The 114,457-nt window shown below is 58.7% G+C and carries 105 protein-coding genes and 6 pseudogenes (1 of these 111 running past the window's edge); 70 read left to right on the plus strand and 41 right to left on the minus strand.

The window, feature by feature from the left end:
- Positions 1-480 carry the start of an error-prone DNA polymerase gene (locus ACOERD_RS20015; RefSeq protein WP_419740213.1) on the minus strand. Its footprint begins 2,439 nt before the window's first position, so the window shows 480 of its 2,919 coding nt (coding positions 1-480); it begins with the start codon at positions 478-480; its stop codon lies off the left edge, out of view.
- A 133-nt stretch (positions 481-613) separates the two neighbouring features.
- Here ACOERD_RS20015 and ACOERD_RS20020 point away from each other — a divergent pair, with 133 nt between their 5' ends.
- Together ACOERD_RS20020 and ACOERD_RS20025 are read left to right on the plus strand one after the other, a co-directional pair.
- Positions 614-1,795, plus strand: a complete 1,182-nt coding sequence (locus tag ACOERD_RS20020) for an ISNCY family transposase (RefSeq protein ID WP_419737631.1) — start codon at positions 614-616, stop codon at positions 1,793-1,795.
- A gap of 212 nt (positions 1,796-2,007) precedes the next feature.
- Positions 2,008-2,472: a DUF1203 domain-containing protein gene (locus tag ACOERD_RS20025; RefSeq protein ID WP_419740214.1), complete on the plus strand. Its 465-nt coding sequence runs from the start codon at positions 2,008-2,010 to the stop codon at positions 2,470-2,472.
- On the opposite strand, the gene ACOERD_RS20030 is transcribed toward ACOERD_RS20025, so the two are convergent.
- Entirely contained in the window at positions 2,469-3,461 is a 993-nt protein-coding gene (locus tag ACOERD_RS20030; RefSeq protein WP_419740553.1) for an ABC transporter ATP-binding protein, read from the minus strand. The genes ACOERD_RS20025 and ACOERD_RS20030 overlap by 4 nt on opposite strands.
- Positions 3,462-3,548: 87 nt before the next feature.
- Here ACOERD_RS20030 and ACOERD_RS20035 point away from each other — a divergent pair, with 87 nt between their 5' ends.
- Positions 3,549-3,728, plus strand: a complete 180-nt coding sequence (locus ACOERD_RS20035) for a zinc-finger domain-containing protein (RefSeq protein ID WP_170379537.1) — start codon at positions 3,549-3,551, stop codon at positions 3,726-3,728.
- Positions 3,729-3,898: 170 nt separating this feature from the next.
- On the opposite strand, the gene ACOERD_RS20040 is transcribed toward ACOERD_RS20035, so the two are convergent.
- The gene (locus tag ACOERD_RS20040) at positions 3,899-5,080 is read right to left on the minus strand and encodes an ISNCY family transposase (protein ID WP_419737631.1); all 1,182 of its coding nucleotides are present in this window, start codon (positions 5,078-5,080) and stop codon (positions 3,899-3,901) included.
- A gap of 154 nt (positions 5,081-5,234) precedes the next feature.
- On the opposite strand from ACOERD_RS20040, the gene ACOERD_RS20045 reads away from it, so the two are divergent.
- The 3 genes from ACOERD_RS20045 (at position 5,235) to polA (ending at position 9,391) form a co-directional block, all read left to right on the plus strand.
- The gene (locus ACOERD_RS20045; RefSeq protein ID WP_419740215.1) at positions 5,235-5,897 is read left to right on the plus strand and encodes a YrbL family protein; all 663 of its coding nucleotides are present in this window, start codon (positions 5,235-5,237) and stop codon (positions 5,895-5,897) included.
- A 151-nt stretch (positions 5,898-6,048) separates the two neighbouring features.
- Positions 6,049-6,522: a hypothetical protein gene (locus ACOERD_RS20050; RefSeq protein ID WP_419740216.1), complete on the plus strand. Its 474-nt coding sequence runs from the start codon at positions 6,049-6,051 to the stop codon at positions 6,520-6,522.
- Positions 6,523-6,592: 70 nt separating this feature from the next.
- Positions 6,593-9,391 carry a DNA polymerase I gene (polA, locus tag ACOERD_RS20055; RefSeq protein WP_419740217.1) on the plus strand — a complete coding sequence of 933 codons (2,799 nt, stop codon included), beginning with the start codon at positions 6,593-6,595 and terminating at the stop codon, positions 9,389-9,391.
- 43 nt (positions 9,392-9,434) lie between these two features.
- On the opposite strand, the gene ACOERD_RS20060 is transcribed toward polA, so the two are convergent.
- A complete protein-coding gene (locus ACOERD_RS20060) occupies positions 9,435-9,665 on the minus strand; it encodes a DUF2798 domain-containing protein (RefSeq protein ID WP_170472889.1) in 231 nt (76 codons plus the stop codon).
- A gap of 49 nt (positions 9,666-9,714) precedes the next feature.
- Entirely contained in the window at positions 9,715-10,494 is a 780-nt protein-coding gene (locus tag ACOERD_RS20065) for a hydroxypyruvate isomerase family protein (RefSeq protein WP_419740218.1), read from the minus strand.
- 256 nt (positions 10,495-10,750) lie between these two features.
- Here ACOERD_RS20065 and ACOERD_RS20070 point away from each other — a divergent pair, with 256 nt between their 5' ends.
- Positions 10,751-11,611, plus strand: a complete 861-nt coding sequence (locus ACOERD_RS20070; RefSeq protein WP_419740219.1) for a DMT family transporter — start codon at positions 10,751-10,753, stop codon at positions 11,609-11,611.
- On the opposite strand, the gene ACOERD_RS20075 is transcribed toward ACOERD_RS20070, so the two are convergent.
- Positions 11,608-12,198, minus strand: coding sequence for a DUF1285 domain-containing protein (locus ACOERD_RS20075; RefSeq protein WP_419740220.1), 591 nt, complete (start codon positions 12,196-12,198; stop codon positions 11,608-11,610). The two genes, ACOERD_RS20070 and ACOERD_RS20075, sit on opposite strands and share 4 nt — an antisense overlap.
- 52 nt (positions 12,199-12,250) lie before the next feature.
- Between ACOERD_RS20075 and ACOERD_RS20080 the strand changes: the two genes are divergently transcribed.
- Genes ACOERD_RS20080 through ACOERD_RS20095 form a run of 4 tightly spaced genes read left to right on the plus strand, consistent with a single transcriptional unit; the run spans position 12,251 to position 18,928 of the window.
- Positions 12,251-13,258 carry an AAA family ATPase gene (locus ACOERD_RS20080; RefSeq protein ID WP_170379521.1) on the plus strand — a complete coding sequence of 336 codons (1,008 nt, stop codon included), beginning with the start codon at positions 12,251-12,253 and terminating at the stop codon, positions 13,256-13,258.
- Positions 13,255-14,130 (plus strand): DUF58 domain-containing protein, encoded by an 876-nt coding sequence (locus ACOERD_RS20085; RefSeq protein ID WP_419740221.1) that lies wholly within the window; start codon positions 13,255-13,257, stop codon positions 14,128-14,130. Before ACOERD_RS20080 ends, ACOERD_RS20085 begins: the two co-directional genes overlap by 4 nt.
- Positions 14,127-16,889, plus strand: coding sequence for a DUF4159 domain-containing protein (locus ACOERD_RS20090; RefSeq protein WP_419740222.1), 2,763 nt, complete (start codon positions 14,127-14,129; stop codon positions 16,887-16,889). The genes ACOERD_RS20085 and ACOERD_RS20090 overlap by 4 nt, the downstream gene beginning before the upstream one ends.
- Positions 16,886-18,928, plus strand: coding sequence for a hypothetical protein (locus ACOERD_RS20095; protein WP_419740223.1), 2,043 nt, complete (start codon positions 16,886-16,888; stop codon positions 18,926-18,928). Before ACOERD_RS20090 ends, ACOERD_RS20095 begins: the two co-directional genes overlap by 4 nt.
- A gap of 27 nt (positions 18,929-18,955) precedes the next feature.
- Here ACOERD_RS20095 and pbpC read toward each other — a convergent pair whose 3' ends face one another.
- Together pbpC and ACOERD_RS20105 are read right to left on the minus strand one after the other, a co-directional pair.
- Positions 18,956-21,016 (minus strand): penicillin-binding protein 1C, encoded by a 2,061-nt coding sequence (gene pbpC / locus ACOERD_RS20100; RefSeq protein ID WP_419740224.1) that lies wholly within the window; start codon positions 21,014-21,016, stop codon positions 18,956-18,958.
- A complete protein-coding gene (locus tag ACOERD_RS20105; RefSeq protein ID WP_419740225.1) occupies positions 21,013-26,436 on the minus strand; it encodes an alpha-2-macroglobulin family protein in 5,424 nt (1,807 codons plus the stop codon). Before ACOERD_RS20105 ends, pbpC begins: the two co-directional genes overlap by 4 nt.
- 116 nt (positions 26,437-26,552) lie before the next feature.
- On the opposite strand from ACOERD_RS20105, the gene ACOERD_RS20110 reads away from it, so the two are divergent.
- Positions 26,553-28,739 carry a response regulator gene (locus tag ACOERD_RS20110; protein WP_419740226.1) on the plus strand — a complete coding sequence of 729 codons (2,187 nt, stop codon included), beginning with the start codon at positions 26,553-26,555 and terminating at the stop codon, positions 28,737-28,739.
- A gap of 95 nt (positions 28,740-28,834) precedes the next feature.
- On the opposite strand, the gene ACOERD_RS20115 is transcribed toward ACOERD_RS20110, so the two are convergent.
- Positions 28,835-29,194 carry a YaaA family protein gene (locus tag ACOERD_RS20115; protein ID WP_419740554.1) on the minus strand — a complete coding sequence of 120 codons (360 nt, stop codon included), beginning with the start codon at positions 29,192-29,194 and terminating at the stop codon, positions 28,835-28,837.
- Between the two features lie 22 nt (positions 29,195-29,216).
- Positions 29,217-30,959: an IS1634 family transposase gene (locus ACOERD_RS20120; RefSeq protein ID WP_419737624.1), complete on the minus strand. Its 1,743-nt coding sequence runs from the start codon at positions 30,957-30,959 to the stop codon at positions 29,217-29,219.
- Between the two features lie 139 nt (positions 30,960-31,098).
- Here ACOERD_RS20120 and ACOERD_RS20125 point away from each other — a divergent pair.
- Positions 31,099-31,278 (plus strand): annotated as a pseudogene (locus ACOERD_RS20125) (hypothetical protein); the annotation flags it as partial.
- Positions 31,279-31,373: 95 nt separating this feature from the next.
- On the opposite strand, the gene yaaA reads toward ACOERD_RS20125, so the two are convergent.
- From yaaA to ACOERD_RS20140, 3 genes are all read right to left on the minus strand, one after another.
- Entirely contained in the window at positions 31,374-32,144 is a 771-nt protein-coding gene (gene yaaA / locus ACOERD_RS20130) for a peroxide stress protein YaaA (RefSeq protein ID WP_419740227.1), read from the minus strand.
- Positions 32,145-32,177: 33 nt separating this feature from the next.
- Complete coding sequence (gene recQ / locus ACOERD_RS20135) at positions 32,178-34,217, minus strand: DNA helicase RecQ (protein WP_419740228.1); 2,040 nt, start codon at positions 34,215-34,217, stop codon at positions 32,178-32,180.
- Between the two features lie 78 nt (positions 34,218-34,295).
- Positions 34,296-34,583 (minus strand): YggT family protein, encoded by a 288-nt coding sequence (locus ACOERD_RS20140; RefSeq protein WP_170472916.1) that lies wholly within the window; start codon positions 34,581-34,583, stop codon positions 34,296-34,298.
- A gap of 129 nt (positions 34,584-34,712) precedes the next feature.
- Between ACOERD_RS20140 and ACOERD_RS20145 the strand changes: the two genes are divergently transcribed.
- The 10 genes from ACOERD_RS20145 (at position 34,713) to smpB (ending at position 42,914) form a co-directional block, all read left to right on the plus strand.
- Positions 34,713-36,080: an MFS transporter gene (locus ACOERD_RS20145; RefSeq protein ID WP_419740229.1), complete on the plus strand. Its 1,368-nt coding sequence runs from the start codon at positions 34,713-34,715 to the stop codon at positions 36,078-36,080.
- A complete protein-coding gene (mepA, locus tag ACOERD_RS20150) occupies positions 36,077-36,940 on the plus strand; it encodes a penicillin-insensitive murein endopeptidase (protein WP_419740230.1) in 864 nt (287 codons plus the stop codon). The genes ACOERD_RS20145 and mepA overlap by 4 nt, the downstream gene beginning before the upstream one ends.
- Complete coding sequence (locus ACOERD_RS20155) at positions 36,913-37,797, plus strand: esterase-like activity of phytase family protein (protein WP_419740231.1); 885 nt, start codon at positions 36,913-36,915, stop codon at positions 37,795-37,797. Before mepA ends, ACOERD_RS20155 begins: the two co-directional genes overlap by 28 nt.
- Before the next feature lie 91 nt (positions 37,798-37,888).
- Positions 37,889-38,536: a queuosine precursor transporter gene (locus tag ACOERD_RS20160; RefSeq protein WP_170459537.1), complete on the plus strand. Its 648-nt coding sequence runs from the start codon at positions 37,889-37,891 to the stop codon at positions 38,534-38,536.
- Between the two features lie 264 nt (positions 38,537-38,800).
- The gene (gene arfB, locus ACOERD_RS20165; RefSeq protein WP_419740232.1) at positions 38,801-39,220 is read left to right on the plus strand and encodes an alternative ribosome rescue aminoacyl-tRNA hydrolase ArfB; all 420 of its coding nucleotides are present in this window, start codon (positions 38,801-38,803) and stop codon (positions 39,218-39,220) included.
- A gap of 58 nt (positions 39,221-39,278) precedes the next feature.
- Positions 39,279-40,025 carry an SDR family oxidoreductase gene (locus tag ACOERD_RS20170; RefSeq protein ID WP_419740233.1) on the plus strand — a complete coding sequence of 249 codons (747 nt, stop codon included), beginning with the start codon at positions 39,279-39,281 and terminating at the stop codon, positions 40,023-40,025.
- An 81-nt stretch (positions 40,026-40,106) separates the two neighbouring features.
- Entirely contained in the window at positions 40,107-41,120 is a 1,014-nt protein-coding gene (locus tag ACOERD_RS20175) for a P1 family peptidase (protein ID WP_419740234.1), read from the plus strand.
- A gap of 109 nt (positions 41,121-41,229) precedes the next feature.
- Complete coding sequence (locus ACOERD_RS20180) at positions 41,230-41,643, plus strand: c-type cytochrome (RefSeq protein ID WP_419740555.1); 414 nt, start codon at positions 41,230-41,232, stop codon at positions 41,641-41,643.
- A gap of 204 nt (positions 41,644-41,847) precedes the next feature.
- Positions 41,848-42,390 carry an isopentenyl-diphosphate Delta-isomerase gene (idi, locus tag ACOERD_RS20185; RefSeq protein WP_419740235.1) on the plus strand — a complete coding sequence of 181 codons (543 nt, stop codon included), beginning with the start codon at positions 41,848-41,850 and terminating at the stop codon, positions 42,388-42,390.
- 47 nt (positions 42,391-42,437) lie between these two features.
- Positions 42,438-42,914 (plus strand): SsrA-binding protein SmpB, encoded by a 477-nt coding sequence (gene smpB, locus ACOERD_RS20190; RefSeq protein WP_170379480.1) that lies wholly within the window; start codon positions 42,438-42,440, stop codon positions 42,912-42,914.
- Between the two features lie 67 nt (positions 42,915-42,981).
- On the opposite strand, the gene glpK is transcribed toward smpB, so the two are convergent.
- The 3 genes from glpK to panB all read right to left on the minus strand — a co-directional run bounded on the left by glpK (position 42,982) and on the right by panB (position 46,217).
- Positions 42,982-44,460 carry a glycerol kinase GlpK gene (glpK, locus tag ACOERD_RS20195; RefSeq protein WP_419740236.1) on the minus strand — a complete coding sequence of 493 codons (1,479 nt, stop codon included), beginning with the start codon at positions 44,458-44,460 and terminating at the stop codon, positions 42,982-42,984.
- A gap of 72 nt (positions 44,461-44,532) precedes the next feature.
- On the minus strand, positions 44,533-45,384 hold the full coding sequence (panC, locus tag ACOERD_RS20200; RefSeq protein WP_419740237.1) for a pantoate--beta-alanine ligase: 852 nt from the start codon (positions 45,382-45,384) through the stop codon (positions 44,533-44,535).
- Positions 45,381-46,217 (minus strand): 3-methyl-2-oxobutanoate hydroxymethyltransferase, encoded by an 837-nt coding sequence (panB, locus tag ACOERD_RS20205; RefSeq protein ID WP_419740238.1) that lies wholly within the window; start codon positions 46,215-46,217, stop codon positions 45,381-45,383. Before panB ends, panC begins: the two co-directional genes overlap by 4 nt.
- Positions 46,218-46,388: 171 nt before the next feature.
- On the opposite strand from panB, the gene ACOERD_RS20210 reads away from it, so the two are divergent.
- Positions 46,389-47,876, plus strand: coding sequence for an ABC transporter substrate-binding protein (locus ACOERD_RS20210; RefSeq protein WP_419740239.1), 1,488 nt, complete (start codon positions 46,389-46,391; stop codon positions 47,874-47,876).
- A gap of 9 nt (positions 47,877-47,885) precedes the next feature.
- Here the strand turns inward: ACOERD_RS20210 and ACOERD_RS20215 are convergent, their stop codons facing one another.
- Complete coding sequence (locus ACOERD_RS20215) at positions 47,886-48,212, minus strand: SH3 domain-containing protein (RefSeq protein WP_170379470.1); 327 nt, start codon at positions 48,210-48,212, stop codon at positions 47,886-47,888.
- 105 nt (positions 48,213-48,317) lie between these two features.
- On the opposite strand from ACOERD_RS20215, the pseudogene ACOERD_RS20220 reads away from it, so the two are divergent.
- The 5 genes and pseudogenes from ACOERD_RS20220 to ACOERD_RS20240 form a co-directional block, all read left to right on the plus strand.
- Positions 48,318-49,244, plus strand: a pseudogene (locus ACOERD_RS20220) (ABC transporter permease); the annotation flags it as partial.
- 79 nt (positions 49,245-49,323) lie between these two features.
- On the plus strand, positions 49,324-50,505 hold the full coding sequence (locus ACOERD_RS20225; protein ID WP_419737631.1) for an ISNCY family transposase: 1,182 nt from the start codon (positions 49,324-49,326) through the stop codon (positions 50,503-50,505).
- A gap of 172 nt (positions 50,506-50,677) precedes the next feature.
- Positions 50,678-51,493 carry an ABC transporter permease gene (locus ACOERD_RS20230; RefSeq protein ID WP_419740240.1) on the plus strand — a complete coding sequence of 272 codons (816 nt, stop codon included), beginning with the start codon at positions 50,678-50,680 and terminating at the stop codon, positions 51,491-51,493.
- Entirely contained in the window at positions 51,490-53,088 is a 1,599-nt protein-coding gene (locus ACOERD_RS20235) for an ABC transporter ATP-binding protein (RefSeq protein ID WP_419740241.1), read from the plus strand. Before ACOERD_RS20230 ends, ACOERD_RS20235 begins: the two co-directional genes overlap by 4 nt.
- Before the next feature lie 37 nt (positions 53,089-53,125).
- Complete coding sequence (locus tag ACOERD_RS20240) at positions 53,126-54,577, plus strand: aldehyde dehydrogenase family protein (RefSeq protein WP_419740242.1); 1,452 nt, start codon at positions 53,126-53,128, stop codon at positions 54,575-54,577.
- On the opposite strand, the gene pncB is transcribed toward ACOERD_RS20240, so the two are convergent.
- On the minus strand, positions 54,574-55,866 hold the full coding sequence (pncB, locus tag ACOERD_RS20245) for a nicotinate phosphoribosyltransferase (RefSeq protein ID WP_419740243.1): 1,293 nt from the start codon (positions 55,864-55,866) through the stop codon (positions 54,574-54,576). The genes ACOERD_RS20240 and pncB overlap by 4 nt on opposite strands.
- Positions 55,867-56,160: 294 nt before the next feature.
- Here pncB and ACOERD_RS20250 point away from each other — a divergent pair, with 294 nt between their 5' ends.
- Entirely contained in the window at positions 56,161-56,529 is a 369-nt protein-coding gene (locus ACOERD_RS20250; RefSeq protein ID WP_419740244.1) for a hypothetical protein, read from the plus strand.
- Here ACOERD_RS20250 and pncA read toward each other — a convergent pair.
- Together pncA and ACOERD_RS20260 are read right to left on the minus strand one after the other, a co-directional pair.
- A complete protein-coding gene (pncA, locus tag ACOERD_RS20255; RefSeq protein WP_419740556.1) occupies positions 56,526-57,122 on the minus strand; it encodes a bifunctional nicotinamidase/pyrazinamidase in 597 nt (198 codons plus the stop codon). The two genes, ACOERD_RS20250 and pncA, sit on opposite strands and share 4 nt — an antisense overlap.
- 45 nt (positions 57,123-57,167) lie before the next feature.
- Positions 57,168-58,172: pseudogene (locus tag ACOERD_RS20260) on the minus strand (IS110 family transposase); the annotation flags it as partial.
- A 329-nt stretch (positions 58,173-58,501) separates the two neighbouring features.
- Here ACOERD_RS20260 and ACOERD_RS20265 point away from each other — a divergent pair.
- Positions 58,502-59,407, plus strand: coding sequence for a rhodanese-related sulfurtransferase (locus ACOERD_RS20265; RefSeq protein WP_170692189.1), 906 nt, complete (start codon positions 58,502-58,504; stop codon positions 59,405-59,407).
- Between the two features lie 64 nt (positions 59,408-59,471).
- Positions 59,472-59,972: a potassium channel family protein gene (locus ACOERD_RS20270; protein WP_170379453.1), complete on the plus strand. Its 501-nt coding sequence runs from the start codon at positions 59,472-59,474 to the stop codon at positions 59,970-59,972.
- Positions 59,973-60,075: 103 nt separating this feature from the next.
- Here the strand turns inward: ACOERD_RS20270 and ACOERD_RS20275 are convergent, their stop codons facing one another.
- Positions 60,076-60,405: a hypothetical protein gene (locus tag ACOERD_RS20275; protein ID WP_419740245.1), complete on the minus strand. Its 330-nt coding sequence runs from the start codon at positions 60,403-60,405 to the stop codon at positions 60,076-60,078.
- 164 nt (positions 60,406-60,569) lie between these two features.
- Here ACOERD_RS20275 and ACOERD_RS20280 point away from each other — a divergent pair.
- The 6 genes and pseudogenes from ACOERD_RS20280 to istB (ACOERD_RS20305) all read left to right on the plus strand — a co-directional run.
- Positions 60,570-61,049, plus strand: a pseudogene (locus tag ACOERD_RS20280) (aldehyde dehydrogenase family protein); the annotation flags it as partial.
- A 118-nt stretch (positions 61,050-61,167) separates the two neighbouring features.
- Entirely contained in the window at positions 61,168-62,676 is a 1,509-nt protein-coding gene (gene istA, locus ACOERD_RS20285) for an IS21 family transposase (protein ID WP_419737605.1), read from the plus strand.
- Positions 62,663-63,394, plus strand: a complete 732-nt coding sequence (gene istB, locus ACOERD_RS20290; protein ID WP_419737606.1) for an IS21-like element helper ATPase IstB — start codon at positions 62,663-62,665, stop codon at positions 63,392-63,394. The genes istA (ACOERD_RS20285) and istB (ACOERD_RS20290) overlap by 14 nt, the downstream gene beginning before the upstream one ends.
- A 382-nt stretch (positions 63,395-63,776) precedes the next feature.
- The gene (gene paaZ / locus ACOERD_RS20295) at positions 63,777-65,807 is read left to right on the plus strand and encodes a phenylacetic acid degradation bifunctional protein PaaZ (protein ID WP_419740246.1); all 2,031 of its coding nucleotides are present in this window, start codon (positions 63,777-63,779) and stop codon (positions 65,805-65,807) included.
- Between the two features lie 313 nt (positions 65,808-66,120).
- Positions 66,121-67,629 carry an IS21 family transposase gene (gene istA, locus ACOERD_RS20300; protein ID WP_419737605.1) on the plus strand — a complete coding sequence of 503 codons (1,509 nt, stop codon included), beginning with the start codon at positions 66,121-66,123 and terminating at the stop codon, positions 67,627-67,629.
- Positions 67,616-68,347, plus strand: a complete 732-nt coding sequence (gene istB, locus ACOERD_RS20305) for an IS21-like element helper ATPase IstB (protein ID WP_419737606.1) — start codon at positions 67,616-67,618, stop codon at positions 68,345-68,347. The genes istA (ACOERD_RS20300) and istB (ACOERD_RS20305) overlap by 14 nt, the downstream gene beginning before the upstream one ends.
- Positions 68,348-68,544: 197 nt before the next feature.
- Here istB (ACOERD_RS20305) and ACOERD_RS20310 read toward each other — a convergent pair.
- A pseudogene (locus tag ACOERD_RS20310) lies at positions 68,545-68,868 on the minus strand (EamA family transporter); the annotation flags it as partial.
- Entirely contained in the window at positions 68,865-69,743 is an 879-nt protein-coding gene (locus ACOERD_RS20315) for a LysR family transcriptional regulator (protein ID WP_419740247.1), read from the minus strand. The pseudogene ACOERD_RS20310 and the gene ACOERD_RS20315, both read right to left, overlap by 4 nt.
- A gap of 112 nt (positions 69,744-69,855) precedes the next feature.
- Here ACOERD_RS20315 and ACOERD_RS20320 point away from each other — a divergent pair, with 112 nt between their 5' ends.
- Together ACOERD_RS20320 and ACOERD_RS20325 are read left to right on the plus strand one after the other, a co-directional pair.
- Positions 69,856-70,437 carry an FMN-dependent NADH-azoreductase gene (locus ACOERD_RS20320; RefSeq protein WP_419740248.1) on the plus strand — a complete coding sequence of 194 codons (582 nt, stop codon included), beginning with the start codon at positions 69,856-69,858 and terminating at the stop codon, positions 70,435-70,437.
- Between the two features lie 73 nt (positions 70,438-70,510).
- The gene (locus tag ACOERD_RS20325; RefSeq protein WP_419740249.1) at positions 70,511-71,251 is read left to right on the plus strand and encodes an aspartate/glutamate racemase family protein; all 741 of its coding nucleotides are present in this window, start codon (positions 70,511-70,513) and stop codon (positions 71,249-71,251) included.
- Here ACOERD_RS20325 and ACOERD_RS20330 read toward each other — a convergent pair whose 3' ends face one another.
- A complete protein-coding gene (locus tag ACOERD_RS20330; RefSeq protein ID WP_419740557.1) occupies positions 71,252-71,782 on the minus strand; it encodes a prolyl-tRNA synthetase associated domain-containing protein in 531 nt (176 codons plus the stop codon).
- A gap of 88 nt (positions 71,783-71,870) precedes the next feature.
- Here ACOERD_RS20330 and ACOERD_RS20335 point away from each other — a divergent pair, with 88 nt between their 5' ends.
- From ACOERD_RS20335 to ACOERD_RS20385, 11 genes are all read left to right on the plus strand, one after another.
- Positions 71,871-72,389, plus strand: coding sequence for a hypothetical protein (locus tag ACOERD_RS20335; RefSeq protein WP_419740250.1), 519 nt, complete (start codon positions 71,871-71,873; stop codon positions 72,387-72,389).
- Positions 72,390-72,550: 161 nt separating this feature from the next.
- A complete protein-coding gene (gene ffh / locus ACOERD_RS20340) occupies positions 72,551-74,068 on the plus strand; it encodes a signal recognition particle protein (protein WP_419740251.1) in 1,518 nt (505 codons plus the stop codon).
- Positions 74,069-74,623 (plus strand): GNAT family N-acetyltransferase, encoded by a 555-nt coding sequence (locus ACOERD_RS20345; protein ID WP_419740252.1) that lies wholly within the window; start codon positions 74,069-74,071, stop codon positions 74,621-74,623.
- Positions 74,620-75,171, plus strand: a complete 552-nt coding sequence (locus ACOERD_RS20350; RefSeq protein WP_419740253.1) for a GNAT family N-acetyltransferase — start codon at positions 74,620-74,622, stop codon at positions 75,169-75,171. Before ACOERD_RS20345 ends, ACOERD_RS20350 begins: the two co-directional genes overlap by 4 nt.
- The gene (locus tag ACOERD_RS20355) at positions 75,168-75,464 is read left to right on the plus strand and encodes a chorismate mutase (protein WP_170380494.1); all 297 of its coding nucleotides are present in this window, start codon (positions 75,168-75,170) and stop codon (positions 75,462-75,464) included. Before ACOERD_RS20350 ends, ACOERD_RS20355 begins: the two co-directional genes overlap by 4 nt.
- 71 nt (positions 75,465-75,535) lie before the next feature.
- Entirely contained in the window at positions 75,536-75,925 is a 390-nt protein-coding gene (rpsP, locus tag ACOERD_RS20360; protein ID WP_419740254.1) for a 30S ribosomal protein S16, read from the plus strand.
- A gap of 12 nt (positions 75,926-75,937) precedes the next feature.
- The gene (gene bluB, locus ACOERD_RS20365; protein WP_419740255.1) at positions 75,938-76,573 is read left to right on the plus strand and encodes a 5,6-dimethylbenzimidazole synthase; all 636 of its coding nucleotides are present in this window, start codon (positions 75,938-75,940) and stop codon (positions 76,571-76,573) included.
- A 143-nt stretch (positions 76,574-76,716) separates the two neighbouring features.
- Positions 76,717-77,220: a ribosome maturation factor RimM gene (gene rimM / locus ACOERD_RS20370; RefSeq protein ID WP_170681331.1), complete on the plus strand. Its 504-nt coding sequence runs from the start codon at positions 76,717-76,719 to the stop codon at positions 77,218-77,220.
- A complete protein-coding gene (locus ACOERD_RS20375) occupies positions 77,220-78,029 on the plus strand; it encodes a hypothetical protein (protein WP_419740256.1) in 810 nt (269 codons plus the stop codon). Before rimM ends, ACOERD_RS20375 begins: the two co-directional genes overlap by 1 nt.
- The gene (gene trmD, locus ACOERD_RS20380; RefSeq protein ID WP_419740257.1) at positions 78,026-78,820 is read left to right on the plus strand and encodes a tRNA (guanosine(37)-N1)-methyltransferase TrmD; all 795 of its coding nucleotides are present in this window, start codon (positions 78,026-78,028) and stop codon (positions 78,818-78,820) included. The genes ACOERD_RS20375 and trmD overlap by 4 nt, the downstream gene beginning before the upstream one ends.
- Positions 78,821-78,973: 153 nt before the next feature.
- Positions 78,974-79,399, plus strand: a complete 426-nt coding sequence (locus tag ACOERD_RS20385; RefSeq protein WP_419740258.1) for a hypothetical protein — start codon at positions 78,974-78,976, stop codon at positions 79,397-79,399.
- Here the strand turns inward: ACOERD_RS20385 and ACOERD_RS20390 are convergent.
- Positions 79,396-80,202 (minus strand): GH25 family lysozyme, encoded by an 807-nt coding sequence (locus ACOERD_RS20390; RefSeq protein ID WP_419740558.1) that lies wholly within the window; start codon positions 80,200-80,202, stop codon positions 79,396-79,398. The two genes, ACOERD_RS20385 and ACOERD_RS20390, sit on opposite strands and share 4 nt — an antisense overlap.
- A gap of 366 nt (positions 80,203-80,568) precedes the next feature.
- Between ACOERD_RS20390 and rplS the strand changes: the two genes are divergently transcribed.
- Together rplS and rpmE are read left to right on the plus strand one after the other, a co-directional pair.
- Positions 80,569-80,952, plus strand: coding sequence for a 50S ribosomal protein L19 (gene rplS / locus ACOERD_RS20395; RefSeq protein WP_419740259.1), 384 nt, complete (start codon positions 80,569-80,571; stop codon positions 80,950-80,952).
- 11 nt (positions 80,953-80,963) lie between these two features.
- Positions 80,964-81,185 carry a 50S ribosomal protein L31 gene (gene rpmE / locus ACOERD_RS20400; protein WP_170380502.1) on the plus strand — a complete coding sequence of 74 codons (222 nt, stop codon included), beginning with the start codon at positions 80,964-80,966 and terminating at the stop codon, positions 81,183-81,185.
- Between the two features lie 126 nt (positions 81,186-81,311).
- Here the strand turns inward: rpmE and ACOERD_RS20405 are convergent, their stop codons facing one another.
- The 3 genes from ACOERD_RS20405 to ACOERD_RS20415 all read right to left on the minus strand — a co-directional run bounded on the left by ACOERD_RS20405 (position 81,312) and on the right by ACOERD_RS20415 (position 83,865).
- Entirely contained in the window at positions 81,312-82,898 is a 1,587-nt protein-coding gene (locus tag ACOERD_RS20405) for an MFS transporter (protein ID WP_419740260.1), read from the minus strand.
- A gap of 80 nt (positions 82,899-82,978) precedes the next feature.
- Positions 82,979-83,617 carry an AEC family transporter gene (locus ACOERD_RS20410; protein ID WP_419740261.1) on the minus strand — a complete coding sequence of 213 codons (639 nt, stop codon included), beginning with the start codon at positions 83,615-83,617 and terminating at the stop codon, positions 82,979-82,981.
- On the minus strand, positions 83,587-83,865 hold the full coding sequence (locus ACOERD_RS20415; RefSeq protein WP_419740262.1) for a hypothetical protein: 279 nt from the start codon (positions 83,863-83,865) through the stop codon (positions 83,587-83,589). Before ACOERD_RS20415 ends, ACOERD_RS20410 begins: the two co-directional genes overlap by 31 nt.
- 217 nt (positions 83,866-84,082) lie before the next feature.
- On the opposite strand from ACOERD_RS20415, the gene ACOERD_RS20420 reads away from it, so the two are divergent.
- Positions 84,083-84,892 (plus strand): division plane positioning ATPase MipZ, encoded by an 810-nt coding sequence (locus ACOERD_RS20420; RefSeq protein WP_170380504.1) that lies wholly within the window; start codon positions 84,083-84,085, stop codon positions 84,890-84,892.
- Positions 84,893-84,948: 56 nt separating this feature from the next.
- On the opposite strand, the gene ACOERD_RS20425 is transcribed toward ACOERD_RS20420, so the two are convergent.
- Complete coding sequence (locus ACOERD_RS20425; protein ID WP_419740263.1) at positions 84,949-85,635, minus strand: GNAT family N-acetyltransferase; 687 nt, start codon at positions 85,633-85,635, stop codon at positions 84,949-84,951.
- A gap of 123 nt (positions 85,636-85,758) precedes the next feature.
- Here ACOERD_RS20425 and ACOERD_RS20430 point away from each other — a divergent pair, with 123 nt between their 5' ends.
- Entirely contained in the window at positions 85,759-86,694 is a 936-nt protein-coding gene (locus tag ACOERD_RS20430; RefSeq protein ID WP_419740264.1) for a hydrogen peroxide-inducible genes activator, read from the plus strand.
- A 160-nt stretch (positions 86,695-86,854) separates the two neighbouring features.
- On the opposite strand, the gene ACOERD_RS20435 is transcribed toward ACOERD_RS20430, so the two are convergent.
- The 3 genes from ACOERD_RS20435 to ACOERD_RS20445 form a co-directional block, all read right to left on the minus strand.
- Positions 86,855-88,195, minus strand: coding sequence for a serine hydrolase domain-containing protein (locus ACOERD_RS20435; RefSeq protein ID WP_419740265.1), 1,341 nt, complete (start codon positions 88,193-88,195; stop codon positions 86,855-86,857).
- A gap of 82 nt (positions 88,196-88,277) precedes the next feature.
- Positions 88,278-89,534 carry an adenylate/guanylate cyclase domain-containing protein gene (locus tag ACOERD_RS20440; protein ID WP_419740266.1) on the minus strand — a complete coding sequence of 419 codons (1,257 nt, stop codon included), beginning with the start codon at positions 89,532-89,534 and terminating at the stop codon, positions 88,278-88,280.
- A 59-nt stretch (positions 89,535-89,593) separates the two neighbouring features.
- Positions 89,594-90,034 (minus strand): MarR family winged helix-turn-helix transcriptional regulator, encoded by a 441-nt coding sequence (locus ACOERD_RS20445; protein ID WP_419740267.1) that lies wholly within the window; start codon positions 90,032-90,034, stop codon positions 89,594-89,596.
- Between the two features lie 57 nt (positions 90,035-90,091).
- On the opposite strand from ACOERD_RS20445, the gene hmgA reads away from it, so the two are divergent.
- The 4 genes from hmgA to ACOERD_RS20465 all read left to right on the plus strand — a co-directional run bounded on the left by hmgA (position 90,092) and on the right by ACOERD_RS20465 (position 93,780).
- On the plus strand, positions 90,092-91,447 hold the full coding sequence (gene hmgA, locus ACOERD_RS20450) for a homogentisate 1,2-dioxygenase (protein WP_419740268.1): 1,356 nt from the start codon (positions 90,092-90,094) through the stop codon (positions 91,445-91,447).
- Between the two features lie 6 nt (positions 91,448-91,453).
- Complete coding sequence (locus tag ACOERD_RS20455; protein WP_419740269.1) at positions 91,454-92,077, plus strand: LysE family translocator; 624 nt, start codon at positions 91,454-91,456, stop codon at positions 92,075-92,077.
- A 20-nt stretch (positions 92,078-92,097) separates the two neighbouring features.
- Entirely contained in the window at positions 92,098-93,354 is a 1,257-nt protein-coding gene (gene fahA, locus ACOERD_RS20460) for a fumarylacetoacetase (protein WP_419740270.1), read from the plus strand.
- Between the two features lie 90 nt (positions 93,355-93,444).
- On the plus strand, positions 93,445-93,780 hold the full coding sequence (locus tag ACOERD_RS20465) for a DOPA 4,5-dioxygenase family protein (RefSeq protein WP_170380988.1): 336 nt from the start codon (positions 93,445-93,447) through the stop codon (positions 93,778-93,780).
- Here ACOERD_RS20465 and ACOERD_RS20470 read toward each other — a convergent pair.
- On the minus strand, positions 93,777-95,405 hold the full coding sequence (locus ACOERD_RS20470; RefSeq protein ID WP_419740271.1) for an acyl-CoA synthetase: 1,629 nt from the start codon (positions 95,403-95,405) through the stop codon (positions 93,777-93,779). The two genes, ACOERD_RS20465 and ACOERD_RS20470, sit on opposite strands and share 4 nt — an antisense overlap.
- A 224-nt stretch (positions 95,406-95,629) precedes the next feature.
- On the opposite strand from ACOERD_RS20470, the gene ACOERD_RS20475 reads away from it, so the two are divergent.
- Both ACOERD_RS20475 and ACOERD_RS20480 read left to right on the plus strand, forming a co-directional pair.
- On the plus strand, positions 95,630-97,021 hold the full coding sequence (locus tag ACOERD_RS20475) for an aminotransferase class III-fold pyridoxal phosphate-dependent enzyme (protein WP_170693406.1): 1,392 nt from the start codon (positions 95,630-95,632) through the stop codon (positions 97,019-97,021).
- Positions 97,022-97,163: 142 nt separating this feature from the next.
- On the plus strand, positions 97,164-97,982 hold the full coding sequence (locus tag ACOERD_RS20480) for a DUF2189 domain-containing protein (protein WP_419740272.1): 819 nt from the start codon (positions 97,164-97,166) through the stop codon (positions 97,980-97,982).
- A gap of 90 nt (positions 97,983-98,072) precedes the next feature.
- On the opposite strand, the gene rplT is transcribed toward ACOERD_RS20480, so the two are convergent.
- The 5 genes from rplT to pyk all read right to left on the minus strand — a co-directional run bounded on the left by rplT (position 98,073) and on the right by pyk (position 102,529).
- Positions 98,073-98,438 (minus strand): 50S ribosomal protein L20, encoded by a 366-nt coding sequence (gene rplT / locus ACOERD_RS20485; RefSeq protein ID WP_008756009.1) that lies wholly within the window; start codon positions 98,436-98,438, stop codon positions 98,073-98,075.
- A gap of 14 nt (positions 98,439-98,452) precedes the next feature.
- Entirely contained in the window at positions 98,453-98,653 is a 201-nt protein-coding gene (rpmI, locus tag ACOERD_RS20490; protein WP_010443552.1) for a 50S ribosomal protein L35, read from the minus strand.
- Between the two features lie 181 nt (positions 98,654-98,834).
- Positions 98,835-100,385: an alanine/glycine:cation symporter family protein gene (locus ACOERD_RS20495; RefSeq protein WP_170380992.1), complete on the minus strand. Its 1,551-nt coding sequence runs from the start codon at positions 100,383-100,385 to the stop codon at positions 98,835-98,837.
- Positions 100,386-100,399: 14 nt separating this feature from the next.
- Positions 100,400-100,837 (minus strand): universal stress protein, encoded by a 438-nt coding sequence (locus ACOERD_RS20500; RefSeq protein WP_170380993.1) that lies wholly within the window; start codon positions 100,835-100,837, stop codon positions 100,400-100,402.
- Between the two features lie 246 nt (positions 100,838-101,083).
- A complete protein-coding gene (pyk, locus tag ACOERD_RS20505) occupies positions 101,084-102,529 on the minus strand; it encodes a pyruvate kinase (protein ID WP_170475104.1) in 1,446 nt (481 codons plus the stop codon).
- Between the two features lie 127 nt (positions 102,530-102,656).
- Here pyk and ACOERD_RS20510 point away from each other — a divergent pair, with 127 nt between their 5' ends.
- The 8 genes and pseudogenes from ACOERD_RS20510 to istB (ACOERD_RS20545) all read left to right on the plus strand — a co-directional run bounded on the left by ACOERD_RS20510 (position 102,657) and on the right by istB (ACOERD_RS20545) (position 107,771).
- Positions 102,657-103,394, plus strand: a complete 738-nt coding sequence (locus ACOERD_RS20510; protein ID WP_419740273.1) for an N-formylglutamate amidohydrolase — start codon at positions 102,657-102,659, stop codon at positions 103,392-103,394.
- A 61-nt stretch (positions 103,395-103,455) separates the two neighbouring features.
- Positions 103,456-103,695, plus strand: a complete 240-nt coding sequence (locus ACOERD_RS20515; RefSeq protein WP_170693411.1) for a DUF6868 family protein — start codon at positions 103,456-103,458, stop codon at positions 103,693-103,695.
- Positions 103,696-103,771: 76 nt separating this feature from the next.
- Entirely contained in the window at positions 103,772-104,086 is a 315-nt protein-coding gene (locus ACOERD_RS20520) for a DUF1244 domain-containing protein (protein ID WP_170475095.1), read from the plus strand.
- A gap of 446 nt (positions 104,087-104,532) precedes the next feature.
- The gene (locus ACOERD_RS20525) at positions 104,533-104,658 is read left to right on the plus strand and encodes a hypothetical protein (RefSeq protein ID WP_419740571.1); all 126 of its coding nucleotides are present in this window, start codon (positions 104,533-104,535) and stop codon (positions 104,656-104,658) included.
- Complete coding sequence (locus tag ACOERD_RS20530; protein WP_419740559.1) at positions 104,618-104,950, plus strand: Arm DNA-binding domain-containing protein; 333 nt, start codon at positions 104,618-104,620, stop codon at positions 104,948-104,950. The genes ACOERD_RS20525 and ACOERD_RS20530 overlap by 41 nt, the downstream gene beginning before the upstream one ends.
- A gap of 5 nt (positions 104,951-104,955) precedes the next feature.
- Positions 104,956-105,411 carry a hypothetical protein gene (locus ACOERD_RS20535; RefSeq protein ID WP_419740274.1) on the plus strand — a complete coding sequence of 152 codons (456 nt, stop codon included), beginning with the start codon at positions 104,956-104,958 and terminating at the stop codon, positions 105,409-105,411.
- Between the two features lie 111 nt (positions 105,412-105,522).
- Positions 105,523-107,053 (plus strand): annotated as a pseudogene (gene istA, locus ACOERD_RS20540) (IS21 family transposase).
- Entirely contained in the window at positions 107,040-107,771 is a 732-nt protein-coding gene (gene istB, locus ACOERD_RS20545) for an IS21-like element helper ATPase IstB (protein WP_419737606.1), read from the plus strand. The pseudogene istA (ACOERD_RS20540) and the gene istB (ACOERD_RS20545) overlap by 14 nt, the downstream one beginning before the upstream one ends.
- Before the next feature lie 672 nt (positions 107,772-108,443).
- On the opposite strand, the gene ACOERD_RS20550 is transcribed toward istB (ACOERD_RS20545), so the two are convergent.
- Positions 108,444-108,647: a hypothetical protein gene (locus ACOERD_RS20550; protein ID WP_419740275.1), complete on the minus strand. Its 204-nt coding sequence runs from the start codon at positions 108,645-108,647 to the stop codon at positions 108,444-108,446.
- Here ACOERD_RS20550 and ACOERD_RS20555 point away from each other — a divergent pair.
- Positions 108,640-110,382, plus strand: a complete 1,743-nt coding sequence (locus ACOERD_RS20555; protein WP_419737624.1) for an IS1634 family transposase — start codon at positions 108,640-108,642, stop codon at positions 110,380-110,382. The genes ACOERD_RS20550 and ACOERD_RS20555 overlap by 8 nt on opposite strands.
- 897 nt (positions 110,383-111,279) lie before the next feature.
- Here the strand turns inward: ACOERD_RS20555 and ACOERD_RS20560 are convergent.
- Complete coding sequence (locus tag ACOERD_RS20560) at positions 111,280-112,221, minus strand: hypothetical protein (RefSeq protein ID WP_419740276.1); 942 nt, start codon at positions 112,219-112,221, stop codon at positions 111,280-111,282.
- Positions 112,218-112,967, minus strand: coding sequence for a class I SAM-dependent methyltransferase (locus ACOERD_RS20565; RefSeq protein WP_419740277.1), 750 nt, complete (start codon positions 112,965-112,967; stop codon positions 112,218-112,220). The genes ACOERD_RS20560 and ACOERD_RS20565 overlap by 4 nt, the downstream gene beginning before the upstream one ends.
- Positions 112,968-114,457: the final 1,490 nt, after the last annotated feature.

Raw genomic sequence — 114,457 nt, forward strand, 5'->3', positions numbered from 1 at the left:
CAATTGTGGCCAGAGCAGCAGGTGGAGGCCGTCGGAAAACTCCAGCAGGTCGGACAGGTGCAGGATGCAATCGCCTTTTTCCGCACGCAGGCGGCCTTTGGACAGGATGCGGCATAGGTTTCCCCAGCCCTGTCGGTTCAGGGGCAGAGCAGTGACGGTGGGCGCGTCGGTGAAGATCAGCCGCGCTGCCGGGATCAGGCGCGGCACCGCGTGGATCGGATATGAAGACGTTTTGGGAATGTGATCGGGGCAGGGCGGGCCTAGGCTCGTGTTCTGCGCCTCCCACTCCAGCCGTTCGCGCACCTTACGGGTGATCTCGCGGGCTTGGGTATGGGCACGAACGATCCCGGCGACTGAGTTGTCATCGGCAATTGCGATGGCGGGCAGGCCCAGGGTCACGGCACGCTCCATATACTCCTCGGGGTGAGAGGCCCCGGTGAGGAAGGTGAAGTTTGACGTGATCGACAGCTCGGCATACATGGCGAGTCACTATTATATTCATGTTTTGTTCTTTTTCGAGTCCTTTGCGCAGGAATGTCGCTAACACGCGATATGTCCGGTGTATGTAACATGCGATCTGTCCGGTTCTATTCTGTCTCTGAGAGGAGGCGTTATGAACCGAGCAGAAGTGTTACAGGAAGTTCGACTGATGAAGTTTGAAGATGTGTATTCGCGGCGAAGCGCGAACAAGCTGACGCAAGAACAGGCGGCTGAGATACTGGGTGTATCCGTGCGCACCGTCAGGCGTTGGGAGGATCGATTTGAGGCGGATGGTGCAGAAGGTCTGTACGACCGTCGGCTTGGCAAACTGGCCAACAATCGTGTTGCCACGGATAAGGTCATGGAGATGCTTGAACTGTTTGATACCAAGTACTGGGATTACACGCCGAAGCATTTCCACGAGAAGCTGGTGGCCCACCATGGTTTCACACAGAGCTACAACTGGGTGCGGCTTACACTGCAGCGCCACGGCCGGGTTCAGGCAGCACCCCGACGAGGTGCCCATCGGCGCAAGCGGCCCCGCCGTCCGATGGTTGGCATGATGTTGCATCAGGACGGCTCCAGCCATGAATGGGTTCCGGGTCAGTGGTGGGATCTGATCGTCACCATGGACGATGCCACCAACCGGGTTTATTCGGCATTCTTTGTCGAGGAAGAAGGGACGATGAGCAGTTTTCAGGGGCTGACAGAGGTGATCGAGGCGCAAGGTCTGTTTTGCTCGCTCTATGCCGATCGGGGCTCTCATTACTGGCATACGCCCGAAGCGGGCGGCAAAGTGGACAAGGACAATCTGACCCAGGTCGGGCGCGCCTTGCAGCAACTCGGCATTGAGCTGATCCCGGCCTATTCACCGCAGGCCCGTGGACGGTCTGAACGCATGTTTGGCACGTTCCAGAACCGATTGCCGCAGGAACTGCGGTCCCATGGGATCACAACCATTGAAGAGGCCAATCAGTTCCTGAAAGAGGTCTATCTTCCCGAACACAATGCCCTGTTTGCAAAGGAGCCGGAGGATACGACCTCGGCCTTCGTGCCGTTTACAGGCAATGTGCGCGACACCCTGTGTGTGCAGGAAGACCGCGTCGTCGGCAACGACAATACGGTGCGCTACAAGGGCCTGGTCATGCAGATCGCGGCAGACAGGCACCGTCATCATTTCGTCAAGGCGAAGGTCAGGGTCCACGAATACCCCGATGGTCAACTGGTCATCTTCCACGGCCCGAGATGCATTGGCCGCTACCAGCCTGACGGATCACCCATCACACAGGAGGATAGCAAACACAAAGTCGCGTGACCCGCTTCGACGTGGCGCGAACGCGGTGGCCCAAATCTACGGTCGCCTACGGCTCCCTCCGAATTGGGCCACCGCGCAATCAACTGAAGCGGACAATTGGCATGTTACCTACACCGGACAATTCAGAATGTTCTCGACAGTCCTTTGCGCAGGAACCGGGTCGCTTGCGGCTGATCGGGTGGGCATGGTTGGGGAAAAAAAGGAGACCCGAAATGTTCAAGATCACCGCACTCCCCACTGACGAAGTCCGCGCCCTGCAGGCGGGTGGGCCAGATGCCTACGGTGCCACGCCAGAGCGGGCTGTTTCCACCGGCGCAGGCAATCCCTGTCGTCATTGTTTGCAGAACATCCGCGAGGGGCAGGAGATGCTGATTTTGGCGCATAGACCCTTTTTAGAGCCACATCCCTATGCAGAAACTGGCCCGATCTTCCTGTGTGCCAAACCATGCAACCGCTACGAAGGCGATGAATTGCCTGAGATACTGAAGTCTTCCCCTGACTACCTGATTAAGGGCTATGGCAAGGATGATCGGATCGTCTACGGCACGGGTGCCATCACGCCAACGGACCAGATCGGAGCCAAAATTGCTGATATCTTTGCCAGACCGGACATCGCCTACATCCACGTCCGATCAGCGCGGAACAATTGCTATCAGGCGCGGATCGATCGGGCCTAAAGCTTGACCCGGTGCATGCCGCGGCGTGGCTGATCCTGATCCTCGACCGGCGTGTCATCCGCACGCGATGAGGTCAGCGCAAGGAACACATCCTCGAGGTCTGCTTCTTCGGTTCGGACGTCGCGGATGCGGATATTGGCGGCACGCACCGATTCCAGAACCTGCTCGGCACTGGTCTGGGCGCTGCGATACTGCAGCACAAGGTTGCCATCGTCGCGCAGGGTGGCCTCGACACCATCCGTCATGGGCAAATCGGTGACGGGGCTGTCCGGGGCGATCACCATCGTCCGGCTGTCCATTCGGCCCAGCAGGTTGGTCGTGCTGTCCTGGGTGATCTTTTCACCGTGATTGATGATGGCGATCTCGTCGCACATCTCTTGCGCTTCTTCCAGGTAATGCGTGGTGAGGATGATGGTCATGCCCTGTTCGTTCAGCTTGCGCACATTGGCCCAGAGCATCTGGCGAAGCTCGATATCCACGCCTGCCGTCGGCTCGTCCAGCACCAGGATCTTGGGGTGATGCACCAGCGCCTTGGCCAGCAACAGCCGACGCCGCATCCCGCCGGACAGCGTGCGGGCATAGGCCTCGGCCTTGTCGCTGAGGCCCACCAGTTCCAGAATCTCATCACTGCGGCGTTCGGCCTTGGGGACACCGTAGAGACCGGCTTGAACCTCCAACGCGCCTCGGGGGGTGAAAAAGGGGTCAAGATTCAGCTCTTGCGGCATGACGCCGATGGCGGCGCGGGACGAGCGTGGGTTCTTGTCCTGATCATATCCCCAGATCGAAACATGGCCCGAAGATTTTACCACCAACCCGGCAAGGATGTTGATCAGGGTCGACTTCCCCGCCCCGTTCGGACCGAGCAAGCCAAAGACCGACCCGCGCGGCACGGTCAGATCGACGCCCTTCAAAGCGTGTTTCTGGGGCTGGCCTTTGCCGCCGCGATAGGTCTTGCGCAGCCCTTCGATCCTGATTGCCGCATTGCTCATGTGGCTCTTGCCCCCGGTTTGCTCATCGCTCATAAACGCACCTAATGCATGCCCGCGAGGCCGACAACCAGTGAAGGATCGCCAGCCGTGACAATCGAAGCGCCGGAAACGAAGATCGTGGAAACTTCTCGTGTTGCCTGTGATGGCGGCGAAGGCGCGTTGGGACACCCGCGGGTGTGGCTGCAGATTCCGGAAGACACCGGTTGGGTCGAATGCCCCTATTGCGATTGCAAATATGTCCTAGCGGATGGACATTCACAAAACTGACGCATAACTGTTACATCAACGGCGGCCGTGGTGTCGAGAACATTCTGAATTGTCCGGTGTAGGTAACATGCCAATTGTCCGCTTCAGTTGATTGCGCGGTGGCCCAATTCGGAGGGAGCCGTAGGCGACCGTAGATTTGGGCCACCGCGTTCGCGCCACGTCGAAGCGGGTCACGCGACTTTGTGTTTGCTATCCTCCTGTGTGATGGGTGATCCGTCAGGCTGGTAGCGGCCAATGCATCTCGGGCCGTGGAAGATGACCAGTTGACCATCGGGGTATTCGTGGACCCTGACCTTCGCCTTGACGAAATGATGACGGTGCCTGTCTGCCGCGATCTGCATGACCAGGCCCTTGTAGCGCACCGTATTGTCGTTGCCGACGACGCGGTCTTCCTGCACACACAGGGTGTCGCGCACATTGCCTGTAAACGGCACGAAGGCCGAGGTCGTATCCTCCGGCTCCTTTGCAAACAGGGCATTGTGTTCGGGAAGATAGACCTCTTTCAGGAACTGATTGGCCTCTTCAATGGTTGTGATCCCATGGGACCGCAGTTCCTGCGGCAATCGGTTCTGGAACGTGCCAAACATGCGTTCAGACCGTCCACGGGCCTGCGGTGAATAGGCCGGGATCAGCTCAATGCCGAGTTGCTGCAAGGCGCGCCCGACCTGGGTCAGATTGTCCTTGTCCACTTTGCCGCCCGCTTCGGGCGTATGCCAGTAATGAGAGCCCCGATCGGCATAGAGCGAGCAAAACAGACCTTGCGCCTCGATCACCTCTGTCAGCCCCTGAAAACTGCTCATCGTCCCTTCTTCCTCGACAAAGAATGCCGAATAAACCCGGTTGGTGGCATCGTCCATGGTGACGATCAGATCCCACCACTGACCCGGAACCCATTCATGGCTGGAGCCGTCCTGATGCAACATCATGCCAACCATCGGACGGCGGGGCCGCTTGCGCCGATGGGCACCTCGTCGGGGTGCTGCCTGAACCCGGCCGTGGCGCTGCAGTGTAAGCCGCACCCAGTTGTAGCTCTGTGTGAAACCATGGTGGGCCACCAGCTTCTCGTGGAAATGCTTCGGCGTGTAATCCCAGTACTTGGTATCAAACAGTTCAAGCATCTCCATGACCTTATCCGTGGCAACACGATTGTTGGCCAGTTTGCCAAGCCGACGGTCGTACAGACCTTCTGCACCATCCGCCTCAAATCGATCCTCCCAACGCCTGACGGTGCGCACGGATACACCCAGTATCTCAGCCGCCTGTTCTTGCGTCAGCTTGTTCGCGCTTCGCCGCGAATACACATCTTCAAACTTCATCAGTCGAACTTCCTGTAACACTTCTGCTCGGTTCATAACGCCTCCTCTCAGAGACAGAATAGAACCGGACAGATCGCATGTTACATACACCGGACATATCGCGTGTTAGCGACAATCAACGGCGGCCGTGGTTGATTTGGCTTTTCATGGCCGGTACAGTCATTTGTCTACGGTATGAAACGGAACCCAAATGCTCTTTCCAGCGCAGCCTTTGCAGCTGTCAGAACAGGATCTTTTGGCACGTGGTGGTCAAAGAAACGTATATGCGTGCCCAGATCGGCCAGAGCTGTTGATCAAAATCACCAGGCCGCGTAAACGCCCTATTCGGTCTTACACCAAGCGGTTGATCCAGCAGGTGTTTCCCGATGCAAAATATCGTAACGCCCTCAAAGAGATGGAATGCGAGTTGAAGGCGGCCTTGAAAAGCGGCTCTGACATAGCGAAACTACCTATCGCGCGCGCATTCGGAATTGTTCAGACTGATGTTGGCCCGGGCATTATTGTAGAGCGGATTCAGTCTGAGGATGGGCAACTTGCTCCGCAGCTGTCGTCGGTATGCAAGAAGGGCCACTTGACGGACGACGTTCTGAGCGAACTCAACAGTTTTGTGCATCGGTTGTTTCAGCTTCAGATCGTAGGGCGCGACATCCACCCGGAAAACATTGTCTACGGGCTGCGCAATCAAACCAGAATATTTGTTCTGATTGACGGGTACGGAAAGCGCAATCTGGTTCCTTTGCGCACGCTGAGCCGTCGTTTGAACAACCGTTCGCTTAGCAAGCAGATGCAGTATATCGCTGATCGCACGGGGCTGCTCTGGGACAAGTCGCAGCGGGTCTTCCGCACTACATGACAGCCCCGATAAATAGGGCGCTGCAGCGGGTGCGGTCTTTTCTATGATTATCATGGCACAAAACGATCCCGAAGAGCTCCTTACCCGCCCTCTGCCCAAATCTTGCCGCGATTGTGATGGTACTAAGGTGGTGCAGTCAGCATAGGTGAGTGTGATGACGGACATTTCTGCTACGGATACTGCCCGTCCGGTTTTCGGATGGATCGGGTTTTGTACGGCGTCGGTTGCGTTGTTTGCGGCGCTGCTGGTGTTTTGGGCCGGACCGTTTGCGCCGCAGCAGTCCACAGGCGTGTCACTGGGGGAGCTGGCGGCCGAGCTTGGGAAATCCACCCTGCGCGCTGCAGCAGGGCTAGAGCAGCCAGAACCTGTCGCCCAAACCCGTGATCTGGACGATTTCCTGCAAATCGGTGTCGCCATGCTGGGCGGTTTGGCCATTGTCGTCTCTGTTATTGGCATTTTGCGCCATGAACGGATGCGGCCTGCCATCGCCGGGGTGGCCATTGGCGTCGGTGCAATCCTGTTTCAGTTCTTCGCGATGGCTTTTTTTGCCTTCCTGGGCGCGTTGATCATCATGGCGCTGCTTCACAGTTTCTCGGATGTGTTTGGCGGCCTCTTTGGCGGTTAACTGACGTTCCTCACTGGTCAGTCGCGCGGCCCTGTGGCAGAACCGTCCCTGACCGACAGGGAGCACGCGCATGAGCAATTTCGGAAAAGGATGTCACCTGCATCTGATCGACGGATCGGCCTTTATTTTTCGGGCCTATCACGCGCTGCCTCCACTGACGCGCAAGTCGGATGGTTTACCGATTGGCGCTGTGTCGGGCTTCTGCAACATGCTGCAGAAATATGTCGAAGGAAATGCCGGCCCTGATGCGCCGACCCATGTGGCGGTGATTTTCGATAAGGGTTCGCATACGTTCCGCAACGATCTTTATGATCTCTACAAAGCCAACCGCGAGGCGATGCCCGAGGATTTGCGCCCGCAGATGCCGCTGACCCGCGAGGCGACGAAGGCCTTCAACATCGCCTGCAAAGAGCTTGAGGGCTATGAGGCGGACGATATCATTGCCACGCTGGCCGTGCAGGCGCGCGATGCGGGTGGGCGGGTGACCATCGTCAGTTCCGATAAGGACTTGATGCAGCTGGTCGGCGGCGGCGTTGAAATGCTGGACGCCATGAAGAACAAACGCATCGATACAGATGGCGTTTTCGAGAAGTTCGGCGTCGGCCCAGATCGCGTGGTCGATGTGCAGGCTCTGGCTGGGGATAGCGTTGACAACGTGCCGGGGGCCCCTGGGATCGGCGTCAAGACGGCGGCCCTTTTGATCAACGAATATGGTGATCTGGAAACACTGCTGGACCGCGCGGAAGAGATCAAACAGCCCAAGCGCCGCCAGACGCTGATCGAAAAGCGTGATCAGATCGAGCTATCGAAGAAGTTGGTACAGCTGGATGAGAACACGCCGCTGGATTTCACCCTCGACGACCTAGAAGTACAGGACCCCGATCCCGATACCTTGCTGGGCTTTCTGGCGGAAATGGAGTTCCGCACCCTCACCAAACGGATTGCCGACAAACTAGGGGCCGAGGCCCCGGTTATCGCCGATGCGCCCGCGCCAATCGCGGAAGAGATTGTTGCTGAGGCGATCCCGTTTGACGCGTCGAAATACGAATGCGTTCGGGACGCAGGCGCTTTGCAGAAGTGGATTGATCAGGCCTATGAACGCGGCTGGGTTGCCGTAGACACCGAGACAACCGGGCTGAACGAAATGATCGCCGATCTAGTCGGCATTTCGCTTTGTATCGAAGCAGGGGAGGCCTGCTATATCCCGCTGACCCATAGAGATGGTTCAGCGGATGATCTATTCGGCTCGGATGCGCTGGCCGAGGGGCAGATGCCGCTGGATGAGGCTCTAAAAGTGCTGAAACCGCTGTTCGAAGACCTCTCGATCCTCAAGATCGGGCAGAACATGAAGTACGATGCCAAGATCTTTGCGCGCTACGGAATCGAGGTGGCTCCGATCGATGACACGATGCTGATGTCCTACGCCATGCATGGCGGTGAGCATGGGCATGGGATGGATACATTGTCCGAGCGCTATCTGAGCCACACGCCGATCCCGATCAAACCGTTGCTGGGGTCGGGCAAATCGGCGATCACCTTCGAGAAGGTCGCGATTGATGAGGCCACGGCCTATGCAGCCGAGGATGCGGATATCACGCTGCGCCTGTGGCAGTTGTTCAAGCCGCAACTGCATCAGGTTCAGGTGACGACGGTTTATGAAACGCTCGAACGCCCGCTGGTGCCGGTTCTCAAAGAAATGGAGATGCACGGCATCAAGGTCGACCGCGATGTCCTCAGCCGGATGTCGAATGCCTTTGCGCAGAAAATGGCCGGTTTAGAGGCTGAAATTCACGAGTTGGCCGGTGAGAACTTCAATGTCGGCTCGCCCGCGCAGTTGGGTGAGATCCTGTTCGACAAGATGGGTTTGGAGGGCGGTAAGAAAGGCAAGACCGGGAAATACTCGACTGGCGCTGATATCCTTGAAGATCTGGCGACCGAGCATGAGTTGCCCCGCCGGGTGCTGGACTGGCGACAGCTGTCGAAGTTGAAGTCGACCTACACGGATGCGCTGCAAACCCATATCAATCCGGACACGGGCCGCGTGCATACGTCTTATTCGATCACCGGGGCGAACACGGGCCGTTTAGCCTCGACCGATCCCAACCTGCAGAACATCCCGGTGCGCACCGAGGAAGGCCGTCGCATTCGTGAAGCGTTCATCGCCGAGCCGGGCAATGTGATGGTCAGCCTCGACTACAGCCAGATCGAGTTGCGTATTCTGGCGCATATTGCTGAGATACCGGCGTTGAAACAGGCTTTTGCCGACGGGTTGGACATTCACGCTATGACGGCGTCCGAGATGTTTGATGTACCGTTGGATGAGATGACGCCGGATATCCGCCGTCAGGCCAAGGCGATCAACTTTGGTGTGATCTATGGCATCTCGGGCTTTGGTCTGGCGCGCAATTTGAGGATTCCGCGCGCCGAGGCACAAGGCTTCATCGATCGCTATTTTGAGCGTTTCCCTGGTATTAGAGCCTATATGGACGACACGGTCGCCTTCGCTAAAGAGAATGGCTATGTGCAGACCTTGTTCGGACGCAAGATCCATACGCCTGAGATCAACGCCAAGGGGCCTCATGCCGGGTTCTCGCGTCGGGCGGCGATTAACGCTCCGATTCAGGGGACGGCGGCAGATGTGATCCGGCGCGCGATGGTCCGGATGCCTGAGGCGATCAATGGGCTGCCGGCCAAAATGCTGTTGCAGGTCCACGACGAATTGCTGTTCGAAGTCGCCGAAGATGCGGTGGATGAGGTGATTGGCGTTGCGCGGGACGTGATGGAGGGGGCCTCGGACCCTGCCGTGAAGCTGGACGTGAAATTGGTTGTGGATGCCGGTCAGGGGGCGAACTGGGCCGAAGCGCATTAAAGGGCGCTGCTCATCAGGCCCGGCGGGCCCTCTTCGCAGCGGGTCAGTCCTGCGGCCTGACCATGCGGTTGACGAACCGTTGCACACTGGGGCCGAACAGCAGGATTACGGTGAAGGCGATGGGCCAGCAAAAGGCCCATGAAGCCATCCAGTCGCCAAGGGTAGAGGGGCCAAAGCCGATGGCTTTGACCGTGGCGATCCCGGTGACGATGCAGGACATCAGCCCGGACATGATCAGGCTGAACACGGCGCGGGCATAGCGGGCAGGGATCATGAGGCGTTTCCTTGGTATCTACGGTAGGACGAACGGCGCTATTTGCGGATCAGAGATCTGCATTGGCAAGAACTGCCTTATGCATCCAATCCAGGGATGAGCTTGTCAAAGCTGTTGAGGGAGTATATTCCGCACTGACCCATCCTTCATAGCCAGAGACCTCCATCGCCTTAAATAGGGTCTGAAAATCCAGATCTCCGCTACCCGGTTCGGACCTGTGGGGCGCTGCGCCGATCTGGGCGTGGATGACGCGATTGTGAAAACGATCCCAAATCTCCAGCGGATCCGAGTGGATCATCTGTGCGTGAAAGCTGTCATATTGCAGGCCCAGGTTGGGGCGATCCACGCGGTCCAGAACCTCGGCGGCCAAATCGTAGTCGTTAAGGAAATAGTCGGGTTGGGACACTTGGTTCAGCGGCTCGATGGTGAAGGTCTGGCCGGGGGCTGTATCGGCGGCCCATTGCAGGTTGCGAACAAAGCAATCCAGCGCCTCAGGCCCCGATGCATAGCCGGACATGATGTGGATCAGGCCGGGTTTGAGCACATCGGCATAGCGCAAGACGCGGCGGATATCGGATTGGAACCGCGCCTCACCGCCGGGCACGGCGGCATAGCCCGGCTCACCCCCCGTGTAGTTTGGCGGAGGCGCGTTGATCAGCACAAGCTCCAGACCGTTGGCCAGAAGGGCACGGCGGGTCTCTTTTGCGGCCAGCTCATAGGGGAACAGAATTTCAACGGCTTTGAAGCCCGCCTCGGCCGCAGCCTGGAACCGCTCCAGATATGGGAGTTCGGCAAAGAGCAGCGAGATATTGGCGGCGAATTTGGGCATGAGAGGCCTTTGGGTCGGTGATCCGCCCAAGCTTAGTCGCCACCGATTCTCGAGGAAAGGGATTGAAAACGACAGATTGTCGAAAATCGACAAGAAGGCAGGCCCAAGTCCAGAGATGTTTGGGCTAATACGGCGAATCATTCATCTGCGCCGTTTCAACAGAAGGTCCGATCCCATGGCGATGAGCCCTGATCCTGTGTGCGGGAACACTCTTCCTATGTCCACTGGCCGCAGCTCGGCCTTGTCTGGAAACGGTTTGGCTGTGGCGTCCATGCTGACCTGGGCGGCAGGGTTTCCTGCGGCCGAAGTATTGCTACAGACTTGGCCTCCGGTCGCGCTGTTCGTGGCGCGTCTGGCGCTTGCCGTGGCGGTCATGGTGCCTTTGTGGTTTCTGATCGACGGGCCAAGCCGGGTTTTGCGCGCCCGTTGGGGTCATGCGATGCTTGTTGGAGGGACGCTCGGGGCCGGGATGTTCCTGATCATCGTTGCGCAGAAGCTGACAGATCCGGTGACCGTCGCCATCATTGCCTCCTGCGCGCCATTGTTTGCCACTCTGATCGAACTGGCAACCGGGGCACGACGGTTGCGCTGGAATTTCGCGCTGGGCGTTGTGGTGTCCATCATTGGCGGTCTGATCGCGACCAGTGCAGTGGCGCCCGCGCAATTGGGTTTGGGCGCGATCTGCGCCATCGTGTCCACCGGGTTGTTCTGCTGGGCGACTATGGCAACGGCGAGGGATTTTCCCGAGCTGAGCCAGACCGGGCGCAGCACAATTACGTTCTTCGGCGGCTTAGTCGTCGCTTTGCTGCTGTTTTTCGGGGCACGCCAAGTGGGTATGGATGTCATGCCAACGGCGCAGATTGATGTTCAACAGATCGGAATGCTTGGGATCTATGCTCTGGTGTCTATGGGCCTCAGCCAGGTTCTGTTTGTCGGATCCGTTGGGAAACTGGGCGTTGCTTTGGCCTCGTTCCACATCAACATCGCACCGTTCTACGTGATGCTGATCATGCTGGTGCTGGGGGAAGAGTGGAACTGGACCCGCGCTTTGGGCGCAGGGGTCGTTGCGGTGGCCGTAGTGCTGGCGCAGGATCGGAAATTTGCAAAGGCGGCTTAGTCCGGCAGGTCTTCTGACTTGATCAACGGAAAGAAGCGCTGTTCGGACCAAACTCCGAACCAGTCCTCATGATGGGTACCCATCTCGACCAGCCGGTAAAAGCTCTTGCGGTCAATCCGGGCCTCAAGCCCGTCGCGGATCAGAATGTATGGAGAGGGTTCCTGGGTCTGCGGGTCCATGACAACGCGGATCGGATGATCCGGCCCGGCCACCGCGACATCGCCAACCTTGGTGGTGAAAGTCAGAGCCTGCGCCTCACCCTCGCCCGAGGCATCGACATCTACCGCGATGAACGGCGCATCCTCGACGGTGATTCCCACCTTCTCGACTGGGGTCACCAGGTAGTATTTCCCGTCCTCCAGCTTAAGAATTGAAGAAAAAAGCTTCACAAGCTCGAAACGGGTGATGGGCGAGCCTAAATAACTCCAAGTGCCATCTTTGGCGATCCGGATGTCCAGATCACCGCAAAAAGGGGGATTCCAGAGATGAACGGGGGGTAAACCCTTGGTTTTGGTCGCTTTGATCGACGCCGCAAGACCGTCAGGGGAAGGTTTCACAGGTTTTTGTCCGCTCATTGCTTTTGCCATTTCCTCTCAGCGCGATAGACTTCATCTATAATAGTCCACGGAAGGGAAAGTCATGTCCGAACCTGCCGACCTCGTGTCCGAGATCGAAGCGTTGGAAAACAAGCTGCAAGAGGCGAAATCCTCGATCACCCGCCGCTTCATCGGGCAGGAGAGGGTCGTGGATCTGACCCTGACGGCGCTGCTGTGCGGGGGGCATGCCCTGCTGATCGGTTTGCCGGGTCTGGGAAAAACCCGACTGGTTGAAACGCTGTCCACCGTGATGGGCCTTCATGGCAACCGTATTCAATTCACGCCTGACCTGATGCCCGCCGATATTCTGGGGTCCGAGGTTCTGGACACCGCCGATGATGGCAGCCGACATTTCCGGTTTATTTCGGGGCCGATCTTTTGTGAGCTGCTGATGGCGGATGAGATCAACCGCGCCAGCCCTCGGACGCAGTCTGCCTTGCTGCAGGCGATGCAGGAACGCACAGTGACCGTGGCGGGCGAAGATCGGGTGCTGGGCACACCGTTCCACGTGTTGGCAACGCAAAACCCGATTGAGCAAGAGGGCACCTATCCGCTGCCCGAAGCTCAGCTAGACCGTTTCCTTGTGCAGATCGACGTGGAATACCCTGATCGCCAGACTGAGCGGGATATCCTTCTGGCCACCACCGGCGTGGCCGAGGACGAGGCGCATCAGATCTTCAGCAAAGAAGAGCTGTTGGCCGCCCAAGTCCTGCTGCGCCGGATGCCTGTGGGGGATTCGGTTGTGGAACTGATCCTCGATCTGGTCCGCGCCTTCCGCCCCGAGGAAGCGGGCGTCTCGGATCGCGTCGCTGAAACCGTTGCTTGGGGTCCCGGTCCGCGTGCGGCGCAGGCGCTGATGATGACCGTGCGGGCGCGGGCGATGTTGCAGGGGCGTCTGGCCCCGAATGCCGAGGACGTTCTGGATATGGCCCGCCCGGTTCTCAGCCACCGGATGGCTCTGAATTTCGCGGCGCGCGCGCGGGGCGACAGCCTTGCCGATCTGATCGATAGCACAGCGGCTGGCCTGATCCGCACTGAGGCTGCGGCGTGAATGCTGCGCTAACCCTTCGTCAACGTTCCGAGGCCGAGGCGTCCCGGCTGCCGCCGCTATTGGCGCGGGCCGAACATCTGGCAGGCACTGTTCTGTTGGGTGACCATGGCCGACGTCGATCCGGCATGGGGGACGACTTCTGGCAATATCGTCCCGCCCAGATCGGAGACAGCCGCCGGATGATCGACCACCGCCGCTCGGCACGCGGGGATCAGCAATTCGTGCGCGAACGCGAGTGGCAGATCGCGCAGTCGGTCATGCTGTGGGTCGATCAGGGGGCATCGATGCGCTTTGCGTCGGATAAGGCGCTGCCCTCCAAGGCGGATCGTGCTCGGCTGTTGGGTCTGGCGACCGCGATCCTTCTGGTGCGCGGCGGGGAACGTGTTGGCCTGACGGGTACAACCCTGCCGCCCCGACGCGGGAACGCACAGATCATTCGTTTGGCCGAGGCGTGGTCAGAGGACTCGGAGGTCGACTACGCGCCACCCGAACACCGCGCCATGATCCCTCATGCCCGTGCGGTGTTCATCTCGGATTTTCTTGGCCCGATGGATGAGGTTGAACTGGCCCTGACCAAAGCAGCAGATCGCGGCGTTCGGGGTGTTTTGTTGCAAGTCCTCGATCCGGGGGAAGAGACGTTCCCCTTCGCGGGCCGCACCATTTTTGAAAGCGTCGGCGGCACCGTTCGGCGTGAAACGCTGAAGGCCGGAGAGCTGCGCGACCGGTATCTGGACCGCCTTGCCGAGCGCAAGGATGCGCTGACGCATCTGTGCCGCGCGACCGGCTGGCAATTGGGTCTGCACCACACCGGAGAAAGCGCGCAATCGGCTCTATTGTGGCTCTATCGTGCGCTGGACGGGGGTGTTCAATGACCGTTTTGGCGGGCATCGGTTTCACTGCGCCGTGGGTGTTGTTGGGTCTGCTGACCCTGCCGATTCTGTGGCTGATCCTGCGCGCGGTGCCGCCCGCGCCGATCCGTCGAATGTTCCCGGCGGTTACACTTTTGCTCGGCCTCAAAGACGACGAAAGCGTATCGGACCGAACGCCTTGGTGGTTGCTTTTGCTGCGGATGCTGGCGGCGGCAGCGATCATTATCGGTTTGGCCGGTCCCGTGTTGAACCCGTCGCGCGATCAGACGGGCACAGGTCCCCTGATGTTGGTGTTGGATGCAAGCTGGGCCGGGGCCACGCGCTGGTCGTCGACGCTGGACCAGATCGACGCGCAATTGACCGAAGCCGGGCGCGCAGGCCGCCCCGTCTCGATCCTGCGCCTGACCGAGCCGGAATCGCCCGTGTTTCAGGCGGCCGAGGCGTGGCGCAACCGTTTGCCGGGGCTTGTTCCGAACCCGTGGCAGCCGACCGAAGATCAGGTTGATCAGGTCATCGCCGCGCTGGGTCAGGTCGAGGGCGGGTTTGATACGCATTGGTTCAGCGACCGCTTGAGCTATGAAAAACACCCTGAGTTAGTGTCTGAACTACAGTCCCGCGGGCAGGTCACCGTCTACCGCTCAAACGCGGCAGCGTTGGCACTTTTGCCGGCCGTTTATCAGGACGGAGTCATTCAATTGACCGCATTGCGGGCCGAACCGGGCCCGGAGGAGAGCGTGACCGTTCTGGCGCAAGGCCGTGACCCGGCAGGCACGGCACGGGTACTGCAATCGGCCGAGATGACTTTCGCAACCGGAGAAACACAGGCCCAGATCGACCTCGCCCTTCCGTCCGAGCTGCGCGCCCGGATCACACGGTTTGAGCTGCAGGGCCAGCGCTCGGCCGGGGCGGTGACGCTAACCGATGACAGTTTGCGGAGGCGCGAGGTTGCGCTGATCGCCGGAACCCTCAACCGCGAGGGGTTGGAGCTGTTGTCGCCGCTCCATTACCTCACGCAGGTTCTGATCCCCACCGCCGATTTTGTTGAGGGCGGCCTGCCCGAGGTTCTACCTGCAAATCCCGATGTAATTGTGCTCTCGGATGTCGCCCAGATCTCGGGTCCGGAAGAGGTTGCCCTGATCGAATGGGTCGAACAGGGCGGCCTGTTGCTGCGATTTGCAGGGCCCCGCATGGCGGCGAGCGATCTGGGTCGCGATGAAGAGGATACGCTGCTGCCAGTTCGCTTGCGCAGCGGCGGTCGCACCGTTGGCGGCGCAATGAGCTGGGGGGAATCCAAGACACTGGCACCGTTCCCCGAGGACTCGCCCTTTTACGGGTTGCAGATACCGAATGACGTGACCGTGTCAACTCAGGTTATGGCGCAACCAGACCCTAACTTGGCCGATCGCGTGATTGCGTCGCTTTCGGACGGCACCCCTCTGGTCACGCGCAAGGCGCTGGGTTTGGGACAGGTTGTGCTGTTCCACGTGACCGCCGATGCGGAATGGTCCAGCCTGCCGCTGTCTGGCCTGTTCGTGGAAATGCTGGACCGTCTGGCCGTTGCCTCGGCCGCGAAATCGCGTCAGGTCGCGCAATTGGAGGGCACCACGTGGGAGCCGGTTCAGATCATGGATGGGTTCGGAGCATTGTCCGATGCCGGTACGCTGGCGGGTGTGGATGGGGTTGAGCTGGTGTCAGGACAGATTGGGCCCGACCTTCGTCCCGGCCTCTATGAAAGTGGGAAGCAAAAGCTGGCGCGGAATGTGCTGTCCGAGGATACAACGCTCAGCCCTGTTGCATGGCCCGCGGATGTGCCGATCCGTGGGCAGGAGGCCTCAACCGAGACGCCCTTGGGAGGAATACTTCTGAGCCTCGCATTGATCCTTTTGACCGTGGACGTAATCGCGTCTCTGGCCTTGTCGGGCCGATTGGGTCTGGCCAAGGCGGCAGCGGTTGCTATGGGGGCCGTGTTGCTCGTGCCCGAGGCGCAGGCGCAGTCGCCCGATGAGACCGACTTTGCCCTCGCCGCCACGCACGAACTGGTTTTGGCGCATGTGCTGACTGGCGACAGCCAGGTGGACGACATCGCACAAGCCGGGTTGCAGGGATTGGCCCAGACGTTGAACTACCGAACCTCGGTCGAACCCGCTGCGCCGATTGGCGTTGATCTGGAACGGGACGAGCTGGCTTTTTTCCCCCTGCTTTACTGGCCCATCACGCAGGATCAGCCGCGCCCGTCGGATGAGGCCTATGCCAAGCTGAATGCCTATCTGCGCTCGGGCGGTATGATCCTGTTTGACACGCGCGATGCGGATATCGCGGGTTTCGGTGCCTCCAGCCCCAATGGGCGCAAGCTGCAGCAACTGGCCGCACCGCTGAATATCCCCGCGTTAGAGCCGATTCCGAACGATCACGTGCTAACGCGAACTTTCTATCTTCTGCAGGATTTCCCCGGACGCTACGCCGGAACCGATGTCTGGGTTGAGGCCGCTCCGCTGGATGCCGAGCAGATCGAAGGGATGCCCTTCCGCAACCTCAACGACAATGTGACACCTGTGGTGATTGGCGGCAATGACTGGGCCGGGGCATGGGCGGTGGATCGCAATGGGCAAGCCCTGCTGCCGGTCGGTCGAGGCTATGCGGGGGAGCGTCAGCGCGAGCTGGCCAATCGCTTTGGGGTCAATCTGGTGATGCATGTGCTGACCGGGAACTACAAATCCGATCAGGTCCATGTGCCTGCTCTGCTGGACAGGTTGGGACAATGACCGGAACCGTTATATTTGATCCGCTGATCCCGTGGCCAATACTACTTGTGGTCGCCTCGATCGCCGTTGCAGGTGTGGTCGTGGCGGTCTGGCGTGGGTTGTCAGGATGGGCTTTGCGTGGGTTGGCCGTTTTGGTGGTGATCGCGGCGCTTGCCGGTCCGGTCTATCAGGTCGAAGACCGCGCGCCGCTGACAGATATCGTTCTGATGATCGAGGATGAAAGCGCCAGCCAGACGCTCTCGGACAGGGCCGACCAAACCGCCCAAGCGGCCGAGGCCTTGGCGGCCGAAATCGAGTCGCGCGACAACACCGAACTACGCCGCATCCGCGTGGGCGACGGAGATGGCGACGAAGGCACGCAAGTGATGGCCGCTGTGAATGCGGCCCTGGCCGAGGAGCCGCGCGCGCGGGTGGCCGGTATCCTCGTGGTCTCGGACGGGATCGTTCATGACGTTGACCAAGCGCCCGACCTGCCTGCGCCGCTGCACCTTTTGCAGACCGGGCGTGAGAACGACTGGGACCGCAGGCTCATCGTCCGCAATGCACCTGCCTTTGCCATCATCGGTGAACCCGTCACCCTGACCCTGCGCGTCGAAGACAGCGGAGCGGCTCCGGGCGGGGCCACCAGCGCGCCGCTTGAGATCTCGGTCGATGGGGGCGAGCCGGAGGAATTTCGTATCCCCATCGGCGTGGATGTCGAACTGCCGATTTCTTTGCCGCATGGGGGCCGCAACGTCATCCAGTTCACGGTCCCTGAGGCCGAAGGTGAGCTGACCGACCGCAACAATACAGCATTGATCCAAATGAACGGTGTGCGTGACCGGCTGCGCGTTCTGCTGGTATCGGGCGAGCCACATCCCGGCGGGCGCACTTGGCGCAACCTGCTGAAATCCGACAGCTCGGTCGATTTGGTGCATTTCACAATTCTACGCCCACCTGAGAAGCAAGACGGTGTCCCGGTGGATGAACTGTCTCTGATCGCCTTCCCGACACGCGAACTGTTTCTGGAGAAGATCAACGATTTCGACCTGATCATCTTTGATCGTTACAAACGCCGGGGCATCTTGCCTGCGATCTATCTGGATAACGTGGCCGATTATATCGACAACGGGGGCGCTGTGCTGATCGCCGCAGGCCCTGATTTCGCCACCGCGGATAGCATCTTCCGCTCGCCCCTCGCGGGCAGTCTTCCGGCGCAACCGACGGCACGGGTGATCGAAGAGCGCTACGTTCCCATGGTTAGTGGTCTGGGGCATCGGCACCCTGTGACTACCAATCTGGGCGATTCCGAGGATTGGGGTGCATGGCTGCGCCAGATCGATGTGAATGAACGCTCGGGCCAGGTGCTGATGACCGGCCTTGAGGACCGGCCGCTATTGGTACTGGACCGGGTGGGTGAAGGGCGAGTAGCCCTGCTGGCGTCAGACCACGCCTGGCTATGGAGCCGGGGTTTTGAAGGCGGCGGGCCTCAGCTGGAATTGCTACGCCGTCTGGCACATTGGATGATGAAAGAGCCCGAGCTTGAAGAAGAGGCGCTCTGGGCCGAGGCCAACGGCCAGTCGATGCGCATCATTCGCCAGACCCTCGAAGAAGAGGTCGGGCCGGTCACGATCACCCGGCCCAATGGCGAAACGCTTGAGATCACCCTTGAGGAGGTCTCGCCCGGACGGTTCGAGGCGCAGTATTTCGGACCCGAAATTGGCCTCTATCGCCTGCAGGAAGGCGATTTGATGGCCGTGATCGGCCTCGGCCCTGCGGCCCCGAAAGAGTTCGAGCGTACGATCGCAACCGGCGACGTGCTTGAACCTGTGATCGCCGCCATGCGCGGTGGCGTGATCCGGCTGGAGGAGGGTTTGCCCTCAATCCGCAACGTCCGCGCTGGGCGTCCGGCGGCGGGGCGTGGCTGGATCGGTCTCACCCCGCGCGAGGCCTATGAAACGCGGGTCGTCACGCAGGCCGGGCTGCTGCCGCCGTGGCTGGTTCTGCTGCTGGCCGGTGGGTTCTTGCTGGGCGGTTGGCTGCGCGAAGGCCGTCGCTAGATCGCTCCGAGTTAAACCTGAAACGCTTTAGTCGATCCGAACTGACACCCGATCCGACGCGCCACGGGCGTCTACCACCACGAGTGCGGAATACCCGCGACCCGGGTTGGGAATTTCGAACTCGCGATGTCGCTGCCCCGTCAACACCGGAACGCCATCCGCAAGCAGTGAAAACGGTACGACCCCGCCGCGCAATTTTATGGTCACGGGATATCCATCAGTCTCTAACACAGAATTATTGGGCGGAAAGATCAGGTCTGGGGCGCTTGGGTCATCGTCGAACGCTGCCCCTCGGGGCTGAAAGCGTTGCAAAGGTTGCGGCAGTCCGGCGGCCCCCACAATCAAGGTCGATGGCGGTGGTGGGCGCAGCGGGGTAGCAGCCGGTTTCAGATGGCCGAAGGCTTCGAACAGCAAAGGGGCCGCCAGCTCTCCACCAAAGGCGCCGGGGACCGGAGTGCCATCCGCGCGCCCTAGCCAAACGCCGATCACGTGCTGGCCGTCAAAGCCGATCGCCCAAGCATCCCTATGCCCGTAAGACGTGCCGGTCTTATACGCCAGACCAAACGCGGCGGCCCCCGGAGGGGGGGCAAGACCGGCCAGAATATCGCTCACCTGCCACGCCGCGACATCTGACAGAACCCGAGGCGTCTCAGCGCGATCCGCCAAGGCCTCATGGCGCAACCATGGCCCCTGCCCACCTGCGGCCAGCGTGGCGTAGAGTTGCACCAGATCGTGCAGGCTCAGCCCAACGCCACCTAGCGAAATAGCAAGACCCGGCGTGACTCCTTTCAGTTTCGGGTGGGCTCCGGCCTGCTTAAGGGCGGCCATCACGCGCGCAGGCCCAAGCTCATCCGTCAGGCGTACAACTGGAATATTAAGCGACATTTGCAGCGCGTCCCGCACCCGCACATCGCCGCGAAATACGCCATCGAAGTTACGCGGCGCGTAGCGGCCAAACATCACCGGGCTGTCGCTGATCAACGTTTCGGGATGGGCTAGCCCCTGATCGAAGGCCAACCCATAGACCAGAGGTTTCAGCGTCGACCCAGGAGAGCGCAGCGCTCGGGTCATGTCCACGAACCCTTGCCGCGCCCCCGCGTAGCCCGAAGAACCGACCGAGGCCAGAATCTCTCCACTGCGGTGATCTGCTACGATCAGCGCCCCAGAAATACGCGGCCCCGCTCGCGCCGCCGCCTGCGCCACGAGAGGTTCCAGCCGCTTCTGCAGCCCGGCATCCAGTGTCAGGTCCAAAGCCTCAGCTTCCGGGTTTTCACGCCGCGCTCGGTCTGTCAGGTGAGGGGCCAAGCGGGGAAATGCGCGCATCTGATCCGGGATGTTTTCGGTCAGCGCGCTGTGCGTCTCGGACGCGGTCAGAACTCCGTAAGACTGCATCCGCTTCAGAACCCGATCTCGCGCGTCTCGGGCGGCCAAAGGGGCACGGTCCGGGCGCCGGACCTCGGGCGACTGCGGAAGGGCAATCAGTAGGGCCGCCTGCGCTGGGGTTAGCCGCGCCGGGTCTTTTCCAAACCATGCACGGCTGCCTGCGCGAAGACCTTCCAGATTGCCGCCATAGGGGGCGTGGGTCAGGTAGAGGTTTAGGATCTGCTGTTTGCTCAGACGCCGTTCCAGCGCCAATGAGACCCTAACTTGGCGAATTTTGCCGCTCCAGCGCCCAGTTGAGCCATCCTCGATCAGCCGCGCGACCTGCATGGTCAGGGTTGATCCCCCCGAAACAGTTCGCCCATTCCATAGGGCTTGCCCGGCAGCGCGGAGGAACGCGAGAGCGTCGACACCGGAATGTGACCAGAACCGTTTGTCCTCATACCGCACCAGCATTTCGATGAACGCCGGGTCCACCGAGCCGGGGCGCATCCGCCAGATGCCATCTTCGACCGGGAAAGCCCGCAAAAGGGCTCCGTCTCGGTTCCTGACTTCGACCGAAGTTTCGGCCAGAACAGGTGGCAGGACGGTCGCGTCTACCCACGCATCCAACCGGTCCCGCGCAAAGGCGGTCAGATAGAGCGCAAAGGCCAGCGCCAGCAGCAGCGGGGCGAACCCCTTGCTGCGATATGGAGGGTGCGGGATCACCGCACCTCAACCCGCCCGGTTTCTGTCCGCGCGCGGTTTTGCGGGCGATACATATCCTCGACCGAGGCGGCTGGGTGGTGGAACGCACCCTGCGTGACGGCGCGGGCTACATAGGCCAGCGTCACCGTCTCGCCCCCGGACAGATCGACCGCCGCCAGAAAGCGGTCTGAGCGGAACTCGGTATGTGTCGCGTCGGACAGGTCCAGCCAATCCAACGCGCGTACATCGCCTGATCGCAACAGGTTGGGGTTGTCGATCTCAATCCCCGCGGCCAGAGGGTCATCGATCATCAACCGCGCGCCGCCGCTCTCGAACGGTGTGACGGTTAGAACGGTAACGAAGCGGTCACCGACGGTGAAGGTAGACGGGTCCAGAGGGTCGCCTTCAAGCGAGTAATAGGCTCTGTTTATAGCGTATCCTGTGCCTCCAGCCTCGGGCGGTGTGGTTGGGATGCCCGTCACTGTCAGTGTGATGTCGGTTGGGTTGGCTGCAGTAGCCGAGATGTTCAGATCATCCGTAAACCCCGTCTCACGCACCTGAACGAAGGGGCCCGAGACCGGCGCGCCGTTCACCATCAACCCCGAGTCGGATGGGTCGGATACAAGCGCATGCGCGGCCAGCAGAGACCATGAGGCCTCCTGCGTCGACAAATGCGCGCGGCCTGAGGTGACACGCTGGATCAACGCGTCCCGGTCCACGGCTTGACTGCCCGCATCGACCGCAAGGGTCAGCAGCCCGGCGGCATCCCGCAGATCTGTTCCGTAGTCGACCCGCCAAAGGTAGCGCTCCAGCGCGGGTCGGCGCTGCAGCAGCTGGGCCGCACGGGCGAACATGGCATCGGCGCGGGTCTGATCTCCGTAGGACGCCAGCGCCGCCCCAAGTTGCGCGGCGGCCAGAGGGGTGTCGAAAGCGTCCCCCTTGGTATCCGCGTAATAGCGCAGATCGCCCATCGAGGCTGCGCCTTCGCGCGCCAGCACCATCAGAGCATAGGCAATATCTTCACCGCCTTCGTCAAAATCCGGGGCATAGTTTACGCGGTTGCGCAGGTTATCCATGGCCTGCGCAAAGGCGCGGTCCGACACCGGGTGGCCTAGCGCTCGGGCGCGCGAGAGGAAGTCGGTGACATGGGCATCCAACCAGAAATCCCCGCTTTCTGCACGCCAGAGGCCGAACGCTCCGTTCGGGGCCTGCCGGGTCAGGATACTGCGGATCGAGTCGCCGATGCGTTGATCCACAATTGGCCCGTCACCCAGCCCCGACGCTTGCGCCACGGACGACAGGTACAGCAGCGGCAGAGCCTTGCTGGTGATTTGCTCGGTGCAGCCATATGGGTAGCGATTCAACTGATCCAGAAGGGCGGGCGTGTCGAACTTTGCCAAAGCTCCCGCGGATAAGATCGCCTTTGCGGTGCCGGGCTGGAAGCCATCGAACACGTCCTGGGTGAACAGGAAATTGTCGCCCGTACCCAGCGAAAACCGCCGTGTTTGAGCCACAATAGGGTCGTTTGCGCGTATTGGCATCCGGAGGGTTTGCGACAAGTCACGGCCATCCGGCGTCGTGATCGCCACGCTGATTTCCGGGTCTCCAACGGCAAGCGCGCGAAGCTGGATTTCGAACACCGCTTTGCCGCCATCCTCCAGCACAAAGCTGGCGGGGGCTGTTCCCAACTCCAACCCGGATGAGGTGGTCAGCCCCAGTCTAATCTCACCTGATGGGCCATCGGCATGGACGATCTCAAGTAACATCCGGCTTTGGTCGCCGGGGGCCAGAAAACGGGGCAGGCTGGCGGTGACGACCACGGGGTCGCGCACGATCATCTCGGCCTCGGTCTGTCCGACGGCGGCCGCCGACCAAGCGACCGCCATCAGCCGCACGGTGCCGTTGAAGGCGGGCAGAGGGATATCGACCTCGACCTCTCCGTTCGCATCCACCTGAACCGGGCCGCTGAAAACGGCCATCAGGTCTTGTGTGGGCGGAGGAGATTGCCTCTGCATTCCCGAATTGTCTCCTCCTGAACGGATTGTGCCCATTGCACCGTTCATGCCGTCGATCAGGCGGCCATAGACATCACGTAGGTCCACACCCAGACGGCGCTGGCCAAAATAGTAACTCTGCGGATCGGGGCTTTCGAAACCGGTCAGATTCAGGATGCCGACATCCACGGCGGCCAGAGTTAGCCAAACAGGCTCTCCTTCTGGAATATTCTCGACCCTAATAAGGGTTTTTTGCGTTGTTCTCGGAGAGGTCACCTGCGGCACATCAATGCTCACATCCAATGTGCGCCCGACAGGTTCAACCGTTGCATGGGCCACGCCCATCGAACGTGCCGGGTTCTGACCGGCTGCGACATCCATGGGGCGGATCACAGTGGCGGTGACATAGGCCCCCGCACCCCAATCCTCGGTCACGTCGATCGGGATCACGGTTTCGCCCTCTGACACGTCGACCATCTGGCGGTGGATCAGACGGTTTGAGAGGACCTCGATCTGCGCCACGCCTGCCATGCGCGGCACGATCCGCAGTTGCGCCGTCTCACCCGGACGATAGCTGTCGCGGTCCAGCGACATTTCCAGCCGGTCGGGTGAGGTTGAGGCGTCTGCCGCCTGATACCAACCCGCGCTGAACTCCACGGCGGTTTCCGCGTAAGCGCCATCGAGGCGTTCGACCACCAGTTCATACTGTCCCCAGTCAACCGGCTGCGACAGTTTCAGCGGCTCTGCACCTGTCTCAACCTCACCAGTGGCAATTCGCGTACGGCGCGTGGTCGGCTCCCAATTCCAGTCGCCATAGAGCTGATACCATTGATAGCGGGTTTCCAGCCTGTTCAACGTCCAGCGCAGGCGCATGGGTTCAGCGGTCAGGTCCGGGGACAAGCCGATGATTTGGAACGCGGCCTCGGTGCCTTCGGGGATCACATCCTCGAACAGGGGGCGGATGCCGATCATCGCCTGTGCGGATCGGACCGGAGCCGTTAGGCGGCGTTCGACGTGGCGGCCTGATCCGTCCGTCAGTCGGGTGATAACTTCGGCTTCGAGAGGTTTGCCATTCGTCTCTAACACGGGGATTTCGATGGCAACTGACGCCTGTCCAGAAGCATCCGTCTGCGCATCGCCGAAATAGGTGCTTTTGGTTGAGGTTTCGGCGTCGTAGCGCCCAAACCGATAAGTTTCAAATCCCGGAACGGCGTCGGTTGGGCGGGCGATGACCTGACCGTCAATGCTCAGATCCGACCCCGGCGCGCCGAACAGGTAGCGGGCGTCGATCTGCAAGGGCGGCGTATCGCCGGGGCGCAGAGGGGCGTCCGGCAGGTTGAGGTCAAAGTCGATGCGCTCGGGCAGGAAATCCTCGACCAGCACAGTTTGACGGGCCAGAGCGTCGGCTTTGGGGTCGGACTTGATCTCAATCTTCCACGTCCCGCGCGGCACATCCGGGGCGACGGGCAGGCTGAAGACATGGCCGCCTGCAACACCGCCATCCGAGACCGCGCGGCGATATTCCACCCCATCAGGGCGATAGAGAACGGCAGTCAGGGGCAGGCCTTCGATGGCCTGAGCCGTGTTGTCGCGCGACAGGGCTGTGATGTGAATGACCTCTCCGGCGCGATAGGCGCCTCGGTCGGTGGTCAGGAACACATCCACAGGACTGGCAGGCGCGCGCCCTTCGACCCCGCGATCCGAGAGGTCAAAGGCGGGATCGGTCAGAGAGAGGAAGCTGAAATCAGAATCCCCATCAGCGACCATTACCAAAGCAGGTGCGCTTGCGCCTTTGCCGCGGGTCAGGCCCGCTTCGAACTGCGCATAGCCGCTGGCATCTGTCTGCGCCTTGGCAATCACCGCGTTGGCGTTTGAAACCAGCGAGACCTCGATCCCCTCGCGCGGGGTTGCGTCGTGCAGGCCGCGTACGGTGACATGCAGCCCGTCTGTACCAAGGGCTGTGCTGATCCCCAGGTCGGTCAGCACAAACCACTGTGTTGCGCCTGGATCATCATAAGGATCTGCCCCGGGGACGCGCGCAGTCAGGGCATAGATCCCAGCGGGTTGATCAGCAATCGCCTCGGCCATGGGAAGGCGGGCGGTCATGCTCTGGTTCAATTCGTTTGCGATCTCGGCGGTACCGGTCCAGACATCCTCGGCAATCTCGTCCGAGAATTCACGTTCCTGCCATTCGCTTAGGGGGCGGCCAAAGAAATCCTGCTGCACGGCCCGGATCAGGTTGCGATCGCTGACACGTCGCAAGGTCAGGTCCAGAGAGCCGGTATTGACCGTCTCAACCGGCAAGGCCGCATCCGCCGATTTCGGCAGCACATAGCTGCGCCCCGGAAACCGGACCGAAGGAGCACGGTCACGCACGTAGTGCGTCAGTTCGACAGTACGGTTCAGGGCCTCACCCGAGGCCGCCGGAAGCCCTTCGCGCAGGGCAAAGCGATAACGTTGACCATGCGCAACGCCGTCCAGGCAAAGGCTTTTGCCATCGACCTGCACCACCAGCCCATCGACACTGCGTTGCACAAACGGGTCGTAATCGACCCCCGCCTTGACCAAGGGTTCCGAGAACTCAACGCAGATACGCGGCGCAGCGGCGTTGCTTTCCACCGTGCTGTCGATGATGCGGAAACCGTATTTACCGATCGCATCGTCCAAAGCTGCCAAGACATCCTCACGCGGTTGGACCTGTTCGGCCAGCCGCAGCGCCGATACCATATCGCGACCGCGTTCGACCGCTTCCAGCGCGTCTGACATCACCATCAGCGCCGCGATTTGGGCCCCCGGTGTGTCCGCGCGCAGATATCCGTTGATGGCGGAGTTCAATGCGCGAATGCGGAAGTCCTGTTGCTCCTGATATCCGTTCGGGTTCAGGCGTAGCAGCAGCCGGGCGTATTCAACCCATAGGTCGGACGCATCGCTGAGGGTCACGGCCTCCCCAGTCCACAACATCGCAAGCCGATCCGTATCTGCGTTCAGCGCTGACTCCAGTAGCGTCTGCAGGTCACGCCCTCCGGCAGAGTGGCGAAACCCAAGATCGCGGGCCTGCTGAAACGCTTCGTTCAGGTCTTTCTGGCCTAGGAACGTGAGGGCCTCAGCACGCGTTTTCCCCAATATTAGGGTCTGCTCAGGGGTGAATGCTTTCTGTGCCGACACCGCGCCTTGATATGGCTCCTGCCGGTTCACACCGCTTTTAGGAAAACAGGCATCCGACCGAGTGTTATAGGTAAAGGCCGTGCAGCTTTGATTGGCCGAACAGGCCCGGATGCAGGACTTTAGATCCGTATCGAACAGCGCATCCAGATCCGAGCCATAAAAATCCGCATCTCGGGTCGTGATATAGCGGAACTCGGGCACGGCAGTCTGAGCCAGCGCGCCCAGCGTCAGGGCGAAAGTTGAAATGATGTAAGTTATTGAAAAAAATACAAAGCGGTGCATTGTGACCTCCTGTTTGGGGTCAATTTGACACGTGCGGTGCCCCTCAGGCAACGGCTTAAACACTTTTTCACCGATTGCCCGGATGCTGACGGCAGAGCGGACCGGAATCACGCATCATGAGCCTCGCACAAAAACTGGCACAGGAACGGCGCGCGCGCCTGGCGGCGGAACGGATGTTGGCGCTGAAACAGGCCGAGCTGTCCTCGGCCAATCGCAAACTGGGCCGCCATGCGATGGCGTTGACCAAACGCATCGGTGAAACCCAGGCTGAGGTTGAAACCGTCCGGGATGAGAATGAAAAGGTCAAATCCGATCTGACCGAGGCTCATGCCAAGGTCGAAGTGGCCGAGCGCCGGTTGTGGCATTCGATCCAGACCATTCAGGACGGTTTCGCCTTTTTCGACGGTGACAGTCGCCTGATCGGGGCCAACACCGCTTATCTGAGCGTGTTTGAGGGTCTGGATGAGGTCGCGCCGGGTATCCCTTACACGCGCATTCTTGAATTACTGACCAACGAAGGCATCGTCGACACCGGCGCGGAAAAGACCGGGGACTGGCAGGCCCGCATGCAAAGACGCTGGGCTCGGGCCAATCCCCCACCCGAAGTGATCCAACTGTGGAATGGTCAATATATCCGCCTGATCGACCAGCGCGGCAGCGGCGGCGATATGGTCAGCCTCGCCCTGAACATCACCGCATCCGTCCGGCATGAGGCGGAATTGCAGGCTGCACGCGACCGGGCCGAGGCTGCGAACCGCGCCAAATCGGCCTTTCTCGCGAATATGAGCCACGAAATCCGGACGCCCATGAACGGCATCGTCGGCATGACCGAGTTACTGTCCGAAACGCCGATGGATGAAGAACAGCGTCTATATGTCACCACGATCCGCAACTCGGGTGAGGCTTTGCTGGTCATCATCAACGACGTGCTGGATTATTCCAAAATCGAAGCGGATAAGCTGATCCTGCACCCCGAGCAATTCGACCTCGAACGTTGCATCCTTGAGGTCGCGATGTTGCTGCAGCCCAGCGTGCGGGATAAGGGCCTGACGCTGCTGGTGGATTACGACCTCTTCCTGCCGACGCTGTTCGTGGGTGATCCGGGGCGCGTGCGGCAGGTTTTGACCAACCTAGTGGGCAACGCCGTCAAGTTCACCAGCGAAGGTCATGTGTTGATCCGGGTGACCGGCGTACCTCATCCGGACCGCCAAGATTGCGACGTTCACATCGCCATTGAAGACACCGGCATCGGGATTGAGGACGACAAGATCAACCACATCTTTGGTGAGTTCAATCAGGTTGAAGATGAACGCAATCGCCAATTCGAAGGGACGGGGTTGGGCCTCGCGATCACCAAACGCCTGATTACCATGATGGGGGGCAATGTCTGGGTCGAAAGCGAAATTGGGCAAGGGTCGTGTTTTGGCTTCCGGGTGACTCTGCCCACTGCCGAGGGGCCACAACCCTCTCCGCCCGACCTGCAAGGGCATCTGAAACACGTGATGCTGGTCGAGGATATGGCCGCCAACCGGGCCATCCTTGCCAAACAACTGGGGCGCCTTGGGGCTAAGGTCACACTCTGCGCATCCGGAGGGGAGGCGCTGTCGAAGCTGGATCCCTCTATTGACTTGTTTCTATGTGATCATGACTTGCCCGACATGGACGGGATGGAGCTTGCGACCATCCTGCACGATCGCGGATGGACCGAGTTGCCGGTGGTCATCATGTCCACCAACCCAGGCGTCATTCACGCCAGTACCGCGCGGCACCTGATCGAAGGTGTCTTGCAAAAACCCATCCCCCGATCCGAGCTATACAGCCGACTGATCGCCTTGGGGCGCGCTGCATCCAAGCTAGATACCTCGCCTCAACCTACGCCTGAGACCCATCCAATCGGGAACCGCGTGATGCGCGTACTGGCGGCTGAGGACAACCGGACCAACCAGCTGATCCTGAAGAAGATGGTCAAGGATCTGAACATCAAATTGCGTTTCGCAGGCAACGGACAAGAGGCTGTTGACCTCTATCAGGAGTTTTTACCCGATTTGATCTTCATGGACATTTCGATGCCCCGCATGGATGGCAAACAAGCTACCGCCGAAATCCGCCGCCGCGAGGTTGAAACCGGTCGTCACGTTCCAATCGTCGCCCTGACGGCGCACGCCATGGCGGGGGATGATCAGGGCATTCTGGAGGCCGGCCTCGATCACTACCTGACCAAACCGCTGCACAAGAACCTTATCCAGAAAATGATCCTGGACCATTGCCCCGAGGACGCTGAACTTGTCACGTTCAAGCCCTAGTAAGCAGCGGCAGAGGCCCCAAAAAGGGGTCCCAACTTCATCTGGCTAAAAATATCTCGGGGAGCGCGAGGGGCTGGCCCCTCGCTTCCTGCCTTCTAAGCCGTGTAAGGACGCACGAAAACGGGCTTGTCGTCCTCGGACAGATCGGCGCGGTATTCATAGCCGCCGCTGTCAAAACACAGCAAACCGGCCGGATCGGTCAGGCGATGTTGAATGATATACCGCGCCATCGCACCGCGCGCTTTCTTGGCGAAAAAGCTGACGATTTTAGGTGTGCCACCTTTGTCTTCCATGAAGACCGGAGTGACGACCTTCAGGTTCAGCGCTTTCAGATCGACTGCCCCGAAATACTCCTGACTGGCGCACCTGACTTCCGACATTTTTTCGTATAAGTCATTGATATTATTATGCCTTGGTTGCCAAAAGGCACTACACGGACTTTTTTCGCCAGCGATTGTTTCGGAGTGTTGAGGGAGCTCAGGCTTTGGTCTGGCCAGTTTTTCGGGTGCGCCCGGGGGGTATCTTGAAAGGGGCTTCGTTCCAGGTCAGGCCGACGCAGGTGAGGATGCGTCTGGCATCGACCGTGGCATGGCTTGGCATGCCGTAGCGGTCAGGGGTGCCTTTGTGGCGCAGGATCGAGAGCTGCAATGCGTTCAACTCGTTGCGGATACGAGCCGGGCTCATCGGGTGTCCGAGCAGGTCCAGATGCTTGCGCAGGTGCTGCAGGCAGCAGAAGGCCATGTAGCAGATGGCGATATGGGCCCGGACCCGACGCGGCGACCAGTGATAGATGGGCCGGATTTTCAGATCGTGCTTGTTGGTGCGGAAGCAGGCTTCGATCTCCCACAACTGGTGATAGCGGGCAATGACGTCCTGTGCCTCCAGTTCGTCCGCACCATGAACAACAATGGCATGCAGCCCGTCCCATTGTGCCGCTGCCTTGATCTTTGCATCATCCAGCGTGACGTCCCCGCTGTCGGGGAAGGCCAGGAAGCGGCCATATCCCCGGCTGCTGAAGCTGCCGGGTTTGCGAGAGCGCTTGAGCTTCTTGTGCAGCTTTTCGATTGCCTTGTCGCGCTTGTGGGCATCATTGCGTGCCCGGGTGGGTGACCAGGTCACAATGACCCGCGCTCCCTCCTGGTCGATCACCTTGTACCAGCCCTTCTCGGTTGCCTCTTCAGAACCGTGTCCAGCCCAAGGCTGGCGTCCCTCCGGGCTCAAAATGTTCGCCTTCACGGCGGCCGGGGCGGACTTCATGCGATAGCCGAGGATGTAGGGCAGACCCTTGTTCTGCAACATCTGCTGGTTGTCCTTGCTGAGCATGGCGGCATCGGCCACGAACGTGACCCTGGCCACGTCGAAGCGTCCCTCCAACGCCTTCAGCGCAGCTTCCAGCGTATGACCTTCCCAGGTGTTTCCCGGGAAGAGTTCATAGCCCACAGGCAGCCCATCGGAGGTGACGATCAGCGCCAGCATGACCTGAGCGCGGTGATGCTTGCCATCCTTGCTGAAGCCCTTGGCCAGAAGATGATCCTGCTCGACCCCGTCCGCATCCTCGGCCGGGTCCTCGCGCTCGGTGTCAAAGGCCAGGGTCGTGCAATCGTAGAACAGCACGGTCACTGGCCCGCCCAGCAACTTCTCTGCCGCCGCGTGAGAGGTTTTGCAAATCCCGTCTATCACCGGCGTATTGATGTAATCCATGCTCCGATAGACCACGTCCAGATTGAGCGTGATGCCTGCCTGGTTCTCCAACGCCTCCACGGTCGCGCGCTTGCTCTCGGGCTGTGCGATCCGCGCCATAACCAGCTCTTTCACAATGCGATTGGCACTTTTACGCGCCGCCCCCAGAAGGGCCCCCCAACCCAGTTGGTCATACATCGTCCCCATGACATCCCGCAGACCCAGAGAGACCCGCGCCTCCTCACGGCACTCGGCAAGATCAACGCCAAGCTTGTCCGGCCGCGGAGCGCGGCGCACCAGCGCCTGCAGATCGGCATATTCCGTGGGCGTGAACAGTTCCATTTGCGGCGAGCGATCAATGCGTAATTGCTCCATCAAGCGGCCCGCCAGACGCTTGATATCCTCAATCTCGCTGTCGTTATGGGCCACACCCACATGGCGCAGGATCTTCTGGCGTACCTTGGAGCCGGTGCGGACGGATTCAACGATCTGGATCCGTGTGCGGTTGAGCTTTGCGTCATGTTTGGTGCGGATGAACATGGGCGAAGAGGTTAGCCATCTGAAGGCCCATGTCAATACTTTTTATAATAATGGGGCACTACAACGCGCCTCTGAGCAACCACACCTGAAAACAAACCAAAAACCCAGTCAGATCAACAAAAAGGTCGGAAGTCAGGAAACCGGTCGTCACGTTCCAATCGTCGCCCTGACGGCGCACGCCATGGCGGGGGATGATCAGGGCATTCTGGAGGCCGGCCTCGATCACTACCTGACCAAACCGCTGCACAAGAACCTTATCCAGAAAATGATCCTGGACCATTGCCCCGAGGACGCTGAACTTGTCACGTTCAAGCCCTAGTAAGCAGCGGCAGAGGCCCCAAAAAGGGGTCCCAACTTCATCTGGCTAAAAATATCTCGGGGAGCGCGAGGGGCTGGCCCCTCGCTTCCTGCCTTCTAAGCCGTGTAAGGACGCACGAAAACGGGCTTGTCGTCCTCGGACAGATCGGCGCGGTATTCATAGCCGCCGCTGTCAAAACACAGCAAACCGGCCGGATCGGTCAGGCGATGTTGAATGATATACCGCGCCATCGCACCGCGCGCTTTCTTGGCGAAAAAGCTGACGATTTTAGGTGTGCCACCTTTGTCTTCCATGAAGACCGGAGTGACGACCTTCAGGTTCAGCGCTTTCAGATCGACTGCCCCGAAATACTCCTGACTGGCGCAGTTCACCAGGACCTCGCTGCCAACCTCAGCCCCTTGCGCATTCAGTGCTTTGCTGAGCTGATCGCGCCAATACTCATACAGGTTCTTGCCGCGCCGGGTTTTCAGCTTGCTGCCCATTTCCAACCGATAGGGCTGAATCGCGTCCAGAGGGCGTAGTACGCCGTAAAGGCCGGACAAGATTCGCAGATGGTCCTGCGCCCATGCCATCTCATCAGCGTCCAGTGAGGCCGCCTCTAGCCCCTGATAGGTGTCACCGGCAAAGGCCAGTGCGGCGGGGCGTGTCGCCTCAAGCTCGGGCGCGTCGGCGAAAGCGCGATAGCGGTCGCGGTTCAGCCGGGCCAGATCATCGCTGAGGTCCATCAGTTTCTTGAGGTCGCCAAGTGTCAGGTTGCGCGCAGTCTTAGACAGGCGGATCGCATCGTCCTGAAAGTCGGGTTGCGTGGCCTCAACATCCCGCTCTGCCCAGTCCAGCCGCTTGGCCGGGGAAATCACTACCAGCATATCCGCCCTCGTTCCTTGCCTGATAGGGCGTATTTAGCCCTCTTGCCGCAGCACGTCCAGAAAGGCTGCACCAAACCTCTCGTGACGACGATCGCCCAACACCTGTTCGACCCCGCGCGAGTCATCGGGTCGCAAATGCGCCACCTTCGCTAGTTGCGAGGCCGTGCAGCTAAGCGGTTTGTCGATCCCCTCTGGCCCACGGGACAATTGTGACTGCACCTCAAGCAGGCGATCATAGATCTCGCCCTGCCCGCGCCCGGCCAGCTTGCGCCGCGCAGGGTGGACCGCTTCTACGGCCCCAGCAATGACCTCAAGGAAGGTGTCGCCATAGCGTTCAAGCTTCTTGGCCCCGACCCCTCCGATGCGGGCCATGTCGTCCAGCGTATGTGGACGTTTCTCGGCCATTTCGATCAGGGTGCGGTCCGGGAAGATGACATAGGCAGGCACACGCGCGGCTTCGGCCAAAGCGCGGCGCTTGGCCTTGAGGGCAGAGAGCAGCGGAGCGTCTTCTTCGGCTACCATCGCCTTGACTGCGGGGCGGCGCGTGGCTTTGCGGATCGTATCCTTGCGCAAGTTGATCTGCGCCTCACCCTTCAGGATCGGTTTGGCGGCCTCGGTCATGCGCAGGGCACCGTGGCGTTCGGGGTCGGGGCGGACCAGATCATGGCCCATCATCTGCCGAAAGATCGCCTGCCATTGCGGGCGCGACCAGTCTTTGCCGATACCCCAGGTCGACAGCGTATCATGGCGGCGCGCGCGGATCTTGTCGGTTTCATTGGCCAGAAGGATGTCGATCAGATGGCCACTGCCAAACCATTCCTCGGTCCGCAGGATCGCCGACAGCGCCATACGGACGGGGGTTGTGCCATCAAAAACCTCGGGTGGGGTGTCGCACAGATCGCACTTTCCGCAGGGTTCGGTTGTTTCTCCGAAATAGCCCAGCAGAGTCTGACGACGGCACACCAGCGCTTCGGCAAGACCTAGCAGTGCGTTCAGGCGTGCATGATCCGCCATGCGCCGTTCTGGTGGGGCGAGGCCTTCATCTACCTGCGACCGGCGCAGGCGGATGTCATCGGGGCCGAACAGGGTCAGGGTTTCAGCCGGGCCGCCATCGCGCCCGGCGCGACCGATTTCCTGATAATAAGCTTCGATGGATTTGGGCAGGTCTGCATGGGCAACCCAGCGGATATCGGGTTTGTCGATGCCCATGCCAAAAGCGACGGTAGCGACGACGATCAACCCGTCCTCGCGCGCAAAACGGGTTTCGACGATGCGCCGGTCTTCGGGGTCCATGCCGCCGTGATAGTGACAGGCCGAATGCCCTTCGTCGCGCAGAGCCTTGGCCAGCACTTCGGTCTTGTTGCGGGTGCCACAATAGACGATGCCGGATTGGGTTTTGCGCGCGGCGGCGAAATCGAGGATTTGTTTGCGCGGTCCGTCCTTGGCTGCAAAGGCCAGGTGGATGTTGGGCCGGTCGAACCCTCGCAGGAACTTGCGAGGGGTGCCGCCGTCGAACAGTTTCTCTACGATCTCGTCCTGCGTTTCGGCATCCGCCGTGGCAGTGAACGCGGCCAGAGGTACGTTCAGGGCGCGCCGCAGCTCTCCGATCCGCAGATAGTCGGGGCGAAAATCATGACCCCATTGGCTGACGCAATGCGCCTCGTCCACAGCGATCAGACTGGCATTGATCCGGCGCAGCATGCCCAGCGCAGACCCGGCCGCCGGACGCTCGGGCGCCATGTAGAGGAGTTTGAACCGTCCGGACTCCAACGCCTCCCACACCGCGTCGGTTTCTTCGGGTGTATTGCCCGAGGTCAACGCGCCGGCTTCAACCCCGGCCTCTTGCAGGCCTCGGACCTGATCGCGCATCAAAGCGATCAAAGGGGAGATCACGACCGTCACACCGTCGCGCAGCAGTGCAGGCAATTGAAAACACAGGGATTTACCGCCGCCCGTTGGCATGATTGCCAACACGTTTTCGCCTGCAGTTACAGCATCGACGATCTCTTCCTGACCGGGACGGAAGTCGTCGAATCCAAAGACATCTCGCAGCAGGGGTGCGGCGTCGAACATGTGCGGGGTTGCCCTGTTTAAAGGTTTATCTGCTCTTAAGACAGGACAATCACACACTAAGATTCGGTGAACAAGAGTTCAGACGAAATAGCCCGCATTGTTGATCAAGATAATCCGCGCCGCATAGACCCCGATCAGCACGACAAGAGGGGTCAGATCCAGCCCGCCCATATTCGGCAGGATACGGCGGATCGGGCCGTAGATCGGTTCGAGTATGCGGTTCAGGCCGTACCAGATCTGCGCGACCAGCTGTTGGTGCAGATTCAGCACCTGGAAATTGATCAGCCAGCTCATGATCACGTGGGCGAGGATAATGAACCAGACAATGTCCAGGATCAGAAGCAGGATTTGGATCAGCGACAGCATGGGTACTCCGTTCTTTGACCGAAAAAGACCTAAGCACACACGCCGCAAAGAGCAAGCCTGCGCCAACTGAAAGCTTGCGAATTGGGCCAAACACCCGTCTTATTGGACAAAAGAATAACTGGGGCAGTCATGGCAGAGATTTCCAATCGCAAGCGCATCTGGGGCTGGTGGTTTTTTGATTGGGCATCGCAGCCTTATCATTCGCTTCTGGTTACCTTTGTATTCGGTCCCTATTTCGCCGGAGTCGCCGCAGGGTACTTCACCGATGCCGGGCTGGACCCGCAAGCCGCCGCCGCGCGGGCGCAGACGGTCTGGGCCAATTGCCTGACCATCACCGGGCTGATCATCGCTTTTGGCGCGCCTCTGCTTGGGGCGATGGCAGATGTTTCCGGGCGTCGCATACCGTGGATATTTGCGTTCTCGGTGATGTATGTGGTGGGGTCCGCCGCACTTTGGTACACGATGCCCGACGGCTCGAACATGTGGCTGATGCTGTCGGCCTTTGGGCTGGGCTTTGTCGGGGCAGAGTATGCGCTGATCTTCATCAACTCACAGCTGCCCGAACTAGGCGATGATAATCAGGTGGGCGAGATCTCGGGCTCAGGTTTTGCCTTCGGATACTTTGGCGGGTTGATATCGCTGGCGATCATGCTGGCGTTATTTGTCGAACAGCCCAACGGCAAGACGTTGATCGGGATAGAACCTGCTTTGGGTCTGGATGCTGCGACTAGCGAGGGCACGCGCTTTGTTGGGCCTTTCACCGCCGCGTGGTTCGTTTTGTTCATGGTGCCCTATTTCCTATGGGTGCGTGACGATCCAAAAACCGAGAAAACCGGCAGTTTCGCCGAGGCGCTGCACTTGCTGGGGCACTCCATCTCGGACCTGCGGCACCGGGTCAGTCTGGCGACCTATCTCGGGTCGTCGATGTTTTACCGCGACGCGTTGAACGGGCTTTATAGCTTTGGCGGTGTCTATGCGCGGTTGGTTCTAGAGTGGGACCTGATCAAGATCGGTGTCTTCGGAATTGTCAGCGTTCTGGCCTCGGCCATCTTTGCGTGGATTGGGGGCAAGTTGGATCGGAAATACGGCCCTAAACCGGTCATTCTGGTTGCAATCTGGGTGCTGATCTTTGTCTGTATCACCGTCGTTTCGATGGACCGGACGCAGATCTATGGCATAGCGCTACCTGAAGGGTCCGGACTGCCCGACATGGTGTTTTTCGGCTGTGGTATCCTGATCGGCGGGATGGGAGGGGTTTTGCAATCCGCCAGCCGCTCAATGATGGTGCGCCATACCGATCCCGCGGCTCCGGTAGAAAGCTTTGGGCTTTATGGCTTGTCCGGCCGTGCGACCGCTTTTGCTGCGCCGCTCTTGATCGGGGTAGCAACAACTGTGACTGGTAGTGCAAGACTAGGGGTGTCACCGATCATTCTGTTGTTTATTCTGGGGCTATTCCTGATGCGCTGGGTAAAGCCGGAAGGGGATCAGAGCAGATGATTTTACTACGTTTTTTGGCACTATTGGCCACGATCACATGGGCAGGCACGGCGGGGGCGCAGCCTCTGGCCAAGCAATTGTTCGGGGCGCAAAAGCAAAGCTCACAACAAAAACCAGCCGCTTTCGGCAGTTATTCGCGCGGATGCGCCGCCGGATCGGTGCAGCTGCCTGAAACCGGGCCCACATGGCAGGCCATGCGCCTGTCGCGCAATCGCAACTGGGGCCACCCCGAGGCGATCGATTACGTGCAGGACCTCAGCCGGTTTGCGGCCAAGCAGCCGGGGTGGAATGGTCTCTATGTCGGGGATATTAGCCAGCCGCGGGGCGGGCCGATGACCTCGGGCCATCGCTCGCACCAGTTGGGTCTGGATATCGATATCTGGATGCTGCCCGGAGACAACATGCGGCTGTCGCGTAACGCGCGTGAGAATATCTCGTCCATTTCCCTGCGTCGCTCGAACGGAGCATTCGTGAACAGCAGCTGGACCAAACAGCACCATGCGGTTCTGCGCGAGGCCGCAAAGGACAAGCGCGTCGCGCGGATTTTCGTTTTCCCCGGTGCCAAAGTTCAGATGTGCAAGGAAGAGAAGGGTAACCGGGCTTATCTGCGTAAGATCCGGCCTTGGTGGGGGCATCACTACCACTTCCACGTGCGCCTGAAATGCCCGCGTGGGTCGAAAGGCTGCGTCAATCAGGACCCGCCGCCAAAGGGTGATGGCTGCGCGCAAGCACAGGAATGGGTCAACAATATCCTCAACCCTCCGCCACCTGATCCGAACGCGCCTGCGCCAAAGAAACGTCGCGAATATGTTTTGGCCGATCTGCCCCAGCAATGCGCTGCCGTTTTGTCGTCCAACTGATTGCCGCTGCTTTGTGGGCCGGTCAGGTCGCAGCGGTTGAGGTCAAAAGCGCTATTTTTCTGGGCAGCTACACATGGGTCGAGGCCGCGGATTGGTTCGGTGGCTTCTCGGCCATTCACCTGAGCGACGATGGATCCTACGCTACGATTCTGAGCGACCGGGCAACCCTCGCCACGGCCCGGATCACGCGCAAAGAAGGTGCGATATCGGGTGTCGAAGTGCAAAACCGCGGGCCGCTTCTGTCCAGCATGGGGCGTAAACTGAGCGGCCGGGCGGGGGACTCCGAAGGAATCGCCCTTGCGCCGGGCGGCGGCTTTTTCGTGTCCTTCGAAGGTGTTCATCGCGTGGCCTATTATAGCTCTCGGGAGGCCAACGCGCAGGTTCTGCCGCGCCCTCACGCCTTCAGTACGTTGGATCACAACGGTTCTTTCGAGGGGCTGGCGATTGACGCGCAAGGGCATCTATATACCCTGCCGGAAAAAACCCGAACGGCGAGCGGCGATATCCCGGTTTTTCACTGGGACGGGACCAACTGGTCCACCCCTATTACCCTACAACAGCGGGATCGCTTCCTGCCCGTTGCGGCTGATTTCGGCCCAGATGGGCGCTTCTACGTGCTTGAGCGCTCGGTCGCATTCATCGGATTTCGGACCCGCCTGCGCCGATGGGACGTTTCAAACGACACACCGCGCGCCGAGGAGGTTCTTCTGGAAACCGAAACCGGCACACATGACAACCTCGAAGGTCTGTCGGTCTGGCGCGACGATCAGAACCGCCTGCGCGCAACAATGATCTCGGACGATAACTTTATGGCGTTGCAGCGAACTGAACTGGTGGAATACCTCCTGCCCGATTGACAGGACTAGACCAAGGGTCTAAACGCACGGCTTGCCTTGGGATGAGCCCTTGGCCAAGTCGCCGCTACCTTGTCAAAACGGGCATCTGAAAATGCAACGCTCTTATATTCCCGGCATCCTTGCCATGGCTGCCATTGTTGTGGCCTCGAACATTCTGGTTCAGTTCCTGATTCTTGACGGATTGCTGACCTGGGGTGCTTTCACCTATCCGCTGGCCTTCCTGGTCACTGACATCATGAACCGCGTCTATGGCGTGGGTCCGGCCCGCAAGGTCGTATTCGCCGGGTTTGTCACCGGTATCATCTGCTCGCTGATCGGTAGCCAGATCATGCTGCAGGGCGACGGCTTCGAATATGCCGCTGTACCGCTGCGGATCGCTGTTGCCTCTGGCACCGCCTTCCTGATCGCACAGTTGACCGATGTCACTGTTTTTAACGCCATGCGCGGCGGCCGTTGGTGGCGCGCGCCTCTGGTTTCGACTCTGGTCGGATCGGCGCTGGATACCGCGATCTTCTTTACGCTGGCCTTCTCGGCCTCGGTCACCTTCTTCGGCGCAAACGCTGACGCTGCGATCAACTGGGCGTGGGAGCCTGTGCCGTTCATGCTGTCCGGCCCGATGGCGCCGCTGTGGGTCACACTGGCTTTTGCGGATTGGTTGGTGAAGCTGTCACTGGCCCTGATTGCCCTGATCCCGTTCAAGGTGATCGTCGCCCGTCTGACCGCCGCACAGCCTGCGTAAAAAAGTGCTTTGAGAATGGCGCATCTTGTGTCAGGCTCAAAACTAACCGCAACAGATAGAAAAGGAGGTGATCCAGTGTCAAGAAAGAGATTGGAGAGAGGTGTCGGAACAACCGGGGGGAAAGCCTGCTAGGGCAGCCCTTGGCGGAGCGCTCGCTCCGGCTGGTCGATTGATCTGACCGACCCGACCTCCTTGTACTTTCGAAGGGCCGTCCCACCGGGGCGGCCCTTTCTGTTTCCTCCCGCGCCTTGTAAGGTCTGACCCATGTTGCGCATCACAGACGATATCATTCTGCAGGATTGGGAAATGACCGAGAGCTTTGTCCGCTCCTCCGGTCCCGGTGGGCAGAACGTCAACAAGGTCTCGACCGCAGTCGAGCTTCGGTTTGAGGCTTCACGCTCTCCATCCCTGCCGGAGCCAGTGAAGAACCGCCTGAAACGTCTGGCCGGGCGGCGCTGGACCAAGGATGGCGCAATCATCATTCAATGCGAAGAAACCCGGTCGCAGGCCCGCAACCGCGAACTTGCCCGGGCCCGACTGGCCGAATTGATCGCCCGAGCGCTGGTCAAACCCAAACGGCGGGTCGCGACGAAGCCGACCTATGGGTCGGTCAAACGGCGGCTGGCGGCGAAAAAAGCCCGTGGCGACGTCAAGACGCTGCGCGGCAAAGTCTCGGAAGAATGATCTGGTATCTTTGGGATGCGTTGCTACTCTGCCCCTGACTGGCAGGAGGGGTAACGACGTGAGGCTGAACGGCAAAACCGCAATCGTCACCGGCGGTGCATCCGGATTCGGGGCGGGAATTGTACAGAAATTCCTGATCGAAGGCGCGCGCGTGATGATCGCTGACATCAACGGCGACGCGGCGCAGGACCTGGCAGCGCAACTGGGCTCCGCCGCCATGGCGCAACAGGTGGATGTCAGCGACGGCGCGTCTGTTCAGGCGATGGCCGACGCGGCAGAGGCGGCCTATGGGCAACTCGATATTCTGGTCAACAACGCTGGCGTCACCCATCTGCCCACCCCACTAGAAGACGTCAGCGAAGAGGATTTTGATCGCGTATTCAACGTGAACATGAAGTCAGTATACCTGACTGCCCGCGCCTTTGTCCCGGCGATGAAGGCGCGAGGTGCCGGGGCGATCCTCAACGTTGCCTCAACGGCAGGGCTGTCGCCGCGCCCCAATCTGAACTGGTACAACGCCTCCAAGGGCTGGATGATCACCGCGACGAAAACAATGGCGGTCGAACTGGCCCCCTCTAGTGTGCGGGTCAACGCCATCTGCCCGGTCGCGGGGGAAACGCCGCTGCTGAAATCTTTCATGGGCGAAGACACGCCCGAGATTCGCGCCAAGTTCCTCTCGACCATCCCGCTTGGTCGCTTCTCCACACCGGAAGACATGGCCAACGCGGCCCTGTTCCTCTGCTCGGACGAGGCCAGCATGATCACCGGCACTGCGCTTGAGGTCGACGGTGGCCGCTGTATCTGATCCGCTCTTCATCTGGCCAAAAATACCTCCGCCGGAGGCAGCGCGCGCTAGCGCGCTTTCGGCCCAACACAAAAGGCGAAAATGACCCCCGGAGCCCGAAACCTTATCACCGATGTCCCCGGCCTGAAGGTCGGCAATGCGCAGGAGACAGCGCTGAAGTCCGGCACAACCGTTCTGACAGCCGACGCGCCGTTCACTGCCTCGGTCCACGTGATGGGCGGAGCCCCCGGCACGCGCGAAACCGACCTGCTCGCCCCCGACAAATCCGTCACCCATGTCGACGCCATCACTTTGTCCGGTGGATCGGCCTTTGGTCTGGATGCCTGCTCGGGCGTCTCGGACGCGCTACGGGCACAAGACCGGGGATTTCCTGTCGGCGATATCAGGGTCCCAATCGTTCCCGGCGCAATCCTGTTCGACCTGTTGAACGGCGGTGACAAGTCATGGGACGACAACCCTTACCGCGCTTTGGGACGCAAGGCTTTCGAAACCGCCAGCAAGGATTTCACCCTGGGCACAACTGGGGCAGGGACCGGAGCCTTGGCGGCGATGCACAAAGGCGGGCTGGGTTCGGCCTCATTCGTTTTGGACAGCGGAGTGACCGTTGGCGCCTTGGTGGCGGCGAACCCGCTGGGAGGTGTCACAACGCCGGGTGATCGCCATTTCTGGGCCGCGCCGTTCGAGATTGGTGATGAATTCGGCGGTTTAGGGCCTGATCCCAGCGCCGGACTGGGCCAACTGCAAGTCAGCCGCAAGTCGCAGGTCATGCGTGCCGATCCGCAGAAGGCCAACACGACGATTGCCATCGTCGCCACCGACGCGGCCTTGTCCAAACCTCAATGTCAGAGATTTGCGGTCGCCGCCCATGATGGGATAGGGCGCGCAATCCTTCCCGCGCATACGCCGGGCGATGGGGATCTGGTGTTTGGTGTCAGCACCGGGGCAAAGCCCATGACCTCTGAGATCGAGCTTGGGCAGATCGGCCATGCGGCCTCTCTCTGTCTGGCGCGGGCGATCGCGCGAGCAATTTATCTAGCGACACCCGTCTACGACGATTTGCTACCTTGCTGGTCCACGCTAAACGCAACAGAGTAGAAACGCCCGTACAGGCGCTGAAAGGCGCGCATGCGCGGCAATCTGCGCGTTGACTCTGGGCCGTTCAAAAGCACCATCTGCGCAAGCCACCAAGTATCGGAGCCAAAAAATGAATCGCATCCTAGCTACAGCAATCATCGGCCTACTGGCCCTGCCAGCCTATGCGGAAGGCGACGCCGAAGCAGGTAAGAAAGCCTTCAACAAGTGCAAATCCTGCCACATGATCGCGGATCCCGAGGGTGAAGTGATCGTCAAGGGCGGCAAGACCGGGCCGAACCTCTATGGCATCGCAGGTCGGACTGCGGGCACCTATGAGGGGTTCAAATACGGCGACAGCATCGTTGCTGCAGGTGAAAACGGGCTGGTTTGGGACGAAGAGAGTTTCGTCGCCTATTCGCAGGACCCCAAAGCGTTCCTGAAGGATTACCTTGGCGAAACAGCGGCCAAATCCAAGATGTCGTTCCGTCTGAAAAAAGGCGGCGAGGATGTCTATGCCTACATCGTGAGCGTCTCCGGCGAGTAAAATTGGCCAAAAATCCTGTTGGACATGACGAAAGGCCGCACACCTGCGGCCTTTCGTGCGATTGATTACCTGACTGATCATTGCCACCTTCGATCCATGCGGTGCCCGTGCTTAGCCCTATGACACCGAACCGCCACGCCGATCTGGCCATTGCATAACCCCAAATTCCCGCCGTTCCGGCGGATCGGCATCAGGAGATGACAGATGGGATTGATGATTCCGGCCTGGGTTGATGGCCAATTGACCCCCGTCGACAAGCTGGAGGCGCATGAAAAGGGCCTCAAGCACAAGGCCGTGTCTGTCTTTGTCGTGCGGGGCACTGAGATCCTGCTGCAGCGCCGCGCCATGGGCAAATATCACACGCCGGGTCTTTGGGCGAATACCTGCTGCACGCATCCCGACTGGAACGAAAGCGCCTCGGCCTGTGCCGTGCGCCGCCTGCGTGAGGAATTGGGGATCACCGGCCTCTACCCGGAGTACCGCCACCGGCTGGAGTATCACGCTGATGTCGGCAACAGCATGGTGGAACATGAGGTCGTTTATGTTTTCCTCGCCCATGTCCGCGGACCGTTGAAGATCGAGCCTAGTCCGGACGAAGTGATGGATATCCGCTGGATCGACTATCACGATTTGCTGGCCGAAGTGCGCCGCCATCCCACCCGTTTCACGCCGTGGCTCAAGATCTACCTCGCCAACCATGCCGACACGATTTTTGGCCCAGATCTGATCATCTCGGCCAAGAGGTAGGCGCTGCGCCTTGCAAGGACGGCTCAAGCCGCCTACATCATCGCGTCATGGCCAAGCAGAAGACAGACCCGAATTACAAAGTCATCGCCGAGAACCGGCGCGCCCGCTTCGATTACGCAATCGAAGAGGATATCGAGTGCGGCATCATGTTGGAGGGCTCTGAGGTCAAATCCCTGCGGGCGGGTGGGTCGAATATCGCCGAAAGCTATGCATCGGTCGATGACGGTGAGTTATGGCTGATCAACAGCTACATTGCCCCTTATGAGCAAGCCAAGGTTTTCAAGCATGAAGAGCGGCGCCGCCGCAAGCTGCTGGTGTCGCGCAAAGAGCTGTCGAACCTTTGGAATGCAACCCAGCGCAAGGGCATGACGCTGGTGCCGTTGGTGCTGTATTTCAACCACAAGGGCCGGGCGAAGCTGAAGATCGGGATCGCCAAAGGTAAAAAGCTGCATGACAAGCGCGAAACCCAGGCCAAGCGGGATTGGTCGCGGCAGAAACAGCGGCTGATGAAAGATCACAGCTAGGCCGAAACGCTATTGAGGGCTGCGCCGGGCCGAAGCCCGGCCTACCCGGTGATTGCAGATCGCGTGATCAGAACGCCATGGCCGCCTGAACGGCGCGTTTCCAACGGGCATAGGCGGCGTCGCGGTCTTCTTGCGGCATGTCAGGCTCGAATCTCTGATCCAGCTGCCATGTCTCGGCGAAACCGTCCTGATCGGGATAGATCCCGGCCTTCATGCCCGCCAACCAGGCCGCCCCTAAGGCCGTTGTTTCCTGCATCACGGGCCGATCGACCGGTGCGCCCAAAATGTTGGAAAGGCCCTGCATGGCCCAGTCAGATGCGCTCATACCGCCATCGACGCGCAGGATCACCTCTGCCTCGGCCCCCCAGTCACCCTGCATGGCATGCCAAAGGTCTCGGGTCTGGAAAGCGATGCTTTCCAATGTGGCACGGGTGATTTCGGACCGGCCCGAGTTGCGAGTCAGCCCGAACATTGCGCCGCGGCAGTCCGGTTTCCAGTATGGCGCACCCAGGCCGGTGAATGCGGGCACCAGCACCACGTGCTGGTTCGGATCGGCCTGCTTGGCCAGATCGCCGCTCTGTGGGGCCGAGTCGATGATCTGGAGCGCGTCGCGCAGCCACTGCACGGCGGCCCCGGCGATAAAGATCGAGCCTTCCAGCGCATAGGTCCGCTGCCCATCCAGCTGATACCCGATCGTGGTGAGCAGACGATTTTTTGAGGCAACCGGCTGCGTGCCGGTGTTCAACAGGGCAAAACAGCCGGTGCCATAGGTCGATTTCATCATGCCGGGTTGGAAACAGGCCTGCCCGATAGTTGCGGCCTGCTGATCCCCGGCCACGCCAAGAATAGGGATGCTGCCGCCGAGCAGTGTGGTTGTGCCAAAATCGGCGGCGCAATCCAGCACCTCTGGCAGCATCGCGTTTGGGACATCCAGCAGATCGCAGATCTCGGCGCTCCATGCGCCTTTGTGGATGTCAAACAACAGGGTCCGGGCGGCGTTGGTGGCATCGGTGACGTGGTTGCGCCCTTCAGTCAGCCGCCAGATCAGGAAAGAGTCGATGGTGCCGAACAGCAGCTCTCCGGTTTCGGCCTTTTCGCGGGCGCCGGGAACGGTATCCAGCAGCCATTTCACCTTGGTGCCCGAGAAATACGGGTCCAACAGCAGCCCAGTTTGCAGAGTCACATCATCCTCGCACCCGGCCTGTTTGTAGCGGGCGCAGATATCGGCGGTGCGGCGGTCCTGCCAGACGATGGCATTGTGGATCGCCTTGCCGGTGGTCTTGTCCCAGACCACGGTGGTTTCACGCTGGTTGGTGATACCAATCCCGGCAATCTGCGCAGGCGTTGTGCCCGTGGAGTCCATCACCTCCTGACACACACTCAGAACGCTGTACCAGATATCCTCGACATCATGTTCGACCCAGCCTTCCTGCGGGAAATGCTGGGGAAATTCCTGCTGTGCCGTGCCCACGCGCTGCATCTGAGCGTCAAACAAAATGGCGCGCGATGATGTCGTGCCCTGATCAATAGCCAGAATATATGTCATGCCCGCGTTCCTCCCCCGGTGGTGTTTTGCGGGACTTTAGCGCAAACACTCGCGCAGGGGCCAGAGCAGAAATCAGGCTGCAGCGACCGGGATATTGTCTATCAGCCGCACGCCATCCGCCCAGGCGGTGACGAACAGGCGGGCCGGGCGGTCGGCGCGGGGAAGGGCCTGTAGGGTTTCGGCACAGCGCAGGTCGATATATTCGACCTCGGTGAAGCCCGCTTCGATCAGGGTGTCCTGTGCAACTTGCGCAAGCGGCGCGAAATCCGCGCCCTGTGACAGCGCTTCTGCCATCTCGCGCATGATCTGGTTCTTCTGCGCCGCGATCTGCAGCCCTTCGGCCGAGAGGCGCAGATTACGCGAGGACATCGCCAAGCCCGACGGCTCACGCACGGTGGGGCAACCGATGACTTCGATCGGGATATCCAGATCACGGGCCATGCGCCGCACGACCAACAGCTGTTGATAGTCTTTTTCCCCGAAATAGGCTCGATCCGCCTGCGTTTGCAGGAACAGTTTGGCGACCACCGTGGCGACGCCTTCGAAGTGACCGGGGCGGAAGGGCCCCTCCATCACATCGGTCAGGCCCGCGACCGAAACCGTTGTCGAGAACCCCTCGGGGTAGATCTGATCCGGATCCGGCACATAAATCGCGTCAACGCCATAGGGAGCCAGTATTTCGGCGTCCTCACGCTCGGTCCGCGGGTAGTTGGCCAGATCCTCGGGGTTGTTGAATTGTTTGGGGTTCACAAAGATCGTGACAATCACGCGGTCGCACCCGGCCTTGGCCGCCTCGACCAGTGACAAATGCCCCTGATGCAGCGCGCCCATTGTGGGGACGACGCCGATGACCTCTCCGTCACGGTGCCATTGCGTGGTCAAAGCCCGCAGGTCCGCCAATCGGCGCAGAATAGGAGCGGTCATGTGCTGATGCCTTTGGGGGCCTGATCCGCAAACACATGCTCATCCGCCGGGAAGGTGCGGGCGCGTACTTCGGCGGCGTATTCAGCAATGGCGGCTTCGGCCAATGGGCCAAGTTCGGCGTAGCGTTTGACGAATTTCGGTTTGAACGCAGTGAAAAAGCCAACCATGTCGTCGACAACAAGGATCTGCCCATCACAGCCGGCCGAGGCCCCGATGCCGATGGTCGGTATTTCCACCTCAGCTGTGATCCGATCGGCCAGACCTTGCGGAACCTTCTCTAACACGACCGAAAACGCACCTGCCTGTGCCACGGCGGCGGCATCAGCCAGAACCGCTTCGGCCTGTTCGTCACGGCCTTGCACCTTGTAGCCGCCAAGCGTGTTGATGGATTGCGGCGTCAGGCCGATGTGGGCCATGACCGGGATGCCGCGCTCTACCAGAAAGCGGATGGTTTCGGCCATCTCGACCCCACCTTCCAGTTTCACTGCGCCTGCACCGGTTTCTGCCATCAGGCGGGCCGCGTTGCGGAAGGCTTGCGCTGGGTTTTCCTCGTAACTGCCAAAGGGCATGTCGATCACCATCATCGCGCCTTCCAATCCGCGAGCGACGGCCTGACCGTGCAGGATCATCATCTCCATCGTCACGCCAAGGGTCGATTCCAACCCATGCAGCACCATTCCGACGCTGTCGCCAACAAGGACAAAGTCGCAATAGGCGTCCATCAGTCGGGCCATCGGTGTGGTGTAGGCCGTCAGACTGACCAAGGGATCGCCGCCTTTACGCGCACGGATATCCTCGGCGTTCGGGGCTTTTTTGCGGGCTGTGGCGCTCATGCTCGGCTCCGGCACGGTTCATGTTGCAGCGCGGCATAACAGATCTGACCGGGCACGCGAAACCCCGGTTGCGCGAACATTTCCTTGAATGACCCTAGGTTTAAGGGAACACTGGCCTCCGATAGGCCCAAAAACACGCGGCTACGTTGACATCAACGGGGAGAGATTTTCATGACAAAGCAGATGTTTCGAACCTTCGGATCCATATTGGCGCTAAGCGCCAGTGTGCTGGCGACGCAGGCATTGGCGAAATCCGACATCACCATCGCCATGCAGCTGGAGCCACCGCATCTGGACCCGACCAGTGCCGCCGCACAGGCCATTGATTCGGTTGTTTACACCAATATTTTCGAAGGTCTGACCCGTTTCATGGGCGACGGCTCGGTCGTGCCGGGGCTGGCGGAAAGCTGGGAGATCTCAGACGACGGCACCATCTATACCTTCAAGCTGCGCGATGGAGTGACCTTCCACGATGGCACCACGATGGATGCCGAGGACGTCAAGTTCAGCCTGGATCGCGCTATGGCCGAGGACAGTGCGAATGCGCAAAAGGCGCTGTTCGCTGGCATCGAAGGCGTGGAGGCGGTGGAGCCCCTGACCGTCAAGGTGACCCTGTCCGAGCCAAACGGGAACTTCCTGTTCAACATGGCTTGGGGCGACGCCGTGATCGTGGCCTCAGACAGCGTCGACGACATCAAGACCAACCCGGTCGGAACCGGGGCGTTCACCTTTGGCGAATGGGTGCAGGGCGACAGCATTACGCTGAACCGCAATCCTGATTATTGGGGCGATCAGCCCGCGTTAGAGACGGCTACGTTCAAATTCATCTCGGATCCGACCGCCGCTTTTGCCGCCATGATGGCCGAGGATGTGGACGTGTTCGACAATTTCCCCGCGCCCGAGAACCTGCCTCAGTTCGAGGCCGATCCACGCTTTCAGGTGCTTGTCGGCTCGACCGAAGGGGAGACGATCCTGTCCACGAACAACAAGCAGGAGCCCTTTGACGATATCCTCGTTCGGCAGGCGCTGGCCCACGCGATCGACCGTCAAGCGATCATTGACGGTGCCATGTTCGGCTATGGCACCCCCATTGGCACCCATTTCGCGCCGCATCACCCGGCCTATGTCGATCTGACCGGGCAATCCGCCTATGATCCGGAAAAAGCCAAATCTCTGCTGGCTGAGGCCGGCTTGGCAGACGGGTTCGAAACCACCCTGCATCTGCCGCCCCCGTCCTATGCACGTCGAGGTGGAGAGATCATCGCCGCTCAATTGGCCGAGGTCGGGATCAAGGCCGAGATCATCAATGTCGAATGGGCGCAGTGGTTGGAGTCGGTCTTCAAGGGCAAGGATTTCGGCCTGACCATCGTCAGCCATACCGAGCCGATGGATATCGGCATCTACGCCCGGCCCGACTACTATTTCCAGTATGAAAGCTCGGATTTCCAGGCGCTGATGGATCTGCTGAACACCACAACCGACCCGGATGAGCGCACCCGCCTGATGGGTGAGGCACAGCGGTTGATTTCCAGCGACTACGTCAACGGATACTTGTTCCAATTGGCCAAGCTCGGCGTGGCCAAGGAAGGCGTGCAGGGGCTGTGGCAGAATGCGCCAACAGCCGCTATTGATCTGACCGCGATCAGCTGGGCTGAGTAACTGTCGGGGCTAACCCGCCCCGTCAATCAGCCAATTGCTATGAACCCAGCCCTTGCGACGGGGCTGGCCATAGTAGACGCCGATCCACTCCCCTTGTTGTGCACAGGTGCGGACTGTGTCGCCGTTGCGCAGTTGGTCGACTTGGAAATAGTTCGACCCCGGTCCCGTGCGCACAGCCAGAAAGCCATCACCGTTCGGATCCAGACCCGAGACGATACTGGCCGCGCATCCCGCGGCTTGCCCGTCTTCGGTGATCACGAAATCCACATCCAGTTGCTGAGCGGGCGCCGCGCCCGCTGCGGCTAAAAACAAAGCCGCAAGTACAGGTATTCTCATCATCAATTTCCTTTCAAACAATGGTCTCAGGATAGGACCCGCACTGATTCTCGACAATGGAACTGGTGCTGGACCCAAAGCGCGGCCCGGCCTAACGTGGCGCTGATGCTTCGCTATGCCCTCAAACGTCTGATTTCGCTGGTGATCAGCCTGGCGGTTGCCTCGGTGGTGATCTTCGCCGTGATCGAGATCGCGCCGGGCGATCCAGCCTCATTCATGCTGGGCGTCAACGCGCAGCCCGATACGCTAGCCGCGCTGCGGGCCGAGTTGGGGTTGGATATGTCCAAACTTGATCGGTACTTCAATTGGGTCGGAGGGATGCTGACCGGCGATTTTGGCACCTCCTACACCTATCGCACGCCGGTGTCGCAGATGATCGCGGATCGGCTCTGGGTGTCATTGCCGCTGGCGCTTTATGCGCTGACCCTGTCCACCCTGATTGCCTTTCCGGCGGGCATCTACGCCGCCGCCCGGCGCGGGAAACCGGGCGATCTGACCGTCATGGGGGCCACGCAATTGGGCATTGCCGTGCCGAACTTCTGGTTCGCGATGATGCTGGTCCTGATCTTCGCCATCAACCTCCGCTGGTTCAACGCCGGAGGGTTCGCCGGTTGGGACAAGGGGTTCTGGACCGGTATGCATTCTCTGACCCTGCCTGCCATCGCTTTGGCACTGCCACAAGCGGCTATTCTGGCGCGGGTGATGCGGTCATCGCTGCTCGACATACTTGGCGAGGATTTCATGCGCACCGCCCGAGCCAAGGGGCTTTCCCGCCGTCAGGCGCTGTGGAGACACGGAGTGCGCAACGCGCTGATTCCGGTGCTGACGATCATCGGGCTGCAATTTTCGTTCCTGCTGGCCGGGTCGATCATCATCGAGCAGGTCTTCTACTTGCCCGGTCTCGGGCGGTTGGTGTTTCAGGCGATCTCGGCCCGCGATCTGATCGTGGTGGAATCCGTGGTGATGTTGCTGGTCTTTGCCGTCATCACCGTGAACTTTCTGGTCGATCTAGCCTATGCCGCCGTTGACCCACTGTCGCTAACACGCGATATGTCCGGTGTATGTAACATGCGATCTGTCCGGTTCTATTCTGTCTCTGAGAGGAGGCGTTATGAACCGAGCAGAAGTGTTACAGGAAGTTCGACTGATGAAGTTTGAAGATGTGTATTCGCGGCGAAGCGCGAACAAGCTGACGCAAGAACAGGCGGCTGAGATACTGGGTGTATCCGTGCGCACCGTCAGGCGTTGGGAGGATCGATTTGAGGCGGATGGTGCAGAAGGTCTGTACGACCGTCGGCTTGGCAAACTGGCCAACAATCGTGTTGCCACGGATAAGGTCATGGAGATGCTTGAACTGTTTGATACCAAGTACTGGGATTACACGCCGAAGCATTTCCACGAGAAGCTGGTGGCCCACCATGGTTTCACACAGAGCTACAACTGGGTGCGGCTTACACTGCAGCGCCACGGCCGGGTTCAGGCAGCACCCCGACGAGGTGCCCATCGGCGCAAGCGGCCCCGCCGTCCGATGGTTGGCATGATGTTGCATCAGGACGGCTCCAGCCATGAATGGGTTCCGGGTCAGTGGTGGGATCTGATCGTCACCATGGACGATGCCACCAACCGGGTTTATTCGGCATTCTTTGTCGAGGAAGAAGGGACGATGAGCAGTTTTCAGGGGCTGACAGAGGTGATCGAGGCGCAAGGTCTGTTTTGCTCGCTCTATGCCGATCGGGGCTCTCATTACTGGCATACGCCCGAAGCGGGCGGCAAAGTGGACAAGGACAATCTGACCCAGGTCGGGCGCGCCTTGCAGCAACTCGGCATTGAGCTGATCCCGGCCTATTCACCGCAGGCCCGTGGACGGTCTGAACGCATGTTTGGCACGTTCCAGAACCGATTGCCGCAGGAACTGCGGTCCCATGGGATCACAACCATTGAAGAGGCCAATCAGTTCCTGAAAGAGGTCTATCTTCCCGAACACAATGCCCTGTTTGCAAAGGAGCCGGAGGATACGACCTCGGCCTTCGTGCCGTTTACAGGCAATGTGCGCGACACCCTGTGTGTGCAGGAAGACCGCGTCGTCGGCAACGACAATACGGTGCGCTACAAGGGCCTGGTCATGCAGATCGCGGCAGACAGGCACCGTCATCATTTCGTCAAGGCGAAGGTCAGGGTCCACGAATACCCCGATGGTCAACTGGTCATCTTCCACGGCCCGAGATGCATTGGCCGCTACCAGCCTGACGGATCACCCATCACACAGGAGGATAGCAAACACAAAGTCGCGTGACCCGCTTCGACGTGGCGCGAACGCGGTGGCCCAAATCTACGGTCGCCTACGGCTCCCTCCGAATTGGGCCACCGCGCAATCAACTGAAGCGGACAATTGGCATGTTACCTACACCGGACAATTCAGAATGTTCTCGACATGCCGCCGTTGACCCACGGCTGAGGAGCCGGACATGAGCCGAAACCTGATCCTTGGCGCAGTGCTGTCGTCTCTGGTTCTGCTGGCGGCGCTGATCTCGTTTGTCTGGACGCCTTATGACCACGCCGCGCTGGACATTCCCGCGAAACTGCAGCCACCCAACGCGCAGCATTGGTTCGGCACCGATCACTTCGGGCGCGACATGTTTTCGATGATCATGGTCGGCGCGCGGACGTCCATTGCCGTGGCGCTGGTGGCGGTGGGGATCGGTATGGTGTTAGGCGTGCCTTTGGGCCTGACGGCGGCAGCGCGCAAGGGATCTTGGCTGGATGAGGTCATTATGCGCGGCAATGATCTGGTCTTTGCCTTCCCCTCTCTGGTCATCGCGATTTTGATCACTGCCGTTTTCGGCGCCGGTGCGATCAACGCGATCATCGCCATCGGCATCTTCAACATCCCCGTTTTCGCCCGTATCACCCGCGGCGCGGCCCTGTCCTTGTGGGAACGAGAGTTCATCCTCGCCGCCCGTGTCTCGGGTAAGGGAGCTGCACGGATCTCGGCGGAGCATATCCTGCCCAATGTCGCAAACCTGCTGATCGTTCAGGGAACCATCCAGTTCAGCCTTGGAATCCTAGCCGAGGCGGGCTTGTCCTATGTCGGTCTCGGCGCGCAACCACCCACGCCAAGCTGGGGCCGGATGCTGGCCGATGCGCAGACAATGGTCAGTTTTGCCCCGCATTTGGCTCTAATTCCGGGTCTGGCAATCGTTGTGACGGTGCTGGGTCTGAACTTGCTGGGTGACGGTCTGCGCGACTGGCTGGACCCCCGCATTCGGGTGGCGCGGGCATGAACCTGTTGCGGATCGAAAACCTGTCTCTGGCCATTCACGGGGCCGAGATTCTGAAGCGAGTCAGCCTGTCCATCGCGCCCGGTCAGATCGTGGCGGTCACGGGAGAGAGCGGCTCGGGCAAGTCCATGACTGCGCTGGCCGTCATGCAACTGATGCCAGACGGAGCGCACACCGACGGGTCGATACATCTGGACGGGCAAGAGATTCTAAACCTGCCTGAGACAAAAATGTGCGCCCTTCGCGGCGCGTCGATCGGAATGGTGTTTCAGGAACCGATGACCGCTCTGAACCCGGTCAAAACCATCGGCGATCAGGTGATCGAGACCATCCTGATCCACAAAGCGATGCCCCGCGAGCAAGCTGAGGCGCGCGCGCAAGAGGTTCTCAGCCGTGTTGGCCTGCCCCCTGACCGTTTCCCTCTGTCCCGCTACCCGCATGAACTGTCGGGCGGCCAGCGTCAGCGCGTCGTCATCGCGATGGCGATTGCACTCAGGCCCAGGTTGCTAATAGCGGATGAGCCGACAACGGCGCTGGACGTGACCACTCAAGCCCAAATACTGGACCTGCTGAAGGGGCTGGTGCACGAATATGATATGGGGCTTCTGATGATCACACATGATCTGGCTGTCGTGGCCAATATGGCGGATCAGATCGTGGTCATGCGCCGGGGCGAAGTGGTCGAGAGCGGCGCAACCGATCATCTGCTTAAAAACATGCAGCACCCCTATACGCGGATGCTATTTGACGCCTCGAACCATCAAGTTGCTCTGCCCGAAACTCAGGAGCAAAAGCCCTTGCTTGAGGTCACCGACGTGGTCCGTGACTATCGCCTGCCGCGCACGGGACTGTTCACAAAGCCCGCCCATATGCGGGCGGTGGACACGATCAGCTTTACCCTCAACCGCGGAGAGCGTCTGGGCCTGGTCGGAGAGTCAGGATGTGGAAAATCTACCCTAACTCGGGCTATTCTTGGCCTTGAGGAGGTCCAATCCGGCGAAATCCGGCTGGATGGCGTGCCCGTTTTCTCGGGCCACAAGCCAAATCTCGACGTCCGCCGCAAGATGCAGGTCGTGTTCCAAGACCCCTATGGCAGCTTCAACCCGCGCCACCGCGTCGCGCGGTTGATCACGGAACCGTTTCACCTGCTGGAAACAACTCCGACAGGGTCCGAGCGTCAGGACAGGATCGCCGAGATGTTACGTGCTGTCGGCCTCAGCCCGGATGATGCAGGGAAATACGTCCATGAATTTTCGGGTGGGCAGCGGCAACGTATCGCCATTGCCCGAGCGTTGATCATCCGCCCAGAGCTGATCCTGTTTGATGAGGCGGTCTCGGCCCTCGACGTGTCGGTCCGGGCGCAAATCCTCGATCTTCTGGCCGAGCTTTGCGCGGCCTATGATCTGACCTACCTGTTCATCAGCCACGATCTAAGCGTCGTGCGCACGATCACGGATCGGGTGATGGTGATGCAGGCTGGGAAAATCGTCGAGCAAGGCGAGACCGAGGATGTCTTTGCCAATCCCAGCCATCCCTATACCCGAAAGTTGATCTCGGCCGCGCCGCAATTGCCCGAGATCGGGCGCAAAATCGCATGATTTTCGCTATGTTAGAGCCTAAATACAGGAGTTCCCAATGACCAACCCGATTTGGTTCGACCCCAGCCAATGCCTGATCGGTGGGGAGTGGAAAACGCCGGAAGCGGGGGGATACTTGCCGCTTGCGAACCCTTCGGACGGGTCGGAACTCTGCCAGATTGCACGTGGTCAACAGGCCGATATCGACGCGGGCGTTGCTGCCGCGCGATCTGCGTTGAACGGGGACTGGGGCCAGATGCCCGCGTTTGAGAGGGGGCGTATCCTGAGCAGACTGGGACAATTGGTTCTCGTCCGGGTGGACGACCTCGCCCGGCTTGAGGCCATGGATGTCGGCAAACCGCTGACCCAGGCCCGCGCCGATGCCATCGCTTTGGCGCGGTATTGCGAATTCTACGGAGGCGCGGCGGACAAGGTGATGGGTGAGACCATCCCCTATCTTGATGGCTACACCGTCTACACCCTGCGCGAGCCGCATGGGGTCACGGGGCATATCGTGCCGTGGAATTACCCGATGCAGATCATTGGACGCTCGGTCGGGGCGGCGCTGGCCATGGGCAATGCATGCGTTTTGAAACCTGCAGAAGAGGCCTGCCTGACCGCGCTCGCCTTCGCGCATCTGGCAGTTGAGGCCGGATTGCCCGCCGGGGCGCTGAACGTCGTTCCCGGTCTGGGGGCTGAGGCTGGCGTGGCGTTGTCCGGGCACGCGGGCGTTGACCATATCTCGTTCACCGGGTCGGTTGCGACGGGGGCCTTGGTGCAGCAGGCGGCCGGGAAAAATGTGGTTCCAGTGACGCTGGAGCTGGGCGGGAAGTCCCCGCAATTGGTTTTTGATGACGCCGACCTGGAGGCGGCCCTGCCGTTTTTGGTCAATGCGGGCATTCAGAACGCGGGGCAGACGTGTTCGGCCTCGTCGCGCATTCTGGTGCAGCGCGGTTTGTATGAACAGGTCAAGGAGCGGATGGCCGAGGCCTACGCGCAACTGACCGTCGGGCCTGCGTTAGACGACCTGCGCGTAGGGCCGCTGATCTCGGACCGGCAGAAGGCAATTGTTTCCGGGTTCTTGTCCAAAGGCGCGGATTTGACGATTGCCGGGCAGGGACAGATCGTAGCCGACGCACCTGAGGCGGGGGCCTATGTGCGCCCTACGCTGTTTGCCGACGTTCCCGCCGATCACGCTCTGGCCCGGGAAGAGATCTTTGGCCCAGTTCAAATCATGATCCCGTTTGAGACCGAAGAACAGGCTCTAACCATAGCCAACAGCACGGACTACGGGCTGGTCGCCAGCATCTGGACGCGCGACGGGGCGCGGCAGATGCGATTGGCCAAGCGCCTGCGTTCGGGGCAGGTGTTCATCAACAACTACGGCGCAGGCGGAGGCGTAGAGCTACCATTCGGAGGGGTCGGTAAATCCGGCCACGGCCGCGAAAAAGGGTTCGAGGCGCTCTATGGCTTTTCGCAACTCAAGACGGTGGCTGCCCTGCACGGCTAAACGATCACCTCGATCGGTTTCTGCGCGCCAACGCCGAACACCCGCTTGTAGCGCTCGATTTCCTCGGCAGGTCCCATGGCTTTTTCCGGGTTATCCGACAGTTTGACCGTCGGGCGCCCATTGGCAGACACCGCCTTGCAAACCAGCGAGAACGGCGCCAGCGCGTCATCTGGAACAAGGCCGCGGAAGTCATTGGTCAGCAGCGTGCCCCAGCCAAAGGAGATATTGGTGCGCTCTGAGAACTGACTGTGCAGCTCTTTGATCTTGTCGACGTCCAAACCGTCCGAGAAGATGATCCGCTTCTGCTTAGGGTCCTCGCCACGAGACGTCCACCAGTCGATCGCAACCGCGGCACCGGCGGCGGGATCGCCGCTGTCGATGCGGATGCCCGTCCATCCGGCCAGCCAGTCCGGGGCGTGATCCAGAAACCCTTTGGTGCCATAGGTGTCAGGCAGGATGATGCGCAGATTGCCTTCATGTTCGTCATGCCAGTCGCTGAGGACGTCGTAGGGGGCCTGCGCCAGCGCTTCATCCGTGTCGGCGAGGGCGGAATAGACCATGGGCAGTTCATGCGCATTGGTGCCAATAGCCTCAACCTCGCGCCGCATGGCGATCAGGCAGTTCGAGGTGCCGGTGAACGACTCGCCCAGCCCCTCGATCATGGCCTGAACGCACCAATCTTGCCAAAGGAAGGAATGCCGCCTCCGCGTGCCAAAATCTGCAATCCCAAGCCCGTCGATAGAACCCAGCCGTTCGATCTTTTCCCACACACGCGTCATCGCACGGGCATAGAGCACCTGAAGTTCGAACCGACGCATGTGGTTCAGCACCGCGCGCGAGCGTAGCTCCATCAGCACCGCGAGCGCCGGGATTTCCCACAGCATGACCTCATGCCATTTGCCCTCGAAGGTCAGTTCGTATTGGTCGCCTTTACGTTCCAGATGGTAGGGCGGCAGGCGCATATTCTCGAACCACTCCATGAAATCCGAACGGAACATCTGCCTTTTGCCATAGAACATATTGCCCCGCAGCCACGTGCTTTCCCCCCGGCTGAGGCTGAGCGAACGGATGTGATCCAGCTGTTCCCGCAGCTCACCTTCGTCAATCAAATGGGCCAGCGGCACGTGATTCGAGCGGTTGATCAGGGAAAACGCGACATCTGTTTGGGGCTTGTTGCGAAACACTGACTGGCACATCAGCAGTTTGTAGAAATCCGTGTCGATCAAAGACCGCACAATCGGGTCGATCTTCCATTTGTGATTGTAGACACGGGTCGCGATGTCGACCATGGGGAACTCCTGCAATTTCCGTTGTTAGATCAATCAGCACGGTGAATGGCAAGAGTCGCTGATTCGGTGACAATGCCCGTTTGGCGTCACAATGCGGGCTTATTGTCCGGTGTTTTCACCAATTAGTGATGGGGTGGGATGGAAAGACAAAACTGATGGTTGTTAATGAGTTTGTTGTACGATTTTGATATGGTTGTAAGACCGGCGGAAGGGGATGTTCCGGCTCAGGTCTGTGCGCGGTTCAGAGATGTGAAGACCTCTGACGCGTTGCGAGGGGCTTCCCCTGGTATTCGCATGATGTTTCAGGATGCGGGGTTCGATCTCGACTCGCACGTCAGCGGCATCGTGCCAGATAAGTTTCCAACCGAAGATCTGCCTGACCGTACCCGGATATTGCGCACTCTGTTCGACAATATCAAAACCCGCGGTGTGCGGGGAGAATATTGCGGTGAGTTCGATCTGCGGCAATTCCTCGGCCACATTCGTCGCGCCGAGGCGGTTGATGGGCTTGTCCGGGTTATTCCTGTTCAGCACCCTCCGACCCCACAGCCTGACAGGCCCAAACGCAGGACCGCAAAAGGACGGATTGGGGTTGGTCTTGGAGTGGCAGTGATTCTGTTCGCGGTGCTTAAGTATTTCGCAGAAGCGGGTGCCACACCTTAGTCGGCCAGAGTAACCCCGGCGGCTTGCATAGCCTGTTGCGCCGCAGCCAGTGAACCCTCCATGTCAATCGCACGGCAGGCGCTTTGCACAACGGTGACGTCGAAACCCAGCTTCGCGGCATCAACTGCCGAATAGTGAACGCAGAAATCGGTCGCGAGCCCCACGAGGGTCAGTTTCGAAAAGCCGCGCGTGTCCAGATACCCTTTCAACCCGGTTGGCGTCGCTTGGTCATTCTCGAAAAACGCCGAGTAGCTGTCGATGGCGCTGCAGAACCCTTTGCGGATGATCAGATCGCCATCCGTGCGCAAATCCGGGTGAAAACCCGCGCCATCGGTGCCTTGCACGCAATGGTCGGGCCACAGAACCTGCGGGCCATAAGGCATCTGGGTCATTTCAAAGGGGGCCTTGCCCGCATGCGAACTGGCGAAGGAGGAATGCCCCGCCGGGTGCCAGTCCTGCGTCAAGATGACGGCGTCGAACCTGTCCATCATTGCGTTGATCGGGGCAACGATCTGATCCCCTCCGGCCACGGCCAGCGCGCCGCCGGGGCAGAAATCGTTCTGGACGTCGATGACAAGCAGGGCATGGGTCATGGCAATCTCCTTTGATGTTTGTCCAGCGGTTTGTCTGGTATTTTTGATCTTGAAGGCTGGGAAGTCCTCGAATATCCAATTGTTTTTCAATGTGTTGTAGATGATGGTCAGGAGCTTTCGAGCGGTGGCGATGATGGCTTTTCCCGACCCGCGCCGCTCCTTGATGCGGCGGTAGAACGTGTTGAGATAGCCGGAATATCGGATGGCGCTGAGCGTGCATTGCACCAGCGTCGTACGCACCAGCTTGTTGCCCTGCTTCGTAATCCTGCCGTGTATTTCAACGCCGTTTGAGGCGGCAACACGCGGCACGATCCCCACATAAGCGGCCAGTTTGTCGGCGGTGGCAAAGTCGTTCACATCGCCAATCCCGGACAGGAAAATCGCAGCGGCCCGCGCTCCAATGCCCTTGATTGAGGTGATTTCCTCAAACCCATCAAGCGCTGCAGCGGTCTCTTCCAGCGCCTTATCCAGCCTGCGGATCGCGGCACTCAACTGCAACGCCTGATCCCGCAGCTCCGTCAGTTCGATCCGTTCGACGTCGCTGAAGCGTTCAATCTCCAAAGCGCGCAACCGTTTGTCCGAGAAACCCGCCTTCTTGAGTTTGATCCCGTGCCGATTGAACATGCCATGGATCTTGTTGAGTACCCTGGTACGCGATTTCACCAACATGTCTCGAGTCTGTGCCAGAGAGGCCAGTTCGGTTTCACCTGCACGTTTCAGGCGTGTCTCGGGGAGCATGTCTTTAGACAGGAACGTCGCCAGAGCGCGCGCATCGTTGCGGTCGGTTTTCTTCACCGATTTGCGGATCACCTGGAACTGGCGTGGGTTCACCACGACGATCCGGCCCACGCAGGGGCGAATTTCTCGGCAGAACCATGCCGAGTTGCCGGTCGCTTCTACCGCCACTTCATCCTCCGCATCCACGCTCAGGCAGAACCGCTCAAGATCAGCCGCCGCGAGTTGAAACGTCTCAAACGCCTCTGAGCCATCCCCACCAATGCGGCAGATCGTGAAGGAATTCGTATGTAAATCGACACCAATAAAGGCCATGTGCTATACTCCCATCGTTGGGAGGCGGAACCCCGGATGGGGCGTGAACGGCCAAACCAAACTCCTATTCGAGGTCAGGGCAACAGCCCACGCCTCAGGATGGTCGTTCGGAAACAGGTGAAGGGTAATCTCCTTTACAGGGTCAAACGCCCTAGATTGCTCATACATCCTGAAACCTATCCGCCTCTCCCAACTCAATAACAGAATCAGGAATTTTGACCGTTCACAGCACATTCATCCCATCTCCTTTGGTTTATCGGTACGGCGCGGTTCCGGGGGCGTCAATCCGATCCCTTGCGACTCTGCGCTGTCAGGTTTAGACCGCGCGCATGTATACGATCGCTGCCCTCTACCACTTCACCCGTTTCGCTGATCACGCCGCCCTGCGCGCGCCGCTGTTGGACCTGTGCCGCGCGCAATCGGTCAAAGGCACCCTGTTGCTGGCGCAAGAGGGGATTAACGGCACGATTGCTGGCCCGCGCTCCGGGATCGACGCCGTTCTGGCGCATATCAAGGCCCTGCCGGGCTGTGCCGATCTGGAGTGGAAAGAGGCCACCGCCGACCATCCGCCTTTTGGCAAGATGAAGGTGCGTCTGAAGAAAGAGATCGTGACCATGGGCCAGCCGGATGTCGATCCGCGCGCCCGCGTCGGCAACTATGTCGAACCCGAGGAATGGAATGATCTGATCCGCTCGGACGATGTGGTCGTGATCGACACGCGCAACGACTATGAGGTGGCGATTGGCACGTTTGAGGGCGCAATAGACCCTGAAACTGCCAGCTTCCGCGAATTTCCCGACTGGTGGGAGCAGAACAAGGACCGATTCCACAATAAGCGTGTCGCGATGTTCTGCACTGGTGGTATCCGCTGCGAGAAATCCACCAATTTTCTGCTGGGGCAGGGGGTCGAGGATGTCTATCACCTTAAAGGTGGCATCCTACGCTATCTCGAAGAAATGCCTGCTGAGGACAGCACCTGGCAGGGCGAGTGTTTCGTCTTCGACAATCGTGTGTCGGTTGGCCACGGTCTGGTCGAGGGGCCGCATAACTTGTGCCACGGGTGCCGCCGCCCGATCCTGCCCGAAGATGTGAAGCGCCCGGAATATGAACATGGCGTGTCTTGCCATCTCTGCGTGGATGAGACGTCGGAGGCCGACAAGATGCGGTTCCGCGAGCGGCAGAAACAGATCCTCCTGGCCCGCGCGCGTGGCGATGAACATCTGGGCAGCGTCTGAATTCCGCTTGCAGGTCGGCGGGGAATCCCGATGATTGTTGCCGGATTGCTGTGATGGAGTTTCAATGACCCGCAAACCGACAACTCTGGCGGAATGGAAATCAACCTTTCTGGCCGCTGCCGGGTTGGTGCTGGCCAGTTTTCTGGCATGGTTTGGCCTGTCGCGGTTGAGCGAAACCACCGCAGGGGACACGATTGGCACCATTGCCTCGGTCGCGTTGCTGATCTGGCTGGTGTCGCAGTCGTGGTACTACATGACCCAGGTGAAATCGCCGCGCAGACTGTTGTTCTTGATGGGTGTATCCTTCATTCAGGTCGTGCCGTTCCTGTTTGCGGCCGTCTATGGGGCCTTTGGCTACAACGACAATTGCGTTCTCGGGGCGGAAGGCCCTGCCGATATTCTGTATTTCTCATATGTCACCTTCACCACCGTTGGGTATGGCGACATGAGCCCAACAGGCCTATGCCGCGGCTTGGCCGTGTCCGAGGCCGTCACCGGCTACATCCTTTTGGGCATGTTTGTTGCGGCAGCCGTGTCGCTTTATTCGCGAAACCACGCGCATTAAATCGTTTTGCGTTTTAACTAAGGTAAAGCCATCGAAATGCGCGTTCGACCGCAGGGAGAGGCAGCGCATTGCGATTCAAGTCAAACACAAAACGATCTTGGCTCTATTTATTCTGGTCGATCCAACGCGACATGAGCTGCTTGTCGCGAAAGCACTCGGACGGGATCGGGAGACGTTTGCTGCGCGATATCCCTTCAGCAAAGGCGACCTGCTTGCCGGTCGGGTAGTTGGCAAAGGGCGATGGATCCTCGGGCTTGTGGGCCGAGATCCAAGCAGACATGGACTTGCGGTCCCGCTGCGCCTCAACCGGGATTTCTAGCGCGGTCTGCTCGGCGATGGCGCGGGCATAGCGCATCTGCCGATCTGTGACCGGCAGCAGGTGGTAGTCGTTCGAAGGGCCGTTTAGGGCCTGATTTCGTGCGTGGTAAGACATCGGAATGTTCCTCTGAATATGTGGAACATAAATAGAACATTAACTCTTTTTTTCAAGGGCAAGGCGATTCACATCAGCGGGAGTTTGCCGTGATTCAGTTTTATTGACTGACCAATCAACAAAAGATACACGCTTGGGAAATTGCTTCGGAAAAGGAACCCGGCATGAAATTTCAGCCCAAGGCGAGCCATTTCATCAATGGCGCATACGTAGAAGACACCAACGGCGCACCGATTGATGTGATCTACCCTGCAACCGGTGAGGTCATTGCCCGGCTGCATTCAGCCACGCCCGAAATCGTTGATCAGGCTTTGAACAGTGCAAAAGCGGCGCAAGCGGAATGGGCAGCCATGTCCGGGACCGAGCGTGGCCGCGTTCTGCGCCGCGCCGCAGACATCATGCGCGACCGCAATCACGACCTCTCGGTGCTGGAAACGCATGACACCGGTAAACCCCTGCAAGAGACGCTGGTGGCCGATGCGACCTCGGGCGCGGATGCGCTGGAGTATTTCGGAGGTCTGACCGCATCCCTGACCGGTGAACACATCCCTCTGGGCGGTGGAGACTTCGTCTACACCATCCGCGAGGCGCTGGGCGTGTGCGTCGGGATCGGCGCATGGAACTACCCCACCCAGATCGCCTGCTGTGTAGAAAAGCGTGCAATTTTGACCCCCTAAGCGGGGAAATCGGCGTCCAAATTTGACCCCTCCCTATGGTTGTAGACATCCTTTTCATTGAGCAGTCGATGGAGAGGCAAGCGGGATGATTTGCGTGGAAACTATTAGAAAAGTGCGTCGCTTACACCTGATCGAAAAAAAGAGCATCAAGGAAATTTGCCGTTCGCTCAATTTGAGCCGTGCAACGGTTCGAAAGATAATCCGATCGGGAGTGACGGAGTTCAAATATGAGCGCAAATCGCAGCCATACCCGGTGCTCGGGCCTTGGCGCGCGCGTCTGGATGAAACGCTTGAGGAGAACGAGGCGCTTCCGAAGAAACACCGCAAGCGGATGACCAAAATCTGGAAGGAACTCTCCGATGATGGTTTTGGCGGCGGGTATGACAGTGTTCGACGCTACACAAAGAATTGGCGCATTGCGCACGGCCGACAACAGGCGCAGGCGTTCATCCCGCTGATCTTTGATCCTGGGGAGGCGTACCAGTTCGACTGGAGTGTGGAGACGGTTTTGATGGACGGTGCACTCACGACCGTGAAGGTTGCCCATTTCAAACTTTGCCATAGCCGCATGCCATTCTCCATTGCCTATCCGCGCGAGACGCAGGAGATGGTCTTTGATGCCCACGACGAGGCCTTCAAATTCTTTGGTGGAGGCTGCATCAACGGGATCTACGATAACATGACGACCGCCGTCGATGCGATCCTGTCGGGCAAGGAAAGAAAGTTCAACAAGGCATTCTCCCGGATGTGTTCTCATCATCTGGTGAACCCGATCGCCTGTACGCGCGCGGCCGGTTGGGAGAAGGGTCAGGTTGAGAATCTGGTCAAGGAGAGCCGCGCCTATAGTTTTACACCGCGTCTGGAGGTGGCCGACTTCGATGAATTGAATGCCCGGCTGCAAAAAGACGCGATCAAACGCGCAAAAGAACTGCGGCATCCGGAAAACCTGGAGGTGACGGTCTGGGAGGAGTTCCAGCAGGAAAAGCCGCTGCTGACGCATCTGCAGAAGCCCTTCGTCGGGTTCCGTGAAAAGACGGTCGCCGTGAGCCGAACCTGCCTGATCAACTTCGAAAGAAACAAATACAGCGTTGAGGCAAGAGCTGTTGGACGTCAGGTCCAGTTGCAGGTCTACGCCACGCGGATTGTCCTGCGCCAAGACGGTGAGATTGTCGGAGAGCACGAACGGTGCTTCGGCCGAGGAAAAACGATCTTCAACCCTTGGCACTATGTGCCCGTCCTCAAGCGCAAGCCTGGCGCTCTGCGCAATGGAGCACCGTTCCGTGACTGGGACCTACCACCGGCAATGACGCAGATCTGGACCCATCTGCGGGGCACATCCGACGGAGACCGGCAACTTGCCGATATTCTTTTCGCTGCTTACCAGCACGACATTGATGTGGTCGAGGCTGCCTGCGAAGAAGCTCTAAAATCTGGCCTGCGCAAGGCCGATGCGATCCTGAACATTGTCTCTCGGCGCACCAATCCCCCGCCGCCAAAGGCGATTGAGCCGCCTGCCCACCTGCAGCTGAAAATGGCACCGATCGCGGATTGCGCTCGCTATGACAGGCTTGGAGGCTCCCATGCAACTGCGTAAGGAAATTCTCGAACTTGCCCGTCAACTGAAGTTGCCAGGCATCGTCAACTGCTTTGACGAAGTGATGCAGGCCGCAGCCAAAAACAACTGGCGGCCCCAACAGGTCGTGGCCGAACTCCTCACGGCCGAACTGGCCGAAAAGACTGCGCGCTCGATCCGGTATCAGATGGGTGCCGCAAAGTTCCCGGTCTGCAAGTCCTTACCTGAGTTCGACTTCACGGTCAGCCCCGTCAACGAGGAAGTCGTGCGCAATCTTCATGACGGCGATTTTATGGACCAGGCTAGGAATGGCGTGCTGGTCGGTGGAACCGGATCGGGCAAAACGCATCTCGCAACAGCGATCGGGGGCCACGCGGTCAATAACCGCCGGCGGGTCAGGTTCTTCAGCGCTGTGGATCTCGCGAACAAGCTGGAGGCTGAACATCGCGAAGGCAACGCCGGGCGGCTCAGCGAGCAGCTGATCCGCGTCGACCTCGTGATTATAGACGAACTCGGTTATCTGCCGTTCGCAGAGTCTGGTGGACGATTACTCTTCCATCTCATCAGCAAACTGTACGAGCGAACGTCTATTCTGCTAACAACCAACCTCGCATTTGCTGAATGGCCGAGTGTGTTCACAGATGCCAAAATGACCACTGCTCTCCTGGATCGACTGACACACCATTGCGATATCATCGAAACCGGGAACGAAAGCTGGCGAATTAACCACCGCGACTAACCTCGAAATCGGGGAATAAATTCAAAACAGACAGCAGGTCAAACCTTCAGTCGAGCTACGCTCTCTTTTCGGTTTGACCTGCTGTCCACCCCCCTCCTGAATCAACCTAAACACGACCCCCTCAACGCCCCTCTTAGCTCCAAGGGGGGTCAAATTTGGACGCCGATGGGGGGTCATTATTCAATGCCGATTGACACAGATGGTGCAAAACGCGGAGGGCGTATTCGCTTTCGCGGGTTCGCTCAGCTGCCCGCGCAAGTTTGAACTGCCTGAAAGAGCAAAAATTTCGGTCTTTTATTGACCGACCATACGGTAAATAATATGATGTTGAAAATTGCGGGCGTAGGGCCGCGAAGATCATCTCAAGAATGAGGAGAGACCCATGACGATCCAAGAGATTTCAAGTTTCGCGGCCGGTGAGTGGATTGCACCGGGGGAAGGAGCGCGCAACATTGCCAGCGCTGTGACAGGCGAGGTGATCGCGACCGCTGGCAACAACGGTTTGGATGTGCAAGGGATGCTGGACTATGCACGCAATGTTGGGGGACCGGCATTGCGCGACATGACCTTTCACGAGCGCGCCAAGATGCTCAAGGCAGTGTCGACGCATTTGGCTCAAAACAAGCAGGTCATGTATGACCTGTCTTTCAACACGGGCGCAACACAGTCGGATCATCTGATCGATATCGACGGCGGGATCGGCACAATGTTTGTGTTTGCATCGAAAGGCCGTCGCGAAATGCCTGATGGCCACGTGTATCTGGATGGTGACGTCGAGCAGCTATCGCGCAACGGTACGTTTCTTGGCCAGCACATCTGTACTCCGCTGCGGGGTGTAGCAGTCCATATCAACGCGTTCAACTTTCCGGTTTGGGGCATGTTGGAAAAGCTGGCTCCAACCTTGCTGGCTGGTGTTCCGGCTATCGTCAAACCGGCAACGAACTCCTGCTATGTCACCGAATTGTGCGTGCGGCTGATGCTGGATTCAGGCATTTTGCCCGCCGGAGCGCTACAACTTGTGTCGGGTGGCTTAGGTGACATGCTGGATCGTCTGACCATGCAGGACGTGGTCAGTTTTACCGGATCCGCCGACACAGCTCTGAAACTACGCTCGAATCCCGTTATTCTGGAAAACTCCGTGCGTTTTGTGGCGGAACAGGACAGTCTGAACTGTTCGGTGCTGGGCGTAGATGCTGAACCGGGCACGCCGGAATTTGACCTGTTCATCAAAGAAGTTCAACGTGAAATGACCACAAAGGCGGGTCAGAAATGTACTGCGATCCGCCGGATAATTGCGCCTGAGCCCCATGTACAGGCAGTGATCGAAGCGCTCTCCGCGCGGCTGGCAAAAACAATCATTGGCGACCCGAAACTTGAAACCACACGTATGGGCGCCCTGGTTTCCAATGGCCAGAAACGGGATGTACTGGAAAAAGCTGCGATCATTGGCCAAGAAGCGGAGCGCGTATTTGGGAATCCGGACGACTTCGCCGTTGACGGCGCGGATGCCGAAAAGGGGGCCTTTCTGCCGCCGATGCTATTTCATTGTGGCAACCCGGATGCGGCAAAACGTGTACATGACACCGAAGCCTTCGGTCCGGTCAGTACGATCATGGGGTATCGCGATACAGACCACGCAATTGAATTGGCGAACAAGGGGCAGGGATCTCTGGTCGCTTCGGTCATTACTCATGATGCCGATGTGGCGCGCGCATTCGCAATGGGCGCCGGGGCGTATCACGGGCGGCTTTATTTCAACAACCGCGACTCAATGAAAGAGTCCACGGGCCACGGCTCACCTTTGCCACATATGGTTCATGGCGGCCCGGGTCGCGCTGGTGGCGGTGAGGAAATGGGGGGCGTGCGTGGTGTTAAACACTACATGCAGCGCACAGCCATTCAGGGTTCGCCGGACCTGTTGACGGCGATTGGGTCCAGATGGGTCCCGGGCGCGACCGAGATCGAAGGTCCAGCCCATCCATTCACCCGTGGTTACCACGATCTGGCCATCGGTGAGACAATCCACACGACCCCGCGGACTGTAACGCTTGAAGATATCGAACACTTTGCGGAATTCACCGGCGACACATTCTATGCACACACGGATGAAGCCGCTGCGGCACGCAACCCGTTCTTCCCAGGCCGTGTCGCGCATGGATACCTGCTGTTGTCGTTCGCGGCCGGGCTGTTTGTCGAGCCGAACGAAGGGCCGGTTCTGGCCAACACAGGCCTTGACGGATTGCGCTTCATGAAGCCGATCGTGGCAGGAGATTCCATCAAGGTGCGACTGACCGTCAAGTCAAAGACGAAACGTAACGATGAGTATGGCGAGGTACGCTGGCACGTCACGCTGACGCAACAAGATGATGAGCTTGTTGCAGAATACGAATTGCTGACAATGGTGGCATACTAACGATGACGGGCCGGATGGTAATTCGATCCGGCCCCCTTATACTGAGGCCATGAAAGACGCTTCCCCAGATTGGTTCGACTCTTGCGTAAGTCATTTGACCTCCGAGGGTAATCTGCGGGTATGGTCGGTGCTTGTCACGATTTTTGGCGATCTGGCGCAAAACAATTCGGATCAGATAAGCGGATCATTGATCACTGTGTAGAAAAGCGTGCAATTTTGACCCCCTAAGCGGGGAAATCGGCGTCCAAATTTGACCCCTCCCTATGGTTGTAGACATCCTTTTCATTGAGCAGTCGATGGAGAGGCAAGCGGGATGATTTGCGTGGAAACTATTAGAAAAGTGCGTCGCTTACACCTGATCGAAAAAAAGAGCATCAAGGAAATTTGCCGTTCGCTCAATTTGAGCCGTGCAACGGTTCGAAAGATAATCCGATCGGGAGTGACGGAGTTCAAATATGAGCGCAAATCGCAGCCATACCCGGTGCTCGGGCCTTGGCGCGCGCGTCTGGATGAAACGCTTGAGGAGAACGAGGCGCTTCCGAAGAAACACCGCAAGCGGATGACCAAAATCTGGAAGGAACTCTCCGATGATGGTTTTGGCGGCGGGTATGACAGTGTTCGACGCTACACAAAGAATTGGCGCATTGCGCACGGCCGACAACAGGCGCAGGCGTTCATCCCGCTGATCTTTGATCCTGGGGAGGCGTACCAGTTCGACTGGAGTGTGGAGACGGTTTTGATGGACGGTGCACTCACGACCGTGAAGGTTGCCCATTTCAAACTTTGCCATAGCCGCATGCCATTCTCCATTGCCTATCCGCGCGAGACGCAGGAGATGGTCTTTGATGCCCACGACGAGGCCTTCAAATTCTTTGGTGGAGGCTGCATCAACGGGATCTACGATAACATGACGACCGCCGTCGATGCGATCCTGTCGGGCAAGGAAAGAAAGTTCAACAAGGCATTCTCCCGGATGTGTTCTCATCATCTGGTGAACCCGATCGCCTGTACGCGCGCGGCCGGTTGGGAGAAGGGTCAGGTTGAGAATCTGGTCAAGGAGAGCCGCGCCTATAGTTTTACACCGCGTCTGGAGGTGGCCGACTTCGATGAATTGAATGCCCGGCTGCAAAAAGACGCGATCAAACGCGCAAAAGAACTGCGGCATCCGGAAAACCTGGAGGTGACGGTCTGGGAGGAGTTCCAGCAGGAAAAGCCGCTGCTGACGCATCTGCAGAAGCCCTTCGTCGGGTTCCGTGAAAAGACGGTCGCCGTGAGCCGAACCTGCCTGATCAACTTCGAAAGAAACAAATACAGCGTTGAGGCAAGAGCTGTTGGACGTCAGGTCCAGTTGCAGGTCTACGCCACGCGGATTGTCCTGCGCCAAGACGGTGAGATTGTCGGAGAGCACGAACGGTGCTTCGGCCGAGGAAAAACGATCTTCAACCCTTGGCACTATGTGCCCGTCCTCAAGCGCAAGCCTGGCGCTCTGCGCAATGGAGCACCGTTCCGTGACTGGGACCTACCACCGGCAATGACGCAGATCTGGACCCATCTGCGGGGCACATCCGACGGAGACCGGCAACTTGCCGATATTCTTTTCGCTGCTTACCAGCACGACATTGATGTGGTCGAGGCTGCCTGCGAAGAAGCTCTAAAATCTGGCCTGCGCAAGGCCGATGCGATCCTGAACATTGTCTCTCGGCGCACCAATCCCCCGCCGCCAAAGGCGATTGAGCCGCCTGCCCACCTGCAGCTGAAAATGGCACCGATCGCGGATTGCGCTCGCTATGACAGGCTTGGAGGCTCCCATGCAACTGCGTAAGGAAATTCTCGAACTTGCCCGTCAACTGAAGTTGCCAGGCATCGTCAACTGCTTTGACGAAGTGATGCAGGCCGCAGCCAAAAACAACTGGCGGCCCCAACAGGTCGTGGCCGAACTCCTCACGGCCGAACTGGCCGAAAAGACTGCGCGCTCGATCCGGTATCAGATGGGTGCCGCAAAGTTCCCGGTCTGCAAGTCCTTACCTGAGTTCGACTTCACGGTCAGCCCCGTCAACGAGGAAGTCGTGCGCAATCTTCATGACGGCGATTTTATGGACCAGGCCAGGAATGGCGTGCTGGTCGGTGGAACCGGATCGGGCAAAACGCATCTCGCAACAGCGATCGGGGGCCACGCGGTCAATAACCGCCGGCGGGTCAGGTTCTTCAGCGCTGTGGATCTCGCGAACAAGCTGGAGGCTGAACATCGCGAAGGCAACGCCGGGCGGCTCAGCGAGCAGCTGATCCGCGTCGACCTCGTGATTATAGACGAACTCGGTTATCTGCCGTTCGCAGAGTCTGGTGGACGATTACTCTTCCATCTCATCAGCAAACTGTACGAGCGAACGTCTATTCTGCTAACAACCAACCTCGCATTTGCTGAATGGCCGAGTGTGTTCACAGATGCCAAAATGACCACTGCTCTCCTGGATCGACTGACACACCATTGCGATATCATCGAAACCGGGAACGAAAGCTGGCGAATTAACCACCGCGACTAACCTCGAAATCGGGGAATAAATTCAAAACAGACAGCAGGTCAAACCTTCAGTCGAGCTACGCTCTCTTTTCGGTTTGACCTGCTGTCCACCCCCTCCTGAATCAACCTAAACACGACCCCCTCAACGCCCCTCTTAGCTCCAAGGGGGGTCAAATTTGGACGCCGATGGGGGGTCATTATTCAATGCCGATTGACAAAGGCGGCGATGACGGGCGTCAAGGTGAACACCGCAGCCGCGCTGACCGGTGGGGCGGTTTGCAGCCCGTAGAACATCAGCACGAAATAGGTGGCAAACAGCCCGCCCAACACAAGATACCGCCAAGGCGCCTGCGCCGCTCTGCGCGGCAAACCGGTGGTGGCCAATGCGGCAAGGCCGATCACCCCTGCTGCGATCCCGAACCTCACTGCATTCAGCGCCGCCGGGGCGATCTCATTGGCGATGATCGACCCCAACGAGAAACTGCCCGCGACCAGGGCCGAGAAGACCAGCATGGCCAGATGGCCACGCGCTTGTGGGCTCATGGCAGCCAGCCCTTGGACTGGTCTTTCAGGAATTGCAGGAAAGACTGCACCTTGGTCGTGCGATGCAGGTCTACATGGGTCACCAGCCACAGTTTACCGGACCATTCCGGCAGGGGCTCCATGACCTCTTCGAGTTCAGGATGGCGCGCGGCCTCCCAACGGGCCATGAAGCCTATCCCTGCCCCGGCCAGAACCGCTTCGCCACAGGTGAAGTTGTTGGAACACAGGAAAGTCATCGCCTCAACCGGGGCGTTTGCCCGCAGCCAGCGTGAAAACGGCGCGCGGCTGTTTTCATCGTCATTGCCGACAAAGGCGTGATTGCCAAAATCCTCTACACCCGATGGTTTGCCGCGCCGCGCTATATAATCCTTGCTGGCGTAGAGCCCGACCTCCTGCGCTACAAAGGGCTGTACAACATTGTCAGGCTGATCAGGCGCGGCACCGGCACGAATAGCCACATGCGCCTCACCATATTCCAGCCGGAACAGACGATCTCCGGTCAGATAGCGCACGATCAGGCCCGGATGTGACTTCTGAAACTCGGTCAATGTCGGCACGACCAGAGGGGCCAGCGACGCCAGAGAGGTTACGACCAACTCGCCCGAGACGTCATCGCCGCGCCCTTTCATGCGACCGACCAATTGGTTGAACTGATCTTCGGTGGCTTGGGCCACGCGCAACAGGTCCTCACCCGCCTCGGTCGGGGTGTACCCCCGCGCATGACGCTGGAACAGTTTCACTCCGAGGCGCGCCTCAATGGCGTCGATATGGCGAATGACCGTTGCATGATGCGCGCCCAGAACGTCGGCCGCGCCGCTGACCGTTCCCATACGGGCCACCTGATACGCGGTTCTGACTTCGTCCCAATTGTCCATCACGACCTCATAATGTGCAATTTCAAACACTCAATGTTGACTTAGCCGAGTTTTGTTCGTCAGCGCAACGCTCATATTGGGAGCAGAGCGAAATTTCCCCAATGAGGACATCATGACAAAAACAATCCTGCATATCGACGCCTCGGCCCGCCGCACCGGATCAGCAACCCGCGACCTGTCGCATCGCGTCGTCCAGCATCTTGGCGCGGAACGCATTATCCGCCGCGACCTGGCCAGCCCCCTGCCCCTGCTGACCGAGGACTGGATCGCCGCAAACTTCACCCCGGCAGACCAACGCGATGCTGTTCAGCGCGATCAACTGGCCCTGTCCGACGAGCTGGTGAACGAACTGCAACGCGCCGATACCATCGTGATCGGCCTGCCCATCTACAACTTTTCGGTCCCGGCGGCGTTCAAGGCATGGATTGATCTGGTTGCCCGAGCCGGTCTGACATTCTCTTACTCCGAGAACGGCCCCAAAGGCCTGCTGGAAGGTAAACGCGCCGTTCTGGCAATCGCATCAGGTGGCACGGCAGTCGGGTCTGAAATCGACTTTGCAACCGACTACGCCAAGCATGTTCTAGGCTTCATTGGCATCACCGACGTCGACATCGTAGCTGCAGATCAATTGGCCATTGATGCCGACTCGTCGGTCAAAAACGCCCACAAAGCCATTGGTGAATTGGCCGCCTGATCAGGCTCTGGTCAAAGAAGATCGAAACGTCCAATCTGCGCAGCAGTAGCTTTCTGCGGATTGGGCGTTTGTCATGAAAAAGATAGGAATTCTTGGGGGCGTCGGCTGGGCCTCGACGGTGGATTACTACCGCGCGATTTCCGAAGGGGCCGGGCGATATTTCGCCGCGCGCGGACACGGATCCCCCCTACCCATCCCGCCGATGACAATCGAGTCCGTCACGCAAGCCAAAACACGGGCCTTGCGTGGAGTGGCCGGCGATGAGGCCAGTTGGGCCGCATTCGACGCCGTGTTTCGCGAAGCGCTTCTGACCTTGGAGAACGCGGGATGCGACTTTGGAATCATCGCCTCAAACACTCCGCACGCACGTCTTCATGCGATCCGGCAGGGCGTGTCGATGCCCATTCTCAGCATCTTCGACGCAACGGCTGAGGTAACCGCCTCGACAGGCGCTCCACGGGCGCTGGTTTTGGGCACGGCCGTGACCATGCAGGCGACCAACTACGCTGACAGGTTGGCCGATGAGGTCATCGCCGCGAATGATCGTCTGCCCGAAGCCGAAATCGCCGAGATGCAGGCCATGATCGACAGCGAGTTTTATGGCGGAGCGTCAGAATCCGCTCATGACCGGCTGCTGGCCTTTTGTAACAAGCATGCAGAACCGGGCACGGCCATCCTGCTGGCTTGTACGGAACTGCCGCTGGCCTTCCCCAACAATCTGGACGATCCTGTGTTCGAAGCCGACGGACATTTGTTCATCAACCCGTCAGCGGCCCATGTCGCCGCTGCACTGAAACAAGCGTTGGAGGAGTGACTACGGCAGCCAGGTCACGTCGCATCCGATCCGGTCGAAGAACGCCATCAAATCGGACTGCGCCATCGCGACGGTTCGGTCATTGACCAGCGGGTGCATGTAGATCACGTCGGCCTGCTGCGCCGCTGCATCCATGAAGAACCGCACGTTATTCTGAACGCCGTTAATCATCGCCAGCGGGCTGACTGCACCTGGGCGGATCCCAAGGTTCTGCAACAACCGATCCGCCGAGCCGAAAGACAGGTTACCGATCCCCAATTCAGCGCCCAGCGCTTTGAGGTCAATCTCGCGGCTCTGTTCAAGCGTCACCAGGTAGTTGCGCTTTTTCTTGTCGCGCAGGTAGAGGTTCTTCAACCGCAACGCATTCTCGCCCGGCACCATGAATTGGTCCTCAACTGCCTTCGCATCCTCAACCGTGCGCAGTGGCACATGAGAATGCAGCCGATACTCCAACCCCCAATCATCCAACTGCGCCAACAACGCATCGGAACTGAGTGGCAATGTATCTTGATAAGCGGATGATGCGTCCACGAGACCCTCCTGTTTGACGCGCTCATCGCGCAACACGCGGGCGAATTCAAGCCACGACAGCCCTAGAATTCGATGCTAGCGTGCCGCCATGAAAGTCTCGCGCAACACCCCCGACCAATTGATCCTATCCAATACACCCTGGCTGATGGGCATCATGCTGGTTGTCTTCATCCTCTGTTTCGTCGGCGCAGGCCTCTTCATGGCCACCGAAGGGGGTGAGGGCATCTTCTTCGGCATTTTCTTTGCCTTGGTCGGTGGCGGTTTGGGCTTTGGCGCTTTCTGCGTCTTTGTGCGGCGCGTGCAGGTCATATTGGACCGTCGCTCGAACAGCATCCTTATCCGCCGCCAATCGATTTTTGGTTATGACACCGTGGAACATGATCTGTCGAACCTCTCCCATGCCGAGGTGGAAACCACCACCTCGAGTCGCAAAGGAAACTCGTCCAAGATGCATCGCCCCGTTTTGATTCTGGAAAAGGGCATGAGTGCCGGCCGTCACCCGATTGTCGAAGCCTATGTCAGCGGAGGCGGCGCACAGCGGATGGTCGATGCGGTCAATGTCTGGCTTCCGGCGCGCAAGGTTGACTCTGACACCCAATCCGCCTAAAGCCCCATCCAAACATCCGGAAGCGTAGACCTTCCGGTCCCTTGAGTCGTTCAGGGATCGCCCCCCACCAGCGAGTTTCGCCCGTGGGGGCGTTTGTGCATTTAACCGGCGCATCCTATGTAGGGCACGCCATCAGATAACCGGCATAGGAGGCCGAAGGCATGTTTGAAAATCTATCCGAACGCCTTTCTGGCGTCTTTGACCGGCTGACGAAACAAGGTGCGCTGTCCGAGGAAGATGTCAAAACCGCCCTGCGCGAAGTTCGTGTTGCCCTGCTTGAGGCAGACGTCTCGCTGCCCGTGGCACGCGCATTCGTCAAGAAGGTGCAGGAACAGGCGACAGGACAAGCCGTCACCAAGTCGATCACGCCCGGCCAACAGGTCGTCAAGATCGTGCACGACGCGCTGGTCGAAACCCTGCGTGGCGAGGAAGACCCCGGCAAGCTGAAGATCGACAACCCGCCCGCCCCGATCCTGATGGTCGGTCTGCAGGGCTCGGGTAAGACGACCACCACCGGTAAGCTGGCGAAACGTCTGAAAGAGAAAGAGGGCAAGAAGGTCCTGATGGCCTCGCTCGACGTCTATCGCCCGGCGGCGATGGATCAGCTGGCCGTTTTGGGTACACAGGTCGGCGTCGATACGCTGCCGATCGTGCCGGGCCAATCGCCGGTCGATATCGCCAAACGCGCTAAGCAGCAGGCAACGTTGGGCGGCTATGACGTTTACATGCTCGACACCGCGGGCCGTCTGCATATCGACGAAGTCCTGATGGACGAGGTCGAACAGGTCCGTAACGTTGTTGACCCGCGCGAGACCCTGCTGGTCGTTGACGGCCTGACCGGTCAAGTCGCGGTTGAAGTTGCCGAGGAGTTCGACGCCAAGGTCGGCATCTCGGGCGTGGTTCTGACCCGGATGGACGGAGACGGGCGCGGCGGTGCGGCTCTGTCGATGCGTGCGGTCACCGGCAAGCCGATCCGCTTTGTTGGTCTGGGCGAAAAGATGGATGCGCTCGAAACTTTCGAGCCGGACCGGATCGCTGGTCGTATTCTGGGCATGGGCGACATCGTTGCCCTGGTCGAAAAGGCCCAGGAAACGATGGAGATGGAACAGACCGAGCGCATGATGAAGCGCATGGTCAAAGGTCAGTTCAACATGAATGACCTAAAAATGCAGCTGGAACAGATGATCCAGATGGGCGGCATGCAGGGCATGATGGGCATGATGGGCATGATGCCGGGCATGGGCAAGATGGCCAAACAGATGGATCAGGCCGGTCTGGACGATAAGATCCTGCGCCAGCAGATCGCCATGATCCAGTCGATGACCAAGCGCGAACGCGCCAACCCGCAACTGCTGCAGGCCAGCCGCAAGAAACGGATTGCGGCGGGTTCGGGGATGGAGGTTAGCGACCTCAACAAGCTGCTCAAGATGCACCGGCAGATGTCGGACATGATGAAGAAAATGGGCAAGATGGGCAAAGGCAAGATGCTGAAACAGGCCATGAAGGGCATGTTCGGCAAAGGCACCCCCTCGCCTGAGGATATGGCCGCAGGCATGGACCCCAAGGCGCTGGAACAGGCGGCAAAGGCCATGGGCGGCAAGATGCCCGGGGGCCTGCCCGGACTGGGCGGTGGCATGGGCCTGCCTCAGGGCCTCAGCGGGTTTGGCAAGAAGAAGTAGATGACTGCCCTCACGCCTCATATCCCCCAGCTTGAGACCGAGCGCCTGATCCTGCGTGCGCCGTCCGAGGCTGATCTTGACGCAGACACCGCGTTCTTCGCCAGCGAAGCTGCGAAGTATGTCGGCGGTCAGATGCGCCGGGATGAAGTGTGGCGAGTGATCGCTGCTCTGCTGGGCCATTGGTCGCTGCGTGGCTACGGATACTGGAGCGTCGATGAAAAAGACACCGGCAAATATCTTGGTCGCGTCGGTCTATGGTGCCCCGAAGGCTGGCCTGAACCCGAGGTTGGCTGGACGCTGCTAAACCACGCCACTGGCAAGGGGTACGCGACTGAGGCTGGGTTTGCAGCGCGCAGCTACGCATACGATGTTCTGGGTTGGGATACCGCGATCTCGCTGATCGACCCCGAAAACCATGCTAGCATCGCCGTTGCCAAACGTTTGGGCGCACAGTTCGAATACAATTACGAGCACCCCAAATATGGAACCTCGGAAATTTGGCGGCACCCTGCCCCGGCGGATCTGGTGAATGGTGGAATGGAGGCCTACGCATGACCTCTTTCACCATCCCCACTGTCGAAACCGAACGTCTGGTCCTGCGCGCACCGCATCAGGACGACCTGCCCGCGATGACTGCGTTCTTCAAAACAGAACGCAGCTATATGGTGGGGGGCCCGAAGGATGAGCTGGGCAGCTGGGACTCGCTGGCCAAACGGTTGGGTCATTGGGCACTCAATTGCTTTGGCCTGTGGCATCTGACCGAAAAATCGAGCGGCGCGTTCGTCGGTTGGGCGGGTATGATCTTTGCTCCGGGCTGGGATGAGCCGGAATTGGGCTGGACCCTGATGGAGCAGGCCGAAGGCAAAGGTCTGGGCTTCGAGGCCGCACAGGCCGCGCCCCACTACGCAGCCCAGCACCAGGGCTTGAACGGCGTTATGTCCTATATCGCCCATGCAAATGACCGCTCGCGCGCTTTGGCTGAGCGTCTTGGCGCCACCTATGAACGCGAAGCCGAGCTGCTGGGTAAGAAAGCGCAGATGTGGCGTCACCCGCGTATCACCGTTTCTGACACTGCTTTGACCTCCGAAAGGACCGGCCAATGACCAACCCCGTGACACAGGCTGCGACGCTGCTGAAGGAGCATCGCGAAAGCATCGACCGGCTGGACGCGATCCTTGTCTATACGTTGGGCGAGCGGTTCAAGCACACGCAGGCTGTTGGCAAGCTCAAGGCCGAACACGACCTTCCCCCGTCCGATCCCACGCGCGAAGCCGCGCAGATCGCACGGCTAGAAGACCTGGCGAAAGAGGCCGATCTAGACCCCGATTTCGCCAAGGCTTTTTTGAATTTCATCATTCAGGAAGTCATCCGACACCACCGGAAACATCAAGAGTGAACCTCCGGATCAACAAACACCAGAATTGACCGGGCAATTCCCGGCACACGCCATCTAAAGGAGATACCACCATGGCAATGAAAATTCGTCTCGCCCGCGGCGGCTCGAAAAAACGTCCCTTCTATCGCATCGTTGCGGCTGACAGCCGTATGCCTCGCGATGGCCGTTTCATCGAGAAACTGGGCACCTACAACCCGCTGCTGCCGAAAGACAGCGAAGAGCGCGTGAAAATGAACATGGAGCGCATCCAGTACTGGCTGGATCAGGGCGCTCAGCCCACCGACCGTATCGCGCGTATGCTCGAAGCTGCTGGCACCCGTAACAAAGCCGAGCGCAACAACCCGAACAAGGGTACTCTTGGCAAGAAAGCCCAAGAGCGCGCGGAAGAGAAAGCTGCAAAGGCTGCTGAAGCTGCCGAAGCAGCTGCTGCACCGGCTGAAGAAGCTGCAGCAGAAGAATAAGCAGGCCGACGCGTGCAGGATCAGGCTTTCACCGACGATTTTCGCACGCAGTTCGATCTGTTGATGCGGCTCCGGCGCGATGTGCGTCGGTTTCGCACCGACCCTGTGGACGAGGCAGTGCTGACGCGCTGCCTCGACGCATTTCTGCTGGCCCCTTCCGTGGGGCTCAGCGAACCTTGGCGCGTGATCCGCGTCGAAAGTGAGGCCGCGCGCGACGCGGCGCTCAAGAATTTCCAAACCGCCAATGCGGACGCTCTGGCCGGGTATTCCGGTGAGAAAGCACAGCTGTATAGCGGCCTCAAACTTTCGGGCATGCAGGAAGCGCCAGTGCAATTGGCGGTGTTCTGCGATGACACCACCAGCAAAGGCCAGGGTCTGGGCGCGGGCACCATGCCCGAGATGCGGCGCTATTCGGTTGTCTCGGCTATCACCCTGTTCTGGCTGGCCCTGCGCGCGCAGGGGCTGGGGCTGGGCTGGGTTTCGATCCTGCACCCCGACCAAATGAACACCGATCTGAACGTGCCGGACAACTGGCGGCTGATCGGCTATTTCTGCGTTGGCTGGCCGGAAGAAGAATCCGACACGCCTGAGCTGGAACGGGCGGGTTGGGAAGACCGCGACGAGACTCTGCCGATCGAGGTGCGATAGGCCGATGTTTGGATTGTTGCGGCTTCCCATCCTGTTGCTGATCGCATTTATTGTCGGCGTGTTCTTTGAACGCAATAACCAGCGTGAAGCCTGCGAAGTGATCGGGCAATGGCGAAACGGACTATGTATAACGGAAGGCTCAAATGAGTGATCTGATCTGCGTCGGCAGCATTGCGGGCTCATACGGTGTGCGCGGCGAGGTGCGGCTGAAAAGCTTTTGCGCCGTGCCGGAAGACATCGAAGCCTATTCGCCACTGACCGACGAAGACGGCAAAGAGCGCTTTCCCGTGGTGCTCACCCGCGCGATCAAGAACGGATTTGCTGCGCGTCTCGGCGGGGTTGAAACCAAGGAAGAGGCGGACGCCCTGAACGGCCTGCGCCTCTATGCCCGGCGGGATCAGCTGCCTTCGCTGCCGGATGACGAGTTCTATCATACCGACCTGATCGGGCTGGAGGTGTATGACACCGGCGGCACCCTGCTGGGCCGGGTCAAATCGGTCCAGAACCACGGCGCGGCGGATTTGTTGGAATTGCACGGGCCGGGTCTGAAATCGACTGTCCTGCTGCCCTTTACTCTGGACGCTGTTCCGACAGTTGATCTGGAGGCCGGTCGCATCGTCGCCGATCCGCCAGAAGGCCTGATCTAATGCGGCGCGTTCTGCTGCATCTGGGGCTGCACAAGACCGGCACCACCGTTGCGCAGTCGTTTCTCTACAAGAACCGTCAGCTGATCTGGCCGCATTTTTCACTGATCTTGCCCTACAAGACGCGCAAAAACGAACTTGCAGACATTGCCACGCGGCATTCGGTCTATCGGATGAACAGCACACTGGCCGAGTTCGAAACGGGTGTGCATGCGCTGCTGAAACCGATCGACTTCGGCACCAGTCGCGGCCTGATCCTCAGCGAGGAAAACTTTGCCGGACTACGCCCCAGTCGCAACAGCGCCGAAGGCTACGGGGCGACCCCTGAATTGGCGACAACGCTGGTTGAGCGGGTGACAGAACGGCTGGGGCCGGTCGACCTCACGATCTATCTGTCCTTGCGACAGCGTGAGGATTGGATGCGCAGCCTCTGGGCGCATGATCTGCGGCGGACGCGGCTGGTGCAGGATTATGACGCGTTCCGGGAGGCGCTGAACCACCTGCCCTCTCCGAAAGAGACGGCCGACATGCTTCAGGACCGGCTGCCGCTGGTCAAGGTCCAGACCGAGTGGATGGAGGACCTGCGCAAGCAGCGCTTTGGTCCAGGCGCTCCGTTTGCGGCATTTCTGAACCTGCCACGCGACAAGATGTTCAAATTGGTCGCGCCGGATCCGCACAAGGCCCGTCCGGCTGATGATGTTCTGCTCGAACTGCTGGATTTGAACCGTTCCGCGCTGGACGATGCGGCTTTGATGGCGCAAAAAAAGGCCCTCATCAAGCGCGCCAAGGACGATCTGGTTTCCCAGTCATGACAGATACACCAAGCAAATCTCATGGTCGAAAGGCCATCCGCCCCACTCTGCAACCGCGCGAGTTGATGACGCCGACGCCGGATCTGCACGGCGTGTGGAAGGCCAAGATTATCACCTTGTTTCCCAGCGCCTTCCCCGGTGTTCTAGGCGAAAGCCTGACGGGTAAAGCCTTGCAAGAGGGGCTTTGGCAGCTAGAAACCGTCGATTTGCGGCAATTCGGGATCGGCAAACACCGAAATGTGGATGACACTCCCGCAGGCGGCGGCGCGGGTATGGTATTGCGCGCCGACGTATTGGGGCCTGCCATCGAACAGACCATGGCCGGTATCCGGAGCAACTGGCCGCTGATCTACCTCAGCCCGCGCGGCAAACGTATGGACCAGCGGATGATGCAGAATCTGGCGCGCTGCGACGGGATGACCTTGCTCTGCGGCCGTTTTGAAGGCGTGGACGAGCGCGTGTTGGAGCATTACGGCGTGCAAGAAGTCAGCCTCGGCGACTTCGTCATGACCGGCGGCGAGATCGCGGCGCAAGCCCTGATCGACGCCACCGTTCGGCTGATCCCCGGCGTGCTGGGCAATCAGGCCTCGACCGAAGAAGAGAGCTTTTCCTCGGGCCTGCTGGAACACCCGCAATACACGCGCCCCGCAGAATGGAACGGCCGCCCGATCCCCGAGGTCCTGATGTCCGGTCACCACGGCCACATCGCCGAATGGCGCCAAAAGATGGCCGAGGACATAACGCGGGAACGGCGGCCTGATGTGTGGGACGAATACGTTCGCACCAGGTAGAAATCTATCAAATGACACAGGCTACTGTGGCCCGCAAACCGCAGGTCCACAGATAAAGCTGGCGCTAATTGCAGTTGAAGAAATCGCGGTCTACTCATCCCAGAGTATTGCGAACGACTCAAAAGATTCGCACATTTGAAAGAACGGCAATTCATGAAAAAGCTATTACTTTTGGGCTGCGTACTTGTCTCGGCATGTGCAACCAGTGCTTTGGAAGACTCCGTGCCAACTCAGGCCGGACACAATATGGCATCCGCTCGAAACGCGGTACTGTCTTGCTCGAACGAAGCTGACATCGGCGGGAATGCCGCAGTAATCGGAGCCTATCCCGCCTTCATCCTGATGTCGTCACCTTTGGTCGGGTCTGTGCTTGCATATGGCAGCCGACACGAACTCAGGGCGCAAGGCGAGATGGATCAGGTAGACCGCTGCCTGAGCGAGCGCGGCTTTGACCGCCGTGTCTTGAGCCAGGGTGAATCGTTCTGGCTGCGCAATGCCTACGGTGAGGAACGTGTGCGCAGGCTCGATCACCTTGTCGCGGGCGGCACCGTGGAAAGCTACGCGGCACTTCAATCCTAAGGCGTCGATCCTTTCCACTGCGCCCAAATCTCGGGCGGTCCGCTGAAGACGTTGATGTCCACCTTGCCCTGAACACCCGGCACCAGCCCGGTGCCAGTGTACTGCCAGAACCTCCAGACCGCGCCGGGATAGACCTGACGGGGATGTCCCGCGACCGAGCGAAGCCAGAACTCGGTCTTTGACAGCCGTCCGATGTCGGTATCCTGGTAGAAATCCACAGTCGTGTAGACGATGGGTCGGCGACCATAGTGCCGCTCGAGGATATCGAGGAACTTTTGCGCCTCGGCCCGGACGATTTTGCCATCCGGGCGCAGGGTGCAGGTTTTTGAATGCGGCGTCCATTCCATATCCAGCACATGCGGCAAGTCCGCACCTTTCGGGACGTTCTGAATGAACCACTGTGCCTGTTCACGGGCAGGTCGGCAGAAATAGTAGTAGTGATACGCCCCCCACGGAACGCCCGCCGCCTGCGCGCCGCGGCGATGTTCGTCGAACATCGGGTCGAGGAAATCGCCCCCCTCGGTCGCTTTCATGAAGACAAAGCTAACGCCCGAGCCCTTCGCCTGACGCCAGTCAATAGGCCCCTGCCAGCGCGACACATCCAAACCATGAACCGGATACAGGCCGGGATGTCGCCCATCCCAGTCATGGGGATCGGCATCGCCAAAATCGGGGTAGATCACGGCGGGCGCCGTCCGGTCCACGCCCGGCGTGGCCTCTACGACCTGCGGCGGAGGTCCTCTGCGTCCGCAGGACATCAAAACAGCGGCCGCCAGGACCAGCATGATTGCAAATCGAGTCATTGTTTCAGCCTGAAATAACTGCTCTTGTAATTGATCTAAGAATGCCTGATCCAACGCACAAAGCAACGTCGCATTCGGGAATTGGCAAAATCCCACCGCCAGTGCCTGCGATTTGGGCTTGATCCTTGTCCGCAAACCCCCTAAAGCAGCGCAATCCGGTGCCGCGTGATGCGACTCCGGTGTTTTGGTTTGTTTCATGGCGCACCGCTTAGCTTTCTTCGGCTAACGCGTGTCAGGGCAGACCGGACCAAAGGAACATTCGATCTGACCTCTGGCTGGCTGTACGCAGGACCCGGTGAAGACCAAGAGCTCTCAGGCCGTGCCCAAACTTCGTGGACCAACCACGAGCAGATAGGAGTGAATGCGATGGACCTGATCGCACAGCTTGAGGCGGAACAGATTGCCGCCCTGGGGAAAGACATCCTCGATTTCAAAGCCGGTGACACCGTTCGTGTCGGCTTTAAAGTGACCGAAGGGTCGCGTACCCGTGTGCAGAACTACGAAGGTGTCTGCATCGCGCGTAAAGGTGGCAACGGCATCGCCGGTTCGTTCACCGTCCGCAAAATCTCGTTCGGCGAAGGCGTGGAGCGTGTATTCCCGCTGCATTCGACCAACATTGACAGCATCACCGTTGTTCGCCGTGGCCGCGTCCGTCGCGCCAAACTGTACTACCTGCGCACTCGTCGTGGTAAATCCGCACGTATCGCAGAGGTCACCAACTACAAGCCCAAAGCTGGCGCCGAAGCGTAAGGAACGGAAAGATGAAAAAAGACATCCATCCCGATTATCACGTCATCGACGTCAAAATGACCGATGGCACCGTTGTTCAGATGAAATCCACCTGGGGCAGCGAAGGCGATCAGCTGGCTCTGGAAATCGACCCCTCCGTGCACCCCGCATGGACCGGTGGCTCGTCGCGCCTGATGGACGCCGGCGGCCGCGTGTCGAAGTTCAAAAAGAAATACGAAGGTCTGGGCTTCTAAGTCTTGCCACGTTCGATTTCGAAAGGCCGTCCCTTTGGGGCGGCCTTTTTTGTTTCCGACTAAATGCATGATGCACGCAGCGCCCCGCTGACCTGTTTCCAAAATGAAATCGGATCGGCAACTTTCTTACTTCGTCAGCTCCACTGCACTGTGCAGTGGTGGCACTGGCCCGCGCAGCAGCAATAGCGCCAAAACCATCCCGATCAGAGCGGCAATCGCGGCGACCACCATTGCGCTGTCGAAGGCGTTGTCCTGCAAATCCCGTAGGGCCTCAGCCAGAGCTGTTCCTGCCGTCGGTTCTAGGCTGGTGAGTAACTGCTGGACCTCGCCAGGTTTGCCGTGGGTCAGCGCATGTGCCAGATCAGCACGCTGCGTTGATCCAGAGGGCAGTGCGTCAATCACTTCGGACAGGCCCCGGCGTGTGGTAATGGACTCTGCCAACCCACCGACCACTGCCCCCAAGGTGGCTCCGAAATAGAGACAGGCGTTAATCACGCCTGAGCCCTGCCCAACATGCTCTTCGGGCAGCAGGCGCAGGCCAAGACGCGGCAGAAGCGAGAAACAGATGCCCAACCCGATCCCGACGATCAGCAGCTTCCACCAGATCTCGGAATATTGCGTGGTATTCGAAACTGTCGTCAGCAACAGGAACCCACATGCCATTGCCCCCAGTCCGATCGCAACCGGCCACTGGAAACTGTAGGGTGCCAGAAACCGGGGCGCGGTGACCGATATGACAAACATGCTGAGGCTCAGCGGCATGATCGCCAATCCCGCGCCAATGGAGGTATAGCCAAAGGCATCCGGCGATTGTACAAATGTGTTGAAATAGACAAAGAAACAGAAAAGCGTGAAACCGGTAAAGAACATTCCCGCAGCAGCCATGAAATAACGCGGATGGCGGAAATACCGCAGCTCGATCAACGGGTCATCACTACGACGCGAGACAATGACCAGCAGGACGGTCGCCAGGGCCGCCACAGCCAGCGGTATTAGCGTCAGTGGAGTGCTCCACCCGCCGCTTTCCCCATTGCTAAGCGCAAAGGACAGCGGCCCCAGAAACAACAGAATGGCAACCGCTCCGGGATAGTCGAGTCGTGCCCCGGCAAGCCGTGTGTCAGGCACGTATTTCCGTTTGCTGACATGCAATCCAATGGTGAATGCCACGACGAGCAGAACCAGATCGGCGGCAAACACCGCGCGCCAGCTAATGTAATGCCCAAAGGCACCGCCTACGATGGGACCAACTCCGATAGCCAGCCCGACAATCGCGCCCCAGAAACCGGTGACACCGGCTCTCTGTTCCTCAGGTGTCGCCGCTGTCAGCAGGGAAAGAGAAGTTCCGAACAACGCCGCTGCCCCCGCTCCCTGCGCACCGCGCCCGATTAACAGCATGGTTGCGTCTTGCGCAAACAGGACCGAGCCTGATCCGAAGGCAAAGACGACCATACCAAAGAAGAAAACCCCCATCTTGCCGGTGATATCGCCCAGACGACTGACGATGGTAACAAGCGAAGCGCTGGCTACAGTATAGATCGCCATTACCCATTGCAGGCCGGACGGTGTCAGGTCGAATTCGGCCTTCAGATTAGGTAGGATTGTCGCAACGGCCGTGGTGTTGAACCCCACAACCATCATGCAGATTGCCGTCATCGCCAGCACCACGCGGGCGCGGGCTTGTGGGGTTACGTCTGTCGGCGTCTTTCCGTTCATCGTTTCACCCTGAGCTTGTGGCTCTTTACCGCAATTTATCAGTAGATTACCGATTTTTGCAGCTACGCATAGGGTTTACGTCAAATCCAATAGGTCAAGGCCAGCGGTAGAACGAGTATGGTGGTCAGGGTAGACACAAGGATGAACCCGGCGACATCCGGGCCGTATTCCGGTACGTGCTGGTCGATGAACAGGTATGTCGCCACCGAGGACGGCATCAGGCAGCAAAGGATCAAGGCGCCGCGCTCGGCGCCTGTGAAGCCGAAGAGCCAGACCAGCCCCATGGCGATACCCACAGCCATGACCAGATGCAGCCCGGTCAGCAAGACGGCGCGCCCCAGACTGGCGATCCGCAGCGTTGCCAGCGTGTGGCCCAGTGTTAGCAACATCAGAGGGATCGACAACCCGCCGAGGATATCGAAGGACTTGACAATCGGTTGCGGCAGGCTGGTCCCTGTAGCCATCAGGATCAGCGACAGGGCCACGGAATAGATGATCGGCGATGTAACCAGCTTTCTGACCGAGAACACACCCGCCGGGATCCACATGCCAACGGTAAAGATGCTGATCAGCACAACGACGACAAAGGCCATTGTATAGGCCATCCCCGCATCGCCCAGCGCCAGCAGAGTGATTGGTAGGCCAATATTGCCCACATTCCCATGCATCAGGGGCGTCAGAAACGCCCTTACAGGCAGGCGCAGAAGCCGCAAAGCCACAAAGCCCAGAACGCCAAAGCTGGCCACAGCCAGCGCGCAGCGCTCATCATACCCAGAAACGTGCCCACATTCAGCTTAGTGCCCGCCAGATGCGACAGGATCAGGGTCGGATAGCCGACCCGCGAGACGATCCCTCCGACCACCTTGTTGTCAAACGGAGACTTAGTAAGAGCCAGCCCATACCCGATGCCCACGCAAATCAGGACCGGTAAAACCACGTTCAGAACGCTCAGGAACAGTTGCTCCAACCGGTATCCTCCTGTCCGATCCCCGATTGAACAGTGAATCACGGACCCGGATTTGGCAAGCAATGCGTTCTAAACTGCCAAAGCGATTGGGTTTTCCAAATTAGAGCCTGATATTGGTCGAAACAACGCCCCGAGGTTCTTTTCTTCCCCGCTGACACAACATATAGTGGCTAATAACAACGTGTGGACAAACACGGCAGGGCTTGGGAACGACGGCATGGCACATATCATCGTAGTGGGGAACGAAAAGGGCGGCGCAGGCAAATCGACCGTTTCCATGCATGTGGCCACCGCTCTGGCGCGTCTGGGTCGCAAGGTCAGCACGCTGGATCTTGACCTGCGGCAGCGAAGCTTGGGACGCTATTTCGAGAACCGGGCGAACTTTTTGAAAAACGCTGAGGCAAGCCTGCCTAGCCCACGCCACCACGACCTGCCCGAGATCGACGCCAGCACCCTGAAACCAGGTGAGAATATCTATGACCATCGGCTGTCGGCGGCTGTTTCGCAGCTTGAGAATGACAGCGATTTTATCCTGATCGACTGCCCTGGCTCACATACCCGCCTCAGCCAAGTGGCGCATTCGCTGGCCGATACGCTGATCACACCACTGAACGACAGTTTCATTGATTTCGACCTGCTAGCCCGGATTGACTCCAAAGGTGAGAAGATCCTCGGCCCTTCGGTTTATTCCGAAATGGTTTGGAACGCGCGGCAATTACGGGCGCAGGCTGGTTTGAAACCGATCGACTGGGTCGTCGTACGCAACCGCGTGGGTACTCAGCGCATGGTCAACAAGGAAAAGATGCAACGCGCGATTGAGATGCTGTCGCAACGCATTGGGTTCCGCGTCGCTTCGGGCTTTTCCGAGCGGGTCATCTTCCGCGAGCTCTTTCCCCGTGGCCTGACTTTGCTGGACCTCAAAGATATCGGCGTCAAACAGCTGAACATCTCGAACATCGCCGCGCGTCAGGAGCTGCGCGACATGATGCGGGAGTTGAACTTGCCCGGCGTCGAGATCGACTTCTAAGCGCTATTTGAACCGCTTACTCGCCAGACCTGGCAACCCCAATCGGGCACTACAGCCTAAGACGCGCGGCGGTAGCGCTCGAATGTTATCCAGACAGTGTCACGAGATATCTCGGCAAAGCGGCACTTTTTGAGGATCGATTGAGACGCAATATTGCTCTCGTGCACAACCGCAAAAAGCCGACTAATCTCAGGGTTCAGACGCAAGCACTGTGTGCAGAATTGCGCTACGATGGAGCTGGCATACCCTTTGCCCCAATGCTGCTCGCCGATCCAATAGCTAATTTCGGCGCTGTCTTGTCCCACTCTCAGCATTCGGGCTTGTCCGATGACAGTGTCGTCTATCGAAGCGGCCAAGACTTCGTGATGGTCTTCACCCGTCAACTCGATCAACTGTCGCGCGTCATCCTCGCTGATTGGGCCCGGGTATCGGTCGGGTAAATTTTGCCACAAGCGTTCTGACGAGAGCATGGCAGCATAGTCAGCTGCATCCTGCGCCTGCCAGGGACGCAACCGAATTTGCCGAGATTGAGGCCGGCTGGATGTTTCAGATATGTCATCCTCACAGAGCAGAGGCACCCATCCGATTTGCACAGGATCATATGCCAACTCGATGCCACGCATCTTGCACCAGTCAATTTCGTCCCGTGAAAGGACACCCTGTGATCGCGAAGTTGGCAAGTGGACTGAGGCTAGAAATGCGCGGACATCGTCCGTTTTGGCAAAGTTGTTTTGAATATTCATGAAATCCTCCGAGCAAACGCACCAAAAACAAGCGCTCTAAAATAGGCCACATGGTAATGATGGTTGTTTCGGCCCAATATAATAGCCTATTGTGTTAGAAACTTTGATTGGAAAAACCTATCAATGGAATTGCAGCTGACACTAAAACAACTGACTTACTTCCGAGCGCTGGCCGAAACTGGTCACTACAGAAAAGCCGCTGAGCGGATAGGTATCAGCCAGCCATCTCTCAGCCTGCAGATTGCCAATCTCGAAGCAGCGCTTGAACTGAAACTGGTCGAGCGCGGCAGAGCCGGAGCAGTGCTGACACCTGAAGGGCGCGAAGTACTGGAAAAAACCCGGAGCATCTTATCGGAGGTCGCTTTGCTGCAAGAGACGTCAGGTCGGATGAAGTCCGAGCTTGCGGGCACGTTCCGACTAGGATCATCACCAACCCTCGGTCCGTACCTTTTGCCACGTGTTTTTCACCACCTTCATGAAAACCACCCGAACCTAAAACTGACGGTGCGAGATGGGGCGCCATCCGAGCTGTTGCAGGAGCTTCTAAGCGGGGTGCACGATTTAATTTTGACGCAACTGCCAGTGAGCTCGTCAGACGTCACGATCCTGCGCCTGCTTCGGGAACCTCTGAAACTTGCGGTGGCCCGAAATCACCGTCTCGCCCAAAAAGAAATAGCCAATGACGAAGATCTGAAGGGTGAGAACATTCTGGCTCTCTCTCGTCGTTTCACGCTTCACAATCAAGTTGCAGACCTCGCCAATAGCTTGGGGGCCAACCTCCTTTACGACTACGAAGGCACAAGTCTTGATGCGATTCGGCAGATGACAGCGATGAATATCGGCGTGTCCTTTCTTCCCTCGCTTTACGCCGCATCTGAAATTCCTGAGGTCGGCGGAGATGTGGTTCTGGTGCCCTATCGCCCGGGACGGTTGAACAGGTCCATCGGTCTGGTTTGGCGAAAGTCCAGCGGTCACCACAAGACGTTCGCCTTCCTTTCGGAGATTATTCTAAGTGTCGCGAGAAAAGAGTTTTCGGGGCTGGTCAGCATCGAAGGCTAGAAGGAGTGCGATCGGACCGATTTGCCTGCGAGCAGGTGCTTCTTCTTCAGGATAGCAGCCCGATTTTGGCCGATCCGCGCTGGCATCTCTTTTCGGAGATCGACGCAACAGGTCCGAGCAAGAGGAAAACCTGCGACTGCCGTCTGTACGCTGCAGCAGCTCAGCCATCACCCATAGCCGCGATCAGAGCCTTGGCCAAAGGCAGTGGCAAATATCCCAACCGTGACGGCGTCAGCCCCAAACGCACTACGACCATATCTTGCGAAGGAAAAATGCCGACGGATTGGCCGTCATGGCCCTGCAGCCAGACGGTGTCCTCGAATTGCGGCTCGCCACGTGGGCCGTCAAGCCACATATGCCCTTTGGCATAAGCTTCGTCCGAGATTGCGACAGGTTCAAACATCCAATCGGTGTAGACTTCGGGCAATATCTGTTGCCCTTTCCAAACACCGCCTTGCAGCAGAAACTGCCCAAAGCGCGCCCAGTCGCGCGCGGTGGCGTACATGTAGCTTGAACCCACGAATGTATCTGCCCCATCGGTCTCCATCACAGCTGAGTGCATGCCCAGAGGGTCGAATAGTGCTGTGCGCGGGTAGCCGAGGTCGCCCTCTTCAAGCTGGCCCTGCCACACCCGCGACAGAACTGTGGACGTGCCCGAGGAATAGCTGAACTCGGTCGCAGTGGGATAGGCGGCTGGGCGTCCGGCGGCGAAATCGACCATGTCATCCTTGAGATACAGCATTCGCGTTACGTCCGAGACGTCGCCATATTCTTCATCCCATTGCAGGCCACTGGACATGGCCAGCATGTCCTCGACCGTGATGTCGCGGCGCGAGTCCCCGGCCCAATCTGGGAAAACGTCCGTAAGATCATCGCCCAGCGCCATGTCGCCCGACTGGATCAGCGTACCAATTAGCCCCGCAGTGATCGTTTTGGTCATCGACCATCCCAGCAAAGGGGTTTCGGCATCAAAGCCATCAGCATAAGCCTCGGCAATGATGCGCCCGTCTTTGACCACCACGACAGCGCGGTAGCCCTCGCCCAGCAAGGACGGGTCCGACAAAACATCAGTCAGCGCGGGGTTCTCGGACAGAACCACCTCATTTCCATGCGGCCAAAGACCGTTGGGTACGGGCGCGGGTTCGGGTAGCGTGTGATCTGACAGTTTTGCCGCATGAACGTTGGTACACCCCAAACCGGGGCGATACTGCGATGTGGCCGGAGCGAGGAAGCCAAACATACGCGTCTCGACCGATTGGCCCTGTTCGTCGACACGGACCGAAACCTGCTTCAGCAAGGGATGTCCCGGCGCCTGCACATCACTTTGCAACACAGTCTCTGCATCGCGCCCGGCCAGGAACACGTTCGAACAGACGATCTTGGCGGAATAGTTGGTGCCCACTTTCAACAGATCCGGTGGCGCGATCCACAGGTAACCACCTGCTGCGACAAAAGCCAATGCCAACGTCCCAACCGAGTATTTTAGAACCTTCCCGAACATGCGCCCTTTTCGGGCCTAGACGGCCCGCCCCTTTTTTCCCATTTGACCAGAAGGTTTCACCACGGCACGAGCCACGCCACCGTTACGTTGCGTTCTTGACCTCTGTCTCGTCCGAGACCTGCGTGGGGCTGTAGATCGTAAACAGCTCTTTCGGTTCGTTCACACCGCGCAACATGTAGCGCCCGACCGAAATCAGTTCCTGGCTGCAAGGTTGTGCGGCGCGGGCGACATCGTCGGAGACGAGAATCCTCTGGCCCAACGACCGGTGCATCCCGGCAATCCGGGCCGCCTGATTCACAGCAGGGCCAATTACCGTGAAATCCAGCCGGGTTTCCGAGCCAATATTGCCATAGAGAATCTCACCCGAATGCAGCGCCAGGGTGAAATTCGCAACTCTCTGCCCATCTGCCAGTCGTCGCGCGTTCAGCTCTTCCATCCGGCTTTGCAACATGGCGACAGCGGCCAGAGCCGCGCGGGCATCGGCATCACTCTCTCCCACGTCGAACATGGCCATCAGCCCGTCACCCATGAATTTCAGGATGTTGCCGCCATTGTCGTGCACCACACCCACGGCAACGGCAAGATAGTCGTTCAGCATGTCGATGATCTCGTGACCCGGCATATCCTCGGACAGGGTGGTGAAGCCTTCGAGGTCGAAATTCCAGATCACCGCATCAATCTGTTGCAACGAACCGCGACGGATTTCGCCAGACAGGACACGCCGCCCCGCATCGCGTCCAAGGTAGACGCGCATCAGATCCTTGGCCATGGTCTGGTTCTTGGCCGATTTCAACGCAAGCCCCAGATGCGGCAGCGCGATGTGAATTTTCCCCAGATCGCTGTCATCGAAACCGGTCGGAGCGTCGCTGGTCCAGGACATCAGCACTCCGTCACCGATCTTTTTCTCACCCGCCGGGCGCACCTGTTCGGAGCGTTCGAACGAAACACCCGTTGCATAGTAATCCGTCGCCCCGATCTCTCGCAGGTCATTCAGTAAGGGGAAACGGCTGGGTTCGTTCTGGTCCACCAGTCGAACGCGAAGGTCATCCATGTCCTCGTGCAAAAGCGCATAGAGGGGGCTGCGTTGCCAGACTTCGCTTGGGGTGTCGGTGTTTGCGAACCGCTCGGATTCCCCGCCGGAATCCCGATACCAGCTATAGCCAGTACCGCCATAAAGCGGATGCAGCGTCGACTGCGCCGCGTGGAATCGCATCAGGGGAAGGCCCAGATCAATCAGGCGGTTGCAAAAGCCGTCTAGCAATTCTTCCTGACCAGCCCCTTCAAGCCCTTTGGAAACAAGCCAGTCAATAAGGTCAAAGATGGGATCTGAAGAGGTCATGGAACTGTCCGTCAAAGTACTGCCCTGAATGTGGGCTGCGTGATGGAAATTACTAGACCTTATGCCATCCCTGCCAGCCGTCGCAGCATCTTCCTAAGCATGGCGGCCTCTTCTTCTGAGAATGCGCCCGCCAGTTTCGCATCATAGCGCTCGGCGATACCGCTCAGTTCACGATAAACGGCTTGACCGGCAGGTGTCAGCGTCAACCATTCGACCCTTCGGTCATCCTCATCCCTTGTGCGCTTGAGGTAGCGGCTTTGTTCCAGCTTATGAACCGCGCGGCTGATCTTGGTTTTGTGCAGTTTCGCTCGCGCGCCTATCTCTTTCGCGGTCAGAGTGCCAAAGACACCCAGATGAAACAGCACCCGCCATTCGCTGCGCAGCATGCCATAGCGTTCTTTGTAGAGGCGCTGAAACTCCAATGAGGCTGCCTCGGCTGCCTGATTCAATAGAAACGGCAAAAAATTCTGCAGATCAAAATCATCTTTTTCTTGGGACATGCTTGTTAGTTACAAAAACAACTAATAATTCACAAGCAGAAAACCGAGGAGTTCACGATGTCCAACAAGGCTGAACCGCATGGTCTGACGCAGGCTGTCACACCAGTAGGAACGCATCCCGGCTATATGCCTGGCTTCGGCAATGATTTCGAGACCGAGGCTCTACCTGGCGCGTTGCCGCAGGGCATGAACAGCCCGCAGCGCTGCAACTATGGCCTCTATGGCGAACAGCTCAGCGGCACGGCCTTCACCGCGAATCCACCCGAGCGGACGTGGTGCTATCGCATTCGCCCGTCAGTCAAGCATTCGCATCGCTATGAGAAAATCGACCTGCCCTACTGGAAATCCGCGCCCTGTATCGACCCGGATGTGATCAGCCTGGGCCAGTATCGTTGGGACCCGGTTCCGCATTCTGACACCTCTTTGACATGGCTGACCGGCATGCGCACCATGACGACGGCGGGGGATGTGAACACGCAGGTCGGCATGGCCAGCCATGTCTATCTGGTCACCGACTCGATGGTGGATGACTATTTCTTCTCGGCCGATTCCGAGCTGCTGGTGGTGCCGCAAGACGGCTGCCTGCGCTTTGTGACCGAGCTGGGGATCATTGATCTGGAGCCACAGGAAATCGCGATCCTGCCGCGCGGGTTGCTCTACCGTGTTGAAGTGCTGGAAGGTCCAGCACGCGGATTTGTCTGTGAGAACTACGGGCAGAAATTCGAGCTGCCGGGTCGCGGCCCGATTGGCGCCAATTGCATGGCCAATCCGCGCGACTTCAAAGCACCTGTCGCCGCGTTCGAGGACCGAGAGGTGCCCTCGACTGTGACGATCAAATGGTGCGGGCAATTCCACGTCACTCAGATCGGTCATAGCCCGCTGGACGTGGTGGCCTGGCACGGCAACTATGCGCCTTACAAATATGACCTAGGCACCTACTGCCCTGTCGGCGCAATCCTGTTCGATCACCCGGATCCGTCGATTTTCACCGTCCTGACAGCGCCTTCGGGCCAGCCCGGCACGGCCAATATAGACTTCGTCCTGTTCCGCGAGCGTTGGATGGTGGCCGAGGACACGTTCCGCCCGCCGTGGTATCACAAGAACATCATGTCCGAGCTGATGGGTAATATCTACGGCCAGTATGACGCCAAACCTCAGGGCTTTGTCCCCGGCGGCATGAGCCTGCACAATATGATGATCCCCCACGGCCCGGACCGCGAAGCATTCGAAAAAGCCTCAAACGCCAATCTGGGGCCGGACAAGTTGGACCACACCATGTCCTTCATGTTCGAAACACGCTTCCCGCAGCATCTGACCGCCTTTGCCGCGACCGAGGCACCGCTGCAGGACGACTATATTGACTGCTGGGCCTCGCTTGAGAAAAAGTTCGATGGAACACCGGGAAAGAAATAACCTGCCATGAGCTTTGATATCTGGATCACCTATGTCGCCACCGTCCTGCTGCTGATGAGCACTCCGGGGCCGAGCCAGCTTTTGATGCTTTCGAACTCGGCCACCAACGGGCTGCGACGGGGCGTGTTCACGGCTGCTGGTGATCTGACGGCGAACCTGCTGCAGATGTTGGCGGCGGGTCTCGGGCTTGCCGCGATCATTGCAGCCTCGGGCACCGCGCTGGCTGTGATCAAATGGTTGGGTGTCGCCTATCTGGTTTTTCTCGGCGTCAAAGCGATTGTCAAAGCCAAACCTCAAACAGCGCAAACCGCGCAGCTGGCCAGCCGCAAAACCTTGTGGATGCAGGGCTTCATCACCTCAGCCGCCAATCCCAAAGCAGTGGTGTTCTTTGCTGCACTGTTTCCGCTGTTCATCGATGGCGCGCTGCCCTTCTGGCCGCAATTCGCGATCCTCTCGGCCACCTATCTGACCGTGGACGGGTTGTTTCTGACCGCCTACGGGGCCAGCGCAAGTTGGCTGGCTACGCGGCTCAAAGGGTTTGCGCGGCTGTGGCTGGACCGCGCGGGTGGCGGGTTCATGATTCTAGCTGCCGTTCTGCTGGGTCTGAAGTCCCTGCGAGACGCTCAATAAACCAAGACAAGGATCAAAAGATGCCTTTGCTGAAATCCTGGGTCGCCTCGGCCAATGACGCGGCCCATCCATTTCCGTTGAACAACCTGCCCTACGGGGTCTTTGCCCATGGCGATGAGGAACCTAGATGCGGCGTTGCCATCGGCGATATGATCCTCGACGTCACCGCAGCCGAGGCCGAAGGGCTCATCACCCTGACCGATGAGCCTCTGTTCGACCTGCCGTTCTGGAACCCTTTGATGGAACAAGGCCCCGCCGTCTGGGCCGCCCTGCGCGACCGCCTGACGGCGCTTCTGTCCGAAGGCGCGGCGGAACAAGAGGCGGTGAAGCCCCTGCTGGTATCGCAAAACGCGGTTGTAATGCACATGCCCTTTGCGGTCAGCGAATACACCGATTTCTACGCAGGCCGGCATCACGCCTTCAACGTGGGCTCGATGTTCCGGGACCCCGAGAACGCGCTTCCACCGAACTGGCTTCATATTCCCATTGGGTATAATGGCCGGGCATCGTCGGTCGTGGTGTCGGGTACGGATATCCGGCGCCCGTGGGGGCAGCTGAAGTCGCCCGATCAGGACAAACCCGCCTTCTTGCCCAGCCGCCGCTTCGACTTTGAGCTTGAGATGGGGGCAATCGTTGGCACTCCGTCCGACGGCCCGATCTCGGTGCAGCAGGCGGACGATCATATCTTCGGCTACGTTCTGCTGAACGACTGGTCTGCCCGGGACATTCAAGCGTGGGAGTATCAGCCCCTTGGGCCGTTCCAAGCCAAGGCCACGGCCACATCAATCAGCCCATGGATCGTGACCAAACCGGCGCTGGAGCCGTTTCGCTGTGACACACCCGAGCGCGAATTCGAGTTGCTGGATCACCTGAAGGATTGTGGCCCGATGCTTTATGACCTTTCGCTTGAGGTGACGCTGGCCCCCGAGGGGCGGGCTGCGACCACAATCACCCGCACGAATTACAGCGAAATGTACTACTCCACCGCGCAACAACTGGCCCATCACGCCAGTTCGGGCTGCCCGATGAACACCGGTGATCTGCTGGGGTCCGGCACGATTTCCGGGCCGACGCGCGATACCCGAGGTTCGCTGCTGGAACTCAGCTGGGGCGGCAAAGACCCCTTGAGCCTTGAGACCGGTGAGACCCGCAGCTTCCTTGAAGATGGAGACACGCTCACCCTGTCCGGCTTTGCGCAGGGGGATGGCTATACAATCGGGTTCGGGACATGCCATGGCACTGTGCTTCCAGCGCTGGAGGACCCTCTCAAACCCTGAGCCGTGCCGCACAGCACCTGTGTGCCGGTGTTGGTAGGATTGAGGGCCAAGACCGCCTAGGTTCATTGCATCCAAGCAATGAGGCCCCCGATGTCTGAGATCACCGGCTATCACGCCCATGTCTATTTCGACGCCGACACACAGGATTTAGCGCAACACATCTGCGAAGAGGCCGCCCGCCTTTTCCCGGTGCAAATGGGACGCATGCACGCGCGCCCGGTTGGCCCGCATCCGAGGTGGAGCTGCCAGCTGGGCTTTGCCGCCGACGCGTTTGATCAGGTCATTCCGTGGTTGATGCTCAACCGACAGGGCCTGACGATCTTCACCCATGCTGAAACCGGCGATCACCTGGCCGACCACCGGGATCACGCCGTGTGGATGGGTGAGCTTTTGGATTTGGACCTGTCGATTTTCGACAAAGCCTAGCCCAACGCCCGCGCCTGATCCCGCAGCACGAATTTCTGAACCTTGCCGGTGGAGGTCTTCGGTAAAGTCCCGAACACCACCGTCTTGGGCGCTTTGAAATGGGCCATATTGTCCCGGCAGAACGCAATCAGATCGGCCTCGGTCGCGCTGGCCTCAGGCTTTAGCTCAACGAAAGCACACGGGGTTTCGCCCCATTTCTCATCTGGACGGGCGACCACGGCGGCCTCCATGACGGCAGGGTGCTTGTAGAGGACACCCTCAACCTCGACGGATGAGATATTCTCGCCGCCCGAGATGATGATGTCCTTGGACCGGTCCTTCAGCGCGACATAGCCATCGGCGTACATCACCCCCAAATCGCCCGAGGCAAACCAACCGCCATTGAACGCCTTGTCGGTGGCATCCGGGTTCTTGAGATAGCCTTTCATCACCACATTGCCCTGCATGAATATCTCACCCATGGTTTCGCCGTCGGCGGGCACGGGCTCCAGCGTTTCGGGATGGGCCACCATCAGGCCGGACAGCGCTGAATAGCGCACGCCCTGACGCACCTTGAGGGCGGCCCGTTCGGCTGGAGCCTTCTGGTTCCACTCATCCTTCCACGCGCAGACGACTGAGGGGCCGTAGGTCTCTGTCAGACCGTAGACATGGGTCACCTCGACGCCCATCCCCTCCATCGCTTCGATCACGGCAGCTGGCGGCGGGGCACCTGCGGTCATCACCTTGATCTGGTGGTCGAAATCCTTGAGGTGATCGGGGGCATGCGCCAGCATGTTCAAAACGATAGGCGCGCCGCAGAAATGGGTGACTTTTTCCTCCCGGAAGGCGGCATAGATCGGCTCGGCCCGAACCGCGCGCAAGCAGACTGAGACCCCGGCATTCAGCGCCATAGCCCAGGGGAAACACCAGCCGTTGCAGTGAAACATCGGCAGGGTCCACAAATAAACCGAATGCTTCGGCATGCCCCAATCCAGCAGGTCGGACTGCGCATTCAAGGCGGCCCCACGGTGGTGATAGACCACGCCCTTGGGGTTGCCGGTCGTGCCAGAGGTATAGTTGAGCGTGATCGCGTCCCACTCATCCGCGGGCAGAGACCAGTCAAACTCAGGGTCACCTTCGTCCAGCAGGGCCTCATAGGTCAGGCTGCCAAGGCGTTCGCCACCATCAAAGCTGGGATCTTCGATATCGATCACCAGCAGGTCATGATCGACCTGCGGCAGCGCCTCTTTGACGACGGCAGAGAACTCGGGGTCGACCAACAGCACCTTGGCCTCGGCGTGGTTGAGGATGAAGGCGATGATCGGCGCATCAAGGCGCGTGTTGATCGCGTTCAGAACAGCGCCAGCCATGGGAATGCCGAAATGGGCCTCATAAAGCTCAGGGATGTTGGCGGCGATGATCGAGACGGTGTCGCCCTTTCCCACCCCACGGGCCGTCAGGGCGCTGGCAAGACGGCGGCAGCGCTCATACGTCTGTGCCCAGCTATAGCGACGGTCTCCATAGACGACGGACGGGTAGTCGGGATACACCGCCGCCGTCCTTTCGATGAAGCTGAGCGGGGATAGCGGCGTGTAATTCGCACGGTTCTTATCCAGATGACGCTCATACATATTGGCTGCTTGCATCCGCCAACCCTCCCAATTCGCGTGTGTCGCCACATGACCATAAACACAAGGCTGTGACCATCTTGTAGAAATACGACAAGTGGCGGGGCTCTGGCGATACGCTATGATGACATCTGGCCCTATATTCGCGACCCCATTCGCGGTGATCTGGGCCATCGCATTTACTTGCTATCGTGGGACCAATCCCACAATCTGCACACCGCATCAGACTGAAAGGACATGTCATGGACGGCACGTTCAACGAAAACGATCTTTCCCGCGTGGTCGAGGCCGACCGCGCCCATATCTGGCACCACCTGATCCAGCATAAACCCTTTGAAACAAACGATCCCCGCATCATTGTCGAAGGCAAAGGCATGCGTGTCTGGGACCAGAAAGGCAAAGAGCATCTGGATGCGGTCTCTGGCGGCGTCTGGACGGTGAATGTCGGCTATGGCCGCGAATCCATCTGTAAAGCGGTCTATGACCAGCTGATGAAGCTCTGCTATTTTGCAAATTCGGCAGGGTCGATTCCCGGTTCGATTTTCGCGGAAAAGCTGATCGAAAAGATGCCAGGCATGAGCCGGGTTTATTACACGAACTCGGGCTCCGAGGCGAACGAGAAAGCCTTCAAGATGATCCGTCAGATCGCGCATAAGCGCTATGGCGGCAAAAAGACCAAAATCCTGTATCGTGATCGCGACTATCACGGCTCGACTCTGGCGGCGATGTCAGCGGGCGGTCAGGACGAGCGCAATGCGCAATACGGCCCGTTTGCTCCGGATTTCGTACGCGTTCCCCATTGCATGGAATACCGCAAGCACGAACTGAACGGCGCGCCGGAGGAAAACTTTGGCGAGTGGGCCGCCGACCAGATCGAAGAGGTCATCCTGCGCGAAGGGCCAGACACCGTTGGCGCGCTGTGCCTTGAACCTGTGACCGCAGGTGGCGGTGTGATCGAAGCACCCGAAGGCTACTGGCAGCGCGTTCAGGAGATCTGCAAGAAGTACGACGTGCTGCTGCATATTGATGAGGTCGTGTGCGGCGTCGGTCGCACGGGTACCTGGTTTGGCTACCAACAGTATGGCGTGAAGCCTGACTTTGTCACCATGGCCAAAGGCGTTGCCTCGGGCTATGCGGCCATCGCCTGTCTGGTCACCACCGAAGAGGTCTTTGACATGTTCAAAGACGACGCGGCGGATCCGATGAACTATTTCCGTGACATCTCGACCTTCGGCGGCTGCACCGCTGGTCCGGCCGCGGCGATCGAGAATATGCGCATCATCGAGGATGAGAACCTGCTGGGCAACTGCGTCGACATGGGCGATCGCATGATGGGTAACCTGCAAGCGCTGATGGAGAAGCATAAGGTCATCGGCGATGTGCGCGGCAAAGGCCTGTTCCTGGGCGCTGAACTGGTTGCAGACCGCTCCACGCGTGAACCGATGGACGAAAAGAAGGTACAGGCCGTGGTGGCAGACTGCATGGCGCAGGGTGTCATCATCGGCGCGACCAACCGCTCGCTGCCGGGTCGCAACAACACGCTGTGTTTCTCGCCTGCGCTCATCGCGACGGCGGATGATATCGACCAGATCACCGATGCGGTCGACGGCGCGCTGGGACGTGTGTTCGGCTAGAGAATGAAAAACGGGAAACCGGGCAATCGCGCCCCGGTTTCCCGACCTCTGGGTCGCAAGCCTTTTTACTAACCAGACGATCAGACACACCTCTTGCTCTTGCGTATCAACCGGCGCAGACTTGCATGCAGAGGAGTGTATCATGACACCCAAAACCTCAGACACGGACCCGTCGGGCGATATGGCATCGCCGCAAGGTGCAGCGCTCAAGGTCAACACTGTAAGCGCGCAGGATATCAAGGACTCGTTGAAGGCGGGCGTGGCGGACTTTCTGGCCCGCCCTGTCATGAGCGGGTTTTTCGGCCTGTTCTACGCCGTTTTTGGCCTTGTCTTTGTGTGGTGCCTGATTTGGCTCGGCAAGGTCTGGATGATCATTCCGGCCATTGTGGGTTTTCCACTGGTTGCGCCCTTTGCCGCTGCCGGGCTCTATGAGATGTCCCGACGATTGCAGAACGGAGAACCTTTCGGATGGTCCGATATCCTGACGGTGATGGCCAATCAACGCAAACGCGAGATGGGCTGGATGGCCTTTGTCACCCTGTTCATTTTCTGGGTATGGGTCTATCAGGTGCGCCTTTGGTTGGCGATCATCCTGCAGAATGCGTCCTTCTCGGACTTTGACGGATTTCTGAACACCGTCTTCTTCACGCCCGAAGGCTGGACGTTTCTAGCCATCGGCACCTGCATCGGCGCGGGCCTTTCGGCCGTGCTGTTTTCGGTCACCGTCGTCGCTATGCCGCTGCTTCTGGACCGAGAGACCAACTTCGTATCAGCCATGCTGACCTCGATCCGGGTCGTCACCGAGAACCCGGTGGTGATGCTGGGTTGGGCAGCAATCATCTCGGTAACCATGCTGCTCTCGCTGATCCCGGCATTCTTGGGCCTGATCTTCACCCTGCCGATCCTTGGTCACACCACGTGGCACCTGTATCAGCGCGCCGTTCCTCCGGCCGAGGATTGAACGGGACCCCTGGGAGGGACAGGCACATTCAAACAAAAAGGACCGCCCCAAATGGGACGGCCCTTTGTTCACTGTCTCTCTTTTCAGAGATCAGGCAGCCAGAGCGGCCTGAGCTTTGGCGACGATCGCACCGAACGCTTCCGGTTCGTGTACGGCCAGGTCAGCCAGAACTTTGCGGTCCACTTCGATACCGGCCAGGTTCAGGCCGTTGATGAAGCGGGAATATGTCAGAGCCTCGTCATGCGAACGGACAGCAGCGTTGATGCGCTGGATCCACAGCGCACGGAAGTTACGCTTGCGGTTCTTACGGTCGCGGGTTGCATACTGGTTGGCCTTGTCGACGGCCTGACGTGCAACTTTGAAGGTGCTCTTACGGCGGCCATAGTAACCTTTGGCGGCCTTGATGACCTTCTTGTGACGGGCGTGAGTTACGGTTCCACCTTTAACGCGGGACATCTCTTAATCTCCTCTTAGCGGTCGTAGGGCATGTAGCCCTTGACGATCTTGGCGTCGGGGGCGGACAGGGTGGTGTTGCCACGGGCGTCGCGGATGAACTTCTTGGTCCGCTTGATCATGCCGTGCCGTTTGCCGGCCTGGCCAGCAAGGACCTTACCGGTCGCAGTCACCTTGAAGCGCTTCTTGGCGCTCGACTTGGTCTTCATCTTAGGCATTTCCGTCTCCTTTCAGGGTTCGGTACTAAACGCGACTCGGCATGCCATCTCGGCCGGTCACGCGATCAGATGCGCCGTTTACGCAAGTTCGGTCATACTGGCAAGGGGGTTTGGCCCAGAATCTGCGCTTTTCGCAGTGGCCTTGGCACCGGGGCAGCACAGGGCCGCCCCGGTGAAGTGTTTAGTGGCTGAATTTGCGGATTTCGCCGCTCTTCAGACGTTCGGAGTAGGACGCCAGCTCCTGACGCACCACTTTCATCAGGAAGTAGAGCGCAAAGACGTTCACAACCGCCATCGCAAAGATCGCCGCATCCGAGAAGTCGATGACCGGGCCAAGGTTGGCCGCCGCACCGATGACGACGAAGATGCAGAAGATGATCTTGAAGACCAACTCTTTGGTGTGGCCTTCGCCGAACAGATAGGTCCATGCCTTGAGGCCATAGTAGGACCAGCTGATCATGGTCGAGAAGGCAAACAGGACCACGGCAATCGCCAGAATGAACGGGAACCAGCTGAACGCGCTGCCGAAGGCCGCCGAGGTCAGGCTGACGCCGGTATTGCCGTCGACCGTTGCAATCGCATTGCCCGCTTCGTTCAGCATGTAGTTGCCGGTTGCCGGATCAACGATCAGCTGCTGGGTGATGATGATCACCAGCGCAGTCATGGTACAGATCACAACCGTGTCGATGAACGGCTCAAGCAGCGAGACGAAGCCTTCCGTGATCGGTTCTTTGGTCCGTACGGCTGAGTGCGCAATCGCTGCGGAACCCACGCCTGCTTCGTTCGAGAACGCCGCACGACGGAAGCCCTGGATCAGCGCACCGACCATACCACCAGCAACGCCGAGGCCGGTAAATGCACCTGCGAAGATCTGACCGAAGGCCCAGCCGATCTGGTCTGCATGCATCAGGATGATGACCAGAGCCGCCAGCACGTACATGACACCCATGAACGGCACGACCTTTTCGGTCACGCGCGCAATGGATTTCAGGCCACCCACGATCACCGCAAAGACGATGCCCGCAAAGACCAGACCTGTGATCCAGCCCGGATAGTCTCCGACAATCCCTGCAATCTGCTGGTGCGCCTGGTTGGCCTGGAACATATTGCCCCCGCCCAATGCGCCAAGGATGCAGAAGATCGAGAAGAGCACCGCCAAGATTTTACCGCCCGGCAGGCCAAGCTCGGCAAAACCTTTGGACATGTAATACATCGGGCCACCCGAAACGGTGCCGTCTTCATATTCGTTGCGGTATTTCACACCCAATGTACATTCGGTGAATTTTGACGCCATCCCCAGCAGGCCTGCGACGATCATCCAGAATGTAGCACCCGGTCCACCGATCCCGATGGCAACCGCCACACCGGCGATGTTCCCAAGACCAACAGTCCCGGACAGAGCGGTGGCAAGAGCCTGAAAATGGCTGACCTCACCCGCGTCATTGGGGTCGGAGTAGTCACCTTTGACCAAGCTGATCGAGTGGCCGAAGAATCGGAATTGCACAAAAGCAAAATAGAGCGAGAACACAGTGGCCGCTACGACTAGCCACCCCACGATCCATGGAAAACCAGTGCCCGGAAACGGCGCGAAGATAAAGCTAACGAAGGGGCCGGTAAAATCCGCGAAAGCCTGATTGATCTTCTCGTCCAGACCGGGCGCCTCTTGCGCGAAAGCGGGGCCAGACATCAGAGCCATGGTCGCACCAAGGCCCAGTTTTTGAAGCATATTCATCCTAATCCCTCCGCTCAGTTCACGACCGTGACAGGCACGTCGGCATGCATGACCAAGTTCTGAGTCGAGCTTCCAAACAGCCGTTTCTTGAACCCATCCGCCGAGGCGCGGCCGACGATGATCTGAGTGCCGCCGTTTTCGACCGTGATCGCGTTCAGCGTCTCGGCCACGTCGCCATGGCGCACGATGCCGTGCGCTTCGAACCCATCGGCCTTTAGCGCCTCAACCGTAGGGGCAATGATCCGCGAGGTGGCCAGTTCGACCTCTTCCTCGCGCCGCTTGTGCCGTTGGGCGTTTTCTTCCGGTGTTTGGAAAGTGAAAGGGGACCATTCGATGACATAAACAACCAGCATTTCGCATGAGCCAATCCGCCCGGCCAAATCCTTAGCAAAGGCGATAGCGCGCTCTCCGGTTTCTGTCCCGTCCAGTCCAATGACAATCTTTGTTGTCATGACGTTCCTCCGTTTTTTTTCTGGTTTGACCGGGACCCGTGCCCCCGGTAGGGCGACCGGAACCTGGAACTATCTGAGATGATCGCCCTAAGGTTCAGTATCCGGCAAAATCACCAAAAAACAGAGGCATTTTTGCAGAATACAACCCTACGGGCATCTTCCTCTTGAAAACAAACAAGAAAAGCCGCCTAAAAATTAGGCGGCTTGAGAGTTCTCAATATGATCCTTCCCGAAATCCGGGCGAACTCATCCCGGATCGGTGTTGTAAATCAGACGCTCGTCACAAGGTGCGATACGCAGAATATTGGTGGTTCCGGGGACATTGAACGGAACGCCTGCAGTGACAACGATCTGGTCGCTCTCGGCGGCGAAGCCCCCTGCGCGCGCGGCGCGGGCCGCATTGACCACGGCCCCTTTGAACCTCTCAAGTTCGGGCGTCATCACACAGTGGCAACCCCAGCTCAGGCACAGACGGCGGGCGGTTCCCGTTGCTGGCGTCATAGCAATGATCGGCACACCGGGACGTTCGCGTGCCGTTAGCAACGCGGTGGTACCGCTTTGGGTGAAACAGCAGATCGCCTTGATGTCGGTCTTTTCCGCGATCTCACGCGCGGCTGCGACGATACCGTCCGCGATGGTCGACCCTTTGGCAGTACGCGAGGCCGCGATGATCTGCGTGTAGGTCGGGTCGGCCTCGACCTCGATGGCGACCTTATTCATGGTCTGCACGGCCTCGATCGGGTAAGAACCGGCCGCAGATTCCGCGCTGAGCATGATGGCATCCGTGCCTTCGTAAATCGCGGTCGCAACGTCCGAGACTTCGGCGCGGGTAGGCATCGGGCTTTCGATCATGCTCTCCAGCATCTGTGTCGCGACGATCACCGGCTTGGCCGCACCACGGCATTTGCGAACCAGACGTTTCTGGATGGGAGGCACCGCCGAAACCGGCAGCTCAACGCCCAGATCGCCACGGGCCACCATGATCCCGTCTGATGCGTCGAGGATATCGTCAAACGCCTCTACCGCTGCGGGCTTTTCGATCTTCGACAGGATCGACGCTCGTCCATCCGCCAGCGCACGCGCCTCGAACACGTCCTTGGCCCGCTGCACAAAGCTGAGCGCCAGCCAATCCACGCCCAGTTGGCACACAAACTCCAGATCGTCGCGATCCTTGGCTGACAAGGCTGCCAGTGGCAGCAGCACATCGGGCACGTTCACACCCTTGCGGTTCGAAATCGTCCCTCCGACTTCGACAGTACAATTGGCGAAATCCTGACCGCAATCCTGCACGGTCAGACGGATCTTACCGTCATTGACCAGCAGACGCGCACCGGGTTCCAGCGCTGCAAAAATCTCGGGATGTGGAAGGCAGACACGGTTGATGTCTCCGGCCTCGGGGTCGAGGTCCAGCCGGAACGCCGCGCCCTCTACCAGTTCTTCCGCATCATTGGCAAAAACCCCAACACGCAGCTTCGGGCCTTGAAGATCGGCCAGAATCGCGATCGGGCTGTCCAGATCCTTTTCCACCTGACGAATAATGCGATGCCGTTCACGGATCTCGTCATGGCTGCCATGGCTCATGTTCAGGCGAAAGACGTCGGCCCCGGCCTCATGCAAGGCCCGGATGGTGTCATAGTCATTGGACGCCGGTCCCAGCGTCGCCACGATTTTTACATTTCTAAGGCGTCGCACTGGTTTCGCTCTCCTCAATCCCTCGGTGATGCGGCAATGTTACCGCAAACAGTATGTGGGTGGTTATTGCGCAATTCCCTTTTGGAAGCAACTGCCATACACCTGCCGCAAACTTGATGACAGGCACATGACATACACTCCGTTTTTTATCCATGGCGAGGATCGCCCGTCCCGATGGCTGATCACCTGCGATCATGCGACCAACACCGTCCCCCCCGAAATCAACAGCGGGGATCTAGGATTGCCGCGCGAAGATATGGAACGCCACATCGCCTATGATGTCGGCGCCTACGAGGTCTCGAAACATCTGGGCGAGATCCTGAACGCGCCGGTCATCGCAGCCAATTTCTCGCGCCTTGTGATTGATCCAAACCGTGGTGAGGATGACCCGACCCTGCTGATGAAGCTCTATGACGGTTCGATCATTCCCGGCAATCGCCACGCTGATGCGACCGAGCGTGAACGGCGTTTGGACATGTGCTACCGCCCTTATCACGACGCGCTTGGGCGGCTGGCCGCCCTGCCTCATGCGGTGATTGTGTCGATGCACTCTTTCACCCGCCAACTCCGCGGTCGCGAACCACGCCCTTGGCATGTAGGCGTTCTGCACACCCCGGACGAGCGCTTCTCACGCCCTCTGATCAACCGCTTGAAGGCCGAAGATAATCTGTGCGTCGGCGTGAACGAGCCTTATACCGGCGTTCTTCCCGGCGATGCCATCGACACGCATTGCACCTCACATGGTCGACCAAATGCATTGATCGAGCTGCGCAATGATCTGATCGCGGATCACGCAGGGCAACGGGCCTGGGCCGAAAGGCTCGCCGTAATCCTACAGGATGCACTATCTGACAGCGGCCTTTGATCGCACGTTATTGTGAGCTGCACCTTCAACCCCCACTTTGGAGACTGGGAAGGAGGCGACCATGACACAAGAGTTGCTGACAAGTTTTTTTGGCTGGATGGCGATACTGAACATCGCTGTTTTACTGTTCACAACCGCTATGACTGTGCTGCTACAGGACTGGATTGCAGGGGTTCATGCCAGAATGTTCCAAATGGAACGGCCTGATGTGAAGCGTGCCTATTTTCGGTATTTGGCCAACTACAAAATCCTCACGCTGATTTTCTGCGTCATTCCGTGGCTGGCCTTGAAACTGGCCTAACGCAGAGTCAGTTGAAACACCCCCGTCCGAGCGTTAGTTCGGGAATAGACAGCATCCAATTCCTCGGAGCCACACCATGGACAAGCAAACCGAAATCGAACTTCAAGCCGCAGCATTCCGTCGGCTGCAAAAGCACTTGATGGAAGATCGCACGGACGTTCAGAATATCGACATGATGAATCTGGCCGGGTTCTGCCGCAACTGCCTGTCACGCTGGTATCAAGAAGCAGCCAATGAAAAAGGCATTGAGATGGGCAAAGACGAAGCCCGTCAGATCTTCTACGGCATGACCATGGATGAATGGAAAGCCAACTACCAGACCGAAGCCAGCCCCGACAAACAGGCCGCCTTCAAGGTCGCCTTTGATGAGAATGTCACGAAAAAGGGCTGAGAACTTAAAACCACGCGGCCCAACATTTAAGACTGATGAGCAATCCCTTGCGGAAGCAGCCCAAAGCACTCTGTGATGCGTGCCCATGTTTTCCGAGTTTAGGTTGATCTCTGAACAAGCCGTTTTCGCTCGTGATGCCTCCACAGTGCTTTCAGTTGAGTTGTCGCAAATAGAAACACCGCGCGGACGCGGCATTCGAGCTGTTATTATCTGACCCTTTACATTGGTTGCGGCAGTATGATTTGAACCTACGACCTTCAGGTTATGAGATAGCTTACGCTCACCTATACCAACTACGCCGGAAGGCGCGAATTTAGTCTATCTTATTGGAATCATTTTTTTAATTTTGACGACCAGCACGCCCCGTTTCTACCTCCTACGCCGTGAAACGCTTCCCGTTAATTCCACAATGCTTCCACGGGGCGATGACAGCGAAAGGATGAGGGATGCCCAAACTGACCAAACGCGCGGTAGAAGCCTTACCAGTTGAGGCGAAATACTACTTTGTCTGGGACAGCCAGATTGCCGGGTTTGGCGCCCGCGTCATGCCTTCCGGGGCCAAAAACCTATGAAGCGCAGTATCGGAAAGATGGACGGACAAGGCGTGTTTCCATCGGTCGGCATGGCAAGATCACCGTAGCCGAAGAGCGGAAGTTGGCAAAGGAGCTCGTGGGACAAGTGGCTAGGGGTGTGAACCCCGCCGAAGAGATTGCCCAACATCGCCGCGCATCGACGGTTGCGGCCTTGTGTGAGCGGTTCTTTGATACTCACATCAAAGAACACGCTGTAAGCCGTCTACCCAAGGGGAATATCGCAGGGCTAGTGACCTTTTCAAGGATCCAGCCATCGGCAGCTTCAAAGTAATTGATGTGGAGCGAAAAGACCTTGCCGAACTGCACCACAAATTCCGGGACAAGCCCTATCAGGCGAACCGGACATTGGGCGTACTGTCCAAGATGCTCAATCAGTGGAAAATCTGGGGCTTGCGGCCAAATGGGTCAAACCCCTGTTGCCATGTCGCAAAATACCGCGAAGAGAAACGGGAACGGTTTCTGAGCCAAGACGAGTTGCAACGGCTTGGGCGGGATTTGACAGACGCGGAACGCGATGGATCGGAGTTGCCCTTTGCTGTCCCCGCCTTCCGGTTGCTGATCCTGACCGGGTGTCGCCTCGGCGAAATCCAGACGCTGCAATGGCCCTTCACTACAGATGCAGGAATGAAGCTTCCAGACACCAAAACAGGCGCGCGGCGCATTCCTCTACTACAAGCGGTCCGAGCGGTTCTAAGCGCCTTGCCACAGCTTCGCGACAACCCTTGCGTGTAGAAAAGCGTGCAATTTTGACCCCCTAAGCGGGGAAATCGGCGTCCAAATTTGACCCCTCCCTATGGTTGTAGACATCCTTTTCATTGAGCAGTCGATGGAGAGGCAAGCGGGATGATTTGCGTGGAAACTATTAGAAAAGTGCGTCGCTTACACCTGATCGAAAAAAAGAGCATCAAGGAAATTTGCCGTTCGCTCAATTTGAGCCGTGCAACGGTTCGAAAGATAATCCGATCGGGAGTGACGGAGTTCAAATATGAGCGCAAATCGCAGCCATACCCGGTGCTCGGGCCTTGGCGCGCGCGTCTGGATGAAACGCTTGAGGAGAACGAGGCGCTTCCGAAGAAACACCGCAAGCGGATGACCAAAATCTGGAAGGAACTCTCCGATGATGGTTTTGGCGGCGGGTATGACAGTGTTCGACGCTACACAAAGAATTGGCGCATTGCGCACGGCCGACAACAGGCGCAGGCGTTCATCCCGCTGATCTTTGATCCTGGGGAGGCGTACCAGTTCGACTGGAGTGTGGAGACGGTTTTGATGGACGATGCACTCACGACCGTGAAGGTTGCCCATTTCAAACTTTGCCATAGCCGCATGCCATTCTCCATTGCCTATCCGCGCGAGACGCAGGAGATGGTCTTTGATGCCCACGACGAGGCCTTCAAATTCTTTGGTGGAGGCTGCATCAACGGGATCTACGATAACATGACGACCGCCGTCGATGCGATCCTGTCGGGCAAGGAAAGAAAGTTCAACAAGGCATTCTCCCGGATGTGTTCTCATCATCTGGTGAACCCGATCGCCTGTACGCGCGCGGCCGGTTGGGAGAAGGGTCAGGTTGAGAATCTGGTCAAGGAGAGCCGCGCCTATAGTTTTACACCGCGTCTGGAGGTGGCCGACTTCGATGAATTGAATGCCCGGCTGCAAAAAGACGCGATCAAACGCGCAAAAGAACTGCGGCATCCGGAAAACCTGGAGGCGGCATCCGGAAAACCTGGAGGTGACGGTCTGGGAGGAGTTCCAGCAGGAAAAGCCGCTGCTGACGCATCTGCAGAAGCCCTTCGTCGGGTTCCGTGAAAAGACGGTCGCCGTGAGCCGAACCTGCCTGATCAACTTCGAAAGAAACAAATACAGCGTTGAGGCAAGAGCTGTTGGACGTCAGGTCCAGTTGCAGGTCTACGCCACGCGGATTGTCCTGCGCCAAGACGGTGAGATTGTCGGAGAGCACGAACGGTGCTTCGGCCGAGGAAAAACGATCTTCAACCCTTGGCACTATGTGCCCGTCCTCAAGCGCAAGCCTGGCGCTCTGCGCAATGGAGCACCGTTCCGTGACTGGGACCTACCACCGGCAATGACGCAGATCTGGACCCATCTGCGGGGCACATCCGACGGAGACCGGCAACTTGCCGATATTCTTTTCGCTGCTTACCAGCACGACATTGATGTGGTCGAGGCTGCCTGCGAAGAAGCTCTAAAATCTGGCCTGCGCAAGGCCGATGCGATCCTGAACATTGTCTCTCGGCGCACCAATCCCCCGCCGCCAAAGGCGATTGAGCCGCCTGCCCACCTGCAGCTGAAAATGGCACCGATCGCGGATTGCGCTCGCTATGACAGGCTTGGAGGCTCCCATGCAACTGCGTAAGGAAATTCTCGAACTTGCCCGTCAACTGAAGTTGCCAGGCATCGTCAACTGCTTTGACGAAGTGATGCAGGCCGCAGCCAAAAACAACTGGCGGCCCCAACAGGTCGTGGCCGAACTCCTCACGGCCGAACTGGCCGAAAAGACTGCGCGCTCGATCCGGTATCAGATGGGTGCCGCAAAGTTCCCGGTCTGCAAGTCCTTACCTGAGTTCGACTTCACGGTCAGCCCCGTCAACGAGGAAGTCGTGCGCAATCTTCATGACGGCGATTTTATGGACCAGGCCAGGAATGGCGTGCTGGTCGGTGGAACCGGATCGGGCAAAACGCATCTCGCAACAGCGATCGGGGGCCACGCGGTCAATAACCGCCGGCGGGTCAGGTTCTTCAGCGCTGTGGATCTCGCGAACAAGCTGGAGGCTGAACATCGCGAAGGCAACGCCGGGCGGCTCAGCGAGCAGCTGATCCGCGTCGACCTCGTGATTATAGACGAACTCGGTTATCTGCCGTTCGCAGAGTCTGGTGGACGATTACTCTTCCATCTCATCAGCAAACTGTACGAGCGAACGTCTATTCTGCTAACAACCAACCTCGCATTTGCTGAATGGCCGAGTGTGTTCACAGATGCCAAAATGACCACTGCTCTCCTGGATCGACTGACACACCATTGCGATATCATCGAAACCGGGAACGAAAGCTGGCGAATTAACCACCGCGACTAACCTCGAAATCGGGGAATAAATTCAAAACAGACAGCAGGTCAAACCTTCAGTCGAGCTACGCTCTCTTTTCGGTTTGACCTGCTGTCCACCCCCTCCTGAATCAACCTAAACACGACCCCCTCAACGCCCCTCTTAGCTCCAAGGGGGGTCAAATTTGGACGCCGATGGGGGGTCATTATTCAATGCCGATTGACACCTTGCGTCATTTCCGGGGCTAGCTCTGGCCATCGCGCCACCAACCTGCAAAAGCCATGGCGTCGCATACTAAACGGGCTGGGTCTGCACGATGTCCGCATTCACGACCTGTACCATACCTATGCGTCAAATGCCGTATCGTCGGGTGTGCCAATCCAGATGGTCGGGCGATAGCTGGGTCACAGTCAGATTCAGACAACCATGCAGTACGCGCATTTGGCTTATGATCCTGTACAGCGGGCAGCGGAGGAAAACACAGCGCGCTCAATACAATCGTGGGCTCACTGAAACCCAACCATGATCTCCGCCTAGTTAGGTAAAACGCTCGACGCGACCAGCCCCCTAGACGTTTACTTACACGTACTAAATTACGTGTAGTGTCTACGTATAAGGTACATACGAGTTTTATCCCTTCCCTGGGTATGCGCGGGACCGTGTTTACAACGGGAAGGGAAGACCACAATCCATGCCGATCTCTCAAATGACCGCTTGGAGCCCAAGGCGGTCATTCAGTTCGAGCGAAACGAGCATAAATTCCTGACTTCCGACCTTTTTGTTGATCTGACTGGGTTTTTGGTTTGTTTTCAGGTGTGGTTGCTCAGAGGCGCGTTGTAGTGCCCCATTATTATAAAAAGTATTGACATGGGCCTTCAGATGGCTAACCTCTTCGCCCATGTTCATCCGCACCAAACATGACGCAAAGCTCAACCGCACACGGATCCAGATCGTTGAATCCGTCCGCACCGGCTCCAAGGTACGCCAGAAGATCCTGCGCCATGTGGGTGTGGCCCATAACGACAGCGAGATTGAGGATATCAAGCGTCTGGCGGGCCGCTTGATGGAGCAATTACGCATTGATCGCTCGCCGCAAATGGAACTGTTCACGCCCACGGAATATGCCGATCTGCAGGCGCTGGTGCGCCGCGCTCCGCGGCCGGACAAGCTTGGCGTTGATCTTGCCGAGTGCCGTGAGGAGGCGCGGGTCTCTCTGGGTCTGCGGGATGTCATGGGGACGATGTATGACCAACTGGGTTGGGGGGCCCTTCTGGGGGCGGCGCGTAAAAGTGCCAATCGCATTGTGAAAGAGCTGGTTATGGCGCGGATCGCACAGCCCGAGAGCAAGCGCGCGACCGTGGAGGCGTTGGAGAACCAGGCAGGCATCACGCTCAATCTGGACGTGGTCTATCGGAGCATGGATTACATCAATACGCCGGTGATAGACGGGATTTGCAAAACCTCTCACGCGGCGGCAGAGAAGTTGCTGGGCGGGCCAGTGACCGTGCTGTTCTACGATTGCACGACCCTGGCCTTTGACACCGAGCGCGAGGACCCGGCCGAGGATGCGGACGGGGTCGAGCAGGATCATCTTCTGGCCAAGGGCTTCAGCAAGGATGGCAAGCATCACCGCGCTCAGGTCATGCTGGCGCTGATCGTCACCTCCGATGGGCTGCCTGTGGGCTATGAACTCTTCCCGGGAAACACCTGGGAAGGTCATACGCTGGAAGCTGCGCTGAAGGCGTTGGAGGGACGCTTCGACGTGGCCAGGGTCACGTTCGTGGCCGATGCCGCCATGCTCAGCAAGGACAACCAGCAGATGTTGCAGAACAAGGGTCTGCCCTACATCCTCGGCTATCGCATGAAGTCCGCCCCGGCCGCCGTGAAGGCGAACATTTTGAGCCCGGAGGGACGCCAGCCTTGGGCTGGACACGGTTCTGAAGAGGCAACCGAGAAGGGCTGGTACAAGGTGATCGACCAGGAGGGAGCGCGGGTCATTGTGACCTGGTCACCCACCCGGGCACGCAATGATGCCCACAAGCGCGACAAGGCAATCGAAAAGCTGCACAAGAAGCTCAAGCGCTCTCGCAAACCCGGCAGCTTCAGCAGCCGGGGATATGGCCGCTTCCTGGCCTTCCCCGACAGCGGGGACGTCACGCTGGATGATGCAAAGATCAAGGCAGCGGCACAATGGGACGGGCTGCATGCCATTGTTGTTCATGGTGCGGACGAACTGGAGGCACAGGACGTCATTGCCCGCTATCACCAGTTGTGGGAGATCGAAGCCTGCTTCCGCACCAACAAGCACGATCTGAAAATCCGGCCCATCTATCACTGGTCGCCGCGTCGGGTCCGGGCCCATATCGCCATCTGCTACATGGCCTTCTGCTGCCTGCAGCACCTGCGCAAGCATCTGGACCTGCTCGGACACCCGATGAGCCCGGCTCGTATCCGCAACGAGTTGAACGCATTGCAGCTCTCGATCCTGCGCCACAAAGGCACCCCTGACCGCTACGGCATGCCAAGCCATGCCACGGTCGATGCCAGACGCATCCTCACCTGCGTCGGCCTGACCTGGAACGAAGCCCCTTTCAAGATACCCCCCGGGCGCACCCGAAAAACTGGCCAGACCAAAGCCTGAGCTCCCTCAACACTCCGAAACAATCGCTGGCGAAAAAAGTCCGTGTAGTGCCTTTTGGCAACCAAGGCATAATAATATCAATGACTTATACGAAAAAATGTCGGAAGTCAGGATTTCCGGGGCTAGCTCTGGCCATCGCGCCACCAACCTGCAAAAGCCATGGCGTCGCATACTAAACGGGCTGGGTCTGCACGATGTCCGCATTCACGACCTGTACCATACCTATGCGTCAAATGCCGTATCGTCGGGTGTGCCAATCCAGATGGTCGGGCGATAGCTGGGTCACAGTCAGATTCAGACAACCATGCAGTACGCGCATTTGGCTTATGATCCTGTACAGCGGGCAGCGGAGGAAAACACAGCGCGCTCAATACAATCGTGGGCTCACTGAAACCCAACCATGATCTCCGCCTAGTTAGGTAAAACGCTCGACGCGACCAGCCCCCTAGACGTTTACTTACACGTACTAAATTACGTGTAGTGTCTACGTATAAGGTACATACGAGTTTTATCCCTTCCCTGGGTATGCGCGGGACCGTGTTTACAACGGGAAGGGAAGACCACAATCCATGCCGATCTCTCAAATGACCGCTTGGAGCCCAAGGCGGTCATTCAGTTCGAGCGAAACGAGCATAAATTGATCGAAATTCTTTAATGAGTCTGAGGTCCTCAAATTTTCTTTTCGTTGGACTACTTTCGGTACCAGCTTTGTGGCTTGGGCTTCCATTTCACATAGGTTTGGTCGCCAGCTACACGGTTTCAGATCAGGCTACTGTGACTGGACTGGGAAGACGTCAGATGGAGAATAGGAAGCCGCAGAGATGCGCCTTTCCAACCCCGTCAATTGTAGCATCGAACGATCAAAGAAAAACACGCCGTGTTGCCCAATAAACCAGCCTAATTCTGGTCCGCAATGGCAAGCGCAGTTTTGATCGCCTCCGAAAGTTCTCTAATGGCGAAATTCGGTGTGCTGAGCTGACGAACATGTTCCATAACTTCAAGTCCACGTCGCCATTCCGCACCGCCATAGCCTGCCCGCGCGGTCTCTATGCCTTCAGCGATGTGGCGTGCCCTGAATGACTTGATCAAATATGGATAGTCCGTTCCAAGGTAGAATTCCGCGTCATCTGTTTGCCTGTTGACCAAGATGTTCGCCCCCATAGCCGCGGCGAAGAAGCCCTTGGTGAAAGGCTTTGAAACCTCTCGGCTCGCACTTCGAGGCCGGACACCGTAGTGCATCGGATAGTCAGTCATTTGCTGCAGCGCTTTAGTATAATCACTCTGATCCTTATAAGTTAGAACTTGGACCGCTCGCGGGTCGGGCGGTGCAATCATCTTTCTTGGGTTCCCAAGATAGCCAATTCGAAAATCCGATCTTGAAGCCGCCGAAACAAGAGTAATCCGCGGATCGGCGTGATGGGTCACATGGACAACGGAAGACCCAGAAACACCTTCCTTTGCAAGACGTGTATTTACGCGCCCGCAGCCTACGCGGGACGCAAGTATATGTGCATGGTAAATCCCTAGCTCGTCTGTTTCAGGGACACTGTCTACGTGATCCGAGCACATGCCGGCAGAGGTCTCTCGCAGGGCAATCATGCGATCACGTCCAAGAAGGCGCAGGCTTGTTTGAAGTCCTATGACAACTGCACCTTTAGCATGTCGAACAAATTCTTCATGCTGTTCGGTAAAGCGTGGTTTGGCAAGTGCTACCGTCTCAACTTCATAGGTGTCGGAATACACTTCGGCCAACAGTTTGGCATTTTGTTGCACTCGAGGCACCACCGATCCTTGATTGCGACGCCAACGTGGAAAGGCGAAAATAACACGCTGTTTCATGGAGTTACGATGGATACTTCAGGCAAGGCAAGTTCAGGACGGTGCAGGTGTGCTGCTATTGGGAAACTGGCACGTACTTCGTCCAACGCGCTGGAAAAAGGAAGTTGCTCGAAGAAGCGTTCAATACCAAATTCGTCAATTTCCATATCCTGATAGTGCGAAACGATGTCTTCTAGAGACGTCCCAATCTTCAAGTGCGATTGCTTCGGATCTAGGCCAGTGATCGCTAATAGTCCCGTCGGTGCCGCGTCAAAGGCAGTAAGCTTAAGATCGGGCCGGTGTTCCTGCAGTATCGGGATCAATTTCCATACATCGCCTGTCCAAATTTCTGGTAGCGAAGATAGATCGCGGGTCGTCATCTTTGTGTTTCTTGGAAAGCAGTCGTGAACGAAAATCACACCATCGGGAGCCATTGACCGTTCGGTATTCAGCACATCCCTTAACGCGTACTCGAAGAGGTGCATCCCATCGATGAAAGCTACGGAAATTTTCGCGCCCAGCCGTTCAAGTCTCCCATTTGCGAAAAAAGTATCACTTTCCTCTTGATAGAGAAGCATTTCCGGTTTTTTGCCCAAAACTCCAGAAGAAAGTCGAAAATGTGGATCAACCCCGATCGTCTTTCCCTGAACCATGGATAGGATTGTTCCCTCCCTGCAACCAATCTCCAAATACCAATCAAAGATGTACTTGCTGTGAAGCCGGCGAAAGAAACGCCGATAAGGAAAGCCCTTTGCTGGACTAAACATTGAACACACCTTCCAAAAGTTCTAGCGGCGTTGAACCGCAATCGGGCAGATTGGTAACCCGGCTTGCACCGTTCACTCCTTCTAGCGACAATTTAGCTTTTCGAGTGCAAATGCAACTGCTTGAGGACCGGTCCAGCTTAGTTCTTCGAGGCAGGAGCAAAGCGTTCGGCGTTCTCAGCTAGAAAGACACACTTTACGCCTGAACCGATATCCAAATTTCACCTTTCCATCCCTTTGATGCTCTCAGCGGTTCTTCTTTGACAGTATCAATTTGAAGTCGTGCTTGTTATCGAACATATCCTGTTAGGCTAAACGGCCATCGGCTGAAATTGCATGGTCTTGTCGGAGCTGATCCGCGACCTTGTCCCGGAAGTTTTTAACGGAGACTGAAACCCACGGCTACCCGATGAGGCGGTTGATTGACGAAGCCATGGGAGCAGGCGAGCTCCGTCGAGCCGATCAAATCCTCGCAACCAACCAACTCTTGGCGCCAGCAAACAACTTCTTCTTCTGGCCGGAGTTTTTTTAGGCGAGAGTCTGAGTCCCATTGACGTACTGCACGACTACGGCGTCATGTTTCTGGCGCACTACAAAGCGGACGTTCGATTGGTCACCAGAATTGCAGGTTCGTCCGCATACCAGCCATTTCCAAAGCGTCGAAACTTGGCTGCGTCACTTGTTTCCTTTAGCAGCAAAAATACCGATCACGTCTCGGCAATAATTGCGGTGAACTTACTCAAACTGGACCCTACCCCGAGTAGGTTTCTTTGACCACGCGAAAAAGATGAGGCTTGCGTGACCGACAGCATGGAGCTTCAAAAGAATTCCCGATGGCGTGCAAATTCTGCAAAAGTGGACACGGCCCCTTATTACACGACTGAATGGAATTCCGCGCTTTCTATGTCAGAGCATGCGCACCATTCAGAAATGGCGTGTGACAGGGTTTGGCCCGAAATTCTACAAGTCGAGCCGCTCTACCACCGTGACACCTTCTGGAATGGGCCGAGGCGCGTCGCTACGGCAACGCCAGTAGCTACACCGCAGCCTGAGTTTTGACCGTGCGGGGTTGGCAGCGCCGTGCGGGATTTTTGGACCGGATGGGCCCTATAGGGGCTCGGTCCAAAAGGTCCTACACCCCTTTGCTCAAACATCATCAGAAAGACACAGCACCATGCCAAACCGGCCTGCACAGAAAATTCAAAATCGGCCTGATTTCCGCCACCATCAGGGACAGTGACGGCTTTTTCTCCATCGATATGTCCCGCGCTCACAAAACCGATACCGGTGAACGGCGCAATTCGACTAGCTTCCACCATTCGGACTTACTCGCTAGTATTGCTTCAAGATAAGGTAGCAGCTCTTCTGCGCGGTGCTGCATCTCGACGGTAGTGCCAAGCCAAACGTTGTCAGGCCAGTCGCTTGTTCAATGCGCCCTACGACCGACGTTATGCGGAGGCTTGGTTAAAAAGCAGCCAATCCAAATCCGGAGT

The sequence above is a fragment of the Ruegeria sp. genome (genome assembly GCF_965199275.1).
Classification (GTDB): Bacteria; Pseudomonadota; Alphaproteobacteria; order Rhodobacterales; family Rhodobacteraceae; genus Ruegeria.

Excerpts from the sequence above, each read along its gene's own strand:
- ACOERD_RS20020 (WP_419737631.1), top strand. The coding sequence starts at position 614 with ATGAACCGAGCAGAAGTGTTACAGGAAGTTCGACTGATGAAGTTTGAA.
- ACOERD_RS20025 (WP_419740214.1), top strand. The coding sequence starts at position 2,008 with ATGTTCAAGATCACCGCACTCCCCACTGACGAAGTCCGCGCCCTGCAG.
- ACOERD_RS20030 (WP_419740553.1), bottom strand. The coding sequence starts at position 3,461 with ATGAGCAATGCGGCAATCAGGATCGAAGGGCTGCGCAAGACCTATCGC.
- ACOERD_RS20040 (WP_419737631.1), bottom strand. The coding sequence starts at position 5,080 with ATGAACCGAGCAGAAGTGTTACAGGAAGTTCGACTGATGAAGTTTGAA.
- ACOERD_RS20045 (WP_419740215.1), top strand. The coding sequence starts at position 5,235 with ATGCTCTTTCCAGCGCAGCCTTTGCAGCTGTCAGAACAGGATCTTTTG.
- polA (WP_419740217.1), top strand. The coding sequence starts at position 6,593 with ATGAGCAATTTCGGAAAAGGATGTCACCTGCATCTGATCGACGGATCG.
- ACOERD_RS20060 (WP_170472889.1), bottom strand. The coding sequence starts at position 9,665 with ATGATCCCTGCCCGCTATGCCCGCGCCGTGTTCAGCCTGATCATGTCC.
- ACOERD_RS20065 (WP_419740218.1), bottom strand. The coding sequence starts at position 10,494 with ATGCCCAAATTCGCCGCCAATATCTCGCTGCTCTTTGCCGAACTCCCA.
- ACOERD_RS20075 (WP_419740220.1), bottom strand. The coding sequence starts at position 12,198 with ATGGCAAAAGCAATGAGCGGACAAAAACCTGTGAAACCTTCCCCTGAC.
- ACOERD_RS20080 (WP_170379521.1), top strand. The coding sequence starts at position 12,251 with ATGTCCGAACCTGCCGACCTCGTGTCCGAGATCGAAGCGTTGGAAAAC.
- ACOERD_RS20090 (WP_419740222.1), top strand. The coding sequence starts at position 14,127 with ATGACCGTTTTGGCGGGCATCGGTTTCACTGCGCCGTGGGTGTTGTTG.
- ACOERD_RS20095 (WP_419740223.1), top strand. The coding sequence starts at position 16,886 with ATGACCGGAACCGTTATATTTGATCCGCTGATCCCGTGGCCAATACTA.
- ACOERD_RS20105 (WP_419740225.1), bottom strand. The coding sequence starts at position 26,436 with ATGCACCGCTTTGTATTTTTTTCAATAACTTACATCATTTCAACTTTC.
- ACOERD_RS20110 (WP_419740226.1), top strand. The coding sequence starts at position 26,553 with ATGAGCCTCGCACAAAAACTGGCACAGGAACGGCGCGCGCGCCTGGCG.
- ACOERD_RS20120 (WP_419737624.1), bottom strand. The coding sequence starts at position 30,959 with ATGTTCATCCGCACCAAACATGACGCAAAGCTCAACCGCACACGGATC.
- yaaA (WP_419740227.1), bottom strand. The coding sequence starts at position 32,144 with ATGCTGGTAGTGATTTCCCCGGCCAAGCGGCTGGACTGGGCAGAGCGG.
- recQ (WP_419740228.1), bottom strand. The coding sequence starts at position 34,217 with ATGTTCGACGCCGCACCCCTGCTGCGAGATGTCTTTGGATTCGACGAC.
- ACOERD_RS20140 (WP_170472916.1), bottom strand. The coding sequence starts at position 34,583 with ATGCTGTCGCTGATCCAAATCCTGCTTCTGATCCTGGACATTGTCTGG.
- ACOERD_RS20145 (WP_419740229.1), top strand. The coding sequence starts at position 34,713 with ATGGCAGAGATTTCCAATCGCAAGCGCATCTGGGGCTGGTGGTTTTTT.
- mepA (WP_419740230.1), top strand. The coding sequence starts at position 36,077 with ATGATTTTACTACGTTTTTTGGCACTATTGGCCACGATCACATGGGCA.
- ACOERD_RS20155 (WP_419740231.1), top strand. The coding sequence starts at position 36,913 with ATGCGCTGCCGTTTTGTCGTCCAACTGATTGCCGCTGCTTTGTGGGCC.
- ACOERD_RS20160 (WP_170459537.1), top strand. The coding sequence starts at position 37,889 with ATGCAACGCTCTTATATTCCCGGCATCCTTGCCATGGCTGCCATTGTT.
- arfB (WP_419740232.1), top strand. The coding sequence starts at position 38,801 with ATGTTGCGCATCACAGACGATATCATTCTGCAGGATTGGGAAATGACC.
- ACOERD_RS20175 (WP_419740234.1), top strand. The coding sequence starts at position 40,107 with ATGACCCCCGGAGCCCGAAACCTTATCACCGATGTCCCCGGCCTGAAG.
- ACOERD_RS20180 (WP_419740555.1), top strand. The coding sequence starts at position 41,230 with ATGAATCGCATCCTAGCTACAGCAATCATCGGCCTACTGGCCCTGCCA.
- idi (WP_419740235.1), top strand. The coding sequence starts at position 41,848 with ATGGGATTGATGATTCCGGCCTGGGTTGATGGCCAATTGACCCCCGTC.
- smpB (WP_170379480.1), top strand. The coding sequence starts at position 42,438 with ATGGCCAAGCAGAAGACAGACCCGAATTACAAAGTCATCGCCGAGAAC.
- glpK (WP_419740236.1), bottom strand. The coding sequence starts at position 44,460 with ATGACATATATTCTGGCTATTGATCAGGGCACGACATCATCGCGCGCC.
- panC (WP_419740237.1), bottom strand. The coding sequence starts at position 45,384 with ATGACCGCTCCTATTCTGCGCCGATTGGCGGACCTGCGGGCTTTGACC.
- panB (WP_419740238.1), bottom strand. The coding sequence starts at position 46,217 with ATGAGCGCCACAGCCCGCAAAAAAGCCCCGAACGCCGAGGATATCCGT.
- ACOERD_RS20210 (WP_419740239.1), top strand. The coding sequence starts at position 46,389 with ATGACAAAGCAGATGTTTCGAACCTTCGGATCCATATTGGCGCTAAGC.
- ACOERD_RS20215 (WP_170379470.1), bottom strand. The coding sequence starts at position 48,212 with ATGAGAATACCTGTACTTGCGGCTTTGTTTTTAGCCGCAGCGGGCGCG.
- ACOERD_RS20225 (WP_419737631.1), top strand. The coding sequence starts at position 49,324 with ATGAACCGAGCAGAAGTGTTACAGGAAGTTCGACTGATGAAGTTTGAA.
- ACOERD_RS20230 (WP_419740240.1), top strand. The coding sequence starts at position 50,678 with ATGAGCCGAAACCTGATCCTTGGCGCAGTGCTGTCGTCTCTGGTTCTG.
- ACOERD_RS20235 (WP_419740241.1), top strand. The coding sequence starts at position 51,490 with ATGAACCTGTTGCGGATCGAAAACCTGTCTCTGGCCATTCACGGGGCC.
- ACOERD_RS20240 (WP_419740242.1), top strand. The coding sequence starts at position 53,126 with ATGACCAACCCGATTTGGTTCGACCCCAGCCAATGCCTGATCGGTGGG.
- pncB (WP_419740243.1), bottom strand. The coding sequence starts at position 55,866 with ATGGTCGACATCGCGACCCGTGTCTACAATCACAAATGGAAGATCGAC.
- ACOERD_RS20250 (WP_419740244.1), top strand. The coding sequence starts at position 56,161 with ATGATGTTTCAGGATGCGGGGTTCGATCTCGACTCGCACGTCAGCGGC.
- pncA (WP_419740556.1), bottom strand. The coding sequence starts at position 57,122 with ATGACCCATGCCCTGCTTGTCATCGACGTCCAGAACGATTTCTGCCCC.
- ACOERD_RS20265 (WP_170692189.1), top strand. The coding sequence starts at position 58,502 with ATGTATACGATCGCTGCCCTCTACCACTTCACCCGTTTCGCTGATCAC.
- ACOERD_RS20270 (WP_170379453.1), top strand. The coding sequence starts at position 59,472 with ATGACCCGCAAACCGACAACTCTGGCGGAATGGAAATCAACCTTTCTG.
- ACOERD_RS20275 (WP_419740245.1), bottom strand. The coding sequence starts at position 60,405 with ATGTCTTACCACGCACGAAATCAGGCCCTAAACGGCCCTTCGAACGAC.
- istA (WP_419737605.1), top strand. The coding sequence starts at position 61,168 with ATGATTTGCGTGGAAACTATTAGAAAAGTGCGTCGCTTACACCTGATC.
- istB (WP_419737606.1), top strand. The coding sequence starts at position 62,663 with ATGCAACTGCGTAAGGAAATTCTCGAACTTGCCCGTCAACTGAAGTTG.
- paaZ (WP_419740246.1), top strand. The coding sequence starts at position 63,777 with ATGACGATCCAAGAGATTTCAAGTTTCGCGGCCGGTGAGTGGATTGCA.
- istA (WP_419737605.1), top strand. The coding sequence starts at position 66,121 with ATGATTTGCGTGGAAACTATTAGAAAAGTGCGTCGCTTACACCTGATC.
- istB (WP_419737606.1), top strand. The coding sequence starts at position 67,616 with ATGCAACTGCGTAAGGAAATTCTCGAACTTGCCCGTCAACTGAAGTTG.
- ACOERD_RS20315 (WP_419740247.1), bottom strand. The coding sequence starts at position 69,743 with ATGGACAATTGGGACGAAGTCAGAACCGCGTATCAGGTGGCCCGTATG.
- ACOERD_RS20320 (WP_419740248.1), top strand. The coding sequence starts at position 69,856 with ATGACAAAAACAATCCTGCATATCGACGCCTCGGCCCGCCGCACCGGA.
- ACOERD_RS20325 (WP_419740249.1), top strand. The coding sequence starts at position 70,511 with ATGAAAAAGATAGGAATTCTTGGGGGCGTCGGCTGGGCCTCGACGGTG.
- ACOERD_RS20335 (WP_419740250.1), top strand. The coding sequence starts at position 71,871 with ATGAAAGTCTCGCGCAACACCCCCGACCAATTGATCCTATCCAATACA.
- ffh (WP_419740251.1), top strand. The coding sequence starts at position 72,551 with ATGTTTGAAAATCTATCCGAACGCCTTTCTGGCGTCTTTGACCGGCTG.
- ACOERD_RS20345 (WP_419740252.1), top strand. The coding sequence starts at position 74,069 with ATGACTGCCCTCACGCCTCATATCCCCCAGCTTGAGACCGAGCGCCTG.
- ACOERD_RS20350 (WP_419740253.1), top strand. The coding sequence starts at position 74,620 with ATGACCTCTTTCACCATCCCCACTGTCGAAACCGAACGTCTGGTCCTG.
- ACOERD_RS20355 (WP_170380494.1), top strand. The coding sequence starts at position 75,168 with ATGACCAACCCCGTGACACAGGCTGCGACGCTGCTGAAGGAGCATCGC.
- rpsP (WP_419740254.1), top strand. The coding sequence starts at position 75,536 with ATGGCAATGAAAATTCGTCTCGCCCGCGGCGGCTCGAAAAAACGTCCC.
- rimM (WP_170681331.1), top strand. The coding sequence starts at position 76,717 with ATGAGTGATCTGATCTGCGTCGGCAGCATTGCGGGCTCATACGGTGTG.
- ACOERD_RS20375 (WP_419740256.1), top strand. The coding sequence starts at position 77,220 with ATGCGGCGCGTTCTGCTGCATCTGGGGCTGCACAAGACCGGCACCACC.
- trmD (WP_419740257.1), top strand. The coding sequence starts at position 78,026 with ATGACAGATACACCAAGCAAATCTCATGGTCGAAAGGCCATCCGCCCC.
- ACOERD_RS20385 (WP_419740258.1), top strand. The coding sequence starts at position 78,974 with ATGAAAAAGCTATTACTTTTGGGCTGCGTACTTGTCTCGGCATGTGCA.
- ACOERD_RS20390 (WP_419740558.1), bottom strand. The coding sequence starts at position 80,202 with ATGACTCGATTTGCAATCATGCTGGTCCTGGCGGCCGCTGTTTTGATG.
- rplS (WP_419740259.1), top strand. The coding sequence starts at position 80,569 with ATGGACCTGATCGCACAGCTTGAGGCGGAACAGATTGCCGCCCTGGGG.
- rpmE (WP_170380502.1), top strand. The coding sequence starts at position 80,964 with ATGAAAAAAGACATCCATCCCGATTATCACGTCATCGACGTCAAAATG.
- ACOERD_RS20405 (WP_419740260.1), bottom strand. The coding sequence starts at position 82,898 with ATGAACGGAAAGACGCCGACAGACGTAACCCCACAAGCCCGCGCCCGC.
- ACOERD_RS20420 (WP_170380504.1), top strand. The coding sequence starts at position 84,083 with ATGGCACATATCATCGTAGTGGGGAACGAAAAGGGCGGCGCAGGCAAA.
- ACOERD_RS20425 (WP_419740263.1), bottom strand. The coding sequence starts at position 85,635 with ATGAATATTCAAAACAACTTTGCCAAAACGGACGATGTCCGCGCATTT.
- ACOERD_RS20430 (WP_419740264.1), top strand. The coding sequence starts at position 85,759 with ATGGAATTGCAGCTGACACTAAAACAACTGACTTACTTCCGAGCGCTG.
- ACOERD_RS20435 (WP_419740265.1), bottom strand. The coding sequence starts at position 88,195 with ATGTTCGGGAAGGTTCTAAAATACTCGGTTGGGACGTTGGCATTGGCT.
- ACOERD_RS20440 (WP_419740266.1), bottom strand. The coding sequence starts at position 89,534 with ATGACCTCTTCAGATCCCATCTTTGACCTTATTGACTGGCTTGTTTCC.
- ACOERD_RS20445 (WP_419740267.1), bottom strand. The coding sequence starts at position 90,034 with ATGTCCCAAGAAAAAGATGATTTTGATCTGCAGAATTTTTTGCCGTTT.
- hmgA (WP_419740268.1), top strand. The coding sequence starts at position 90,092 with ATGTCCAACAAGGCTGAACCGCATGGTCTGACGCAGGCTGTCACACCA.
- ACOERD_RS20455 (WP_419740269.1), top strand. The coding sequence starts at position 91,454 with ATGAGCTTTGATATCTGGATCACCTATGTCGCCACCGTCCTGCTGCTG.
- fahA (WP_419740270.1), top strand. The coding sequence starts at position 92,098 with ATGCCTTTGCTGAAATCCTGGGTCGCCTCGGCCAATGACGCGGCCCAT.
- ACOERD_RS20465 (WP_170380988.1), top strand. The coding sequence starts at position 93,445 with ATGTCTGAGATCACCGGCTATCACGCCCATGTCTATTTCGACGCCGAC.
- ACOERD_RS20470 (WP_419740271.1), bottom strand. The coding sequence starts at position 95,405 with ATGCAAGCAGCCAATATGTATGAGCGTCATCTGGATAAGAACCGTGCG.
- ACOERD_RS20475 (WP_170693406.1), top strand. The coding sequence starts at position 95,630 with ATGGACGGCACGTTCAACGAAAACGATCTTTCCCGCGTGGTCGAGGCC.
- ACOERD_RS20480 (WP_419740272.1), top strand. The coding sequence starts at position 97,164 with ATGACACCCAAAACCTCAGACACGGACCCGTCGGGCGATATGGCATCG.
- rplT (WP_008756009.1), bottom strand. The coding sequence starts at position 98,438 with ATGTCCCGCGTTAAAGGTGGAACCGTAACTCACGCCCGTCACAAGAAG.
- rpmI (WP_010443552.1), bottom strand. The coding sequence starts at position 98,653 with ATGCCTAAGATGAAGACCAAGTCGAGCGCCAAGAAGCGCTTCAAGGTG.
- ACOERD_RS20495 (WP_170380992.1), bottom strand. The coding sequence starts at position 100,385 with ATGAATATGCTTCAAAAACTGGGCCTTGGTGCGACCATGGCTCTGATG.
- ACOERD_RS20500 (WP_170380993.1), bottom strand. The coding sequence starts at position 100,837 with ATGACAACAAAGATTGTCATTGGACTGGACGGGACAGAAACCGGAGAG.
- ACOERD_RS20510 (WP_419740273.1), top strand. The coding sequence starts at position 102,657 with ATGACATACACTCCGTTTTTTATCCATGGCGAGGATCGCCCGTCCCGA.
- ACOERD_RS20515 (WP_170693411.1), top strand. The coding sequence starts at position 103,456 with ATGACACAAGAGTTGCTGACAAGTTTTTTTGGCTGGATGGCGATACTG.
- ACOERD_RS20520 (WP_170475095.1), top strand. The coding sequence starts at position 103,772 with ATGGACAAGCAAACCGAAATCGAACTTCAAGCCGCAGCATTCCGTCGG.
- ACOERD_RS20525 (WP_419740571.1), top strand. The coding sequence starts at position 104,533 with ATGCCCAAACTGACCAAACGCGCGGTAGAAGCCTTACCAGTTGAGGCG.
- istB (WP_419737606.1), top strand. The coding sequence starts at position 107,040 with ATGCAACTGCGTAAGGAAATTCTCGAACTTGCCCGTCAACTGAAGTTG.
- ACOERD_RS20555 (WP_419737624.1), top strand. The coding sequence starts at position 108,640 with ATGTTCATCCGCACCAAACATGACGCAAAGCTCAACCGCACACGGATC.
- ACOERD_RS20550 (WP_419740275.1), bottom strand. The coding sequence starts at position 108,647 with ATGAACATGGGCGAAGAGGTTAGCCATCTGAAGGCCCATGTCAATACT.
- ACOERD_RS20560 (WP_419740276.1), bottom strand. The coding sequence starts at position 112,221 with ATGAAACAGCGTGTTATTTTCGCCTTTCCACGTTGGCGTCGCAATCAA.
- ACOERD_RS20565 (WP_419740277.1), bottom strand. The coding sequence starts at position 112,967 with ATGTTTAGTCCAGCAAAGGGCTTTCCTTATCGGCGTTTCTTTCGCCGG.